Genomic DNA, 115,343 nt, shown 5'->3' with positions numbered 1-115,343 from the left:
GTGTCGGCGCGGCTGCTCATCACCCATCTCTGCGGCGACCGCGCGCCGTTCTGACGCCCTGGGTTACAACGTAGCTCGTTCGGGGCTTTCGCGTTCCGAGAAGGCCCGCTTCTCCGAATGCCGATTCCGCCGGCCGCCCGGCTGGGGCACACTGCGTCGAAACAAGGCGTGTGGCCTGCCGCACCAGCCGCACCGGCCGCGGCGCTTCCCATCGGCACATGCCCGCTGTAACCCACACCGCACGGAGACACCCCCACCATGGCGCGACAGATCCTTGAAGGCATTCGGGTCCTCGAACTCGGGCAACTGATTGCCGGCCCCTTCGCCGCCAAGACCCTCGCCGATTTCGGTGCCCACGTGGTCAAGGTGGAGCCCCCCGGGCAGGGCGATCCGCTGCGCAAATGGCGCATGCTTTACGAGGACACCTCCGTCTGGTGGGAAGCGCAATCGCGCAACAAGCAATCCATCTGCATCGACCTGCGCAATCCGCAGGGGCAGGCGGTGGTGCGCAAGCTGGCCGCCGAGGCCGACGTGCTGATCGAGAACTTCCGCCCGGGCACCATGGAAAAATGGGGCCTGGGCTATGAAGCGCTGCGCGCGGAAAACCCCGGCCTGATCATGGTGCGCGTGTCTGGCTACGGCCAGACCGGCCCGAAGAAGGATGAGCCGGGCTTTGCCGCGGTGGCCGAGGCCATGGGCGGCCTGCGCTACCTCACGGGCGAACCGGGCCGTGCCCCGGTGCGCGCCGGCCTGTCGCTGGGCGACACCATTGCCGGGCTGCATGGCGCGCTCGGCGTGCTGCTGGCGCTGTACGAGCGCGATGCGCGCGGCGGCGAAGGCCAGGTGATCGACGTGGCGCTGTACGAGTCGCTGTTCAACCTGAGCGAAAGCCTGCTGCCGGAGTATTCGGCGTTTGGTGCCGTGCGCCAGCCGGCTGGCGGCGCCTTGCCCGGCATCGCGCCGTCCAACGCCTATCCCTGCGCTAGTGGCGAATACGTGCTGGTGGCCGCCAACGGAGACGCCATTTTCAAGCGCCTGATGCACGCGATCGGCCGCGCCGACCTGGGCGACGACCCGGCGCTCGCACGCAACGATGGCCGCGTGAAACGCGTCGACGAGATCGATGCCGCCATCACCGCGTGGACCCGCACGCAAAGCGTGGAAGACGCACTGGTGGTGCTCAAGCAGGCCGAAGTGCCATCCGGGCGCATCTACACCGTGAAGGACATCTCGGAAGACCCGCACTACCGTGCGCGCGGCGTGATCGAGAGCGTGACCGCGGCCAGCGGCCTGACCGTCGAAGTGCCGGGCATCATGCCCAAGCTTTCGGCCAGCCCAGGCGCCATCCACGATCGTGCGCCGACGCTGGGCGAACACACGGACAGCGTGCTGGAGGCGGCCGGCTTCGACGCTGCCACCATCGCTGACCTGCGCGCACGCGGGGTCGTGGCATGAGTGCGTCATCCATGCTGCGCGGCCCGGCCCGCATCGAGATCAACGAAGTCGCACCGCGTGATGGCTTGCAGATCGAGCCGGCCGTGGTGCCGACTGATGCCAAGGTCGCCTTTCTAGATGCCTTGTCCGCCTGTGGCTTTGCACGCATCGAAGCCACGTCATTCACCTCGGCCAAGGCCATTCCCGCATTGGCCGATGCCGAGGCGGTCATGCACCGTATGCAGCGCGGCGCGGGCGTGCGCTACACCGCGCTGGTGCCGAACCTGCGCGGCCTGGAGCGCGCCTTGTCGTGCCGGCCCGATGAGCTCAACCTGGTGATGTCGGCCAGCGAGACGCATAACCGCGCCAACCTGCGCATGACGCGCGCCCAGTCGCAAGCGCAGTTGCTGGCAATGATCGAGGCGGCTAACGCCGCAGGCGTGCCGGTCAATGTTTCGCTGTCGACCGTGTTCGGCTGCCCCTTCGAGGGCGAGGTCGATGCTGATGGCGTGATGGCGCTGGCCGAGTCCTTCGCCCATGCTGGCGCGGCGGGCATCACGTTGTGTGACACCACCGGCATGGCGTATCCCACGCAGGTGGCCGCGCTGTGCGAGCGTTTCGGGCGAAGCCTGCCGCAGGCGGGCCTCACCATTCACCTGCATAACACCCGCGGCATGGGCCTGGCCAACGCGCTGGCCGCCTGGCAGGCGGGCGTGACCCGCTTCGACGCCGCCGCCGGCGGTCTCGGTGGTTGCCCCTTTGCGCCCGGCGCCAGCGGCAACGTCAGCACCGAAGAGCTGGTGCATATGTTCGATGCCATGGGCGTGGACACCGGCGTGGACCTGGCGCGCCTGCTCGACGTGGTGGCTGGCTTGCCCGCGCTGGTCCAGCGTGACACCGCCAGCCAGTTGCTGCGCGCGGGCACGCGCCTGCGCACGCACCAGCCGCCCGCCTGGCTGGCCGAGCATTTCGCCGGGCAGGGCTGACACCAGGGCTGACAGCGGGGCTGACAGCGGGCCCGCCGCAGGAATCCCGAAGGACGGGTGCGCACCGCACGGCGAGGGCCGGCGGGCGCTGAACAGAAAACCAAGATCAACAAGCACCAAGCAGGAGACACTTCATGCCTCGCAATCCGGCATCTGCCATCGCACGTCCCCAATCTTCCCTGTGCGCGTCCGGTGCGCGCCGCAAGACGCTCGCCGCCGCTGTGGCGCTGGCTGCCGCCGGCCTGGCCAGCTCCGCCGCACAGGCGCAGGACGGCTCCTATCCGACGCGCCCGGTCACGCTGGTGGTGTCCGCTGCTGCCGGCGGCACGACCGACCTGGCCGCGCGCATGATCTCCGAGCCCCTGTCCAAGGCCCTCGGCCAGCCGGTGGTCGTGGACAACCGCCCCGGTGGCTCGGGCGGCATTGCCGCGCAGACGGTGGCGCGCGCCAAGCCGGATGGCTACACCCTGATGGTGCAGTACTCGGGCTACCAGGTCATCTCGCCGCTGCTGATGAAGAACGCGTGGGATCCTGTGAAGGATTTCTCCCCGGTCGCCAACATCCTGTCGGCGCCGCAAGTACTGGTGGTGCGCCCGAGCTTGCCGGTGAAGACGCTCAAGGAACTGGTGGCCTATGCCAAGGCCAACCCCAACAAGCTCAACTACGCCTCGTCGGGCAATGGCTCCCTGCAGCATGTTTCCACCGAGCTGCTGAACCAGATGGCCGGCATCCAGATCACCCATGTCCCATACAAAGGCACCGGCCCGGCCATGACTGACCTGCTGGGCGGTTCGGTGGATCTCACCATCACCACGCCGCCGCCGCTGATGGGGCATATCGCGGGCGGCAAGCTGCGAGCGCTGGTGGTCACAAGCAAGCAGCGCCTGCCCAGCCTGAAGGACGTGCCCTCCGCGCCGGAAGCCGGCTACCCCGATCTCGATGTGTCGTCCTGGTTTGCCATGTACGCGCCGGCCGGCACGCCCAAGCCGGTCATCGACAAGCTCGCCGGCGAGATCGAGCGCATCATGCAGACCGAGACCTTCCGCAAGAAGGCTGAGGAGCTCGGCGCCGAGGCGAAGTTCATGGGCCCGCAGCAACTCGCGACCTATCAGCGCAACGAACTGGTCCGCTGGGCCAAGGTCATCAAGGCGGCCGATATCCACGCGGAATGATGCCGGTGCCCGGGGCCGGCAGTAAGCCGGCCGAAAGGCTCACCCTGTATCTTCGATGCCCACACGCTGGCGCGGATGCCGGCGTGGCATAGGTGTTGATCCCGATGCGGCCCTTTGCGGCATCGGCTAGCATCGCAACTTGCCGCTACGCGGCACTACGCAAGCCGTAGCACATGCGGCATGCATCAGCGCGAGCGCTGCAGTTGACGGGTAATCAGGTAGGAGAGAGAAATGTATAACAAGAAATTCTGGAAGCAGGCGCTGCTCGCGCTGGCGCTGTTCCTTGCGGGCTGGTTCACCTTTGGCGGCTACGCCCAGGCACAAGGCAAGCCCGAGAAGACCAAGGTCACCATCGCCGTGGGCGGCAAGAACCTGTTCTACTACCTGCCGCTGACCATTGCCGAGCGCCTCGGCTACTTCAAGGATGAAGGGCTCGACGTCGAGATCGTCGACTTCGCCGGTGGTGCCAAGGCGCTGCAGGCCGTGGTGGGCGGCAGCGCCGATGTGGTTTCCGGCGCCTACGAGCACACGATCAACCTGCAGGCCAAGGGCCAGCAGTACCAGGAATTCGTGCTGCAGGGCCGCGCCCCGCAGATCGTGCTGGTGGTCTCCAACAAGACCATGCCCAACTTCAAGTCGGTGGCCGATCTCAAGGGCAAGAAGATCGGCGTGACCGCGCCGGGTTCCTCCACCAACATGATGGCCAACTTCGTGCTGGCAAAAGCTGGCCTGAAGGCTTCGGACGTCTCCTTCATCGGTGTCGGCGCCAGCGCTGGCGCGGTGGCGGCCATGCGCTCCGGCCAGATCGACGCGATGGCCAACCTCGATCCGGTGGTGTCGATGCTGACCCAGAAGAACGAAGTGCACATCGCCTCTGACACCCGCACGCTGAAGGACACCCAGGCTGTCTTCGGCGGCAATATGCCGTCGGGTTGCCTGTACGCATCCACCGCCTTTATCCAGCAGAACCCGAACACCACGCAGGCCATGACCAACGCCATGGTGCGCGCGCTCAAGTGGCTGCAGAAGGCTGGCCCGTCGGACATCGTCAAGACCGTGCCGGAAAGCTACCTGCTGGGCGACCGCGCGCTGTACCTGTCCGCCTGGGAAAAGGTCAAGGAAGCCATCTCGCCGGACGGCACCATGCCGGCCGACGGTCCCAAGACCGCGCTCAACACGCTGCAACAGTTCGACCCGGACCTGAAGGGCAAGACCATCAAGCTGGAAAACACCTTCACCAACACCTTCGTGCAGAAGGCGAACGCCAAGTACAAGTAAGGCATCGCCTGCGCCCTGGGTGCTGGCGGCCCGCTGCGTGCAGCGGGCCTTTGCATTGGCGCTTGCCGATGCCATTCATGGCATCGGGTACGCCGTCCTGAACCTGCTTTTCACGTCATTACTATCGCGCGGAGCCGCGGTGCCTGCATCCATCGCACCCGTTGCGTCATTCAGCGCCGTATCCGCCAAGAGCCTGCCATGAGCACTCCCGCACTTTCCCTCGACAACGTCACCTGCACCTTCGTCTCCCGCGACGATCGCAGCCAGCGCTATACCGCCGTCAAGGAGACCACCCTGGACATCCAGCCCGGCGAGTTCGTCTCCGTGGTGGGGCCGACCGGCTGCGGCAAGTCCACCTTGCTGAATGTGGGGGCCGGCTTGCTGCAGCCCTCGATCGGCGAGGTACGGGTGTTCGGCGAGCCGCTGCGCGGCATCAACACCCGCGCCGGCTACATGTTCCAGGCCGAAGCCCTGATGCCGTGGCGCAGCGCGCTCGACAACGTCATTGCCGGGCTTGAATTCCGCGGCATGGCGCGTGCCGAAGCGCAGCAGGAGGGCGAGGCCTGGCTGCGCCGCGTCGGCCTGGGCGGGTTTGGCGACCGCTATCCGCACCAGCTCTCCGGCGGCATGCGCAAGCGCGTGAGCCTGGCCCAGACGCTGATACTGGATCCGGACATCATCCTGATGGACGAGCCATTCTCCGCGCTCGACATCCAGACCCGCCAGCTGATGGAAAACGAGGTGCTGGAATTGTGGGCGGCCAAGCGCAAGGCAGTACTCTTCATCACCCACGATCTGGACGAGGCCATCGCCATGAGCGATCGCGTGGTGGTGCTGTCGGCAGGTCCCGGCACGCACCCGATCGGCGAGTTTGCCATCGACCTGCCGCGTCCGCGCGACGTGGCCGAGATCCGCAACCATCCTCGCTTCATCGAGCTGCACGCGGCCATCTGGGACGTGCTGCGCGAGGAAGTCCTCAAGGGCTACGCGCAGCAGCGCAAGGTGGCCTGAGATGGCCTGGCGCACTTCGTTCCCATTCAATCCGGTCTGATTTCAATTCGAGTTTCGATTCCCATGGCTTTCCGTCCCGACTCCAAGGGCATGCTGCGATTCTGGCAGCTGCTCGTCCTCGTTGTGATCCTCGGTGCCTGGCATGCCGCCACGCGCTCGCAGCAGGTTGCCTTCTTCTTCGGTGAGCCGCTGATGGTGGCCCAGCGCATCTGGAACTGGTTCGTGGTCGAGCGCGACATCTACGTCCACCTCGGCGTGACCCTGATCGAGACGCTGCTGGCCTTTGGCATCGGCACGGCCGCGGGCCTTGGCGTTGGCCTGTGGCTGGCGCTCAGCCCGCTCACTTCGGCCATCCTCGATCCCTATATCAAGGCGATGAACTCGATGCCGCGCGTGATCCTGGCGCCGATCTTCGCCGTCTGGTTTGGCCTGGGCATCTGGTCCAAGGTGGCGCTGGCGGTGACGCTGGTGTTCTTCATCGTGTTTTTCAATGTCTACCAAGGCGTCAAGGAAGTCAGCCCCGTGGTGCTGGCCAATGTGCGCATGCTGGGTGCGAACCGCAAGCAGCTGCTGCGCCATGTCTACCTGCCGAGCGCGACCAGCTGGGTGTTTTCCTCGTTGCATACGTCAGTCGGCCTGGCCTTCGTGGGCGCGGTGGTGGGCGAGTACCTGGGCTCGGCGCGCGGCGTCGGCTACCTGATCCTGCAGGCCGAGGGCACCTTCGACATCAACACCGTGTTTGCGGGCATCGTGGTGCTGACCGCGGCGGCGCTGATGCTGGATACGCTGGTCGGCAGCGTGGAGAAGCGGCTGATGAAGTGGCAGCCCAAGAGCGGGGAGACCGAGCGGTTGTAAGCCCGCCGTGGGGCTGGCGCCCGGGCGATGGCGAGCGTGCGCCGGACGTGGTGAAGTTGGCTGAAATTATTGTTTTGCAATAAAAATTGTTTGTGAAACAATCATTTCCACATAGAATCACGACTTGCTTACCGTCACCGGAGTCGCCATGCATCTCCCTGTTCCCTCGCGCATTGTCCGTGTCAGCCAGCGCCTGGCGACGCTGAGCCTGGTGATGGCGTTGTTCCTGGCTGACTGCATTACCGTGATCGCGCATATCCTGCGCCAAGCCAGCGACCTGGAGCAGGAACACCGCCAGTTCGTCTAAGCCAGCGTGATGCGCAATGCTGACCGCGGCGCGTACGCCACGCGCCGCCGGCAGTGGTCGATCGTGGTGGCGCTGGTGCTGGTGGCGCATGGGCTCGTGCTGGTTCCGGTGCCCTGGCCGGCACGGCAGGCCTCGCTCTTGTTGCCTCGGCCGGGCGAGCGGGACCAGCGGGCCATGCAGTGGGTGGCTGTGCTGCCGCAGGCCAGGTTGCCCACGCCCGCTGCCGCCGCCAAGCCTGCTGCATCCTCCCGCAAGCCGCAGGCCTTGTCTGCGCCTCGGCCTGAGCGCGCGTCCGCCGTTGTGAATCGCGCCGCGCCGGCAGGACAGCCCGGCCGCGAGCCAGTCGCGGCGATGGCTTTGCCGCCCGGGGCGGGCACACCTTTGCGCAGTTCGAGCGCGGTCAGCGTGCCCATGCTGCCGCTGGCACCGACGCGCTCCGCAGATCCGGCATCTGCCACTGGCGTTGCGCGGGACAATATCGCCCGCAGTCGTCAGCGGGGCGAGGCCGTCTTCGAGCGCGCGGCCTCTGACGCGGTGGCCTCGCCTGCGCAGCGGCTTGCCGCGGGCATGGCAGCGGCCGCGCAGGGCGAAGCCCTTGTCGAGTCGCAGGTGGGCACGAATCGCACCGCGCGCGTGCGCGGTGCTGCAGGGACTTACTGCTTGCGCATGAAGGATCCAAGCCTGAAGGTCGATCCGTTTCGGCAGGAGCTGGCGCTGCCGGCCAATTGCCCGCCCTAGAGGCCATTCAAGAGGATTCTGGCGTCGTTGCGCGGCCTTGGCCGATCCACTTCCCGGCCCCGGTGCCTGCCACCGCAGGCACCGCGAAGCGCACGCTGACGGTCAGGCCGCCACCGGGGGTTTCCTCAAGCGCCACCGTGGCGCCATGGGCGCGCGCAATCTGGCGCACGATCGGCAGGCCCAGGCCGCTGCCATCCTGCGCCGGGGGGGATTCGCCGCGATAGAAGCGCTGGAATACCTTGTCGCGTTCGTCGTCGGGAACGCCCGGGCCGCTATCCACCACTTGCAACAACGGCTGGTTCTCCGGACCCGCCACGCGGACCGTCACCTGCGCGCCGGGGCCGGCATAGCGGATCGCGTTATCGACGAGGTTGCCGGCCAATTCCTGCAATAGTTCCGCTTGCCCCAGGACTTGCACCGGCGCATCGGCTTCGAAGCCCAGGTCGACCTGGGCTGCCCGTGCCACCGGTGCCCATTCGAGGGCCAAGTCCCTGGCCAGCGTATCCAGGCGTAAGGGCAGCAATGCCGGCGCGTAGCCACTGTCCGGTTCCAGGCGCGATAGCGAAAGCAGTTGCTGCACGCCCTTGGCGGCGTGGCGCACGGTATCGTGCAGCGGCCGCAAGTGGCGAAGGATGCGGTCGCCGTCGCGCTCGCGCAGCGCCAGTTCCGACTGCGCCTGCATGATGGCCAGCGGGGTCTTCAACTGGTGGGCGGCATCGGCAAAGAAGCGCTTGCGCGCCAGCAACATGCGGTGCAGGCGCGCGACGTACTGGTTGATCGCCTCGACCAGGGGCTTCATTTCGGCGGGCAGGTCTTTTTGCTCCAGCGGCGCCAGGTCGTCGGCGCCACGCTCGGCTACCGTGGCGCTGAGCCGGTGCAGCGGCCGCAGGCCGCGCCGCACGCCGAACCACACGATGCCCAGCGCCAGCGTGACCAGTACCATTTCCTGTTGCAGCGAGCCGGCCAGGATCTCGTGCGCCAGCGACTGGCGCGGCTCGATGGTCTCGCCGACCAGCACCCAGACCAGCCGCGCCTGCCCCGACGGCATGTCGCGCACCGGCAGCGGCTGCGCTGCCATGCGCACCGGCTCGCCGCGGAAAACGGCGTCGTAGAAGACGGTCTTGTAGAGCGGCTGCGTTGGCGTGGCCGGCATCGGCAGGTCGTCGTAGCCGGTCAGCGTGGCGCCGTGCTCGTCGCGAATCACGTAGTAGATCCGGCTGCCGGCCTCGGACTCGAAGATCTCCAGCGCCAGGTTAGGCACGTCGATGGCGAAGCGGCCCTCATGCAGGCGGATGCCTTCGCGCATCGATTTGAGCGAGGCTTCCAGCGTGCGGTCGAACGCCACGTGGGCGGCGTCCATCGCACGGTGATAGGTCATCCATGCGTCCATTGCCAGCAGGGCCAGCAACGGCAGCAGCAGCCAGAGCGACAGCTGCAGGCGCAGGCTCGGGACTTTCATCGGGCCGCCGGCGCGGCCATGTCCGCTTGTGCGCAGGCATCGAGCAGGTAGCCCAGCCCGCGCAGGGTCACGATGGCCACGCCGCTGCCTTCGAGCTTCTTGCGCAGGCGGTGCACGTAGATTTCGATGGCGTCCGGGTTGACCGATTCGTCGATGCCGAAAATCTTCTCCGACATGGCTTCCTTGTTGACAGCGCGCCCGTCGCGCAGCATCAGCACCTCGAGCACGGCGCGTTCTCGCCGGGTCAGCGCCAGGGGCTCGCCGCCAAGCACGAAGGCGCGGCTGATGCCGTCATAGCTCAGCGGGCCGCATTGCAGTTGCGTGCTCTCGTGACCAAAGCTGCGGCGTATCAGCGCGCGCGCGCGGGCCTCCAGCTCAGACAGGTCGAACGGCTTGGACAGGTAGTCGTCCGCACCCAGGTTGAGCCCCTTCACACGGTCCTCGACCGAGCCGTGCGCGGTCAGGATCAGCACGGGCATGGCATTGCGCCGTTGCCGCAGGCGCCGCAGCACCTCCAGGCCATCGAGCTTGGGCAAGCCCAGGTCGAGGATGACCAGCGCGTAGTCCTGGGTCGAGAGCAGGTGATCGGCCGCGCGGCCATCGTGCATGCAGTCCACGGTGAAGCCCGCCTGGCTGAGCGCCTCGGCCAGGGCATTCGCCAGCATCACATTGTCTTCAACGAGCAGGATTCGCATTCTCTTGGCGGGCAGGGCGCCCGGGTGAAATCGGTAAAAGCGGAGGAGGGCCGCGAACGCGGGCCGCGCTGAGAGATACAGGTATCCGGCCCGGCTTTGAAGCTAGGGAAACTCCCAATCCCGAACGCCGGCGCGGCGATGAAATCCGTCGAATTTCGAAAGCGAACTGAAAGTGCGCCTGCCATACCATGCGTGCCATCCCGGGGGCCTGCCCGGACATCACCACAACAATCACAAGTCACAAATCACAATAGGAGACAGCATGAAGCTGAAATCGATCGCGCTGGCAGCAGTCGGCATGAGCCTGGCCGGTGGCGCTGCGGCGCAATCCAGCGTGACCCTGTACGGCATCATGGATGCCGGCATTGAATACGCCAGCCATGCCGGCCCGAATGGTTCGGTGGTCAAGATGACCTCGGGCGGAAAGAACACGTCGCGCTGGGGCATGCGCGGCAGCGAGGACCTTGGCGGTGGGCTCAAGGCATTGTTCCAGCTGGAGAGCGGCATCGCCATCGATACAGGCCGGCTGGATTCCGATGGCACGCTGTTCGATCGGCGCGCCATTGTTGGCTTGTCCAGCAAGTACGGCCAAGTGGTGCTGGGCCGCACCTTCACCACCACCTACGATTTCATGCTGCCGTTCGACCCGATGGGCTACGCGCCGAACTATTCGTGGGCGACCTCGGCGACCGCTACGGGCGACCGCAAGGATGGCTTGTTCTCGCGCGCGTCCAACGCGATCCGCTACGACGGCACGTTTGGTGGCGTGAAGCTGGGCGCCACGGTGGCGCTGGGCGAAGTGGCCGGCAGCTTCAAGAGCTCGTCCAAGTACGATCTCGGCGTGGGCTACAGTGCGGGCGGCTTTGCCGCGGCCGCCACCTGGGACCGCCAGAACGGCGCAGGCACCAGCACCACGCCCGCCGATGTCACGGACTACATTCAGGGCATCCACGCTGGCGCCAGCTATGACTTCGGCGACCTGAAGCTCTACGCGGGCTACCGCAACTACAAGCGGACCTTCACCACGGCAGCCGCGTCTCACCGCAGCGATATGTACTGGGGCGGCGCGTCGTATGACTTCACGCCGGCGTTCACGTTGTATGGCGCGGTCTACAAGCAGAATATCAAGGGCGGCAGCGATGCCGATCCGATCCTGTTCTCGGTGCGCGCCCAGTACGCGCTGTCCAAGCGCACCACGGCTTACCTGTCCGGCGGCTATGCCAAGGCGCGCAACGGGCAGAACGTGAGCTTGTCCCGGGACTTCATCGGTTATGCAAACAACCAGGTGGGGGTGACCGCCGGCTTGCAGCATCGCTTCTGATGCACGCAGTGATGGCTGCGTGAAGCGCCGCAGAGCAAGAAAAAAGCGCCTGGTGCTACGGCACCAGGCGCTTTTTTACTCTTGCACGGCGCCAGAGGCGCGCCAAGTCAGGGCACGATGACGATCTTGCCGGTGACCTTGCGGGCTTCCATGTCTTTCAGGGCTTGCGGCGCCTGCTCCAGCGCATAGCGCGCGGAGATGTGCGGGCGGATCTTGCCTTCCTTCATCCAGCCCAGCATCTGAGCCATGTTGGCTTGATTGGCCTTGGGCTCGCGCCGCGCAAAGTCACCCCAGAACACGCCCACCAGCGAGGCGCCCTTGAGCAGCGCCAGGTTCAGCGGGAGCTTGGGGATTTCGCCATTGGCAAAGCCCACCACCAGGTAGCGGCCGCGCCAGCCGATCGAGCGGAACGCCGGCTCGGCGTAGATGCCGCCCACCGGGTCATAGATGACGTCGGGGCCACGGCCATCGGTCAGCGCCTTCACGCGTTCGCGCAGGTCTTCGGTGCTGTAGTTGATCAGCGCATCGGCGCCATGGTCCTTGCAGACCGCGAGCTTTTCGTCGGTGGAGGCGGCTGCGATCACGCGCGCGCCGATGGCCTTGCCGATTTCGATGGCGGCCAGGCCCACGCCGCCGGCAGCGCCGAGCACCAGCATGGTCTGGCCCGCTTTCAGCTCACCGCGGTCGATTACCGCGTGGTGCGAGGTGCCATAGGTGAGGGTGAATGCCGCGGCGGTCTCGAAGTCGATGCCCGGCGGCATCGGCACCACGGCGGCGGCGGGGGCCTTGGCCTGCGAGGCGAAGGCGCCGTTGCCCAGGTAGGCGATCACGTTGTCGCCGGGTTTGACGTGCGTCACGCCTTCGCCCACCGCGTTGACCACGCCGGCCAGTTCCGAGCCTGGCGAGAAGGGCAGTTGCGGCTTGGCCTGGTATTTGTTCTGGATGATGAGGACGTCGGGGAAATTCACGCCAGCCGCCTTCACATCGATCACGACTTCGCCCGCGCCGGGCACCAGGTCAGGCAGGGTTTCGAGCACCAGCGAATCAGGCGGGCCCCAGGCTTTGCAAAGTACGGCTTTCATCATGTCTCCGGTGATATGTTCGATGCCCGGCAGAAGATGGCGCAAAAGGGTGCATGCGCGGTGCACGCGTGGTCCATGCCAGTTGCGCCAGGCAGGCCCGGGCAAGTGTAGCGCAAAATAGCACGGTCGTTCTGTTACAAGCTGGCGAGCCGCCGCCGGGTACTGGTTTTGCGGCAGGATTTGCGCTGCGGACAGGCCGCTTGCAGCAGCCTTGTCAGGTACAATCCCGGCCATGCATATCCTCCTCGCAAACGATGACGGTTACCTGGCGCCGGGGCTAGCCGCGCTACATGCCGCGCTGGCGCCGCTGGGGCGCATCACGGTGATTGCACCCGAGCAAAACCATAGCGGTGCTTCCAACTCGCTGACCTTGCAGCGGCCACTGTCCATCTATGAAGCCCGGGAGGGCGTGCAGAAAGGGTTCCGCTTCGTCAACGGCACGCCGACCGATTGCGTGCATATCGCGCTCACAGGTCTGCTAGACGAGAAACCCGACCTGGTGGTGTCCGGCATCAACCAGGGCCAGAACATGGGCGAGGACGTACTGTATTCCGGCACCGTCGCCGCCGCCATCGAGGGCTTCCTGCTCGGCATTCCCTCGATCGCCTTTTCGCAGGTGGACAAGGGCTGGACGCATCTTGATGCCGCCGCGCGCGTGGCACGCGACATTGTCGAGCGCTATATCGCCAGGCCCTCGGCCGAGCCGTTCCTGCTCAACGTCAATATCCCCAGCCTGCCGTCTGAACACATCAAAGGCTACCGCGCCACCCGGCTTGGCAAGCGCCATCCGTCCCAGCCGGTGATCACGCAGGTCAACCCGCGCGGCGATACCAACTATTGGATCGGCCCCGCCGGCGATGCGCGCGATGCGAGCGAGGGCACGGATTTCCATGCCACCGGCGAAGGCTTCGTGTCGCTGACACCTTTGCAGCTGGACCTGACTCATCGCGGGCAGCTCGAGCAGATCAACCAGTGGCTGGCATAAGCTCTTGCCCGCGTAGTAGCCGGCCGTCATGAGTTCCGTCCCGCGTCGCCCAAAATTTCCCCTGTCGCTGGACGCGGTGGTCGAGCGCAAGCCCGCGCCGGCGCGTACCGCTGGCATGCCTGCGGTGGGCGGCGCGCGCGGCGCGGCGATGGCAGCCAAATCACGCGCGGCCAAGGCGCCTGCTGCGCCCACCCCGGGAGCGAGCGCCGTGCAGGCGCGTGCCAGTGCCGCCACGGCGGGCGGCGGCGGCATGGCCTCGGAACGCGCGCGTGGCGCGCTGGCGGCGCGGCTGCGCGCGGCCGGCATCCGCGACGACCGCGTGCTCGACGCGATTGCCACTATCCCGCGCCACCTGTTTGTCGAGCCCGGCCTGTCATCGCAGGCGTATGAAGATGCGGCGTTGCCGATCGGCCACCAGCAGACCATCTCCAAGCCGTCGGTGGTGGCTCGCATGATCGAGCTGCTGCGCGATGGCCTCGGCGCGGATGAGCCGCTGGAGCGTGTGCTGGAAATCGGTACCGGCTGCGGCTATCAGGCGGCCGTGCTGAGCCTGGTGGCGCGGGAAGTGTTCTCCATCGAGCGGATTCGTCCGCTGCACGAACAAGCCAAGGCGAACTTGCGGCCGCTGCGGGTGCCAAACCTGCGCCTGCACTATGGCGATGGCATGTTGGGTTTACCCCAGGCGGCGCCGTTTTCGTCGATTATCCTGGCGGCGGCCGGCATGGAGGTGCCTCAGGCGTTGCTGGAGCAGCTTGCCATTGGCGGGCGGCTGATTGCGCCTGTGGCGGTGCCTCCGTCCGCCGGCGGGCCCGGGCAGACCGTCACACAGCAATTATTGTTGATCGAGCGGCGTAACCGGCATCGATTTCACCGGACCGCGCTTGAAGCCGTTTTCTTTGTGCCATTAAAATCGGGCACTATCTGAGTCGAACTATGCACAATATCGTGAATACGGAACGTTTCGCCCGCGCCGGGCAGCTCGCTACCGCCTCCCTGCTGCTGGCCCTGCTGGCCGCCTGCGCCTCCTCGCCCATGCCGGCGCCCGTGGTGGACCGAACCTCCGGAGCCGGCGTCGCCGGTGTCGTCCCGCTGGAACCCGCGCCGCCGGGATACTATCGCGTCAAGCGAGGCGATACGCTTTATCGAATCGCGCTCGAGAACGGTCAGTCCTATCGCGATGTCGCGGCCTGGAATTCGCTGGCCAACGCCAACCAGATCGAAGTGGGTCAATTGTTGCGCGTGGCGCCTCCTGGCGCCGACGTCAACGCGGGCTCCGGCGTAGCCACCATGCCGGTGACGCCGGGCGCCGTGCAGGGCCAGCCGATCGACCAGGCGCGGCCTGTGCCCACGCCGGTTCCGCCGGCAGCCACAGCTGGCGGGGCTTCCACGCCCGTGGCGGCGGCCTCCGCGCCCGCCGCCGATGGCTCGATCAAGCTGGCTTGGCCGGTCACCGGCCAGTTGATCGGTCGTTTCGACGAAAAAGGCAACAAGGGCATCGATATTGCTGGCAAAAAGGGCGATCCGGTGCAGGCAGCCGACGATGGCCGCGTGATTCACGTTGGCCCCTTGCGCGGCTACGGGAATCTTGTCATCATCAAACACAACGATACATATCTCACTGCGTACGGCCACAACGACAAGGTGCTGGTGACGGAGCAGGCAACGGTCCGCAAGGGACAAAAGATTGCAGAGATGGGTAACAGTGACACCGATCGTGTGAAGCTGCATTTCGAGGTACGCAAGAACGGGAAACCAGTCGATCCGATGCGGTATCTGCCGCCACAGTGAGGGTTCATGCCACGCCAGAAAACTGTCTCCACCGGAAGCACCAGCCGCGCTCGGCGTCCCAAGCAGCCGGAGTTGCAGCAGTCCACTGGCGTGGCGCAAGCCGATGCCGATGCAGATTCCGAGGCCTACGGCCAGGACCCGGCCGCCGACCTGGTGCCGCTCACCGATGAGCCCATCACCACGGGTACGGCAGTAGGCCTGCGCGAGGCCGACCTGATGGTCGAGGAAGTCGAGCGCCAGGCCCGCGACGAGGACGAAGAAGAGTCCGAGGACGAAGAAGAGGGCGAGGCCGCAGCCGAGCCGGCCGCGCCCGATCACGACGACTTCCGCACCGTGCTGCACACCGAACTGGCAGCCGACACCGTCCAGCATTACCTGAATCGCATCAGCATCAAGCCGCTGCTGTCCGCGCCGGAGGAACTGCATTTTTCCACCCTGGCCAAGGGCGGCGATTTCTCGGCGCGGCAGGTCATGATCGAGCGCAACCTGCGGCTGGTGGTCAGCATCGCCAAGGGCTACCTCAATCGCGGCGTGCCGCTGCTGGACCTGATCGAGGAAGGCAATCTCGGCCTGATGCATGCCATCGAGAAATTCGACCCTTCCCGCGGATTCCGTTTCTCGACCTACGCCACATGGTGGATCCGCCAGAGCATCGAGCGCGCCATCATGAACCAGGCGCGCACCGTACGCCTGCCGGTGCACGTCATCCGCGAACTCAACCAGGTGTTGCGCGCCAAGCGCCATCTGGAAAAGGGCGGCACCGACGGCCGCGATGCCAGCCTGGAAGACATTGCCCACCTGCTGGGCAAGACCCCTGACGAAATACAAGACGTGCTCGCGCTCAACGAGCACACCACCTCGCTCGACACGCCATTCGATCTCGATCCCGGATCCAGCCTGCTTGATTTCCTATCGGACGAGCACAACGCCGCGCCCGACCAGGAAGTCGCCCACCGCGAGCTGGAAAACCTGATGAAACAATGGTTGGCGCGTTTGTCCGAAAAGCACCGCTATGTTGTCGAGCGCCGCTTCGGGCTTAATCACATCGAGCCGGCCACGCTGGAAGAGCTTGCCGAGGAAATGGGGCTGACGCGCGAGCGTGTGCGCCAGATCCAGCAAGAGGCGCTGGTCAAGCTCAAACGCCATTTTGCTTCGCAAGGCGTGCGCAAGGACGCTGTTCTATGACACCTGTGCTGGTATTCGACATCGAGACGATTCCCGATGTCGATGGTTTGCGTCGTCTGCACGACCATCCCGATTCCATGACCGATGCCGAGGTCGCCGAACATGCTTTCGCGGCCCGCCGCGAGAAAAACGGCACCGATTTCCTGCCACACTACCTGCAGCGCATCGCGGCCATTTCCTGCGTGCTGCGCCGTAACCAGCGCGACGGCACACCGGTTTTCCACGTGGGCTCGCTTGGCACGCTGGAAGACGGCGAGGCGGTGCTGATCCAGAAGTTCTATGACCTGGTGGCGCGCTATTCGCCCCAGATGGTGTCGTGGAACGGCGGCGGCTTCGACCTGCCCGTGCTGCATTACCGCGGGCTGGTGCATGGCATCGTGGCGCCGCGCTACTGGGAAATGGGCGACGGCAGCGAGTCCGACAGCCGCGAATTCAAGTGGAACAACTACATCAGTCGTTACCACATGCGGCACCTGGACCTGATGGACCTGCTGGCGATGTACCAGCCGCGTGCCAGTGCACCGCTGGACGATCTTGCCAAGCTGTGCGGCTTTCCCGGCAAGATGGGCATGGACGGCAGCAAGGTCTGGCAGGCCTACCAGGACGGCCAGTTGCCCGCGATCCGCGATTACTGCGAGACCGACGTCGTCAATACCTACCTGGTGTACTGCCGCTTCCAGTTGATGCGCGGCGGCCTGACGCCGAAGCAGTTCGATACCGAAATCGAGTTCGTGCAGGAGTCGCTCGCCGAGTTGCCGGGCTCCCAGTGGATCCAATACCTCCAGTCCTTCCGCATCAAGCCGGTGTATGCCGGCGGCGATGACGACGAAGAGCCGGAAATCTGAGCGTCTCTCATTGCAGGCCCTTATTCGTCCGCCAGCGACAGGTAGATCGGCTGGTGGTCGGATGCCCGCGTTTCGCCATCCACCTCGCAGCACAGCACGCGCGGCAGCAGGTCCTCCGTCAGGAATGCGAAGTCGCAGGCAAACGGCGCCTGCGGCCATTGCTCCCTGTCATATAAGGCGCAAGTTGGTGCGTGGGGCTTGCCGGGGTGGGTATGCGTCCAGGCGTCGTGCCAGCCGATGATGCCGGTTTCGTGGCAACCGTCGTATGGCGCCAACATGCGCAGGTAAGCAATATCGTCCGGCGCGCCGTTGAAATCGCCGCACAGCACGGCGGAGGCGGGCCGCGCTTCCGGCGTGAATGGGCCGGGGCTGGTCTCGCGCAGGCCGGGTTGGCTGGCGTGCTCGCAGGCCTCGCGGTGCCAGGCACGCAGCGCGTCGGTCTGGGCAGCGCGCTGATGCGTCGAGTAATACTCCAGGTGGGTGCAGATCACGCGCAGGCGACGCTCTCCCGCCATTACCGTCGCTTCCAGCGCCACACGCGGCATTGACGGGACGGTTGGATCGGTCGGCCAGGGCAGGGCGTGGCGAAACACTTCGCGCAAGGGCAGGCGGGTGGCAATGAGATTGCCGAACTGGCGTGGCGCGCCGTCTGTGGTAAAGCGGTCTACCGCTGGCGCGTAGAGGATCCGGTAGCCGGGCAACAGCGCCGCCAGCTCGGCCACCTGGTCGGGCCCAGGCTCGCCTGCGAGGTCGGTGTAGCCGCGCGTCACCTCCTGCAGGCAGAGTACATCGGCGTCGGCGATCGCGTGCAGCGTCCTGACGGTGCGGGCCAGGTCGACGCGCCCGTCGGCGCCACGACCCCACTGGATGTTCCAGGAAATCAGTTCCATGTCGCCCCCTGCTCGGTTGCCGCGGCGCGCGGTGCCGGTGTTCTGTGCCGGAAGTGCCACGCGCGTGCTGCACCCATGTTGCGCCTATCTCGCGCGCTTGTCCCGGTCTTCATGCCGCCGGGCTTGCCGCAGGGCCGCCCGGCCGTGCGTCTGGACTACAATCGCGCTTTCACAAAACAATACGTCAGGTTCCCCAGGTGTCTCAAGCCGTGACTCTTTCGCAAGCCCATTCTGTGCCAGAAGGTGGCGCTTTCGCCTCCCCGGCCGTACCCGTACCGGTCAAGCCTGCGCCCGTGCAGTTGCCCGTCGTGCAGATCCACAGCCTCGACATGGAGGCGCGCGGCGTTGGCCGGCTGGTCAATGAGGACGGCAGCCCGGGCAAGGTGATTTTTGTCGAGGGCGCACTGCCGGGCGAGACCGTCAGCTACAGCAGCTTCAAGCGCAAGGCCAGCTTCGAGCAGGCCAACCTGGGCATGATCAAGAAGGCCTCGCCGATGCGCGTGAAGCCGGGCTGTGAGTATTTTGGCGTTTGCGGTGGTTGTTCGATGCAACACCTGGACGCGCGCGCGCAGGTGGCCATCAAGCAGCGCGTGCTGGAAGACGATCTCTGGCACTTGTCGAAGCTGCACCCGGATGTGGTGTTCCGCCCGATCGCCGGCCCGGACTGGGGCTACCGCTACCGGGCGCGTCTGACGGTGCGTTACGTGGCAAAAAAAGGCGTGGCGCTGGTTGGCTTTCATGAGCGCAAGAGCAGCTATGTGGCCGACATGGCGAGCTGCAAGGTTTTGCCGCCGCACGTATCGGACCTGCTGGTGCCGCTGCGGGAGTTGATCACGGGATTGTCGATCCGCGACCGCCTGCCGCAGGTCGAGCTGGCGGTGGGGCAGGATGTGACGGTGCTGGTGCTGCGCATCCTGATGCCGCTGACCGACGCCGACGAGGCGTTGCTGCGCGCCTTCGCCGACCAGCACGGCGTGCAGTTCTGGCTTCAGCCCAAGGGCCCGGACACCGTGGTGCCGTTCTACCCGCTGGACCGCGAACTGGCCTACACGTTGCCGGAATTCAATATCCGCATGCCGTTCAAGCCGACCGACTTTACCCAGGTCAACCACCAGATCAACCGCGCGCTGATCGGCCGGGCGCTGCGCCTGTTGGACGCCCGCCCGGATGAGCGGCTGCTCGACCTGTTCTGCGGCATTGGCAATTTCACGTTGCCGCTGGCCACGCGCGGCCGCTCGGTGATGGGCATCGAAGGCAGCGAGGCCCTGACTACCCGGGCACTTGCCAATGCGGTCATCAACGGGTTGAACCACAAGACCGAATTCGCCTGCAGGAACCTCTTCGAGGTGGGTGCGGAAGACATCGCCGCGCTGGGCCGTTTCGACCGCTGGCTGATCGACCCGCCGCGCGAAGGTGCGCTGGCGGTCAGCAAGGCGCTTGGTGAACTGGCCCAGGCTGGCAGCGACGTGCTGCCCAAGCGCATCGTCTACGTCTCGTGCAACCCGGCCACGCTGGCGCGCGACGCCGGCTTGCTGGTGCACGAGGCCGGCTACCGGCTTTCCGGTGCTGGCGTGGTCAACATGTTCCCGCATACCTCCCACGTGGAATCGATCGCGGTGTTCGACCGCGGCTGAGGAAGGCAGGCGCGGCGTTGCGGCCACCGCAAAGAAAAAGGCCAGCGCGGATGCGCTGGCCTTTTTTAGTCCGGGGCAGGGCGGCCGGGCCGCCCGCCTTAGTCGCGGTTGCCGCCGAAAATGCCCAGCAGCGCCAGCAGGTTGGCAAAGACGTTGTACACGTCCAGGTAGATCGCCAGCGTTGCCGTGATGTAGTTGGTCTCGCCCCCGTTCAGCACGCGCTGCACGTCAAAGAGGATGTAGGCGGAGAAGATGCCGATGGCGATCACCGAAACCGTGATCATCAGCGACGGCAGTTGCAGCCAGATGTTGGCGACGCTGGCCAGGATTAGCAGGATCACGCCGACGAACAGGAATTTGCTCAGCCCGGAGAAATCGCGCTTGCTGACGGTAGCGATGGTGGCCATGGCGCCAAACACCGCCGCTGTGCCGCCAAAGGCATACATGATCAGCGCGGGGCCGTTGGAGAACTGCAGCACCGACCCGATCAGGCGCGACAGCATCAGCCCCATGAAGAAGGTGAATGCCAGCAGCAGGACCACGCCCATGCTGCTGTTCTTGGTCTTCTCGATGGCATAGAAGAAGCCGAACGCGATGCCCAGGAACAGGATCATCGACAGGCCGGGGCTGCCTTTCATCAGGCTGAAGCCCGTGGTGACGCCGATCCACGCACCGATGACGGTGGGAATCATCGAAATCGCAAGCAACCAGTAGGTGTTGCGCATGACCCGATTGCGCACCACGACGTCGCTGGTCGCGGTGCCACTGCCGAAACTGTATGTGTTCAGCTTGTTATCCATGGTGACTCCTGTCTCAAAACGGTGAGGCGCCGGGGTAACCCAGGCGGGCACAACGCCAATGTGGCATCGCAGTAACGGAATTGCAAGGGCTGGGGAACGTATCAGCCACATTCTTGCGGAATCCGCGCTGCCAGTGATGCTTTGATCGCGACCGGCCTCCTGCGTTCCCTGCATGTGGCGCGATACTTTAAGTGACTTTTAAGTATCTTTTCGATGTGTGCCGTGCTTTGGTTGGCTCACGGGAACCTGCGGCCACGGGCCTTCTCGAAACCATAACCGTCTCGTGCTAGAATTGCACGTTTACTTGAATTGTAACCCCTTCATTTTTTGGAGTTTTTATGGCGATCGAACGCACCCTGTCGATTATCAAGCCGGATGCCGTGGCAAAGAATGTCATCGGCCAGATTTACGCTCGTTTCGAGGCCGCAGGCCTGAAGATCGTGGCTGCCAAGATGGTTCACCTGTCGCGCGGCGAAGCCGAGCAATTCTACGCAGTGCACGCTGCCCGCCCGTTCTTCAAGGACCTGGTGGACTTCATGGTTTCCGGCCCGGTCATCATCCAGGCCCTGGAAGGCGAGAACGCCATCGCCAAGCATCGCGACCTGATGGGCGCAACCGACCCGAAGAAGGCTGAAGCCGGCACGATCCGCGCCGATTTCGCTGACAGCATCGACGCCAACGCCGTTCACGGCTCGGACGCAGCAGAAACCGCTGCCGTCGAAATCGCTTTCTTCTTCCCCGGCATGAACGTTTACAGCCGCTGATTGTCTGGTCTATTCCACAAGACTAGACTGCCATAGAAGTTGATACTGCCGTCATGAACACTCTCGTCAACCTGCTCGATCTGGATGCGGACGCGCTTACCGCCTATTGCGGCGAGCTCGGCGAGAAGCCGTTTCGTGCGCGGCAGTTGCAGCGCTGGATTCACCAGTTTGGCGCCAGCCGTTTCGATGCCATGTCGGATCTCGCCAAGTCGCTGCGCGAAAAGCTCGCCACGCGCGCCGAGATCCGCTCGCCTGCCGTCATCACCGACAACCTGTCGGCCGACGGCACGCGCAAGTGGTTGCTGGACGTTGGCGCCGGCGATGCGGTGGAGACGGTGTACATCCCTGAGGAGACGCGCGGCACGCTGTGCGTGTCTTCGCAGGCGGGGTGCGCCGTCAATTGCCGGTTCTGCTCGACCGGCAAGCAAGGCTTCTCGCGCAACCTGTCCACTGGCGAGATCATCGGCCAGCTGTGGATGGCCGAGTTCGCCATGCGTGCCCAGCTGGGCCGTGCCGCCAAGGACGATCGCGTCATCTCCAACGTGGTGATGATGGGCATGGGCGAGCCGCTGCTCAACTATGGCCAGGTTGTGCCGGCCATGCGCCTGATGCTGGACGACAATGCCTACGGGCTGTCGCGCCGGCGCGTGACGTTGTCGACCTCCGGCGTGGTGCCGATGATGGACCGGCTGGCCAAGGATTTGCCCGTGGCGCTGGCGGTATCGCTGCACGCGTCCAACGATCCGTTGCGCGACATGCTGGTGCCGCTCAACAAGAAGTACCCGCTCGCCGAGCTGATGGCGGCTTGCCGCCGCTACCTGGAATTCGCCCCGCGCGATTTCATCACCTTCGAATACTGCATGCTGGATGGCGTCAATGACGGTGTCGAGCATGCCCGGGAACTGCTGAAGCTTGTGGCCGACGTGCCCTGCAAGTTCAACCTGATCCCGTTCAACCCGTTCCCGGAGTCGGGCCTCAAGCGCTCGAACAACGAGCAGATCCGCCGCTTCGCCCAGGTCCTGATGGACGCCGGCATCGTCACCACCATCCGCAAGACGCGCGGCGACGATATCGATGCCGCCTGCGGCCAGCTCGCGGGCGAGGTCAAGGACCGTACCCGCCTGGCCCAGCGCGGCAAGTTCGGCAAGATCACGCCGATCGTGGCGGCGCCCGCGGCCGGCCAGCCGCAAGAGGCCCGGCCTGCATGACCCGTCTGATAGTTGCGGTCCTGATGGGGCTGGCGCTGCTGTCCGCGTGCCAGTTGCCGCCGCCGGTCAAGCCCGAGTTGCAGACCGCATCCGACCAGACCGAGCTGAGCCGGCGTGCCACCATCCGTCTCCAGCTGGCTACCAGCTACCTTGAAGCCGGACAGTACACCGTCGCGCTGGACGAGGCCAAGCAGGCCATTGCCATCGACCCGACGCTGGTCGATGCGTACCATATCCGCGCGTTGGTCTACATGAACATGAACGAGCGCGTGCTGGCGGAAGAGAGCTTTCGTACCGCGCTGGCCATGCGCGCCGATGACGGCGACGTGCTGAACAACTACGGGTGGTTCCTGTGCGTGAATGGGCGCTATGCCGAGGCCGTGCCTTACCTGGAACGTGCGGTCAACGCGCCCTCGGCAAGCGGGCCCGGCAAGGCACTGACCAGCCTCGGTGCCTGCCAGCTGCGCAATGGCAGCAGCGAGGCAGCCGAGAAGAGCTTGTTTGGCGCCTTGCGCTACGATCGCAACAACCCGGTAGCCAACAACAACCTGGCGCTGCTGTATTACCAGCGAGGGGACTACCAGCGTGCCCAGCAGTATGTCGGCCGCATCAACAGCAGCAATTTCGTCAGCGCGCAATCCCTCTGGCTGGGTGCGCGCATTGCCCGCCGTCAGGGTGATGTAGCGGCGCAGAATGCCCTGGTGGCACAGTTGCGCAGCCGTTTCCCCGATTCGCGTGAGTTGACCGCATACGAACAAGGAGCATGGGATGAGTGAGCACGAGCGCGCCGAAGGCCAGACTGCAGCGACGGGGCACGCGGGGAGTACTCCTGCGGATGCCGGGCGCGAGGTGGTGGCGCGCGAGATTGGCGAGCGGCTGGCGCAAGCGCGCAAGGATCAGCGTTTCTCGCTGGAAGATGTCAGTGCGCGGCTGAAGGTCGCCTCGCACAAACTGGCCGCCATCGAGCAGGGTGACGTCGCGGCGCTGCCCGACGTGACCTTTGCCAAGGGCGTGATGCGCGCTTACGCGCGCATGCTGCAGATCGATATCGACGCCTTGCTGGCGCGTTTCCACGCGCAGGCTGTGCCGGTGGTGGAAATCGGCATGCGCCGCGAAGGTGGCCTGAACGAGAGTTTCGACGACCGTAACCGCTTTAACTCCGGCGGCTCCGGCGGTCGGTGGATCTGGCTGGCCCTGGTGGTCGCCGTGATCGGTGGCGGGGTGCTGTTCGGGCTGGACCACTTCAAGCAATGGATCGAGACGCGCAAGGAAACGCTCACGGCGCCCCCGGCGGAGCAAGCCACGGTGCAAGGCAGCGAGCCCGGTACCGTCACGGCCGCACTGCCGTCGGTGATGGCCGCGTCCGATGCCCCCGCGCCGTCCGAGTCGCTGCCCGCCAGCGGCCCGGTGGCGGTGGCGCCAGCACCTTCGGCAGCACCCGCACCTTCGGCAGCGCCGGCTCCGGCCGCCGTGGCCGTTGTCCCCGCGGCGGTAGCTGCTTCAGCAGCAGTGCCTGCCCCCGCAGCGGCGGATGGCGCGGGCGAGTTGCGCATCCGTTTCGCATCGGATACCTGGTACGAGATCCGCGACCGTAGCGGCAAGATCGTGCTTGGCGGTACTGCGCGCGCGGGCCAGGATCTTAGCGGTGGCGGTACGCCACCGTACAAAATCGTGATCGGCAACGTCAAGGGCGTCGAGTCGCTGACGCGCAACGGCACACCGGTCGACCTGCAGGCGGCAAACCGCAATAACGTGGCGCGCCTGACGCTGCCCTGAACATCGTTTCTCCAGCCATGCGCAACGCCGCATTGCAAGGTGGTAATGCTATGAATCAACAGGCTTGTATGCCGGTGCTGCCCGGCCCGCTGCCCCGCCGCAAAACGCGCCAGGCGCGCGTGGTGTGGGGCGACAACGTGGTCACGATCGGTGGCGACGCTCCCGTGCGCGTGCAGTCGATGACGAACACCGACACGGTGGACGCCATCGGCACCGCGATCCAGGTCAAGGAGCTGGCGCGTGCCGGTTCCGAAATCGTGCGCATCACGGTCAACACGCCGGAAGCCGCGGCAGCGGTTCCCGCGCTGCGTGAGCAACTGGACCGCATGGGCGTGAACGTGCCGCTGGTGGGTGACTTCCACTACAACGGCCACACGCTGCTGCGCGATTATCCCGACTGCGCCCAGGCGTTGTCGAAATACCGCATCAACCCCGGCAACGTGGGGCAGGGCGCCAAGCGCGACACGCAATTCGCGCAGATGATCGAAATGGCCTGCCGCTACGACAAGCCGGTGCGCATCGGCGTGAACTGGGGCAGCCTGGACCAGTCGCTGCTGGCGCGCATCATGGACGAGAACGCCCTGCGCGCCGAGCCGTGGCCGGCGCAGAATGTGATGGTCGAGGCGCTGATCACCTCCGCGATCGAGTCGGCGAAGAAGGCCGAGGAAATCGGGCTTTCGGGTGATCAGATCATCCTGTCGTGCAAGGTCTCGCAGGTCCAGGAACTGATCGCTGTGTATCGCGAGCTGACCAAGCGCTGCGACTACGCATTGCACCTCGGGCTGACCGAGGCAGGCATGGGCAGCAAGGGTATCGTGGCCTCCACCGCCGCGCTGTCGGTGCTGCTGCAGGAAGGCATCGGCGACACCATCCGGATTTCGCTGACACCGGAACCCGGCGCTGCGCGCGAGAAGGAAGTCTACGTGGGGCAGGAGATCCTGCAGACCATGGGCCTGCGCAACTTCACCCCGATGGTGATTGCCTGCCCGGGCTGTGGCCGTACCACCAGCACCACTTTCCAGGAACTGGCGTCCAGCATCCAGAGCTACCTGCGCGAGCAGATGCCGACCTGGAAGACCGCCTACCCTGGCGTAGAAGAAATGGATGTGGCCGTGATGGGCTGCATCGTGAACGGGCCGGGCGAAAGCAAGCATGCCAATATCGGCATCTCGCTGCCGGGTTCGGGCGAATCGCCGGCGGCGCCGGTGTTTGTCGACGGCGTGAAGGTCAAGACGCTGCGCGGCGATCGCATCGCCGAGGAATTCCAGGCGATCGTGGACGATTATGTGCGCACCCACTACGGCAAGAAGGCCGGGAGCGCCGGCAATGAGGTGGCAGCCTGAGCCGTTGCGGCCAGGCGCTACAGGGAAAGACAAGACACAATGAACCAACCCGTGAATCCGGTGGCCGCCAGCGATGGCACCAAGGCTGCCGACAGCAAGGCAGAGAGCAAGAGCAAGGCAGTGAAAGCACTGCAGGGCGTCAAGGGCATGAACGATATGCTGCCCGCCGACGCGCCGTTGTGGGAGCATTTCGAGAACGCCTCGCGCGCGATGCTGCGTGCCTATGGCTACCAGCAGGTCCGCACGCCCATCGTTGAGCACACGCAGCTGTTCGTGCGCGGCATCGGCGAGGTGACCGACATCGTCGAGAAGGAGATGTATTCCTTCACCGATGCGCTCAACGGCGAGCAACTGACGCTGCGCCCCGAAGGCACGGCGGCCGCGGTGCGGGCCACCATCGAGCACAACCTGCTGTACGACGGTCCAAAGCGCCTGTGGTACACCGGCCCGATGTTCCGCCACGAGCGTCCCCAGCGCGGGCGCTATCGCCAGTTCCACCAGCTTGGCGCCGAGGCACTCGGCTTTGCCGGCCCGGACGTGGACGCCGAGATCATCATGATGTGCCAGCGCCTGTGGGATGACCTGGGCCTGGTCGGCGTGCGCCTCGAGCTCAACTCGCTGGGCCAGGCCGAAGAGCGCGCCGCGCACCGCGAAGAACTGATCAAATACCTGGAAGGTTTCCAGGACATTCTTGACGAAGACAGCAAGCGCCGCCTGTACACCAACCCGCTGCGCGTGCTGGATACCAAGAATCCCGCGCTGCAGGAAATGGCGAGCAACGCGCCCAAGCTGATCGATTTCCTGGGCGCGGAGTCGCTTGCCCACTTCGACGGCGTGCAGCGCCTGCTCAAGGCCAACAACATCCCGTTCAAGATCAATCCGCGCCTGGTGCGCGGGCTGGACTACTACAACCTGACGGTGTTCGAGTGGATCACCGACAAGCTCGGCGCGCAGGGTACCATCGCCGGCGGCGGGCGCTACGATCCGCTGATCGCGCAGATGGGCGGCAAGGCGGCACCGGCTTGTGGCTGGGCGATGGGCATCGAGCGCATCATCGAACTGCTGCGCGAGGAAAAGCTCGTGCCGCAGGCGGAAGGCGCCGATGTGTACCTCGTCCACCAGGGCGAAGCGGCTGGCGAGCAGGCCATGATCATCGCCGAGCGCTTGCGCGATGCCGGCCTTGACGTGCTGCTGCATGCCACGCCCGACGGCAAGAGCGGCAGCTTCAAGTCGCAGATGAAGCGTGCCGACGGCAGCGGTGCGGCCTATGCCGTTATCATTGGCGAGGATGAAGTGGTGGCGGGCACGGCACAGGTCAAGGACCTGCGCCAGGGCGCGCAGGCCGAAGGCGGCGGCGCGCAGGTGACGGTGGAGGCTGGAAAGCTGGTCGACCACATCATCGACGCCATGGTTGGCGCCAGCGACTAAGCCTGCAGGTCAGCAGGCAGCATCGGAACCAGGGACCGCACGAGCGCGGTCCTTCATACAAACAAACGCGGGTGGATCCCTCGACATGGCTTACGATCTAGAAGAACAGGAACAGCTTGAGAGCCTCAAGGCCTGGTGGCGCCAGTACGGCAATACCGTGACCTGGGCCTTGATCGCCGGCTTGCTGGCCTTCGCTGCGTGGAGTGGCTGGAACTACTGGCAACGCAAGCAGGCCGGAGAAGCGGCGCTGCTGTACGAGCAGGTGGTCAAGGCTGCCGAGAGCCGCGATGTCGAGCGGATCAAGCGCGCCGCCGGCGATCTCGAGGAAAAATTCGGCAAGACAGCCTATGGCCCCATGACCGCGCTGGTATCGGCCAAGGTGCTGTACGATGCAGGCGACCTGGCTGGCACGAAGGCCCAGTTGCAATGGGCGATCGACCATGGCGATGGCGAGTATGCTCACCTGGCGCGCGTGCGCCTGGCTGGCGTGCTGCTTGACGAGAAGGCCTACGACCAGGGCCTGGCACTGCTCAAGGACGAGCCGCCGGCACCGTTCGTGGCGCTATATGCGGACCGTCGGGGCGATCTGCTGGCGGCCCAGGACAAGCGCCCGGAAGCCCGCTTGGCCTACCAGAAGGCGCTCGACAAGCTGAGCGCCAATGACGCAGCCATGCGCCAGATCATTCAGTTCAAGCTTGACGCGCTGGGCACCGCCTGAAGGCGGTTGGCCCGGCTCGCCGACAGGCCCGCGGAATTTGCATGCCACGTATGCCCCGCTTGCCTGCACCCTTGCGCCTCAACTTAAATCAGGATCGGAACCTCATGAAGTCATTGTTTTCCGGCACGGCCCAGAACCAGCAACACGGCAAATTTGTCCGCGGCCTGGTGGTGGCCGCCGCTTGTGCGGCCAGCGTCGCCAGCCTGGGCGGCTGCTCGTTGTTCAGCAAGGCTGACAAGCGCACGCCGGTCGAACTCAAGCCGATCACCCAGACGTTGTCGGTGCGCCAGGCCTGGAAGGCCAGCGTCGGCAAGAGCGGCCCGTACTCGCTGCAACCTTCTGTCTCCGGCAGCACCGTCTATGCATCTTCCAATGGCGGCAAGGTGCTGGCGCTCGATGGCGCCACGGGGCGCACCTTGTGGGAGGCCAAGACCGACATCGACCTGACCACCGGCCCCGGCAGCGACGGCACAGTGACGGCGGTGGCGGGCGAGAAGGGCGCGGTCTTTGCCTTTGACGCCAGCGGCAAGCAGATCTGGAAGAAGCAGGTCAATGGGGAGGTTCTCTCCGCGCCGCTGGTTGGCAACGGCCTGGTGGTCGTGCGCACGACCGATACCCGCGTGCTTGGTCTGGATGCGCAGACCGGCGAGCGCCGCTGGATCTACCAGCGTTCGCAGACCCCGCTCAACCTGCGCGCCTCGATGGGCATGGCGTTTGCCGGCGACGGCATCGTGATGGGTTTCCCCGGCGGCAAGCTGGGTGTGCTGGCTCCGGGCAACGGCGTGCTGCGCTGGGAGAGTACGGTTTCCTATCCGAAGGGCGTGTCCGAGATTGAACGGCTCAATGATGTGACGGGCCAGCCCATGGTCAATGGCCGCCAGGTCTGCGCGACCACGTTCCAGGGCCGGATCGCCTGTCTTGAGCTGGCCAATGGCCAGCCGCAGTGGGGCAAGGATTTCTCTTCGCCGACCGGCCCCGCGCAGGATGACACTTCGCTGTACGCCGGGGACGAGCGCTCCGTGGTCCATGCGTTTGACCGCCAGAACGGCACGGAACGCTGGAAGAACGATCAACTGCTGTACCGCCGTCTCGGCACGCCGCTGGCGGTGGGGCGTTCGGTGGTGGCGGGCGATTACGAAGGCTATGTACACTTCTTGTCGCGCGAGGACGGTCAGTTCGTGGCACGCCTGAAGACCGATGGCAGCGAGATTACCGCTGCGCCGGTGGTGGCGGGCCCGTCGCTGGTGGTACAGACACGCGACGGCAACCTCTACGGCTTCGTGCCGGACTGAGGCGGTCGACATTCATGGCGACTGTCCGTGCACCTGTCGGCACGGGCGGCGCCAATCCGGTAGCGCGGCCCTTCTGGCCGTGCAGGTGAACGAGGTCGGGTTGCGATGCAAACCTGACCACCCGACAGGAAAAGTGGCCAGGCGCGCGACGCCTGGCCGTCGGACCCATATCACTCCGGAGTTCCTGGGGGGCGGCATCTGCCGGCCCCCATTTCCGTTTATTGCATGAAACCAGTTATCGCTCTGGTCGGCCGTCCCAATGTGGGCAAGTCGACGCTATTCAACCGCATGACCCGTTCGCGCGACGCGCTTGTCGCCGATTTGCCTGGGCTCACGCGTGATCGCCACTATGGCGAGGGCCGTATCGGTGAACGTCCGTTCATCGCCATCGACACCGGCGGTTTCGAGCCGGTGGCCAAGGAAGGCATCGTTGCCGAAATGGCCAAGCAGACCCGTCAGGCGGTGGTCGAGGCCGACGTGGTGATCTTCCTCGTCGACGGCCGCCTCGGGCTGGCGCCGCAGGACCGCGTGATCGCTGATTACCTGCGCAAGACCGGGCGCCGCGTCATGCTGGCCGTGAACAAGGCCGAGGGCATGAAGTACACGACCGTGGTGTCGGAGTTCTACGAGCTTGGCATGGGCGACCCCTATGCCATTTCGTCGACCCACGGCGACGGCGTGCGCGAGCTGGTCGACGAGGCACTGGAACTGGCGGTGAAAGAACGCCCGGAACTTGCCGAGGAAGACGAGGGCGCCCAGCGCGGCGTCAAGATCGCTATCGTGGGCCGGCCGAATGTGGGCAAGTCCACGCTGGTCAACACCCTGATCGGCGAAGAACGCGTGATCGCGTTCGACATGCCTGGCACCACCCGGGATGCCATCTATGTGGAGTTCGAGCGCGGCGGCAAGCCCTATACGCTGATCGACACAGCCGGCCTGCGCAAGCGCGGCAAGGTGTTCGAGGCCATCGAGAAGTTCTCCGTGGTCAAGACGCTGCAATCGATCGCTGATGCGAACGTCGTGGTGCTGCTGCTCGACGCGCAGCAGGACGTGTCGGAGCAGGATGCGCACATCGCCGGCTTCATCGTGGAATCCGGGCGGGCGCTGGTGGTTGGCGTCAACAAGTGGGACGGCCTTGACGGCCACAGCCGCGACCGTATCAAGCACGATCTGGAGCGCAAGCTGCAGTTCCTGGACTTCGCCAACTTCCACTTTGTGTCCGCGCAGCAGCGCACGGGCATCAGCGCGCTGCTGCGCTCGGTGGATGAGGCGTATGCCGCGGCGATGGTCAAGCTGCCCACGCCGCAGCTCACGCGGATCCTGCAGGAAGCGGTCGAGTTCCAGCAGCCGCGGCGTGTCGGCGCGACCCGGCCCAAGCTGCGCTACGCGCACCAGGGCGGGTCCAATCCGCCCATCATCATCGTGCACGGCAATTCGCTTTCCGGTATCGCCGACACCTATCGGCGCTATCTCGAAAACCGTTTCCGCTCGGCTTTCAAACTGAAGGGCACACCGCTTCGCATCGAATTTAGAACGAACAAAAACCCATATGCCGACTCGAAGGATTGAGTCAGTCGACGGGAGCCCGGGCGGGTAAGTTTCGTTTGCGTTCGTTTGGAACTGAGGCTAAATTCACGGTAGCAGGGGGTTCCCTGCGAGGCGATGCTAGCTTGGTACCGTTTTGATCTTTTTTTGGCGCGGTTTGCGCCGTTTGACTTGAATCGGGGATTACCGTCCCCATCATCTATCACTAAATCTATAAATTTGGAGTGTGCCATGAGCAACAAAGGGCAATTGCTACAAGACCCGTTCCTGAACGCGCTGCGCAAAGAGCACGTACCGGTTTCCATCTACCTCGTGAATGGCATCAAGCTGCAAGGCAATATCGAGTCGTTCGACCAGTACGTCGTCCTGTTGCGCAACACCGTGACGCAGATGGTCTACAAGCATGCGATTTCCACCGTCGTACCCGCCCGCGCCGTGAATTTCCGCGTGGACGAAACGGCTGAAGGCTGATCATCCGCGGATAGCACCGCAGTTTTCCGGCGGGCCAGTCGCACCACGACACGGCCGCCAGTGCCGGTGTCGCGCAGGGGCCAGATGCTCCGGTGCGACACCAAAAGACGCCAGCCCATCCTGGCTGCAAAGTAGCCACGGGCACGGACATGCTTCACCCTGGTGCATTCCGCCACGGACAGCGCCCCCGCTTCAAGCGTCTTCCCAGGCCGGGGCTCCTGCCTAACGGCGCCAGCCGCTGCCTCCCAGTAGCTTCCAACCCGTTTTCCTTTCTCGCGTTTCGCGATCCTCCCGTTTGCAATCTAGAGCCACTTCCAATTCCGAGTCCTCCCGCGCCATCCTCGTTGGTGTCGATTTCGGCAAGCATGATTTCCAGGAAAGCCTGAGCGAGCTGGCGTTGCTGACGTCGACCGCGGGTTCCACGCCGGTGCACACGCTGACCGGACGCAGGTCCCGTCCCGACCCGGCGCTGTTCATCGGTTCCGGCAAGGCGGAGGAACTGAAGGAGGCCGCCGATGCACTCGATGCCGACGTGGTGGTGTTCAACCACTCGCTCAGCCCTGCCCAGCAACGCAACCTCGAGCGCTTCCTGCAGCGCCATGTCATCGACCGTACCGGACTGATCCTGGACATCTTCGGCCAGCGGGCGCAGAGCCACGTCGGCAAGGTGCAGGTCGAGCTCGCCCAGGTCCAGTACCAGGCCTCGCGGCTGGTCCGCGCCTGGAGCCACCTGGAGCGGCAGAAGGGGGGCATTGGCATGCGTGGCGGCCCGGGCGAGCGCCAGCTCGAGCTCGACCGCCGCCTGCTGGACGAGCGCGCCAAGCGGCTGAAAGCTGACCTGACGCGGCTGCAGCGTCAGCACAGCACCCAGCGGCGCGCGCGGGCGCGCAACGACACCTTGAGCATCTCGCTGGTCGGCTATACCAACGCTGGCAAGTCGACGCTGTTCAACGCCCTCACCAAGGCTCGGGCCTACGCTGCCGACCAGCTGTTTGCCACGCTGGATACCACTTCGCGCCGGCTGTACCTGGAAGGCGTGGGCAACGTGGTGCTGTCGGATACCGTGGGCTTCATCCGCGATCTGCCGACCCAGCTGGTGGCCGCGTTCCGCGCCACGTTGGAGGAGACCGTGCATGCGGACCTGCTGCTGCATGTGGTCGATGCCTCCAGCCCGGTGCGCCATGAGCAGGTCGAGCAGGTCAACCGTGTGCTGGCCGAAATCAATGCCGACGACATCCCGCAGATCGTGGTGATGAACAAGATCGACGCGTCGCCCGAACTGCTCGAGCAGGGCCCCCGCGTGGAGCGCAACGAGGAGGGTGTGCCGACCCGCGTGTTCGTCAGCGCGCGCGATGGTATTGGTCTGGATACCTTGCGCGAAGCGCTGGTGGAAGTGGCGCGCTGGCTGGCCGAGCGCCCGCCGGAGCGTCCCCCGCTGGATCCGCGCCTCGCGGTTGCGCAGCCCTACCCGGACGACGATCTCGACAGCGATTTTGACGGCGATGACACCCGGGTGGATCCGGAAGAACCCGACACGCAGTGAGCCGGTTCGACGGAAATCGGAGCCAGATTGCCCCAAATGGGTAAAAGTGGCGTCGATGACTGTTAGAATCCCCTTGTTCCAACTATCCCGGACCCGTGCACTTCATGCCCCTGTTTCCCCGGAATTCTGAATCGAGCCATGCCTTTGGCAGCCGCGCAGGTGGCCGCAACGGCGGCCATGCACCGTCGCGAACGGCCTGGCAGCGTTTGCGCGCGATCCTGTCTTTGAACGATCCCCGTTGGGGTAGGGGCGGCCCGGATGACGAGGACAAAGACAAGGACAAGGATAGCCGCGACAACAATCGCCAGCAAAACCAGCGTCCGCCCCAGGATGGTCCGCCCGACCTCGACGAACTCTGGCGCGATTTCAACCGTCGCCTTAACGGCCTGCTTGGCCGTAAGGACAATGGCGGCGGCAACCAGGGCTTTGGCGGCGGTGCGCGCACGCCGGGCAAAGGCTCGGGGATCGGCGCGGGCGTGGTGGTGATCGCAGCGGTCGGCATCTGGCTGGCCAGCGGTTTCTTCATGGTGCAGGAAGGCCAGACCGCCGTCATCCTCCAGTTTGGCAAGTTCAAGTACACGACGGGCCCGGGTATCAACTGGCGCCTGCCGTACCCGATCCAGTCCGCCGAGATCGTCAACCTGTCGGGCGTGCGCTCGGTTGAAGTGGGCCGTTCCACCTCGATCAAGGACAGCAACCTGAAGGACGCGTCGATGCTGACGCAGGACGAGAACATCATCGACGTCCGCTTCACGGTGCAGTACGACATCCAGGATGCGAGCGAATTCCTGTTCTACAACAAGACCGACCGTGGTGGCGACGAAGAACTGGTGACCCAGGCAGCCGAGACCTCGGTGCGCGAGATCGTCGGGCGCAACAAGATGGACGCGGTGCTCTACGAGAACCGTGAACAGATTGCCCAGAACCTGGCCAAGTCGATCCAGTCGATCCTGACCGCGTACAAGACCGGCATCCGCGTGATCTCCGTCAACGTGCAGAGCGTGCAGCCGCCCGAGCAGGTCCAGGCGGCCTTTGACGACGTCAACAAGGCCAGCCAGGACCGCGAACGCGCCATCAGCGAAGGCCAGGCCTACGCCAATGACGTGATTCCGCGCGCCAAGGGTACCGCCGCGCGTCTGAATGAAGAAGCCGAAGCCTACAAGGCGCGAGTGACCGCCCAGGCCGAAGGCGATGCCTCGCGTTTCCGCCAGGTCCAGGCCGAGTATGCCAAGGCCCCGCAGGTGACGCGTGATCGCATCTATATCGAGACCATGCAGCAGATCTATACCAATTCGACCAAGGTGCTGGTGGATTCACGCCAGGGTAACAATCTCCTCTACCTGCCGCTGGACAAGCTGATGTCGCAATCGGCGGTGGATGCGCGCGCGCCGGCTTCCGGCACCGCGCAGGCCCCTGCCGCGGGCAGCGGCACGTCTCCCGCGCCCGATGCCAGTGGCGATAACCGGTCGCGCGAGCTGTTGCGCAACCGTGACCGCGATTCGCGCTGAGGAGACCCGACATGAACCGACTGATTTCCGTAGTAATCGGCCTCTTCATCGCGCTGGCGATCGGCTCCTCGATGGTGTTCGTGGTGGACCAGCGTCAGTACGCCGTGGTGTTCGCCTTCGGCCAAATCAAGCAGGTGGTGAACGAGCCGGGCCTGCACTTCAAGTTGCCGCCGCCGCTGCAGAACGTGATTTTCATGGATCGCCGCCTGCTGACGATCGATGTGGCCGCTTCGGAGCGCTTTCTCACGGCCGAGAAGAAGAGCATGGTGGTGGACTGGTTCGTCAAATGGCGCATCACCGATCCGCGCAAGTTCTACGTGGCCTTCAATGGCAACATCCGCGGCGCGCAGGACCGCATGACCCAGCGTATCGACTCCGTTGCACGCGAGGAATTCGGCAAGCGCACGGTGGCGGAGCTGGTGGCCGGCGAGCGCGAGAAGGTGATGCAGAATATCCGCTCCGCGATGGCTGACTACGCGCAGTCCGTTGGCGTCGAGATCATCGACGTGCGCCTCAAGCGTGTCGACCTGCTGCCCGCAATCAGCGAATCGGTGTATCGCCGCATGGAAGCCGAGCGCAAGCGCGTGGCCAACGAGCTGCGCTCCACCGGCGCGGCCGAGGGCGAGAAGATCCGCGCCGATGCCGATCGTCAGCGTGAAGTCGTGCTGGCGGAAGCCTACCGCGATGCGCAGAAGATCAAGGGCGAGGGCGATGCCCGCGCGTCGCAGATCTACGCCGAATCGTTTGGCCGGGATCCCCAGTTCGCGCAGTTCTGGCGCAGCATGGAGGCTTACCGCAATACGTTCCGCGACAAGCGCGACGTGCTGGTGCTGGAGCCCAATTCCGACTTCTTCCGCTATATGCGGTCGTCGGGCGGCGCAGCGGCGCCGGCGGCAGCGCCTCCGGCGAGCCGTCGCTAAGCTAGGCGGTTCCATCCGCCAGGCGCTTCGACAAAACCCCGGCTTGCCGGGGTTTTGTCCGGCTGGAGGGGCGGCAAGAGAGGCTCGCGAGGGGCGTCGCTGCCGTCTCATCCGCCACGCCAGGTGACTGGCTCCCCGCTTGCGGCTGGCGCTCCCGGCGCAGCGCGCGGCGGGATCGAATTTCAACGGGTGGCTCAAGGCCTCCCGGCAACTGTGTGAAGTGAAGAGATTTACCATGTCCAATCACTGGCTCCTGCCTGAAAACATCGCCGACGTGCTGCCGTCGGAGGCCCGCAAGATCGAAGAACTGCGCCGCCGCATGCTGGACTTGTTCCGCACCTACGGCTACGAGCTGGTCATGCCGCCGATGCTGGAATACCTGGAATCGCTGCTCACCGGGACCGGGCACGACCTCGACCTGCGCACGCTCAAACTGGTCGACCAGCTCTCCGGCCGCACCATGGGCCTGCGCGCCGACATTACCCCGCAGGTCGCCCGCATCGATGCCCACTTGCTGAACCGCTCCGGCGTGACCCGGCTGTGCTACGCGGGCAATGTGCTGCACGCTCGCCCGGCCGGCTTTCGCGCAACCCGCGAGCCGATCCAGGTCGGCGCGGAGATCTACGGCCATGCCGGCCTGGAAGCGGATGTGGAAATCCAGGCCCTGATGCTGGCCGCGCTGCAGGTTGCCGGCCTGACCGAGATCCGCCTCGACCTTTGCCACGCGGGCATCCTGGAGGCCTTGCTGGACGGCTTGCCGTCCAGCCGCAAGATCGAGGATGTGCTGTTTGCGGCCCTGGAAACCAAGGATGTGTCGGCGCTGCGCGAACTGACCGAAGGCATGCCGCAGGCCGAGCGCGATGCGCTGCTGGCGCTGCCGACGCTGTACGGCGGCGTGGAGGTGATCGAGCGCGCCCGCGCGACGCTGCCGGCGAGCCCGGCGATTGGCCGTGCGCTGGACGAACTGGCGGCACTGGCCGCGGAAGTGAGCGGGGCGAGCGTCAATATCGACCTGTCCGACCTGCGCGGTTACCACTATCACAGTGGCGTGATGTTCACTGCCTATGTGGCTGGCTTGCCCAACTACGTGGCGCGCGGTGGCCGCTATGACAAGGTCGGCGAGGCCTTTGGTCGCGCGCGGCCTGCAACCGGCTTTTCATTGGACTTGCGCGAAGTTGCCTCGCTTTCTCCGCTGGAAGTGCGTGCTTTTGCCATCTTCGCGCCGTGGGATGCGGATCCTGCCTTGCGTGCCGCGATTGCCGCGCTGCGCGCCGCCGGCGAGATCGTCATCCAGTCGCTGCCGGGGCACACGCACCAGCTCGACGAGTTCAACTGCGACCGGCAACTGGTCCGCCAGGATGGCGGCTGGACGGTGATTCCGCGCAGCGCCGGGGCCTGAGCGCAAGCGCCAGGCCGCGGAATTCCCCCGCGTTGCAGGCCGATCTCCCCAAAATCGGGGAGTTGACCTGCAACGAGAGTAAAATACGTTTTTAACCCACTGACCAAAATCAACATGTCCGCTTCTGCAGTAAGCCAGGGACGCAATGTCGTCGTGATCGGCACCCAATGGGGTGACGAAGGCAAGGGAAAAATCGTCGATTGGCTTACCGATCATGCAAAGGGCGTGGTGCGGTTCCAGGGCGGCCACAATGCCGGCCATACGCTCATCATCGGCGGCAAGAAGACCATCCTGCGCCTGATCCCCTCGGGCATCATGCGAGAAGGCACGATCTGCTACATCGGCAACGGCGTCGTGCTGTCGCCGGAGGCGCTGTTCCGTGAGATCGAGGAACTGGAAACCGCTGGCCTGCAGGTGCAGAACCGCCTGCGCATTTCCGAAGCGACCACGCTGATCCTGCCGTACCACGTGGCCATCGACAAGGCCCGTGAGGTGCGCCGTGGCGCCGACAAGATCGGCACCACCGGCCGCGGCATCGGCCCGGCCTACGAAGACAAGGTGGCCCGCCGCGCGCTGCGCGTGCAGGACCTGTTCGATCCCAAGTGCTTCGCCGAGAAGCTGCGCGAGAACCTCGACCTGCATAACTTCATGCTGACCCAGTACCTGGGCGCGGAAGCGGTCGACTTCCAGCAGACTCTGGACGAAATGCTGGCCTACGCGCCGCGCCTGGCCCCGATGGTGGCCGATGTGTCGGCCGAGCTTTACGCGGTCAACGCTGCCGGCGGGAACCTGATGTTCGAAGGCGCGCAAGGCACGCTGCTCGACGTCGACCACGGCACCTATCCGTTCGTTACCTCCAGCAACTGCGTGGCCGGTGCGGCCGCCGCCGGTGCCGGTGTCGGCCCGGGCCGCCTGAACTACATCCTGGGCATCACCAAGGCTTACTGCACCCGCGTGGGCGCAGGCCCGTTCCCCAGCGAGCTGTACGACAACGACAACCCCAAGCGCCAGGACCCGGTGGGTGTGCGCCTGGCCAACGTCGGCAAGGAATTCGGTTCGGTGACCGGACGACCGCGCCGTACCGGCTGGCTCGATGCCGCCGCGCTCAAGCGTTCGGTGCAGATCAACGGTGTGTCGGGTCTTTGCATGACCAAGCTCGACGTGCTGGATGGCCTGGAAACCCTCAAGCTGTGTGTGGGCTACGAACTGGACGGCAAGACCGTCGACATCCTGCCGCGCGGCTCGGATGCCGTGGCGCGCTGCGTGCCGGTGTACGAGGAATTCCCGGGCTGGAATGAATCCACCTTCGGCGTGAAGGCCTGGGACGCGCTGCCGGAACAGGCTCGCATCTACCTGAAGCGCGTCGAGGAAGTGGTCGGCATCCCGATCGACATGATCTCGACCGGCCCGGACCGCGACGAAACCATCCTGCTGCGTCACCCGTACGTAGCCTGATGCAGTCTTGCCCGTCAGGGCGCCCGCGCGGCTGAACGAAGTCGCGCCCGCTAAAAGACGGCAGTTGCACAAGAGCAAATCGGCCCGCGCAAGCGGGCCGAAACTTTATCGGTCGACAGACCTCAAGCCTAAAGCCGAAGAGCTAAAACAATCATGACCCTGCCATCGAACGACGAAGAGAACCTGTGGATCTCGTGGGACGACTACCACAGCCTGATCGCGCGCCTGGCGCTGAACGTCCACGAGTCGGGCTGGAAGTTCGACAAGATCCTGTGCCTGGCACGCGGTGGCCTGCGCGTCGGCGACCAGATGTCCCGTATCTTCGACGTGCCTCTGGCCATCCTGGCCACCAGCAGTTACCGCGAGGCAGCGGGCACACAGCAGGGCGACCTCGATATCGCGCAGTACATCACCATGACCAAGGGCGACCTCTCCGGCAAGATCCTGCTGGTCGATGACCTGGTGGATTCCGGCGTCACGCTGGAGCGCGTGGGCCGCCATCTGCAGGAGCGCTATCCGGCCGTGACGGAAGTGCGCTCGTCCGTGCTGTGGTACAAGGCCTGCTCCAAGGTCAAGCCGGACTACCACGTGACCTTCCTGCCGACGAATCCCTGGATTCACCAGCCGTTCGAAGAGTACGACACGCTGCGTCCGCACAACCTGGCGGCCTGGCTCAAGCGCGGCAAGCACGCCGCCGGCAGCTCGCAGGCCTGATCCCGGGCGGCTCGGGCAAATGAGCGAGCAAACGAGCGCGCAGGGTGCTGCCGCGCGAGCATCGCGTTCGCAGGCGGCCTATCACAGCCTGCGCGACGATATCTTTGCCTTTCGCCTGCTGCCCGGCGACCGATTCACCGAGAACGACGTTGCCGAGCGGCTCGGCATTTCGCGCACGCCGGTGCGCGAGGCCCTGCAGCGCCTGCAGGGCGACGGCCTGGTGCGCGGCTACTTCCGCAATGGCTGGGAAGTCGTGCCGCTCGACCTGGGCCGCTTCGAGGCGCTCTACGAACTGCGCACCGTGCTGGAGACCCACGCGGTGACGCGGCTGTGCCAGCAACCCGCCGCGCGGCAAGTCGACCTTGCTGGCCTGGCCAAGCTGGATGCGATCTGGCGCGTGCCGCGCGCCGAGCGTCTCACCGATGGCAACACGGTGGCCGCACTGGATGAAGCCTTCCACATGGCGCTCATGCATGCCGCTGGCAACCCCGAGGCTGCCGCGGTTCACCAGCAGGTCACCGACCGTATCCGCATCATCCGCCGGATGGATTTCGCCTACGGCGATCGTGTCGCGCTCACCTATGACGAACACGCCGCCATCCTGGATGCCCTGGCCGCGCACGATGCGCCGCGGGCGGTTTCCTTGCTGGCCGCGCATATCGAGGATGGCCGTGCCGAGGTGAGCCGGCTCACCACCGAGCGGCTCGAGCAAGCCCGCACCAGCCTTGTGCCGTCTACCGAGCAGGCGGTGCGCAACGCACCGCAGCGGCGCAGGCGCTTCGGCTGACCCAGGCTTGCATGACCTGCCGCTAATGGCCGCCCGTAGGGCGGCCATTGTTCTTTGTGCCTTTCTTTGCGCATTCCGTGGTGGCTATGCGCCGTGGCACGCATGTTGCAATGACTCCTGTGAGCAAGATTATGTATACATAAATCACAGGGCGTCCCGTGAGTCATTACCTGAATCCCATCCGCGGCAGCCGAGGCATGGCCGTGGCGCCTCATGCGCTGGCATCGCAGAGCGCGCTGGCCGTGTTGCGCGAGGGCGGCAATGCCGTCGAGGCAATGATCGCCGCGGCAGCCACCATCGCGGTGGCTTATCCCCATATGAACAGCATCGGCGGCGACAGCTTCTGGCTGATCGCCCGGCCGGGCGAGGCGCCGCGCGGGCTGGAAGCCTGCGGCGCCGCCGCGGGCGCGGCCAGCATTGCGCGCTATCGTGATGCCGGCCTGAGCACGATTCCTTTCCGTGGCGGCATGGCGGCCAACACCGTGGCCGGCACGATCTCCGGATGGAGAGCGGCGCTGGCATGGTCGCACGAGGCGCTCGGCGGGCGCCTGCCGCTGTCGCGGCTGCTGGCCGATGCCATCGCCTACGCGCGCGACGGCGTGCCCGTCACGCACAGCCAGTCCGCATGCATCGCCGCCAAAAGGGGCGAACTTGCCGATATCACTGGCTTTGCCGAAACCTTCCTCGCCAACGGCGTGCCGGCGCCCGGCAGCCGGTTCCGGCAACCCCGCCTGGCGGCCACGCTGGAGCAACTGGCGAGGACTGGGCTGGATGATTTCTACCAGGGCGAACTCGCGCAAAGCATGGCGCGCGATCTTGCGGACGTGGGCAGCCCGCTGACGCTCGATGACCTGCGCGCGCACCGTGCGGTGTGGAAGACGCCGCTGTCGCTGGCGCATTCGTTCGGCACGATCTACAACATGCCGCCGCCTACCCAGGGCCTGGTTTCGCTGCTGATCCTTGGCCAGCTGGACCGCTTGCTGGATAGCGGCATGGACCCCTGCGGCGCGCCCTTCGTGCACGCCTGCGTGGAGGCCACCAAGCAGGCATTCGGCGTGCGCGACCGCCATATCACCGATCCGGCCTACATGGAAATCGAGCCGCAAGACCTGCTGGCGCCGCCCTGGCTCGACGGCGCCGCTTCCCGGATCCGCCCGGACGCCGTGCTGCCGTGGGGCAACGGCCTTGGGCCGGCCGATACCGTGTGGATGGGCGTGGTCGATGGCGATGGCGTGGCGGTCAGTTTTATACAGAGCATCTATCACGAGTTCGGCAGCGGCATCGTGCTGCCGGCTTCGGGCGTGAACTGGCAGAACCGTGGCTGCAGTTTCTCGCTGGATCCGGCCGCACGCAATCCGTTGATGCCGGGGCGCAAGCCGTTCCATACGCTCAACCCGGCACTGGCGCGCCTGGCCGATGGACGCACGCTGGTCTACGGGAATATGGGCGGCGACGGCCAGCCGCAATCGCAGAGCGCCGTGTTCTCGCGCATCGTGCATTTCGGCATGAACCCGCAGGCCGCCATTGACGCGCCGCGCTGGCTGCTGGGGCGGACCTGGGGCCAGACCAGCGACACCCTCAAGCTCGAAGCGCGCTTTCCCGCAGCCACGTGCGACGCGCTGCGCGCGCTTGGCCACGAGGTGGAAATGCTCAGGCCCTACGACGAGACCATGGGGCATGCCGGCGCCATCGTGCTGCATGCGGACGGGCTCTATGAAGGCGGGTTCGATCTGCGCAGCGACGGCGCGGTGGCCAGCTGGTAGGCACCCGCTGTGCGCGTGCCGGCGCGGCGACGCTTGGCTTTCTCCAGGTCTGGGCTGGCCGTCCCCGGTTTGCCGCCGCTCGCCGCCGGGCCTGGTTCCCCGAGGCTTCACCAAAGAGCCTGCGGTTTCCTCGAAGTCCCTTCCAAGGAGTGGTTCGATGCGTTCTGTTGCAGATAACCCGGCACTCGGCATGTCGCCTGCCTTGCCGTTGGCGCGTACGCGCTGGATCCAGCTGGCGCTGGGTGTCGCGTGCATGATGGCGATCTCCAGCCCGCAGTATGTGTGGACCTTGTTTACCAAGCCGCTCGCGGCCAAGCTCGGCGTGCCGCTCTCAGAGCTACAGGTCACCTTCTCCCTGCTGATCGTGCTGCAGACGTTCTTCTCACCGTTCCAGGGCGCGCTGATCGAGCGCTTCGGCCCGCGCCGGCTGATTGCGCTCGGCACGGTCCTGTCCGGCCTGAGCTGGGTGCTGGCGGCCCAGGTGCATAGCCTGGGCATGCTGTATCTCAGCTACGGCGTGGTGGGTGGCCTGGGCACGGGCATTGTCTATGTGGGGGTAGTGGGCCAGATGGTGCGCTGGTTCCCGGACCGGCGCGGCTTTGCGGTGGGCCTGGTGGCTGCCGGCTATGGCATGGGCGCGATCCTCACCACATTCCCGATCGCGTCGGCCCTGGCAGGCAAGGGGCTGGAAACCACGCTGTGGCAGTTCGGCCTGCTGTTCGCGGTGATCGGCTTCATCGCCTCGCAGGGGCTGCGCGCGCCGGCTGCCGGCGCGCAGCTCGCGCCCACGCACCCGCGTGCGGTGGCGGCGTCTGGTGTGGTTGATGTGCCGACGCGCCAGATGCTGCGCACACCGCTGTTCTGGCTGCTCTTTGCGATGATGACGATGATGTCCACCTCTGGGCTGATGGTTACCTCGCAGATGGCCTCGTTCGCCAAGGACTTCGGTGTGTCCGGCGCCGTGGTGTTTGGTATGGCCGCGTTGCCGCTGGCGCTGACCATCGACCGCTTTACCAACGGCCTCACGCGGCCGTTGTTCGGCTGGGTGTCGGACCACTGGGGGCGCGAGAACACGATGTGCTTCGCCTTCGCGCTGGAGGCCGTGGCCATGGCGCTGTGGCTGCTCACCCGGGAGAACGCGGTGCTGTTCGTGTTGCTGTCGGGCGTGGTGTTCCTGGGATGGGGCGAAATCTTCTCGCTATTTCCTTCCACGTTGACCGATACCTTCGGCACGCGCTACGCCACCACCAACTACGGCTGGCTGTATATCTCGCAGGGCATCGGCTCGATCTTCGGCGGCCCGCTGGCGGCGCTGATGCACGAGAAGCTGGGCAGCTGGATGCCGGTGTTCGGCGTGGCAATCACGCTGGATATCGTGACCGCGCTGCTTGCCATCGCGGTGCTCAAGCCCTGGCGTCGCGGCTATCTGGCGCGGCCCGGGCGCTGAACCGGGCCTGCAGAAGACGGAGAGGGCGGCATGCCGCGGCCCCCGCCGTTGCTGCCCGTTTCCTGCTTAGTAAGCGACCGTGTAGCGCTGGCGCGAGTGCGCCGGTTTTTCCACTTCGTCGATCATGGCGATGGCATAGTCTTCCATCGAGATCCAGCTCTTGCCGCTGGCGTCGGAGAGCAGCGTCTCCTCGCCCACGCGGAACTTGCCCGTGCGTGAGCCCGGCTCGAACAGGGCTGCGGGGGACAGGAAGGTCCAGTCGATCGCCGTCTCATTGCGCAGGGCGTTGAGGAAGTCCCGTCCGGCCAGGGCCTCTGCCTTATAGGCTTGCGGGAACTGCGCCGTGTCCACCAGTTGCGCGCCCGGTGCTACGAAGAGGCTGCCCGCGCCGCCCACCACCAGCAGGCGGGGCACGCCGGCGGCCTTGACCGCGGAGGTGATCTGTTGCGCCGTGGTCTGCAGGAAACGTACTGTGCTGATTGCCACGTCCTGGCCGGCGAGGGCGGCCGCCAGGGCCTTGGTGTCCGCGACATCCGCATTGATCGTGGCGAGGCCCGGCCGCGCGGCCAGCTTGTCGGCCTGGCGTGCGATGGCGGTGACCGTGTGGCCGCGGCTCAGGGCTTCGTCGATGAGGCGGGTGCCGACACGGCCGGTGGCGCCGATGATTGCGATCTTCATGTTGACTCCTTTGTTGCACTGTTGAATATCGATATGAAACTATTTCAGTTACATATCAGGACAAAAATTTTTACGGCTTGCGTTGCCGGGCTGCGCGCTCCACGTCGGCGAGCATGCCGGCAATCGTGATCTCGGCCAGCGCACCATCCATCGCTGCCTGGGCGCGGTCGGCGGCGTGCTTCAGCGCGCCGGTAATTTCCCGTCCCACCATGCACGCCGGATTGGGCACGCTGTGGTGCGGCGCGATCAGCGTGGCCGACTCCACCGCACGGAACACATCGAGCAACGTGATGGATGCCGCCGCACGCGCCAGCGAGGCGCCGCCGTTGCTCCCCATCACCGTGCTCACCAGCCCCGCCTCGGCCAACTGGCTGACCAGGCGGCGGATCAGGACCGGGTTCGTGCCCACGCTGCCCGCGATCAGCGACGACGGCAAGGGCCCCGCGGCGCTGGCCAGCAAGGTGAGGATATGGACGGCAACGGCGAATCGGCTGCTGGTGGTCATGATGGGTAAGGCAATATGAAACTATCTTAGTTACAGATGAGTGTCGCTGTCAAGCGACTGGCGGGCCACGCAGGCATGCCGGTGTGGCATGCGCGTGCAGCAATCGGGTGGTTTGCGCCTGAAAACGTCGGAAAACGCGACATTCCGGCGTGAGAATGGTGGAAGAATGCCGGGAGCGCCACTGAAACTGATACACTCACCCGCAGCGCAGCAGTCGGCTGCTGCTCCGGCCGCGCCCTGGCAGTTCGTGTGAGCGCCAGGCCGTGTGGATGCCTCGGCCTCTACAGGCAAGAGCGGATTCCACGCCCCGGAGCGGTCGTTGCTGCGACTGGTATTTAGTCAATTGTTAAGTGTTAAGTGTTAAGTCGCGCAGTCGCGCCAATATCGAATCGGGAGTGCCAAGTTGCAAGATCAGACGCCGGAAAACAAAAAACCCGCAGGGCTCGAAAGCGCTGCGGGTTTTCCGTTTGATCTGGTGCCCAGGAGAGGACTCGAACCTCCACAGTGTTGCCACCGCTAGGACCTGAACCTAGTGCGTCTACCAATTTCGCCACCTGGGCGGGCGTCGAAACAACCGAAGCGCTCATTATAGCGACCGCAAGTCGTTTGTCAAATAATTCTAGAAAAAATTGAATCAGAATAACTATCCGATCCCTAGTCGGGAAGAAATCCTTGGCGTCCTGCGGACGTCGGGGTCGCCCTTGTCGGGCGGCGATATCGCCAAGGCGCTCGCTGTCACGCGCAAAGAACACGACGGCTTCCAGAAACGCCTCGCCGCCATGGAGCGCGACGGCCAGATCGAACTCAACCGCAAGGGCCGCTACGAACTGGCCAACCAGCCTAACTTTGTGGTCGGCCGTGTGCAGGGCCACCGCGATGGCTTCGGCTTCCTGATCCGCGACGATGGCGATGACGACATCTTCCTGCCGGAGCGCGAGCTGCAAAAGGCCATGCACAACGACCGCGCCCAGGTGCGCGTGATCGGCTACGACCGGCGCGGCCGGCCCGAAGGCCAGATCGTCGAGATCCTCGAGCGCGCCAACCGCTACGTGATCGGCCGCCTGCTGAGCGAAGGCGGCGTGCTGGTGGTGGCGCCCGAAGACAAGCGCATCAGCCAGGACATCCTGATCCCGCCGAAATCGCAAGGCAAGGCGCAAGTCGGCCAGGTGGTCAGCGTCGAGATCATCGACTACCCCGATCGCTACGTGCAGCCCGTGGGCCGTGTGGTGGAAGTGCTGGGCGACTTCGACGACCCCGGCATGGAAATCGAAATCGCCGTGCGCAAGTACGGCGTGCCGCATGAATTCTCGGATGCCTGCGCCAAAGAAGCCGCCGGCCTGCCCGACGAGGTGCGCGAGTCCGACCTGGAGCACCGCATCGACCTGCGCGACGTGCCCCTGGTGACGATCGACGGCGAGGACGCGCGCGACTTCGACGACGCTGTCTACTGCGAACCCGTCAAGATCGGCCGCTCGAAGGGCTGGCGCCTGGTGGTGGCGATTGCCGATGTGTCGCACTATGTGCGCCCTGGCACGGCGCTCGACGCCGATGCGCTGGATCGCGCCACCTCGGTGTACTTCCCGCGCCGCGTCATCCCGATGCTGCCGGAAAAGCTCTCCAACGGCCTGTGCTCGCTGAACCCGCAAGTTGACCGCCTGTGCATGGTGTGCGATGCGGTGATCACCGCCAAGGGCGAGCTCAAGGGCTATCAGTTCTATCCCGCCGTGATGCATTCGGCGGCGCGCCTGACCTATAACGAGGTCTGGTCGGTGTTGTCCAACACCAAGGGCCCGGAGGCGCACAAGCGTGCCGACCTGGTGCCGCACCTGCAGAACCTCTACGAGTTGTTCCAGGTCCTGCTCAAGGCGCGGCGCGAGCGTGGCGCAATCGACTTCGATACCACCGAGACCTATATCGTCTGCAATGCGCAGGGCAAGATCGAGCAGATCCTGCCGCGTACCCGCAACGACGCCCACCGCCTGATCGAGGAATGCATGCTGGCCGCCAACGTGTGCGCCGCGGACTTCCTCGAACGCTTCAAGCATCCCACGCTGTACCGGATCCACGCCGGCCCGAGCGAGGAAAAGCTGAAGAACCTGCGAGAGTTCCTGCGTACCGTCGGGCTCTCGCTGGCCGGTGGCGACAAGCCGCAGGCGGGCGACTACGCCGACGTGATGGACAAGATCAAGAGCCGTCCCGACGCGCCGATGTTGCAGACCATGCTGCTGCGCTCGATGCAGCAGGCGGTCTACAGCCCGGACAACATCGGCCACTTCGGCTTGTCGTACGAGGCTTACGCCCACTTCACCAGCCCGATCCGCCGTTACCCGGACTTGCTCACGCACCGTGCCATCAAGGCCGTGCTGGCCCATACCAAGTACCGGCCGGCATTTGCGCCGGGCACCGCGCTGAACACCGCGATTGCGCCCAAGGCACGCCGCATGCAGGCCAAGGACGCTGCCGAGAAGGCAGAGCGCAGCGCCGCGCGCGCCCAGCGCAACGAAGCCATCTGGGACGAGCTCGGCCTGCACTGCTCGGCCAACGAGCGCCGCGCCGATGAAGCCTCGCGTGATGTGGAAGCCTGGCTCAAGTGCTACTTCATGCGCGACAAGCTTGGCAGCGAGTATTCGGGCACCATCAGCTCGGTCACCTCGTTTGGCATCTTCGTGCAGCTCGACGAGCTCTATGTCGAAGGCCTGGTCCATGTCACCGAGCTGGGCAGCGATTACTTCCAGTACGACGAAGCGCGCAATGAGCTGCGCGGCGAGCGTACCGGCATCCGCTACCGCCTCACCGACCGCGTTCGCGTGCAGGTTTCGCGCGTGGACCTCGATGCGCGCAAGATCGACTTCCGCCTGGTGCAGGAGCCTTCAGCCAAGAACCTGCGTGGCCGCGCCCCGATCGTCGATGCCGCACCGCGCGTGCCCGCCGCGCACGCCGTGCCCGCGCGCAAGAAGGGCCGTCAGCTGGCCGCGCTGCTGGGTGGCAGCTCCAAGCCGGAAGAGTCGTTCGACGAAACGCTGGACCGCGTGATCGAAGAGCAGCCGGTGTTCGAGGCTGTCATGACGCCGGTCAAGCCGCACGTGGGGCAGGGCGCCAAGGCCGGCGGCAAGCCGGCCAAGCGCGCCGCCAAGCCCAAGCCGCAGCATCTGGGCTCGACGCACAAGGGCGGCGCCAAGCCGGCCGGCAAGAGCAGCCGCGCTTCGCGCAAGCGCACCTGACGGCCATGGCGCCGGCGCCGGCTTGCCCGGTTCCGGCGCCATGGCTGCCGACGCAGGGCAAGCCCCGGCGGGAATGTACAATCTCGCCATGGCTAAACAAAAACTCCTGATCGGCTTTCACGCCGTCACCGCGCGCCTGCGCCAGGACGCCGCTGGCGTCACCGATGTCTACGTAGAATCCGCGCGGCGTGACCGCCGCATGCAGGACTTCATCCGCCTTGCCGAAAGCCTCAAAGTCCGCCTGCACCCGGTGGATGCCGAGCGCCTGCGCGGCATGGCCGGCACCGACCGCCACCAGGGCGTGGTCGCCCGCGCCGAAGATGTGGCGCTGGCCCTCAATCTTGACGAACTGCTCGACGGCATCGAAGGCACGCCCTTGCTGCTGGTGCTCGATGGCGTCACCGATCCGCACAACCTGGGCGCTTGCCTGCGCGTGGCCGATGGCGCCGGCGCGCACGCCGTGATCGCTCCGAAGGACCGCAGCGTGGGTTTGAACACCACGGTGGCCAAGGTGGCCAGCGGCGCGGCGGAAACCGTCCCCTACATCACTGTCACCAACCTGGCGCGCACGCTGCGCGAGTTGCAGGAACGCGGCATCTGGGTGATCGGCACGGACGACGGCACGGAAAAGACGCTCTATGACGTCGATTTCAAGGGGCCGGTTGCCCTGGTGATGGGCGCCGAAGGCGAGGGCATGCGCCGCCTCACCCGCGAAACCTGTGACGAACTGGTCAGCATCCCGATGGCCGGCGGCGTGGAAAGCCTGAACGTTTCCGTGGCCAGCGGCGTGTGCCTGTATGAGGCGGTGCGCCAGCGCCGCCTGAAGCGCTGAGCGCTGGGGCAGCAGCCATGCCGGCGAATATCGACGCACAGGCGCTAGCCGCATCGCGCCGCCTGATCGGCGAAGCCACCAATATCATGGTGCTCACCGGCGCGGGCGTATCGGCCGAGTCCGGCGTGCCCACGTTCCGCGACGCCATGACCGGCCTGTGGTCGCGCTTCAATCCCGAGGAGCTGGCCCAGGAAGACGCTTACCGGCGCCAGCCCGCGCTGGTCTGGGAGTGGTACCTGCACCGGCGCGAGCTGGTGGCGGCCACCGATCCCAATCCGGCGCATATCTCCCTGGTGGCGCTCGCCTCGCAGAAGGCCGTCACCCTGGTCACGCAAAACGTGGATGGCTTGCACCAGCGCGCCGGCAGCCGCGATGTGATCGAGCTGCACGGCAACCTGTTCGCCAACAAGTGGCTTGACGGCTGCGGCCGTTGCGACCCGGCGACCGCCGTGCCGGGCGTGCCGCCGCGCTGCTCCCTTTGCAATGCCATGATGCGCCCCGGCGTGGTGTGGTTCGGCGAGGAACTGCCGCGCGTGGCCCGCTATCGCGCCGAGCACGCAGCCGAGCAGTGCGATCTGTGCATCGTGGTGGGCACCTCCGGGCTGGTCTATCCGGCAGCCGGCTTGCCCGGCGCCGCCAAGGACCATGGCGCGCATGTCATCGTGGTCAATCCCGAGCCTTCGGCGCTGGATCAGACCGCCGACATCGTGCTGCGTGGCCCGGCCGGCGTGGTCTTGCCCTTGCTGTGGGACGACGTGAGCGCGACACCAGCTTGAATCGCTGCCCGCCGCCTGGATTCCCGGGCGGCGTCTGTTTTCTCCCGCTCAATTCCCCGTCTCAAGCCGTAATCAACGCCTCCAGCTTGACCGCATCCGCTGCAAATGCGCGGATCCCCTCGGCCAGCTTTTCCGTCGCCATCGCGTCTTCATTCATCTGCCAGCGGAAAGCCGCCTCGCCGCACTCGATGCGGGCGATATTGCCGGCCTGCGCCTGGTCGACCGACAGCTTGCGCTCCACGGTGCTTTCGCTGGCGGCCAGCTGCTCCAGCAGGTCCGGGCTGATGGTGAGCAGATCGCAGCCGGCCAGAGCCAGGATCTGCTCGGTGCTGCGGAAGCTGGCTCCCATCACTTCGGTCGGGTGGCCGAACTTCTTGTAGTAGTCGTAGATCTGGCGCACGGAACGCACGCCGGGATCGTTGTCGCCCGCGTTGGCGGCGGCGTCCCATTTGTCGCCGGCTTGCTTCTTGTGCCAGTCCAGGATGCGGCCAACGAAGGGTGAGATCAGTTGCGCGCCGGCCTCGGCGCAGGCAACGGCCTGGGCCAGCGAGAACAGCAGCGTCATATTGCAGTTGATGCCTTCTCGCTGCAGCACTTCGGCGGCGCGGATGCCTTCCCAGGTGGAGGCGATCTTGATCAGGACGCGCTCGCGGGCCACGCCGCGCTGCTCATACAGCGAGATCAGGTGGCGGGCCTTGGCCAGCGTGGCTTCGGTGTTGAAGGACAGGCGGGCATCGACCTCGGTCGAAACGCGGCCCGGCACGATGGCCAGGATCTCGCAGCCAAAGGCGATCAGCAGGGCGTCCATCACGGCATCGGTGCCTTCATTGCCGCGCACCGCCTTTTCCAGCAGGGGACGGTACTCGGCCTTCTGGACGGCCTTGAGAATCAAGGAAGGATTGGTGGTGGCGTCCTGCGGCGTGTACTGCTTCATCACCTGGAAATCGCCGGTGTCCGCCACCACGGTGGTGAACTGCTTGAGCTGATCGAGCTGGTTCATGGTCAGTGAGTTGCTTTTAAGGGTTGGTGATGGCGCAGGACCAAAACGGCAGGCCCCGGGCGCCGCGCTGATGCATGCCTCGGGGCATTGTACCGTCGGCTCGCGCCCTCGCCGGGGATGCCACGGCATTCCGGTACACTATGCGGTTTCCCCCAAAGCAGATGGGCGTTGTCATGACACAGGATGAACTCAAGGCGCTGGTGGCGCAAGCCGCGGCCGACTATGTCAAAGAGGTGGTGCCGGCGGGTGCGGTGCTGGGCGTGGGCACGGGCTCCACGGCCAACCTCTTTATCGATGCGGTGGCGGCGTTCAAGGAACGCTTTTCCGGCGCGGTCTCCAGCTCGGAGGCGTCCACGCGCCGCCTGCAGCAGCACGGCTTCCAAGTCTTGGACCTGAATGAGGTCGACGAGATCCCGGTCTACGTCGACGGCGCGGACGAGATCGATGCCAGCGGCGCCATGATCAAGGGCGGTGGCGGCGCGCTGACGCGCGAGAAGATCGTGGCCTCGGTGGCCAAGCGCTTTGTCTGCATCGCCGACGGCAGCAAGCTGGTGGATGTGATGGGGGCGTTTCCCCTGCCGGTGGAAGTGATTCCGATGGCACGCGCCGCGGTCGCCCGCCAACTGGCTGCATTTGGCGGCCAGCCGCGCCTGCGCATGACCAAGGAAGGCGGTATCTTCAAGACCGACAACGGCAATGTGATCCTGGATGTGGCAGGCCTGAAGATCAGCAATCCGAAGTCGATGGAAGAAGCCATCAATCACATGCCGGGCGTGGTCACGGTGGGGCTGTTTGCCCTGCGCGGCGCCGACGTACTGTTGCTGGGCACGCCGGAGGGCGTGAAGCGCAGCGATTATTGAATCTGCCGGTCCCGTTGGCGGATCGCATGAAAAAAGGGTGCCGTAACAGGCACCCTTTTTGTCTTCCACCGCGCGGCGCCAAGCCGCGCGCAGCCAGATCAGGCAGCCGGCGGCGGCACGTAGCCCTGTGCCTGGTCCGCGCCTTCGCCGAAGAAGTACTTCTCGGTCTGCTTGAGCAGGTACTGGCGAGCGCGGGCGTCGGCCATGTTCAGGCGGTTTTCGTTGATCAGCATGGTCTGGTGCTTGAGCCAGCCAGCCCAGGCTTCCTTCGACACGGTTTGCCAGATCTTCTTGCCGAGTTCGCCTGGCAGCGGCGGCAGGTCGAGTCCTTCGGCTTCTTTGTTGAGCTTGACGCATTGAACCATGCGGGCCATGGGGAACTCCTTGTTGTCGTGTGATGTGGCCGGCGCAGCGAGTGGCCGGCCGTTGCGGTGCCGCTATTGTAACGAAGCGGGGGCCGGCCTTCAGGCTACCCCCACCGCCGTCACAGCTTCTTCATCAGCACCATCGACTTGCGCTGCCAGTTGTAGAGCTTGCGCTTGTCTTCCGGCAGGTCGTCCACGGTGGCGTGCACAAAGCCGCGCTTGAGGAACCAGTGCTCCGTGCGGGTGGTGAGCACGAACAGGCGGTCAAGGCCGAGGCTGCGGGCGCGGCGCTCGATGCGCTTGAGCAGGCGCTCGCCGTCGCCGGTGCCCTGGGCTTCGGACGACACAGTCAGGCAGGCCATCTCGGCCATGCCTTCGCGCGGGTAGGGATAGAGCGCGGCGCAGCCAAACAGCACGCCATCGTGCTCGATCACCGAGAAGTTGGCGATGTCGCGCTCGATCAGGTGGCGCCCGCGTGGCACCAGTGTGCCGTCCTGCTCCAGCGGGGCGATCAGTTGCAGGATGCCGCCGACGTCGTCCAGCGTGGCTTCGCGCAGGCTTTCCAGGTCGGTGTCGGAGATCATGGTGCCGACGCCGTCGTGCAGGAACAGCTCCAGCAGCACCGAGCCGTCCAGCTGGAAGGGGATCAGGTGGGCGCGCGGCACACCGCCCTTGAGCGCCTTGACCAGGTGTTCCAGGTAATAGGAGACATCGGGCGGCAGGTGGTTGTTCTGCAGCCGCTCGATGGCGGTGCGCAGCGACATTTCCGGCATCAGCTTGCCGACCGGGTCCTGCACGCCGGGGACTTCGGTGATGAATACCAGCTTGTCGGCCTTCAGGGCGATGGCTGTGGCGCTGGCCACGTCTTCCATCGACAGGTTGAAGGCCTGGCCGGTGGGCGAAAAGCCAAGCGGCGAGAGCAGCACGATCTTGCCGTGCGACAGCGACATGCGAACCGACTCGCCGTCGATCTTGCGCACCAGCCCGGTGTGCTGGTAATCCACGCCGTCGACGATGCCGAGCGGGCGGGCGGTGACAAAGTTGCCGGAGATCACCGACAACTGGGCGCCAGCCATGGGCGTGTTAGGCAAGCCTTGGCTGAAGGCGGCCTCGATATCCAGGCGCAGTTCGCCGGCGGCTTCCTTGGCGCACTCCAGCGCCGCGTTGTCGGTCACGCGCACGCCGTCGGCGAATTGCGACTCGACGTGGCGCAGTGCCAGTTGCTCTTCCACCTGCGGGCGCGAGCCGTGCACCAGCACGATCTGCATGCCCATGGCGTGCAGCAGGGCCACGTCATTGACCAGGGCGTTGAGGATGTTGGCCTTGACCAGCTCACCGCCGAAGGCGATTACGAAAGTCTTGCCGCGGAAGGCGTGGATATAAGGCGCAACCGCTCGCAGCCAGTCGACGAACTGCTGGTGGTCGGGGGCGCCACGCTCGACGGGGTCGGCGCCGGCGGCGGGCGCGGGCAGCGTGGAAGGGTCGGTGACGGGCAGGGGCTCGTCCATTTCGGACGGCGCGGGCGCGTCGGCTGGCGTGTCGGTTCTTGCATTCATGCCGCGGATTATAATCCCGGCCAATGTCAGCACAACGCCCAGCCAAACCTTTGTCGCCGGATCGGAAAACCGATGCCGGCCGCCCCGCGCCCAAGGCCGCCCCGTCGCCAGCCCAGCCCGCTGTCCAGCCTGTCGCCAGGCCGGCGCGAGCGCCGGCCGTGGCCGCCACGCCAGCCGCCGGTCCGCCGGCAGAACGCCCGCCCCGGCAGCCGGGCCAGGCCCGGCAAGCCAGGACGCAGCCGGCAAACGGCACGCCCCGGCCGCCGCGCCCGGAGCGCACCGAGCGCACCGAGCGAGCGCCCCGCGAGGCACGCCGCCCGGTGCGCCAGGCCAATCCGCTCCCGCCCATCACCTTCCCCGAGGCGCTGCCGGTATCCGGCCGCCGCGAGGAGATCGCAAAGGCGCTGCTGGCCAATCAGGTGGTGATCGTCTCCGGCGAGACCGGCTCCGGCAAAACCACCCAGTTGCCCAAGATCTGCCTGTCGATCGGGCGCGGTCCGGGCGCTGACGGCAGCGGCGGCCTGATCGGCCATACGCAGCCACGCCGGATTGCCGCCACCTCCACGGCCAAGCGCATCGCGCAAGAGATTGGCACACCGCTGGGCGAGCACGTGGGCTACCAGGTGCGTTTCAACGACACCATGTCGGCGGGCGCGTCGGTCAAGCTGATGACCGACGGCATCTTGCTGGCCGAGACGCAGAACGATCCGTTGCTGCGCGCTTACGACACCATCATCATCGACGAGGCGCACGAACGCAGCCTCAATATCGATTTCCTGATCGGCTACCTGAAGGAGATCCTGCCGAAGCGGCCCGACCTCAAGCTGGTCATCACCTCGGCCACCATCGACGCCAACCGCTTTGCCGAGCACTTCGCGCAGGGCGGCAAGCCTGCGCCCGTAATCGAGGTCAGCGGGCGTCTGTATCCCGTGGAGATCCGTTACCGGCCAATCGAGAAGGACAAGGCGGCGGGCGAGGGCGCGCCCAAGTCCGCGCAATCGAAAGATCGCGACCTGTTCGACGGCATCGTCGAGGCGGTGGACGAGCTGTGCCGGCTTGGCCCGGGCGATGTGCTGGTGTTCCTGCCCGGCGAGCGCGAAATTCGCGAGGCTGCCGAGGCGCTGCGCAAGCACCATCCACCGCATACCGAGATCCTGCCCCTGTTCGCGCGCTTGTCGGTGCAGGAACAGGAACGGGTGTTCCGGCCTTCCAACGCGCGGCGCATCGTGCTGGCCACCAACGTGGCAGAAACCTCGCTGACCGTGCCGGGCATCCGCTACGTGGTGGATACCGGGATGGCGCGGGTCAAGCGCTATTCCTACCGCAACAAGGTCGAGCAGCTGCAGATCGAGGCGATCTCGCAGGCCGCCGCCAACCAGCGCGCCGGGCGTTGCGGCCGGGTGGCCGACGGTGTGTGCATCCGCTTGTACGAGGAGGCCGATTTCGTCAGCCGGGCGCGCTTTACCGATCCGGAAATCCTGCGCTCGTCGCTGGCCGCGGTGATCTTGCGCATGAAGGCGCTGAAGCTGACGGCGATCGAGGAATTCCCCTTTATCGAGCCGCCGCTGGGCCGCGCTATCGCTGACGGCTACCAGCTGCTGCAGGAGCTGGGCGCGGTGGAAAGCGTGGGCGACGACGCCAACGCGCTGACCCAGGTCGGCCGCCAGCTGGCCCGCCTGCCGCTGGACCCCCGCGTGGCCCGCATGACGCTGGCCGCGCGCGAGCACCATTGCCTGCGTGAGGTGCTGATCATCGCCAGCGCGCTGTCGGTGCAGGATCCGCGCGACCGTCCGCAGGAGGCGCAGGAAGCCGCCGACCAGGCCCACCGCAAGTTCATGGACGAGCGCTCCGAGTTCCTGGGCTGGGTCAAGATGTGGAAGTGGTTCGAGGAGGCGGTGGCGCACAAGAAGACCAACCGCCAGCTGCAGGACCAGTGCCGCGCCAGTTTCCTGTCGCATGTGCGCCTGCGCGAATGGCGCGACGTGCATTCGCAGCTGCTGACTACCGTCACCGAGCAGGGCTGGAAGCTCAATGAGAGCGAGCCCACCTATGAGCAGGTGCACAAGGCGCTGCTCACGGGGTTGCTCGGCAACGTAGGTTGCAAGATTGAAGACGCCGACGGGCGCGGGCGCGAGTACCTGGGTGCGCGCGGCATCAAGTTCCACCTGTGGCCCGGCTCGCTGATCGCGCGCAAGGTCGGCCGCTGGATCATCGGCGCCGAACTGATCGAAACCAGCCGGCTGTTCGCGCGCACGCTGGCCAAGATCGAGCCGGAATGGCTGGAGCAGGTCGGACGTCATCTGCTCCGCGTCAGTTGGAGCGATCCGCACTGGGAGAAGAAATCCGGCCAGGTGATGGCGATGGAGCGCGCCACGCTGTACGGGCTGGTGGTCTACCAGCACCGGCGCGTGCACTACGGACCGATGAACCCGGCCGAGGCGCGCGAGCTGTTTATCCGCCGCGGGCTGGTGGAAGGCGAGTTCGATACCAAGCTGCCGTTCTTCGCCCATAACCAGCGCCTGACGCGCGAGATCGAAAACCTGGAGCACAAGGCGCGCCGCCAGGATGTTCTGGTCGACGACGAGCTGATCTTCGCGTTCTACGATCGCCTGATCCCCGCCGAGATTCACCAGCAGGCCACCTTCGAGCAGTGGTACCAGGCCGAGAGCGCGCGCGAGCGCAAGCTGCTTTACCTGAACCGCGAGGAGCTGATGCGGCACGAGGCGGCTGGCATCACCACCGACCTTTTCCCCAAGCTGATGCCGGTGGCGGGCGTGGATATGTCGCTGACATACCACTTCGAGCCCGGCAGCCATCGCGATGGCGTGACGCTGACGGTGCCGCTGTACGCGCTTAACCAGGTGCGCCAGGAGCGCGCGGACTGGCTGGTGCCGGGCATGGTCAAGGAGAAGGTGCACCTGCTGCTCAAGTCGCTGCCGCAGAAGCTGCGCCGCCATTGCGTGCCGCTGCCGGATTACGCGGCGGGCTTCGTCGATCGCAATGCCTTTGGCGAGGGCGAGTTGCTGGATGTGCTGATTGCCGACATCCGCGAGCAGACCGGCACCATGGTCAAGCGTGCCGACTTCAAGCTGGAAACCTTGCCCGCCCACCACGCCATGAACTTCAAGGTGGTGGACGAGCACGGCCGGCAACTGGACATGGGCCGCAACCTGGCTCAGTTGCGCGCCGAGTTTGGCGGGCAGGCGCAGCAGTCGTTCCAGAACATCGCCGCACGCGACGTGCCGGCGGCCGAGGCGGGGCAATACGAGAACCTGACCAGCTGGTCCTTTGGCGAACTGCCCGAGCTGCTGGAGGTCCGCAAGGGCAACCAGACGCTGTACGGCTATCCTGCGCTGGTCGACCACGCCACGCATTGCGACGTGGAGGTGTTCGACGATCCGCAGGAAGCCGCGCGCATCCATCAAGCCGGGCTACGCCGCCTGTTTGCGTTGCAGTTGCGCGAGCAGGTGAAGTTCCTGGAGAAGAATATCCCCGGCATGCAGCAGATGGCGATGCAGTACATGACGCTGGGCACGCAGGAAATGCTGCGCGACCAGATCGTGATGCTGGCGCTGGAGCGGGCCTGCCTGCAGGCGCCGCTGCCGCGCAACGAGGCCGAGTTCGCCGCTCGCAAGGAAGAAGGGCGCTCGCGCCTGAGCCTGCTGGCGCAGGAGATTGCCCGGCTGGTAGGGGCAGTGCTGGCCGAGTACGCGACGCTGCCGCGCAAGCTGATCCAGGCCAAGCCGTTCGCCGCGGCACACGCCGACATGCAGGCGCAACTGACGCGGCTGATGGGCAAGCACTTTGTGGCCGATACGCCTTACCTGCAGCTGGTGCATTTCCCGCGCTACCTGAAGGGCATCGCCATGCGCATCGACAAGATCAAGGGCGATCCGGCGCGCGACACCCAGCGGCTGCAGGAAATCACGCCGCTGCTGCAGCAATGGCAGCGGGCCGAGACGCAGTTGCGGCAGCAGGGGCGGGGCGTGGAAGACGCGCGCCTGGACGAGTTCCGCTGGATGCTGGAAGAACTCCGTGTGGCCCTGTTCGCGCAGGAGTTGCGCACGCCCGTGCCGATGTCGGTCAAGCGTTTGCAAAAGGTGTGGGAAGCGATGCAGCGCTGAAGTCAGGCTTGCCTGTCTTTCGCGCGAACGCTACCCCGCGCGGAGATTGTGACCAAATGTTAGTTTGTTGCGCTAGGTCATCGGATCGCAGTCTGAAAACGTTAGAATGATCGATTAAGTCATTGTCCAACAGTCTTATGCTCGCATTGCGTCGTGTAGTTTCCGGGTTTGCCGCCATCGGCGCCCTGGCCCTGGGGATGGTAGCGGCGCCGGCGTGGGCGGAAGTGGTGGTGGTGCTCAATTCTGGTGATGCTACCGTCACCTTGATCGACAAGGACACCCAGAAGGTGCTGGAGACGTTCCCGATCGGGAAGGAGCCGCACCACCTGATCGCCACGCCCGACGACAAATCGCTGATCGTTGCCAATGCGGTCGGCAACGACCTCGTGTTCCTCGACCCGGTCACCGGCAAGGTCCAGCAGCGTGTGGCCAATATCGACGACCCCTACCAGATCGGCTTCTCGCCCGACCAGAAGTGGTTCCTGACCACGGGCAACCGCCTCGATCGCGTCGACGTGTATCGCTGGGACGGCAAGGCGCTCAAGATCGCCAAGCAACTGCCGCTGGCCAAGACGCCTAGCCATATTGCCTTTACCGCCGACAGCCGTGTTGCCTTTGTCACGCTGCAGGACTCCAACGAAGTGGTCGCCATCGACCTGCCCACACAGACCGTGATGTGGCGCATGAATGCCGGTTCGGCGCCGGCGGGCGTGTGGGTTACGCCAGACCAGAAATACCTGCTGGTGGGCATGACCGGTGCCGATTATGTCGCCGTGATCGACTGGCATACCCGCACCGTGGTCAAGCAGATCCAGACCGGCAAGGGCGCGCACAATTTCCGCGCGGTGGGCGACAAGCGCCATCTGTTCTTGTCCAACCGGGTTTCCGGCACCATCAGCATCATCGACCAGCAGACCCTCACCAAGGTTGGCGACATCACCGGCCTGCCGGCTGGCCCCGATGACATGGAACTGACCGCCGACGGCAAGACCTTGTGGGTGAGCTTCCGCTGGGCGCGTTCGGTGGGCCTGGTCGATGTGGCCAGCCGCAAGCTGGTCAAGACCATCCGCGTGGGCCGCTCGCCGCACGGCATTTATTTCCGTACCCGCGCACCGCTTTATTGAGAGAGGGCGCTCGTCCGGGAACGCCATGGCGGGCACGGCATCGAACTAGTATGGCCGCTGCCACTCCAATGCAGTCACAGGAAATCAGGACAGGCATCATGAGCAAGCATTCGCAGCCCCGGTTGCCCCGCGCTTTGGTCCGCGCGGTGGCTGCCGGGCTTGCAGCCACCGGACTGGCGCTGGCCGCCGGGCCGGCCAGTCCGGCGGGCCCGGTGCCTGCCGCCGCGCCCCAGGCCTGCCGCGCCGGCACGCTCTACCTGACCTTCGATACCGGCAGCATGAGCCAGGCGGCGCTGATCGCCGATACGCTGCGCCAGCACCATATCAAGGCCACGTTCTTCCTCGCCAACGAACCCACCATCAACAAGGACAGCTCGCTCGACCCGGGCTGGGCCGCGTACTGGAAGACGCTGGCCGCCGATGGCCATGTTTTTGGCAGCCACACGTTCGATCACGTCTACCTGCGCGGCGTACGCGACGGCAAGGTCACCATGCGGCCGCAGTTCGGCGCGCATGCGGGGCAGGACGTGGTGATGGACCAGCAAAGCTTCTGCAGCGAGCTGAACCGCAGCGCGCAGGCGCTGAAGCACCTCAGCGGCGCGACCATGTCGCCGCTGTGGCGGGCACCGGGTGGCCATACCGCGCCGCAGACGCTGCAATGGGCCGAGCAGTGTGGGTTCAAGCACGTGGCCTGGGCGCCGGCCGGCTTCCTGGGTGACGAGCTTTCGTCCGAGCGTTTCCCGAACAAGGTGCTGCTGGAGCGCGCATTGCGCGGCCTGCGCGATGGCGACATCGCCATGGCACACCTCGGGATCTGGTCGCGCAAGGACCCCTGGGCGCCCGGCGTGCTCGAGCCGCTGATCAGCGGCCTGGAGCGCAAGGGTTTCTGCTTTGCCACGCTGCGCGAGCATCCCGCCTATCGTGACTGGCTGCGCGGGCAGTCCGCCACGGTGGCCGGGCAACCAGCCGGGAGCCGCTGATGCTCGACCTGCTCAACGGCTGGATTGGCCAGATTGAAGCCACGCTGTTCCAGGGCGTGATCCTGCCGGTGGTCTACCAGCTTGGGCTGGGCGGCTATGCCGAGGACGCCTTCACCGGCACCGAATGGCTGCTGGTCGGGCTGGTGCAGATCGTGGTGATGGTGCTGATCCTCGGGCCGCTGGAAAAGCTGCGCCCGGTCGAAGCGGTGACCGACCGCGCCGCCATTCGCACCGACATCCTCTACACCGTGGTGCATCGCCTCGGCCTGTTCCGGCTGGCCATGTTCTTCCTGCTTGATCCGCTGATGGATGGGCTGGAAGGGCATATGCGCCTGCTCGGCTGGCAGCGGGTCAATGTGGAAGACTGGTGGCCGGCGGTGACGTCGATCCCGCTGGTCAGCTTCCTTATCTACCTGCTGCTGTTCGACCTGCTTGACTACTGGTACCACCGCCTCTCGCATACCTACCGCTGGTGGTGGAGCCTGCATTCGCTGCATCACAGCCAGCGCCAGATGACGCTATGGAGCGATAACCGCAACCACCTGCTCGACGACATGCTGCGCGACGTGGTGTTTGCGGTGGCGGCGCTGGCGGTGGGCGTGGAGCCTTCCCAGTACGTGCTGCTGGTGGCGCTGTCGCAACTGCTGCAGAGTTTGCAGCATGCCAACCTGCGCCTGCACTTTGGCTCGTGGGGCGAGCGGCTGCTGGTCTCGCCGCGCTTTCACCGCACCCACCATGCGGTTGGCGTCGGCCATGAAGCCATCGGCCGGCCCACCAAGCTGGGCGGATGCAACTACGGCGTGATCTTTCCCTGGTGGGACATGTTGTTCCGCACCGCCGTGTTCTCCGACGCCTACTACCCCACCGGGGTGCGCGACCAGATGCCGCCACCGGCAGGCAAGGGGCGCGACTACGGCGCTGGCTTCCTGTCCCAGCAGTGGTACGGGATCAAGCGCCTGTTGCGGCTGGGCTGAAGCGGCGGGGCGCCTGCCGCGGCAGCTCCGGGAGCGTGCATGCGCGCTCCCTCCCGCGCCCTGCCGTCTTGCGCTAGCGGCGCACGCGTCCCCCGCAGCACTTATGACGTGTGCTAGTCTAGTTAATCCCGCCTTTGTGGAACCCCAATTTACTGCATGAACGATATTTTTCGCGCGCTAGGCCGTGCCCTGATCAGCCAGCTGCATCCGCGCATGCTGATGCTTACCGTCATTCCTTTCCTGCTCGCCACCGGGCTGTGGGGTGGCCTGCTGCTGTGGGGGTGGGAGCCGATCATGACGGCCGCGCGCAGCGTGCTCGAGACGTCGGTGCTGACCAGCTGGATCTACGGCGCGCTGGACTGGTTCGGCTTGCAGTCCTTGCGCACGGTGGTGGCGCCGCTGTTTGTGATCGCGCTGATGATCCCGCTGGTGATCGCTTCCATGCTGGTGTTTATCAGCTTGTTCTCGGTGCCAGCCGCGGTGCGGCACCTGGAGCGCAGCTATCCGGACCTGGTCAAGGCCAAGGGTGGCAGCATGGTGGGCAGCGTGTTCCAGGCGCTGGGCAGCACCATGGTGTTCCTGCTGCTGGCGCTGGTGACGCTGCCACTGTGGCTGATCCCGCCTTTCTTTGCCTTGATCCCGCCCTTGCTATGGGGCTGGCTGACCTATCGTGTGATGACCTACGACGCGCTCGCGCAGCATGCCACGCCAGAGGAGCGCAAGACGCTGATGAAGCGCCATCGCATGGCGTTGCTCTCCATCGGCGTGGCGGTGGGCCTGCTGGGCTCGGCGCCGACGCTGATCTGGGTGGCCTCGGCGGCGCTGATTTTCCTGTTCCCGTTCGTGCTCGCGGGCACGCTGTGGCTGTATGTGCTGATCTTTATTTTCTCGGCACTGTGGTTTGGGCATTTCTGCCTGCGCGCGCTGGAGCAGTTGCGCGCCGAGCGCGCTGCTGCGGCAGCCGCGGCGGCGCCGGTGGTGGACGTTATCGACCTGGCGCCGTCCGATGTGCGGCGCATTGAACAATCCTGAAGCGAGGGCATCATGGGTTTCGGCCTGATCGTCATTGGTGACGAGATTCTGTCGGGGCGGCGCGAAGACAAGCATATGCGCCGTGCCATCGAACTGCTGGCGGCGCGCGGGCTGGCGCTGGACTGGGCGGAGTACGTGGGCGACGAGCGCGCGCGCATCACCGCCACACTGCGCCGCACGTTCGCTGGCAACGATGTGGTGTTCTGCACCGGCGGCATTGGCGCCACACCCGATGACCACACCCGGCAGTGCGCCGCGGCCGCGCTTGGCGTGCCGCTGGAACTGCATCCGGATGCCCGCGAGCAGATCGCCTTGCGGATCGCGGAGACCGCGGCGGGCGATCCCGCCAAGGCCGACCTGAACCTGCCGGAGAACCAGCATCGCTTCAAGATGGGCGAATTCCCCGCCGGGGCGCGCATCATCCCGAACAGCTACAACCGCATCCCCGGCTTTTCCGTGGCCGACCATCATTTCATGCCTGGCTTCCCGGTCATGGCGTGGCCGATGATGGAATGGGTGCTGGATAACTACTATTCCCACCTGTTCCATCAGGCGGTGCAAGTGGAGCGGTCGTTCCTGGTGTTCGAGGCGCCGGAATCCACGCTGACGCCGCTGATGGAGCGGGTCGAGGCCGCCTTCGAAGGCATCCGCGTATTCAGCCTGCCGTCGGTGGGCGACGCCAAGCGCGGCGAGCTCTATGCGCGCCGCCACATCGACCTGGGTGTGAAGGGGCTGGCCGACCAGGTCGAGCCTGCCTATGCCATGCTGCGCGAAGGCGTGCAGGCAATGGGCTTCGAGCTGGTGGAGGTTGCGGCGCGGCGTCCGGGAGATCCGGCAGGGGACTGAGCCGTGACGGCGCCGACGTGGCAGATGCAATGAAAAAACGGGACAGCCACGCTGTCCCGTCTTGCTTTTTTTGCGCGATGTACGCGTTCCCGAGCTTCAGGCGCCGTGCCAGGGCAGGCCGCGGAAGCACCAGCCTTCCACCGTCTTGCGATGGTGCTGCTCGTCGCGAGCGCCTTCGAAGCCTTCCAGCACGTCCATGGCGAACTGATAGCCGGCTTCCGTGGCGACGCGGGCAGCGTGCTTGGAGCGTGCCGCACTGCGGCACAGGAACAGCACGGGCACATCGGCGGGCACGCGGGCCCTGAGCTGCGCGATAAAGGCGGCGTTCTGCGTGCCGCCCGGATAACTGCTCCATTCCACATGCGCCAATTGGGCTTCCGGCAGGTCCGGCCCGCCGATCCAGTCGAGCTCAGCCTGCGTGCGCACGTCTACCATCACGGCGGTCGGGTCGCCCTGCAGTAGTGCAAAGGCCTCCTGGGGCGAGAGGGCGCCGAAGTATGGCAGTTGGTTTTGCTGCTGGCGCTCGCGCGCAGCTTGGAGTAGATCGTCTCGGGTGGTCATCTGGGTGACAAAATCGGTGGGTGAAATGGCATCTGGCAGAGGCTGCCGGATATTCTAGCGCGCCGGGCGTGCTCGCCGGCGGCCTTTGGATGTGAACGGCAGCAAGCGGCATCGGTTGTGCCGAAGTTGCGCCCGGCTTGGTTGCGCGCTGCGAGTCCCTTGGTAGCCAGGATCTTGCACCGCAAGTAGGCAACGGCACTCGGTTTGCACCACAATGTTCTAATCTGGTGCGTTGGCACCAAAAAAGGGCAATAAGGCGCCAGTATGCACACTTTTGGTGATTTCCGCGGGGGCCGGGGAGACTCGCTGGCGTCCCCGGAATGAGGCGGAAGCCGAACGGATTTATGCGTATGCCATATGCGGCACCCGAAACGCGCCTGCCCCCCCGTATCGCGCCGTCTGGCTGCACTTTTTTCGGGAACGCAGGGGTAACTAGGGGGTTGCCTTGGCATGCTTTCTGCTAACATTCCTCGTCCCTTTCGTGGCCGATCTTTGTGTTGATGCAAACGTCTTTGATGCGTTGCACAGCGGAGATCGACGCAAGAATGGCTTTTCTAGATTCAGCCGAATTTCCAGGAGATAGGCATGGCCCACAGCGTTGCAGATGTGATGAAGCTTGTGAAGGAAAACGACGTCAAGTTCGTCGACTTCCGTTTCACCGATACCAAAGGCAAAGAGCAGCACGTGTCGGTACCCGTGTCGCACTTCGATGAAGACAAGTTTGAAAGCGGCCACGCTTTCGACGGCTCGTCGATCGCCGGCTGGAAGGGTATCGAGGCTTCGGACATGCTGCTGATGCCGGATCCGAATACCGCTAACGTCGATCCGTTTTACGAAGAACCGACCCTGATCCTGACCTGCGACGTGGTTGAGCCGTCGGATGGCAAGGGCTACGACCGCGACCCGCGTTCCATCGCCAAGCGCGCCGAGGCTTACCTGAAGAGCACCGGCCTGGGCGACACCGCCTTCTTCGGCCCGGAACCCGAGTTCTTCATTTTCGACGGCGTGACCTGGAACATTGACATGCAGGGTTGCTCCGTCAAGATCCACTCGGAAGAAGCACCGTGGTCGTCGGGCAAGGAGTTCGAACACGGCAACAGCGGCCACCGTCCGGGCAAGAAGGGCGGCTACTTCCCGGTTGCCCCGATCGACACCTTCCAGGACATCCGTTCGGAAATGTGCCTGATCCTGGAATCGCTGGGCATCCCCGTGGAAGTCCACCACCACGAAGTGGCTGGCCAGGGCCAGAACGAAATCGGCACCAAGTTCAGCACGCTGGTGCAGCGCGCTGACTGGACGCAGCTGCAAAAGTACGTGATCCAGAACGTTGCCCACACCTACGGCAAGACGGCTACGTTCATGCCGAAGCCGGTCGTTGGCGACAACGGTTCGGGCATGCACGTGCACCAGTCCGTATGGAAGGACGGCCAGAACCTGTTCGCAGGCAACGGCTACGCTGGCCTGTCGGAATTCGCGCTGTACTACATCGGCGGCATCATCAAGCACGCGCGCGCGCTGAACGCCCTGACCAACCCGGGCACGAACTCGTACAAGCGTCTGGTGCCGGGCTTCGAAGCACCGGTCAAGCTGGCTTACTCGGCTCGCAACCGTTCGGCATCGATCCGTATTCCGTACGTTGCCAACCCGAAGGGCCGTCGTATCGAGACGCGCTTCCCGGATCCGCTGATGAACCCGTACCTGGGCTTCTCGGCGCTGCTGATGGCAGGCCTGGACGGCGTGCAGAACAAGATCCACCCGGGCGAAGCTGCCGACAAGAACCTGTACGACCTGCCGCCGGAAGAGGATGCAAAGATCCCGACCGTGTGCTCCAGCCTCGACCAAGCCCTGGAATACCTCGACAACGACCGCGAGTTCCTGACGCGCGGCGGCGTGTTCTCCAACTCCATGATCGATGCCTACATCGAGCTGAAGATGGAAGAAGTGACCCGCTTCCGCATGACCACGCACCCGATCGAGTTCGATATGTACTACTCGCTGTAAGGCGAGGCGTTGCCAGGTTGTGACCGGGCAACAGTTGCACCAGGAAGGGGCGGCCTCGGCTGTCCCTTTTTGTTTTGCTCGCCGGTTTGATCGCTAGAATGGGGCTCCTTTCCCACCATCCCATGCTGATGTCAATGGACGCGCTCGAATTCCCGCTTTCCTCGCTTCGACCCATGCACCGGTTCAGTGCCTCCATGCACGTATCGGCGGCTGCCTGCGCCATGCTGGCGCTTGTGCTGTTGTGCTGGAGCCGGCCGGCCCCGGCGCAGTCGGATATTTATGTCTGCGCTGGCCCCAACGGCGTGCCTGAGTACCGCAACGGCAACGGCGGCAAGGGCTGCAAGCGGCTCAGCCTGCCGGAAGTCACGACGGTGCCGGGCGGGCGCGTGAGCGCCCCTTCGGCAGGCAAGGGCGTCGGGCCCACGATGGCGCCCACCGCGTTTCCGCGCGTGGACAGTGCTACCCAGAAAAGCCGCGATAGCGAGCGCCGCGCGGTGCTTGAGCAGGAGCTGCAAAGCGAGGAGGCCAAACTGGCCGCGTTGCGCGCCGAGTTCAACAACGGCCAGCCCGAGCGCCAGGGCAATGAACGTAACTACCAGAAGTACCTCGACCGTACCGCCACGCTGCGCGACGACATCGCGCGTGGCGAGGCCAATGCCGCTTCGCTGCGGCGCGAACTCTCCAATTTGAAGGACTAGCACTATGCGTCGCCTGATTCGCAGCGTCTCGCGCAAGGTGGCTTTGGCCGGGGCTGGCACGCCGGCCGAGGGTGGAGCCGTGGTGCTGCCACTAGGCGATGTGTCCTACCACCAGGGGCTGGACGTGGTCGCCAACCCCGTGTTGCTGGTACGCCAGCCCGGCCTGCGCATCGTCTACGCCAATCCCGCCGCCGAGGCCAGCTTTGCGGTGTCGCGCAAAGCCATGGTGGAGCTGTCGCTGGCAGACCTGTTCGGCGCTTCGGAAGAGCTCGGCAGCATGATCGAGACCGTGATTTCACGGCAGTTCGACGCGCGCCGGCAGGATGTGGTTCTGCATCCGCCCCTGCAGGAGCCGATGCACGCGCACGTGGTGATCGGCGCGCTGGATGCCACGGCCGACACGGTACTGGTGGAAGTGCTTCCCAACGAGCAAAAGGTCCGCAGCGACCGCGAGGAGCGCATCCTCGACCTGACCTCGGCCAACAAGGAGCTCATCCGCAATCTGGCGCATGAGATCAAGAACCCGCTGGGCGGCATCCGAGGCGCGGCGCAATTGCTAGAGTTCGAGTTGCCTGACCGTTCGCTGCGGGAGTACACCCAGGTCATCATCAAGGAGTCGGACCGCCTGCAGACGCTGGTGGACCGCCTGCTGGAGCCGCACCGCCATCCGCACATCGTGTCCGACCTCAACATCCATGAGGTGCTGGAGCGCGTGCGCTCGGTGGTGCTGGCCGAATTCCCCTCAGGGCTGGATATCGTGCGCGACTACGACGCGAGCCTGCCCGACCTGCGCGGCGACATGGAGCAGTTGATCCAGGCCGTGCTCAACATCGTCCACAACGCTGCCCAGGCACTCGCGGAGCGCGTGGCGCGGGGCGATGCGCAGATCATCCTGCGGACCCGGGTGGCCCGCCAGGTCACCATTGCGAAGCGACTATTCAAGCTGGCATTGGACTTGCATGTCATTGATAACGGTCCGGGCATCCCCGAGGATATCCGCGAACGCATCTTCTACCCGCTGGTGTCGGGCAGGGATGGCGGTAGCGGCCTCGGTCTCACACTCGCTCAAACCTTCGTGCAGCAGCACGAGGGCTTGATCGAATGCGAGAGCCGGCCGGGCTGTACCGACTTCCGTATCCTGCTGCCCCTGCATTGATCGCATCGGCGACAGCAATTGGAACTGCCCCAATGATTGCTGCCGACCGGCTTGCCGGCGGTGTGCGGCCAGGTTCACGGAAGACCAAATGACACCGAGCAGACAAGCGACGCACATGAAGCCGATCTGGATAGTCGACGACGATCAATCAATCCGCTGGGTTCTTGAGAAGGCCCTCGCCCGCGAAAGCCTGCTCTCACGCAGCTTCACCAACGTGCGCGACGTACTGGCCGCACTGGAAGACGACGAACCACAGGTCCTGATCTCCGATATCCGCATGCCGGGTGGCTCGGGCCTGGACCTGCTGCAAGCGCTCAAGGCGCGGCATCCTGGGTTGCCGGTCATCGTGATGACGGCGTACTCCGACCTGGATAGCGCGGTAGCGGCCTTCCAGGGTGGCGCCTTCGAGTACCTGGCCAAGCCCTTCGATGTGGATAAGGCGGTCGAGTTGATTCGCCGCGCGCTGCAGGAAAGCCTGCGCGAGGAGGAGCTCGAAGACCGACTGGTCGACGCGCCGGAAATCCTCGGCCAGGCGCCGGCCATGCAGGACGTGTTCCGCGCCATCGGCCGCCTGTCGCAATCGAACGTGACGGTGCTGATCACCGGCGAGTCCGGTACCGGCAAGGAACTGGTGGCGCAGGCGCTGCACAAGCACAGCCCGCGGGCCAACGGGCCCTTTATCGCCCTCAATACCGCAGCCATTCCGAAGGACCTGCTGGAGTCGGAGCTGTTCGGCCATGAGCGCGGCGCCTTTACCGGCGCGCAGACCATGCGCCGCGGCCGCTTCGAGCAGGCCGAGGGCGGCACGCTGTTCCTCGACGAAATCGGCGACATGCCCTTCGACCTGCAAACGCGCCTGCTGCGTGTGCTGTCGGATGGCAACTTCTACCGCGTGGGGGGCCACAATCCGCTGCGCGCCAACGTGCGTGTGATTGCCGCCACCCACCAGAACCTGGAAACGCGCGTCAAGGAAGGCCTGTTCCGCGAGGACTTGTTCCACCGCCTCAACGTGATCCGCCTGCGCTTGCCGCCGCTGCGCGAACGGCCGGAAGACATCACCCTGCTGGCGCGTCATTTCCTGCAGAAGAGTGCCAAGGAACTGGGCGTGGAGCCCAAGCGCATGTCGGACGAGGCACTGGCCTATGTCAGCACACTGCCGTTCCCTGGCAACGTGCGTCAGCTGGAGAACCTGTGCAACTGGCTGACCGTGATGGCGCCCGCACAGACCATCGAGGTCAAGGACATGCCGGCCGAGATGATCGGCACTGGCACGGCGCCGGGCGGCGGTGCCGGCGCCGTGCGCCAGGCGGAGTTCCGGGCAGAGGGCAGGGCGGACGATGCCGATGGCCATGACGCCGTCGACTACGGCGCCGCGCCTTCCACCTTGGGCGGGGAGCCAGATACCGCGCTGGCTTACGCTGGCCGCTCGGCTGCGGCCAGCGCGCTGGCCGGCTGGGAGCACCTGCTGGCGGGGGAAGCCCGCGCCATGCTGGAGTCCGGCCAGCCGGAAGTCATGGACGTACTGACGCGGCGTTTCGAGAAGGCGGTGCTGGAGGCTGCGCTGGGCGTTACCCGCGGGCGCCGCGTCGAGGCGGCCACGCGCTTGGGCATTGGCCGCAATACCATCACGCGCAAGCTGCAGGAGCTGGGCTTCGATTGAATCGGGTCATGCCCGTCGTTGCAGCACATAAAAAAACAGCCGGGCTTGCCTGGCTGTTTTTTTATTGGGTGCTCGCCTTTGGCAGGTCAGCTGCGCGCGGCCAGCAGAAGTTCAGCCATTTCCGCGAAGCCCTCGCCGCAGGCCGCCTCGGTGATATAGGCCGGCTTGGCTGGCAGCTGAGGCAGGATGTCGCGGATATTAGCCACCCCGACCGACAGCGGGAAATGAGCAAACATGCTGGCGTCGTTCGCGGAGTCGCCGATAAACAGCCATTCCTCCCGCTCGGCATCCAGGTCCGCGCCCAGTAACTCCGCCACGCACAAACGGCTCATGCTGAGCTTGTCGTGATCCCCGAACCAGCCGTTGACGTGAATGGACGAGACCGTGGCGGTCATGCCGGCTTCCCGCATCAGCCCGGCAATGCGCTCGACCGCGGCGGGCGGCAGGGGGGCGACGTCCTCGGCGTGGTCGACAGCCAGGTCGGCGGCGTGCCAGGCCTGGTCCGAGGCCAGCGCGCAGCCTGGCACCTCTTGCACGATGCGTTTGCCAAGCGCGTGGATGCGCGACAGGTTATCGGCTCGCGTGGCGGCGTCGTCCAGGTAACGGGTCACCAGCTTGCCCGCGCGCAGGTGGGAGTAGAAGGCGCCGTTTTCACCGATGATGGCGTCCACCGGCCACAACCGCGTCAGGATCTCGGCCCAGGCGATGCAGCGTCCCGTGACCGGGATCACGTGCAGCCCGGCTGCCTTGAGGCGGTCGAGCGCCATGTAGGTGGCAGCAGGCAGCCTGCCGTCAGTGGTGATGGTGCCGTCGATATCGGTCAGTACGCCGCGAATCCGGCGCAGCGCCGGGGCGGGAAGGCTTTGTATGGCTTGCATAGCGCGAGATTCTACCCTGTCAAGCTGCCGATAAATCGTTGTCATATTATTGTAATTTAGTAGAAATGCCCGGTTTTCCAATCCAACAAGGCGGGGTAACATCCGCCTGTCACAAAAACTGCATACAGTCGGGCGATTTTTGTCCAATGCCACAAGATAGAACAGGAGAGATTTCCATGACCGTAAAACGTACCGCGTTGACCCTGGCGGCTTTTGCCATGCTGGCCGGCGCAGGATCGGCCAATGCCGCCGTCGAGATCCAGTGGTGGCATTCGATGGAAGGTGCGCTCAATGAGAAGGTGAACGCGATCGCCACGCAGTTCAATGCCAGCCAGTCCGATTACAAGATCGTACCGATCTACAAGGGCCAGTACGACGAGTCGCTGGCGGCGGGCATCGCCGCCTTCCGCTCGGGCAACGCGCCGGCGATCCTGCAGGTATTCGAGGTGGGCACGGCCACCATGATGAGCGCCAAGGGTGCAATCAAGCCGGTGGCGACGGTCATGAAGGACGCTGGCGAAAAGTTCGACGCGAAGATGTACATCCCGGCGGTGGCTGGCTACTACACCTCGAGCAAGGGTGAGATGCTGTCGTTCCCGTTCAATAGCTCCACCACGGTGATGTACTACAACAAGGACGCCTTCAAGAAGGCCGGGCTGGATCCGAACAAGCCGCCCGTGACCTGGCAAGAGGTGGCCACGGATTCCGCCAAGCTCAAGGCTGCCGGCATCTCTTGCGGTTACACCACTGACTGGCAGTCGTGGGTGCATCTGGAAAGCTTCTCGGCCTGGCACAACGTCTTGTTCGCCACCGAGAACAATGGCTTCGGTGGCACGGGCGCGCGCCTGGTGTTCAATTCGCCGCTGCACGTCAAGCATATTGCCAACCTGCTCGACATGCAGCAGAAGGGCTACTTTGTCTACGGCGGCCGCAAGGACGAGCCGAAGGCGAAGTTTATTGCCGGCCAGTGCGCGATGCTGACCGGTTCCTCTGCGGCGCTGGCGAATATCCGCAAGAACGCCAAGTTCGATTTCACCGTGGCGCAACTGCCGTACGAGCAAGGCGTGCCGGGCGCCCCGCAAAACACCATCATCGGCGGTGCTTCGTTGTGGGTGATGGGCGGCAAGAAGGCCGAGGAATACAAGGGCGTAGCCAAGTTCTTCACCTATCTGTCGCGCCCCGAGGTGCAGGCCGACTGGCACCAGTCGACCGGCTACCTGCCGGTAACGATGGCAGCCTACGAACTCACCAAGAAATCGGGCTTCTATGAGAAGAACCCCGGCGCGGACGTGGCGGTCAAGCAGATGATCGTCAAGACCACGGACAAGTCGCGAGGCATCCGCCTGGGGAACTTCCCGCAGATCCGTACGGTGATCGACGAAGAGCTCGAGGCAGTGTGGACCGGCAAGAAGCAGCCTAAGGAGGCTCTGGATTCTGCGGTTGCGCGCGGCAATGAACTGCTGGAGCGCTTCCAGAAGACGGTCCGCGAATAGGCGCTGCGGCTTCTTGAGTGTTTAGTAGGCGGAGGCTGTGCCTCCGTCTTTGGTTTGTGCGGCAGCCTCGCCGCACTGGCTATGACTGATGACGCGCCGCGCACAGCGGTGGCTTGGATGCGTGATGGAAAAACGGGTCGTATTCCGATCTTCATGGTTGCCTTATCTGCTGGTGCTGCCGCAGATGGCGGTGACGCTGATCTTCTTTTTTTGGCCGGCCGGACAGGCGCTGTATCAGTCTGTGCTGCGGCAGGATGCCTTCGGTATTGATCTCCAGTTCGTCGGCCTGGAGAACTTCCGCGATCTGTTCAGCGATGCGCAGTACCTGAACGCGTTTCGCGTCACGGGCGTGTTCGCCGTCGGGGTGACGCTGGTCGGGCTGACGGTCTCGCTGATGCTTGCCTACTTCGCCGATCGCGTGGTGCGGGGCGCCAGTGGCTACAAGATGCTGCTGATCTGGCCGTATGCCGTGGCGCCGGCGGTGGCGGGCGTGCTGTGGATGTTCATGTTCAACCCGACGCTGGGCGTGGTGTCCTACGCGCTGCATCGGTTCGGCGTAGACTGGAACTTCTTGCTCAATAGCAACCAGGCCATGCTGCTCGTGGTGCTGATCGCAGCGTGGAAGCAGATCAGCTACAACTTCCTGTTCTTCCTGGCCGGCTTGCAGAGCATCCCTAAATCGCTGATCGAGGCAGCCGCCATCGATGGTGCAGGGCCTTGGCGCCGGTTCTGGTCGATCATATTCCCGTTACTGTCGCCGACCACGTTCTTCCTGATGGTGATCAATGTGGTGTACGCCTTCTTCGACACCTTTGCCATTATCGACGCGGTGACCCATGGCGGCCCCGTCAACGCTACCAATACGCTGGTCTACAAGGTCTACCAGGATGGCTTCCGCGGACTCGATATCGGCGGCTCGGCCGCGCAGTCGGTTGTGCTGATGGGGATCGTGATTGTTCTCACGGTGGTGCAGTTCCGCTACGTGGAACGCAAGGTGCAGTACTGAAGGATTGGCAAAATGGTAGAACGACGACCCTTTCTAGATTTTCTCTCGCACCTGATGCTGGTGCTGGGCGTAGTGGTAGTGGCTTTCCCCGTCTATGTCACGTTTGTTGCCTCGACGCTGACCGCCGACGAGGTGCTGCAGGCACCGATGACGCTGCTGCCGGGCAGCCATTTCCTGGAGAACTATCGCACCGTGCTGGTGGCCGGCGTGGGCAATGCCGCCTCGCCTGTCTCCACCATGATGTTGAACAGCTTGATCATGGCGCTGGGCATCGCGCTGGGCAAGATCACGATCTCGATCATCTCGGCCTTCGCGGTGGTGTACTTCAAGTTCCCGCTGCGCAAGACCTTCTTCTGGATGATCTTCATCACGCTGATGCTGCCGGTGGAAGTGCGGATCCTGCCGACCTACAAGGTGGTGTCCGATCTCGGCATGCTGGACAGCTACTTCGGCCTGACCATCCCGATCATCGCCTCGGCGACCGCGACCTTCCTGTTCCGCCAGTTCTTCCTGACCATTCCGGATGAGCTGGCCGAGGCCGCGCGCATCGACGGCGCCGGGCCGCTGCGCTTCTTCAAGGACGTGGTGCTGCCGCTGTCCAAGACCAGCATCGCGGCGCTCTTTGTGATCCAGTTCATCTACGGCTGGAACCAGTACCTGTGGCCACTCCTGATCACCACGCAGAAGTCGATGACGCCGGTGGTGGTGGGGGTCACGCAGATGATCTCCCGCTCCGGGGATGCCGCGACCGACTGGAACCTGGTGATGGCCACGGTGATGCTGGCCATGGTGCCGCCCGCGATCGTGGTGGTGCTGATGCAGAAGTGGTTCGTCAAGGGCCTGGTCGAAACCGAAAAATAAGCGGGCGGGGCGGGGCGTGCCCATGTGATGGCGCGCCCGCCACGCTTGCCAGCGAGAAAGAATAGCAATGGCAAAACTGTCGCTTCGCAACGTACAGAAGACTTACGCCGGCAACGTCAAGGTTGTCCACGGCATCGATATGGAAATCAACGATGGCGAGTTCATCGTCATCGTCGGCCCCTCGGGCTGCGGCAAATCCACGCTGCTGCGCATGGTAGCCGGGCTGGAAGCCATCAGCGGCGGCGAGGTGCATATTGGCGACAAGATCGTCAATCACCTCGAGCCCGCCGAGCGGGACATCGCCATGGTGTTCCAGAACTACGCGCTCTACCCGCATATGAGCGTGTACGACAACATGGCTTACGGGCTGAAGATCCGTGGCATGGACAAGAGCGAGATCGAGCAGCGCGTCAAGCACGCCGCCGGCATCCTGGAGCTGGCGCCGCTGCTTGAGCGCAAGCCGCGCGCGCTGTCGGGCGGCCAGCGTCAGCGCGTGGCCATGGGCCGGGCGATCGTGCGTGAGCCTGCCGTGTTCCTGTTCGACGAGCCGCTGTCCAACCTCGACGCCAAGCTGCGCGTGCAGATGCGCCTGGAGTTGAAGGAATTGCACCGCCGCCTGCGCACCACCAGCATGTATGTGACTCACGACCAAGTCGAAGCCATGACGCTGGCGGATCGCATGATGGTGCTCAACGGCGGGCGCGTGGAGCAGATCGGCACGCCGCTGGAAGTCTATGCACGCCCGGCCAGCACCTTCGTGGCCAGCTTTATTGGCTCGCCGCCGATGAATCTGGTGCCGGTGGCGCGGACCAACGGCGGGCAGGGCGAAGCGCAGATGCGCGTGGAGCAGAAGCCGGGTGCGCAAGGCGTGCCTGCCACGCTCGGCCACTTGCCGATGGGCCTGCACCTGCCCGAGCGCGCGCTGCTTGGCCTGCGTCCGGAGCATATCGAGCCGTGCGCGGCGCATGAGGCGATCGCCGAGATCGAGGTCCGCCTGGTCGAGGCGCTCGGCGCCGACTCCTATGCGTATGGCACGCTGGGCGGCCAGCCGGTGGTGGTGCGGCTGGACAGCAGTATGCCTGTGCGCAGCGGTGATCGCCTGCCGATCACGGCCACGGCCGAGCACCTGCATTTCTTCGACGCCGATTCCGGCAAGCGCATCGAGGCCTGACATGACCCTAGCCGCCTGGCCCTATCCGCGCCATGTTGCCCATCGGGGCGCGGGCAAGCTCGCGCCTGAGAACACCCTGGCGGCATTCCGCCACGGGGCATCGTTTGGCTACCGCATGTTCGAGTTCGACGTGAAGCTGTCGGGCGACGGACGCCCGGTGCTGCTGCACGACGCCACGCTGGACCGCACCACCAACGGCCAGGGGCGGGCCGATGCGCTGACGTTGGGCGAGATCGCCATGCTGGACGCGGGCAGCTGGCACAGCCCTGCCTACGCCGGCGAACCAGTGCCCACGCTGGCGGCGATTGCTCGCTATACCCGTGCCAACGGCTTCTTCGTCAATATCGAGATCAAGCCCGTGCCCGGCGCGGAATGGCGCACCGGCGCGGCGGTAGCCCTCGACGCCCAGGCACTGTGGGCCGGCAGCGATGTGCTGCCGCTGCTGTCGTCATTCTCGGAAGAGTCGCTGGAAGCGGCCCGCAAGGCCGCGCCCGGCTTGCCGCGCGCGCTACTGCTGGACAAGCTGCCGCCCGACTGGCTGGAGCGGCTGCGCCGGCTGGACTGCGTGGCGCTCGATGCCAACCATCGCGAGCTTACCGCCGAGGTCATCCAGGCGGCCCATGCGGCCGGCTTCCGGGTGGCCTGCTATACCGTCAATGACCCGGCGCGCGCGACGGAACTGCTGAGCTGGGGGCTGGACACACTGATTACCGACGCGGTCAACCTGATCGCGCCGCGTCAGGCCTAGTCCACTAGTCCTCCCGGCGGTGCTGGCGCGGCCTGTTCAGGCAGGCTGCGCCAACGCGTCGCGCACCGCATCGTCCACGCTCCAGCCGCGCCATATTTCCTCGGGCAGGGCGGGGTTGCTTGCATGCGCCAGCAGGTCGCGCACCTCGTCCTTGACCCGCGCGAGCCGCAGCGGCATGCCGTGGGCCTTCGCGAACACTGCCAGTTCGCCCAAGGCTTCAAGGGCAGTGCCGTCGAGGTCCGACGATTCTTCCAGGCTGAGTATCAGGCCGTACTGGGGATGCTCGCGCGCCAGTGCCTGGCGCACGGTGCCCAGCACGCTATCGACGTTGCCGAAGAAAAGCGGCACTTCCGGGCGCGCGATCAGCAGTCCCTTGGGCGCAGTGGCCTCGGGGTGGCGCGCCGTGTCGACGAAGTCGTGGCTATCGGCCCAACGCCCCAGCCAGCTCACCTGCGGGCGCGACAAGCGTTGCAGCAGCATCGCCAGGCTGACCCCGATTGCCAGCAGCAGCCCATGCAGCACGCCCAGCAACAGCACGCCGGCAAAGGCGGTCACCGCGACCAGGCGGTCGCGCCGCCAGTCGAAATAAGGCCTGAGGCTGCCGGGGTTGAGGCTGTGCCCGACCGCGCGGATCACGATGGCCGCGAGTACCGGTTCTGGTGTGTGCGAGATCCAGGGAAGCAGGGTGCATACCGCGGTAAAGACCACGGCACCCGCAATCAAGCCGGCACGGCGGCTTTGCGCGCCGGCTGCTTCGTTAGCCGAGGTGCCGGAAAAACCCGCGCCCACCGGCATGCCCTGGAACAACCCCGAAGCGAGGTTGGCTAGCCCCAGCGCCGCCAGGTCGCGGTTGGGCGAGACGATGTCGCCGTGGCGCATGGCAAAGGTGCGGATCGAGCCGTAGCTCTCGGCATACAGGATCAGGGCCAGCGCGGCGGCCAGTTCGCCCACCCGCATCCAGTCGGCCATGCTCAGGTCCGGCACCCGGGGCGCGGAGAACTGCAGGGCGATGTTGCCGACGGCTGCCACGCCATGTGCCTGGGTCCAGCCGCTGAGGTCGAGCATGATGCCGGCGGCGATGACCAGCAGCGCGCCCGGCATGGCGCGCCAGCGCGCGAACACGTGCAGCAGCGCCAGCGCAACCAGTGCCACCGCAGCGCCAGCCAGGTTCCAGTGGCGCCAGCTGGCGAGCAGCTCCCAAGCCAGGCGCAGGAAGTCGCCGTGCGCCGGATGCACGTCCAGGACCTTCGGGCATTGCTTAAGCACGATGGTCAGCGCGAGTCCCAGCGCGAAGCCACGCAGCACCGGCTTGGCGATCAGGTTGGAGATCGCCCCCAGGCGCGCCAGCGACGCCAGCAGGAACAGCACCCCCGCCAGCAGGATCACGCCTGCGCCGAGGGCCATGCGCAGTCCGGCGTCGCCCTCGGCCGCAGCCGTGGTGGCTGCCAGCAGCACCGCGGCAGACGACGAGGTGGCTGAAACGATGGCAAAGCGGCTGCTGCCAAGCAGGCCGTAGACCAGGAGGCCCGCGAACAGCGCGATCACGCCGGCTTGCGGCGGCAGCCCGGCAATGCCGGAGTAGGCCACGGCCTCGGGCAGCAGCAGTCCGGCGATGGCCAGGCCGGCCACCAGGTCTGCGCGCCATGTGATGGAAGAAGCGCCCGGCGCAGAGGCGTCGGCGGTGGGGGAGGGCATCATTGGCGGGGCCGGGCGCTGGCCCGCGGCAGGTGTGGCAAGAGATGCATGGATCGCTCCTTTGGTTTACGGCTCCATGCTATCGAACGCATGGGTTTCGTCATCTCCTACGGGAGGCGGTCTTGGCCGCTTCGCAACACTGCGAAGCGGCCCGCGCGCGTTACGGCAAATTTCCCTCGGCTCACGCGGCAAACGTGCTATTCTTATGCGAGTGAAGACTTAGGTCCTTCCACGCACAACTGACCCTTTCAGGGCGACTGAACAGATCGGCACCCGCTGCGGTGCCGTTTGCATAATGATGCATTTGATGTGTTTCAGTTGCTGCCCGGAAAGAGTTGTTTGCAATCCGCTAACCGGTCAAGCCGTGTCGCGGAAGGTTGATGAACCCGCTTTATTCCGGCATTCCCGGATAATAGTGAGCGCCCCATGATGCAGCAGTATCAGAGCAATTCGTACCTCTTCGGCGGCAATGCCCCCTATGTAGAAGAGCTATACGAGGCCTACCTCGAAAATCCCTCCTCGGTTCCCGATAACTGGCGCGCGTACTTCGACGCGATGCAGAACGTGCCGGCTGTCGATGGCTCCAACGCCCGCGATATCCCCCACGCTCCCATCGTCGCCTCGTTCGCCGAGCGTGCCAAGGCGGGCCCGATCAAGACTATTGTTGCCTCGGCCGACTCCGATATGGGGCGCAAGCGCGTCGCTGCCACGCAGCTGATCGCCGCTTACCGCAACATCGGTTCGCACTGGGCAGACCTGGATCCGCTCAAGCGCCAGGAGCGTCCGCCCCTGCCGGACCTCGACCCCGCGTTCTACGGCTTCTCCGAAAGCGATCTCGACATCGTCTTCAACGCCAGCAATACGTATTTCGGCAAGGAATCGATGAGCCTGCGCGAGCTGCTCAACAACCTGCGTGAAACGTACTGCAGCAGCATCGGCGCCGAGTTCATGTACATCAGCGACCAGGCGCAAAAGCGCTGGTGGCAAGAGCGCCTGGAAACCACGCGTTCCAAGCCGGTGTTCACCCTCGAGAAGAAGAAGCACGTGCTCGAGCGCCTGACCGCGGCTGAAGGCCTGGAGCGCTTCCTCCACACCAAGTACGTTGGCCAGAAGCGCTTCTCGCTGGAAGGCGGCGAAAGCTTCATCGCTGCCATGGACGAACTGATTCAGCACAGCGGCAGCAAGGGCGTGCAGGAAATCGTGATCGGCATGGCCCACCGCGGCCGCCTGAACGTGCTGGTCAATACGCTGGGCAAGATGCCGGCTGACCTGTTCGCCGAGTTCGAAGGCAAGCACGTCGATGACCTGCCGGCCGGCGACGTGAAGTACCACAAGGGCTTCTCCAGCGACGTCTCCACCGAAGGCGGCCCGGTCCACCTGTCGCTCGCCTTCAACCCGTCCCACCTGGAAATCGTCAACCCGGTCGTCGAAGGCTCGGTCAAGGCCCGCCAGGAACGCCGCGGCGAGCCCGCGGGCCATGCGGAAGTGCTGCCGGTGCAAGTGCACGGCGACGCGGCATTCGCAGGCCAGGGCGTGGTGATGGAAACGCTGAACCTGGCGCAGACCCGCGGCTACGGCACGGGCGGCACGATGCACATCGTGATCAACAACCAGATCGGCTTCACCACCTCGGATCCGCGCGACTCGCGTTCCACGCTGTATTGCACCGACGTCGTCAAGATGATCGAGGCACCGGTGCTGCACGTCAACGGCGACGATCCCGAAGCCGTGGTGTTCGCCATGCAGCTGGCCGTGGACTTCCGCATGGAGTTCAAGAAGGATGTCGTGGTCGACATCATCTGCTTCCGCAAGCTGGGCCACAACGAGCAGGACACCCCGGCCGTTACCCAGCCGCTGATGTACAAGAAGATCGCCCAACACCCGGGCACGCGCAAGCTGTACGCTGACAAGCTGATCGCGCAGAACCTGGTGCCTGCCGACTTCGGCGACCAGCTGGTCAAGGAATACCGTGCCGCGATGGACGCGGGCAAGCACACGGTCGACCCCGTCCTGTCGAACTTCAAGAACAAGTTCGCTGTGGACTGGATGCCGTTCCTGAACCGCAAGTGGACCGACGCCGCAGACACCGCCGTGCCGGTGACCGAGCTCAAGCGCCTGGCCGAACGCATCACCACCATCCCCGAGCACCTCAAGCTGCATCCGCTGGTCGAGAAGGTGGTGAAGGATCGCGCCAACATGGGCCGCGGCGACCAGCCGCTGGACTGGGGCATGGGCGAGCATCTGGCCTTCGCCTCGCTGGTGGCTTCGGGCTACCCGGTGCGCATCACCGGCCAGGACGCCGGCCGTGGCACCTTTACCCACCGCCACTCGGTGCTGCACGACCAGAACCGCGAGCGCTGGGATGCAGGCAGCTACGTGCCCCTGCAGAACGTGTCGGAAAATCAGGCACCGTTCACGGTGATCGACTCGGTGCTGTCGGAAGAGGCTGTGCTCGGCTTTGAATACGGCTTCTCCACCGCTGAGCCGAACGCACTCGTGATCTGGGAAGCCCAGTTCGGCGACTTCGTCAACGGCGCCCAGGTGGTGATCGACCAGTTCATCTCCTCCGGCGAAGTGAAGTGGGGCCGCGCCTCGGGCCTGACCCTGATGCTGCCGCACGGCTACGAAGGCCAGGGCCCGGAACACAGCTCGGCGCGCATCGAGCGCTTCCTGCAGCTGTGCGCGGACCACAACATGCAAGTCTGCCAGCCGACCACCCCGGCCCAGATCTTCCACCTGCTGCGCCGCCAGATGATCCGTCTGTTCCGCAAGCCGCTGGTGATCATGACGCCGAAGTCGCTGCTGCGTAACAAGGATGCGGTCTCGCCGCTGTCCGACCTGGCCAAGGGTCACTTCGAGACGGTCATCCCCGATCACGAGGAACTGAACGCAAGCAAGGTCAAGCGCGTGATCATGTGCTCGGGCAAGGTCTACTACGACCTGGTCAACACCCGCAAGGAACGTGGCGCAACCGACACGGCCGTCATCCGCATGGAACAGCTGTATCCGTTCCCGCACAAGGCAGTGGCAGCCGAGCTGAAGAAGTACCCGAACGCCAACGAAATCGTGTGGTGCCAGGACGAGCCGCAGAACCAGGGTGCCTGGTTCTTCGTCCAGCACTTCATCATGGAAAACATGGCGGAAGGCCAGAAGCTCGGTTACGCGGGTCGTCCCGCCTCGGCATCGCCGGCGGTGGGCTACTACGCCAAGCACAACGAGCAACAAAAGGCGCTGCTGGATGCGGCGTTCTCCAAGCTCAAGGGCTTTGTCCTGACCAAATGATCGTGGCCAGCATGGCGGCGCGCGCGAAGAGCGCGCACCGCCATGCTTTTTGCCACCTGCCTTAAGCAAAAACGAATACATCAAGGAAATTCCAACCATGGCTATTGTTGACGTCAAGGTTCCGCAACTCTCTGAATCGGTTGCAGAAGCAACCATGCTGAACTGGAAGAAGAAGCCGGGCGAAGCTGTTGCCCAAGACGAAATCCTGATCGAAATCGAAACCGACAAAGTCGTGCTCGAAGTGCCGGCTCCGTCGGCTGGCGTGCTGTCGCAGATCATCCGCAACGACGGCGACACCGTGGTTGCCGACGAAGTGATCGCCAAGATCGATACCGAAGCCACCGCTGGTGCCGTCGCTCCGGCCGCTGCTGCACCGGCCCCCGCAGCCGCCGCCCCGGCCCCCGCAGCCGCTCCGGCAGCAGCCGGCGCCGTGGCCATGCCTTCGGCAGCCAAGCTGATGGCCGAAGGCGGCCTGTCCGCCGGCCAGGTTGCAGGCACGGGCAAGGATGGCCGCATCACCAAGGGTGACGTGCTGGCCGCGACCGCCGCGCCCGCTCCCGCACCGGCCGCCAAGGCAGCACCGGCTCCGGCCGCCGCCAAGCCGGCGCTGCAGCAGGTTTCCGCCCCGGTGGACTTCGCCGCCCTGGGCGACCGCCCGGAAGAGCGCGTGCCGATGAGCCGCCTGCGCGCCCGTATCGCCGAGCGCCTGCTGCAATCGCAAAGCACCAACGCCATCCTTACCACCTTCAATGAAGTGAACATGAAGCCGGTGATGGACCTGCGCAACAAGTACAAGGACCGCTTCGAGAAGGAACACGGCGTGAAGCTGGGCTTCATGTCCTTCTTCGTCAAGGCCGCGGTCCACGCGCTGAAGAAGTTCCCGCTGATCAACGCATCGATCGACGGCAACGACATCGTCTATCACGGCTACTTCGACATCGGTATCGCGGTGGGCTCGCCGCGTGGCCTGGTGGTGCCTATCCTGCGCAACGCCGACCAGATGAGCCTGGCCGACATCGAAAAGAAGATTGCTGAATTCGGTGCCAAGGCCCGCGACGGCAAGCTGTCGCTGGAAGAGCTGACCGGTGGTACGTTCTCGATCTCCAACGGCGGTACCTTCGGCTCGATGCTGTCGACGCCGATCATCAACCCGCCGCAATCCGCGATCCTGGGCGTGCACGCCACCAAGGACCGCCCCGTGGTGGAAGACGGCCAGATCGTGATCCGTCCGATGAACTACCTCGCCATGTCCTACGACCACCGCATCATCGACGGCCGCGAAGCCGTCCTGGGCCTGGTCGCCATGAAGGACGCGCTGGAAGATCCGGCGCGCCTGCTGCTGGACCTGTAATCATCTGCAAAGCCTGAGGTCTTGCCCGCATTGATCCCGCCGCGCCTGTCATCGGGCGCGGCACTGGCGGGCATGACGGACCGAAGAGTTGAAAGCGGCCTGGCGGGCGACGTTGCCCCGCCGTGGTTGCAAAAGGAATCTCCATGAGCAAACAATTCGACGTGCTGGTCATCGGTGCCGGCCCCGGCGGCTACATCGCCGCCATTCGTGCCGGCCAGCTGGGCCTGAATGTGGCCTGCTGCGAAGGCAATGCCTACGACGATCCCAAGGACGAACCGCGCCTGGGCGGCACCTGCCTGAACGTGGGTTGCATCCCCTCCAAGGCACTGCTGGCATCCTCGGAAGAATTCGAGAACGTACAGCATCACCTGGGCGACCACGGCATCACGGTTGGCGATGTCAAGGTCGACGTGGCCAAGATGCTCAAGCGCAAGGACGATATCGTCGGCAAGATGACCAAGGGCATCGAGTTCCTGTTCCGCAAGAACAAGGTCACGCTGCTCAAGGGCTACGGCAAGTTCGTCGGCAAGACCGCCGAGGGCTTCCAGGTCGAGGTCGCCGGCAAGGCAGGAACCGAAGTCGTGACGGCCAAGCAGGTCATTGTCGCCACGGGTTCCAAGGCGCGTCACCTGCCGGGCATCGCGGTGGACAACGTGCTGGTCAGCGATAACGAAGGCGCGCTCAAGTTCGCTGGCGTGCCGAAGAAGCTGGGCGTGATCGGCGCTGGCGTGATCGGCCTCGAGCTGGGTTCCGTGTGGCGCCGCCTGGGCGCCGAAGTGACCGTGCTGGAAGCGCTGCCGTCGTTCCTGGGCGCCGCCGACGAAGGCGTGGCCAAGGAAGCGCAGAAGCTGCTGACCAAGCAAGGCCTGAAGTTCAGCCTGGGCGTGAAGGTCAATGAAGTCAAGACCGGCAAGGACAACGTCACCGTCAGCTACACCGACAAGGACGGCGCTGCCCAGACCCTGGAAGTCGATCGCCTGATCGTGTCGGTTGGCCGCGTGCCCAACACCGACAACCTCGGCCTCGACGCCATCGGCCTGGCGGCTGACCAGCGTGGCTTCATCGAGGTGGATGACCACTGCGCGACCAAGGTGCCGGGCCTGTGGGCCATCGGCGACGTGGTGCGTGGCCCGATGCTGGCCCACAAGGCAGAGGACGAAGGCGTGGCGGTTGCCGAGCGCATCGCCGGCCAGAAGCCGCACATCGACTACAACTGCATTCCGTGGGTGATCTACACCTTCCCGGAAATCGCATGGGTGGGCAAGACCGAGCAGCAACTCAAGGCCGAAGGCCGCGAGTACAAGTCCGGCCAGTTCCCGTTCATGGCCAACGGCCGTGCACTGGGCATGGGTCACTCGGAAGGCTTCGTCAAGATGCTGGCCGATGCCAAGACCGATGAGATCCTGGGCGTGCACGTGGTTGCCGCGAATGCGTCGGACCTGATCGCCGAAGCCGTGGTGGCGATGGAGTTCAAGGCTGCCAGCGAAGACATCGGCCGCACCTGCCATCCGCATCCGTCGATGTCGGAAGTCATGCGCGAAGCCGCGCTCGCTGTCGACAAGCGCCAGCTCAATATGTAAGGCATCGGCCTTCGTATTGTTGAGTACCGGCGCGCCGCTCCAGCGGCGCGCCGTTTTCGCTTTCGGGGCGGCAGGGGCGGATTGCCCTGTCACGCGCCCCGATCCTCATTCAAGCCGGCGCCTCCCGGCATCCAGCGCAAGCAGTCAGCATGAACGTCCGTGAGTACTACGAGCAGGAACTGAAGCAACGCGGCTACACCACCGACCCCGCGCAGTTGCGCGCCGTCGAGCGCCTGCAGCAATGCTATGACGAGTGGGTGGCCTACAAGAGCCGGCGCAACAGCACGCTGAAAAAGCTGCTGGTGCACCCGGACGTGCCCAAGGGCGTGTACCTGTGGGGCGGGGTAGGGCGCGGCAAGTCCTTCCTGATGGACAGCTTCTATACCTGCGTGCCGGTGGTGCGCAAGACTCGGCTGCATTTCCACGAATTCATGCGCGAGGTGCATCGCCAGCTCGAAGAGCTGCGCGGGCGCCCGGATCCGCTGGACGAACTGGCCAAGCGCATCGCGCGGCGGTTCCGCCTGATCTGCTTTGATGAGTTCCATGTCAGCGACGTGGCCGATGCGATGATCCTGCACCGCCTGCTGCAGCAGATGTTCGAGAATGGCGTGCAGTTCGTGATGACGTCGAACTACCGGCCAGACCTGCTGTACCCCGACGGCTTGCACCGGGATCGCGTGCTGCCGGCCATCGCGCTGCTGCAGGACAAGCTCGACGTGCTCAATGTCGATGCCGGCATCGACTACCGCAAGCGCGCGCTGGAGCAGGTGCAGGCGTATCACACGCCGCTGGGACCCGAGGCCAGCTCGGCCCTGCGCCATGCTTTCACCGGCATTGCCGGCGTGGCCGACGAATCTCCCATCCTGCATATCGAGCACCGCGAACTGCGCGCGCTGCGCAAGGCGGGCGGGGTGGTCTGGTTCGATTTCAATACACTGTGCGGCGGCCCGCGCTCGCAGAACGACTACCTGGAGCTCGCCACCGAGTTCCACACGGTGATCCTCTCCGACGTGCCCAGGATGACGCCGCGCATGTCGTCGGAGGCACGCCGTTTCACCTGGCTGATCGACGTGTTCTATGACCACAAGGTCAAGCTGCTGATCTCGGCGGAAGTGCCGGCGGATGAACTCTACACCGAAGGCCAGATGGCCAACGAGTTCAGCCGCACGGTGTCGCGCATCATCGAGATGCAGTCGCGCGAGTACCTGGAAGCGCCGCGCCGCACGGTCGATACCTCGCTGACCTGACACCCAGCGCAAGCGGCGCGCCTTGCGCCGCCTGGCCACCCGCTTGATCTGTATCAAGGCGGCTTGCCGCCGGGGCTCTTACCATGCAGTTGGTAAAAAAGAGCCCCGATGCCGACTTCCTCAGCCTATCCCGCCCGGTCCCTGCCCAATCCGCCGCTCGCACGCGCAAGCGGCGTGCAAGCGGCCGCCGGGCATGCGGGCTGCTTCCACTGCGGACAGCCGCTCGTGGCCGGCGAGCCGCCCTTGCATGCCAGCATCAACGGCGAAGAACAGGCATTTTGCTGCGGTGGCTGCCAGGCACTGGCTCAGACACTGCACGCAGCCGGCTTCGGCCATCTCTATGGCGATCAGGCCCGCTTTGCCCGGCCGATCGACGACGCGGCGCGGCGCGAGGCCGAGCCCGTCTGGGCCGCCTACGACACCGAGGAGCTACGGGCCCAGTTCGTGCGCCCGTTGGACGAACACCGGGCCGAGATTACGCTGGCGCCGGAGAATATCCGCTGCGCCGCCTGCGCCTGGCTCATCGAGCAGCACCTGGGCAGCCTGCCCGGCGTGGAATCGGTGATCGCCAACGTGGCCACGCGCCGCGTAGTGGTGCGCTGGCGCGCGGCCGAGCAGCCGGTCTCTGCCTTGCTTGCCGCGCTGGCGGGGATCGGCTACCTGGCGTGGCCGTTCGAGGTTTCGCGCTCGGACCGGCAGGACCGCCACGCGCGCCGTGGCCTGCTGATGCGCATGGCGGTGGCCATGCTCGGCATGATGCAGGTGATGATGTACGCGTGGCCCATCTATACCCATGAAGCCACCATCGATCCCGGCCAGCTGCAGCTGATGCGCTGGGCCAGCCTGGTGCTGACCTTGCCCGTGGTGCTGTACTCGGCCTCGCCGATCTTCGCCGGGGCGTGGCGCGGGCTGCGGCAGCGCCACCTGGGCATGGATGTGCCGGTGGCGCTGGGCGTGGGCGCGGGCTTTATCGCAAGCACCGTGGCGACGCTGCGCGGCACCGGCGAGGTGTACTTCGATTCCGTCACCATGTTTGTCGCGTTCTTGCTGCTGGCGCGCTACCTGGAGCTGCGCGTGCGCCAGGCATCGCGCAGTGGTGCCGAGATGCTGGCGCGGCAACTGCCCGCCACCTGCGAGCGCCTGCGTGCCGAGGGCGGCGCGGGCGAGCGGGTGCCGGTGGCGCGCCTGCGCGCAGGCGACCTGATCCGCGTCAAGGCAGGCGAGGTGGTACCCGCCGATGGCACGGTGATCGCTGGTGCGAGCGAGCTCGATGAATCCATGCTGACCGGCGAGAGCCGGCCGGTGCCCCGCGGAATCGGGGATCCCGTGCTGGCAGGTTGCTTCAACACCGCGAGTCCGCTTGAGTTGTGCGTGGCCAAGGTAGGGGCGGGCACCCGGCTGGCGGAGATCGTCGCCGTGCTGGACCGCGCGCTGGCCGAGAAGCCGCGCCTGGCCACCGTGGCCGACCGCGTGGCGGGCTGGTTCGTCGCCATCCTGCTGGTGCTGGCGGCCGTCACCGGCGCCGTCTGGTGGGCCTGGATCGATCCCGCGCGCGCGTTGCTTGTGACGGTATCGGTGCTGGTGGTGAGTTGCCCGTGCGCGCTCTCGCTGGCCACGCCGGCGGCGCTGGCCGCGGCCGGGGCCGCATTGTCGCGCCGTGGCTTGCTGCTCACGCGGGGGCACGCGCTGGAGACCCTGGCCAGCGTCACGGACGTGATGCTCGACAAGACCGGCACGCTCACGCAGGGGCGTTTCGCGCTGGTGCGCACGCAGTCCAGCAGCGATGCCGACGCCGCCACCTGCCTGCGCCTGGCAGCGGCCATGGAACGCTCCGGCGAGCACCCCATCGCGCGCGGCATCGTCGAAGCCGCGCAGGCGCAAGGCCTTGCGCACGAGACGCTCGCCATCGACGCCATGCGCAATGTGCCGGGGCAGGGCCTTGAAGCCGATCTGGATGGGCGGCGTTACCGTCTTGGCCGGCGCGAGTTCGTGGAGGCGCTGTGCGAGCACGGCAGCGCTGCCAACTGGCATGCCGAACTCGGCGGCAGCGAGCGCCGGGGCGCCACGCTGGTGTGGCTGGGCAGCGCCGCCGGTGTGCTGGCGGTGTTCGAACTGGCCGATGTGGCGCGCGAGCAATCCGCGCGCTTGCTCAACGAATTGCGCGCGCTCGGCGTGACCTGCCATCTCGTCTCGGGCGATACGCCGGCCACTGTCGGCTGGTGGGCCGATCATTTCCAGATCCCGCGCCGCGAGGGCGGCGTCACGCCCGAAGGCAAGCGCGAGTACGTGGCACGCCTGCAGCGCGGCGGCGCCGTGGTGCTGGCGGTGGGTGACGGCATCAATGACGCGCCGGTGCTGGCGCAGGCGCAAGTCTCGATCGCCATCGGCAGCGGCGCGCCGCTTGCGCAGGCCGGCGCTGACGCGGTGCTGACCCATGGCCGCGTCGCGGAGATCGCGAACGCGCTCAAGATGGCCCGCCGTGCACGCAGTGTGGTGCGCCAGAACCTCGCCTGGGCTTTTGCCTATAACGTGATCGCCATTCCGCTGGCGGCAACCGGCTATGTCACCGCCTGGATGGCGGGCATCGGCATGTCGGTGTCGTCGCTGCTGGTGGTGGCCAATGCCTGGCGCCTGTTGCGCGCCGGCAAGCCCGGAGACTGATGCCATGGACATGCTCTACCTGCTGGTGCCGATGAGCTTGGTGCTGGTCGCGGTGATCGCCGGCGCGCTCTGGTGGGCGCTGCACGCCGGGCAATACGACGACCTCGACCGTCCCGGCGAAGCCATTCTGCTCGACAACGACAAGCCCTGAGTGATCGCCAATGCGGCCGTGCCCGCGCGCGGCTGCGTTGCCGTGTGTGCGGATGCGAGACGCCGTTGCACCTGAGTTCCCATGCTTTCCGGTGCGCTTGATACAGATCAAGACAGCTTGCGCGCGCTTTTCCTACAGTCACAACATCAATTCATGTTTATCCAATCTGGGGGTCTGAATGGCTGTCACCGCCGCGTATTCTCGCGCCGACACCTTCAATTACGGCGTTGTGCGGCAGTTTGCCGTCATGACGGTAGTCTGGGGGATTGTCGGTATGGCCGTAGGCGTTCTGCTCGCGGCACAGTTGATCTGGCCGGAGCTTAATTTCAACACGCCATGGCTGTCGTTCGGCCGCTTGCGCCCGCTGCACACCAATGCGGTCATCTTCGCCTTCGGTGGCAGCGCGCTGTTTGCTACTTCGTACTACATCGTGCAGCGCACCTGCCAGGCGCGCCTGTTCTGCGGACCGCTGGCGGCCTTCACGTTCTGGGGCTGGCAACTGGTGATCGTGGCCGCGGTCATCACGCTGCCGCTGGGCATCACCAGCTCGAAGGAATACGCCGAGCTCGAATGGCCGATCGACATCCTGATCACGCTGGTCTGGGTGGCTTATGCCATCGTGTTCTTCGGCACCATCATGAAGCGCAAGACCCGCCATATCTACGTGGCCAACTGGTTCTTCGGCGCCTATATCCTGACCATCGCCATCCTGCATATCGTCAACAACGCCGAGATGCCGGTGGGCATGTGGAAGTCCTACTCGGCGTATGCCGGCGTGCAGGACGCCATGGTGCAGTGGTGGTACGGCCATAACGCGGTGGGCTTCTTCCTGACCACCAGCTTCCTGGGCATGATGTATTACTTCATCCCCAAGCAGGCCGGCCGCCCGATCTATTCCTACCGCCTGTCGATCGTTCACTTCTGGGCGCTCAACTTCACTTATATGTGGGCTGGTCCCCACCACCTGCAGTTCACCTCGCTGCCGGACTGGGCGCAATCGCTCGGCATGGTGTTCTCGCTGATCCTGCTGGCACCTTCGTGGGGCGGCATGATCAACGGCATCATGACCTTGTCAGGTGCCTGGCACAAGCTGCGCACCGATCCCATCCTCAAGTTCCTGGTGGTGGCGCTGTCGTTCTACGGCATGGCGACCTTCGAGGGCTCGATGATGTCGATCAAGACCGTCAACGCGCTGTCGCACTACACGGACTGGACCATTGGCCACGTGCACTCCGGCGCGCTGGGCTGGGTCGCGATGATCTCGATCGGTTCGCTCTACTACCTGATCCCGCGGCTCTTTGGCGAGAAAGAGATGTACAGCGTGCGCCTGATCGAGCTGCATTTCTGGATCGCCACCATCGGCGTGGTGCTGTACATCGCCTCGATGTGGATCGCCGGTGTGATGGAGGGCCTGATGTGGCGCGCCACCCAGCCCGACGGCACGCTGACCTACGCCTTCGTGGAAGCGGTCAAGGCCAAGTACCCGTTCTACCTGATCCGCTTGCTGGGTGGCTTGTGCTTCCTCTCCGGCATGCTGCTGATGGCATACAACGTGGCCAGGACCATCATCGGCAAGCCTGCCGTGGATGCACTGATCCCGACCAGCGTTTCCGCCTCCGCCCATTGATCATTCCAGGATAGAAACGATGTCCGAAAAACGAAGCTTCTTTACGCACGAGACCCTGGAGAAGAATATCGGGTGGCTGATCATCTGCACCATCCTGGTGGTCAGCATCGCCGGGCTCGTCCAGATCGTGCCGCTGTTCTTCCAGCACTCCACCACCGAGCCCGACGCGGGTATCAAGCCGTACTCCGCGCTGCGCCTGATGGGCCGCGATATCTATATCCGCGAGGGCTGCGTGGGCTGCCATTCGCAGCAGGTGCGCACCTTGCAGGGCGATGTCGAGCGCTATGGTCATTACTCCACGGCGGGCGAGTCGGTCTACGACCATCCCTTCCTGTGGGGCTCCAAGCGTACCGGTCCCGACCTGGCGCGCGTGGGCGGACGCTACTCCGATGACTGGCAGCGCATCCACTTGCGCAATCCGCGCGACGTGGTGCCCGAATCGGTGATGCCGTCCTACCCGTGGCTGGAGAAAACGCCGCTGCAGACCAACGATGTCCGCGACCGCATGCGTGCGCTGCGCCGTCTCGGCGTGCCGTACACCGACGCCGAGATCGAGCAGGCGCCTGCCACGCTGGCCGGCAAGACCGAGGAAGACGCGATGGTCGCCTACCTGCAGGAGCTTGGCATCGCCAAGCGCAATGTGCGGGTCGATACCGCGGCCGCTGCGCAGCCCGCGGCCACGCCGGCCAAGGAGTAAGCCATGGCAATGATCACCGCGTTTTCCACCGTGATCTCGATGGCTGCCTTCATCGCCATCTGCTGGTGGGCCTGGTCGTCCGGGCGCAAGGCCGCCAACCAGGAGTCGGCCATGCTGCCGTTCGCCTTGCCCGACGAGCCGCTGGCCGCACGCCAGGAAGACAGGCCCGACGCCGGCCACCGCGTCGCGCGTCATGCCGGCGGCGCAAACAACACCACGCAGGAACACTGAGTCATGAGCGACTTCTTCACGGATTTCTGGAGCTACTACATTGCCGCCATCGCGCTGGTCGGCATCGTCTGGTGCGTGTGGCTGCTGTTCTCCCAGCGCAAGGTCACCAAGGTTGTGGGCGCGCCTGAGGACACCGGCCACGTGTGGGATGGCGACCTGCGCGAGCTGAACAACCCGCTGCCACGCTGGTGGATGTGGATGTTCCTGCTGGCATGCATCTTTGGCCTGGGTTACCTGGTGCTGTACCCCGGCCTGGGTTCGTACGCCGGCGTGCTCAAGACCTCCAGCCGGGTTGAGCTGGAGGCGCACCGCCAGGCAGCCGAACAACTGCAACGCGAGGTCTATGGCAAGTACATGCAGATGGACGTCAAGCAGGTGGCGGCCGACCCGGCGGCGCGCGAAATCGGGCAACGCCTGTTTCTCAACTACTGCGCGCAATGCCACGGCTCCGATGCGCGCGGCAGCCGCGGCTTTCCCAACCTGACCGATAACGACTGGCTGTACGGCGGAGATCCCGAGACCATCACGCAGACCATTACCAAGGGCCGCAACGGCGTGATGCCGTCGTTCGCCTCGACCATCGACGGCAAGCTCGCTGGCGACGTGGCGCAATACGTGCGCTCGCTGTCCGGCCTGTCTTCCGACCCGATTCGCGCCTCGCGCGGCGAGAGCACGTTCAAGTCCACCTGCGCGGCCTGCCATGGCTCCACCGGCAAGGGCAACCAGGCGCTTGGCGCGCCTAACCTGTCGGACCGCGTGTGGCTGTACGGCAGCTCGGAGGCGAACATCGTCGATGCCATCCTGAAGGGCCACAACAACCATATGCCGGCGCACGAGGAAATCCTCACGCCGGAGCGTATCCGCATGTTGACGGCCTATGTCTGGGGCCTGTCCAACACCGGCGGCGCAGGCGAGGGGGCAAAGCAATGAGCCACTGCGCTTATGCTTGTCAGGCGGACCCGCGCGGCGGCGGGGGCGTTCGCACATGAACGCCCCCGGACCGGAGCCGCTTGAAAGGAACGGGGCCGCGTGGGCGCCGCTGCGAGCGCCCACGCCTGATTCGGCTGACGCGGAAACGTCGGACGAGACCCTGTATGAAGTCCGCCGCAAGATCTATCCGCGCTCGGTGTCGGGTGCGTTCTCGAGCTGGCGGGTCTGGATGGTGGTCCTGACCCAGCTGTTCTTCTATGGCATGCCCTGGCTGCAGTGGAACGGCCGCCAGGCCATGTTGTTCGATCTCGGCGCGCGCAAGTTTTATATCTTCGGCCTGGTGCTGTGGCCGCAGGACGTGATCTACCTTGCCGTGCTGCTGGTGATCTCCGCGGTGTCGCTGTTTCTCTTCACGGCGATTGCGGGGCGGCTGTTCTGCGGCTACGCGTGTCCGCAAACGGTGTACACCGAGATCTTCATGTGGATCGAGCGGCATGTGGAAGGCGACCGCTTTGCCCGCATCCGCCTGGACGGCGACCCCTGGAGCGTGCGCAAGCTGCGCCTGAAGGCCACCAAGCACACGCTCTGGATCGTGATCGCGCTATGGACGGGCTTTACCTTCGTCGGCTACTTCTCGCCCATTCGCACGCTCGGCGCGCAGGTGCTGAGCCTCTCGCTGGGTCCGTGGCAGACGTTCTGGATGCTGTTTTACTCGTTTGCCACCTGGGGCAACGCCGGCTTCATGCGCGAGCAGGTCTGCAAGTACATGTGCCCGTATGCGCGTTTCCAGAGCGTGATGGTGGATCGCGACACCTATGTGGTCACCTATGACGTAGGCCGCGGCGAGCCGCGCGGCAGCCGCTCGCGCAAGGCGGACCACAAGGCTGCCGGGCTGGGCTCGTGCGTGAATTGCAGCATCTGCGTGCAGGTCTGTCCTACCGGCATCGATATCCGAGATGGCCTGCAGTACGACTGCATTGGCTGCGGCGCCTGTATCGACGCCTGCAACCAGGTCATGGACAAGATGGCTTACCCGCGCGGGCTGATCGGCTATACGTCTGAGAACGCCATGCGCAGCGCGCTCTCGGAGACCGTGGCACGCAAGCGCCTGGTGCGGCCGCGCACGGTGATCTACTCGGTGATCTGGCTGGCGCTGGTCGCCGGCTTCATGGCCTCGCTGGCCATGCGCACGCCGCTCAAGGTCGATATCATCCGCGACCGCGGCGCGCTGGGGCGGGAAGTGGAAGGGCGCTGGATCGAGAACGTGTACCGGCTGCAGCTGATCAACACGACCGAGGCGCCGACGCGCGTCGCCGTCAGCGCGGGCAGCGATGAGCTCAAGGGCTTGGCCGTGGAATATGATCACGCTGCCGGCAACCTGGAGCCCACGTCCAATCGCCTGATTCCCATCCGGGTGCGCGTGCCGATCGAGTCCGCGGCGCAGGGCACGCACAAGATCGAGGTCACGGTGACCGCGGTGCCCGACAAGGGCGCGGGGGGGCATGGCGCGGAGATTCGACAGAGCACCAGCTTTATCGTGCCGCGCAATCTATGAGGCGACGGGGGACGCTGGATGCACCAATCCGTACGCTACAGACGCGATCTAGAACTAGAGGAGGCCAGATGACGCAGCAAAGCAATCCCTGGTGGAAGGAGCCATGGCCGTGGCTGCTGATGAGTGGGCCGTTCGTGGCCATGGTGGCCTGCGGGGTCACGATCTGGCTGGCCATGACCCACCCGGATCCGCCCATTGAGGAAGGGGTCGCTCGCCACGGCCTGGTGGTCGAGAAGGCGGGCAGCGCGGCACGCCAGGCAGCGCCGGTCGCGGCGCAAGCGAGGTGATCATGAGGCTACGCTGGCTGATGTGGGTGTTGTGGCCCGCTTTCCTGGTCGCCGGGCTGACGACCGCGCTGGTATTCTCCATGGTCGATCCCGGTGACCTGCGCTTCTTCGGCCAGCCGGTCGAGGCATCGCGGGAGGCGGTCTACACCGTGGGCTTCCTGATCGCGTGGGTGCTGTGCTCGCTGTCGAGCGGCTTGACGTTGTACACCATGCCCACGCGGCTGGCGGACACGGACGAGCTGGAGTGACTGTGATGCGCGCCTTGCCGGTTCAGGCCAGCAGGCGCGGCATCGCGGCGAGCCGCCGCGGGCGAGGGCGGCCCGCGACGTGCACGTCAGCAGGACTTGTTGACGATCTGCTTGATCCCCACCATGTCGACCAGCTTGACGTGGCGCTGGCGAATCTGGATCAGGCCGGCTTCCGCAAAGCGCGAGAACAGGCGGCTGACGGTTTCGAGCTTGAGCCCCAGGTAGCTGCCGATTTCCTCGCGGCTCATGCGCAGCACAAATTCGGAGGCCGAATAGCCGCGCGCGGACAAGCGCTCGGACAGGTTGATCAGGAAAGCGGCAAGCCGCTCCTCGGCGCGCATCGATCCGAGCGTGATCAACATGACCTGGTCCTGCGAGATCTCCTTGCTCATCAGGCGCATGAACTGATGCTGCAGGGAAGGCAGGACGTTGGACAGCGTCTGGAGATCGCCAAAGCGCACCACGCAGACTTCGGTATCTTCCAGTGCGGTGGCGTCCGACGCGTGTTGCATCTCGCCAAGGCCGTCGAGGCCGACGACTTCGCCGGGAAGGTGGAAGCCCGTGATCTGCGAGCGGCCGTCTTCCATTGTCAGGTGGGTCTTGAGCGTGCCGAAGCGAATCGCGTAGACGGCGGTGAGAGGATCGCCGAGGCGGTACAGGGTTTCGCCCTTGCGTACGCGCACCCGGTCCTGGACCAGCGTATCCATCTTTTCGAGGTCCTGCTGCGACATGCCGACGGGCAGGCAGAGCTGGCCGAGCGAGCAAGTGGAGCAGCGGGGCGACATCTCGGTAATGGGAATGGTGGTGAGCAATTGGGGCCTGTCGGTTTAGCGCAGTCAATCAAGCGCGATGTGGCAGGCGCATTGAGTTGAGAGCTTGACGTTGAGAGTCGTCGGTTGGAAGCGCTATCCACATCGGCCTGGCGCGCGGGTCTTGCGGCAGTGCGCTATCTGTGCAGCGCGGCTTGCCGTGCCCGTCGTCATGTTGTGCGAGCGCGCTGATGTACGCGGGCGCCAAGCTTCATGTTGATAGCGCCTCTTGGAGCTGCGGGGGCGCGTTCGCCGCATTTTACCGCGCCGGACGTTGCGATTGTGTGATTGGGAGGAGAAGTTGACCATAGGCGTGCTTATCAGCGTATTTACCCTGGCTTTGCTGGGCGGCGTGCACTGCGCCGCCATGTGCGGCGGGATCGCGCTGGCGGCGGAGCAGGGCGGCGTTGCGCGCGTGCCTGCCACGGTGCTCCGGCGTCCCGGCCATTGGTTGCTGGAACTGCTTGTCATGCATGCCGGGCGGCTGAGCATGTATGCGGTGCTGGGAGGCTTGCTGGGTGCCCTTGGTGCCGGTGTCTGGAAGGCACAGTACCTGCCGCTGCAGCGTTGGCTGTTCGGGATCGGCAGCGTGATGCTGGTGCTGTCGGGCTTGTGGATGTTGTGCGGGCGCACCATGGGTACGGGTGGGCTTGAGCGGCTCGCCGCCCGGGGCGCGGGTGGCTTGCTGCGCGGCCTTGGCGCTGTCGGGGCGCGCTTGCCAGCTGTGGCCCGGGCGCATGGGCAGGGCCGCTTGCTGCGCCGCTACGGCATGGGGCTAGCCTGGGGGCTGGTCCCGTGCGGCATGGTGTACGGTGCTCTTGCCATGGCGTTGCTGGCCGGCAATGCTCTGTCGGGCGCGCTGGTGATGGCCGTGTTTGGCCTGGGCACCCTGCCGAACCTGCTGGTGATCTCGGGCCTGTCCGGCTATCTCAGGCAGCTTTCGCGGCGCCCGGCGTTGCGCGCTGGCGCTGGCCTTGCGGTGGTGGCTTTTGGCTTGGCCGGGGTGGCGCGCGCGCTGCTTTTACCTGAGACGCTTGCCGCGCATGGATTCTGCCTGGTCTTCTGAAGCGCCGTTTCGTGGTGTATCTGTCACTTCCTCGCTGAGGTAGCTGTGCGAATCGGTTGCAGGTTTGCCAGGGAATGCCATACAATCGCAAGAACAGCGATATCGCGCAGCGTATTTCATCGTGGCATCGTCAGGTAGCATCCGCTGCTCAGGGATGCATGCCAGGAACACCCAGGCAGGCATCAGCGCCAGGGACCGTTCCCCATCCGCCGTCCGGTTCAAAAGATTCGGTTCAAAAGACCAGCCACGGCAGGGCGGGGTGAAATAGGCCAGCAGGCCCGATATCCGTATTTTCTTGCACCCGGCGCGTTCGATGATAAACGCCGCGCCGGACAGGTCCGCCACATCAGGGGGAAGGCGCGACGCAAGGGCTCCGTCGACTGGCAGATAAAGCCGGTGGCCGGGCGATCTCCTGCCGGTCAGGTCCGGCACCCGATGCAATAAAAGAAGGCGCACGGCTGGCATGCATCAAGCATGCGGTTGGCTGCGCGGCCAGATGGCGGTGGCAATCCCTACCGCTGAACCCGCAATCTCCAGTGCGCCCGGGATCAACCGGGGCGCAGGTGCAAAGACAGGCTGCACGCAATCAACATGAATACCCAAGAGGCGAAGATCGTCCTCGAGACCGCGCTGATCTGCGCGCAGGAACCGTTGCGCGTCAATGACTTGCGCCGGCTGTTTGCCGACGAAGTCGGTGCCGACACCATTCGCGTGCTGCTGGAAGAGTTGCGCCGCGACTGGGAGCAACGCGGCGTGGAACTCGTGGCACTGGCCAGTGGCTGGCGTTTCCAGAGCCGCCCTGTCATGCGCGAGTACCTGGATCGGCTGAATCCGGAAAAGCCGCCCAAGTACTCCCGCGCCGTGATGGAGACGCTGGCGATCATCGCCTACCGGCAACCGGTCACGCGGGGCGATATCGAGGAAATCCGCGGTGTCGCGGTCAGCACCGAAGTCGTGAAGAAGCTCGAGGACCGCAGCTGGATCGAGGTGATCGGCCACCGTGACGTGCCCGGACGGCCTGCGCTTTATGCCACCACCAAGAACTTCCTTGATGACCTCGGCCTGCGCACGCTCGATGAATTGCCGCCGCTGGAAGACATCCAGGCCCAGGCGCAGGTCGCAATGCTGAATCAGGAGCCGATCGACTTCGAGGCGCTGGGCACGGTGCCGGCCGATAGCGACGAAGAGGCATTCGCGGAACCTGGCGATGATCAGGCCGGCGCTGCCGAGCTGGTTGTGGCGGATCCCGGAGAGGGTGAATCGACCCCTTCGGGCGTGGCTGCCCCCGACGGTCTAGCGGCCGGCGCCACGGACGGCATTGCCGGTTTGGTGGATGCGTTTGAAAGAAAGGAGGCCGTGGCGCAAGCGGAAGCTGGGTTCACACCCACGCCCGAGGCCGAGGCGGAAGTGCCGGCGACGCCTGAGCCGGACGGTAAGCCAGGGAGCGAGCCGGTGGCCGCCGAGCCCGCCGGCGCGCGGTCCGGCGACGCAGCCGAGGAGCAAGCCGTCGAAGACGGTGAAACAAATGAGCAAACGGACACGCCCGCCAACGGTTACCACGTACAAGTGGCCTCCGGCGAGCAGGCGTCCGAAGTCCCGGGGGCGTCCACGACGAATCCGGCGCACCCCAGCGAGCACGACGAGCACGACCAGCGCGTGTCCAACTGAACACCATGCAACATCCGAATGTGAATACCTTGTCCGATTCTGATCAAGACGTCCGCCAGGCGGATACGCCGGCCGGCGATGCCGGTAATGGCGCCGAAGGCGGCGCCGGCACCGATGGCGCGCCGCGCCGCAAGGGCCTGCGCCGTGGCTTGCGCAATCTGGTGGCCACGCGCCGCCAGGCCGCGCAGGACCGCGATGGCGACCGTGCCGCGGACGGCGGGACGCTAAACCCTGCGGGCAGCCCCGATGCCGGCACCGCGCAGGACGCGCGTGGCGACGGCGCAAGGAAGGGGCGTACGCGTGGCAAGCGCAAGCCTGCGGAAGGCGAGGCTGTGCAGGCAGGCGAAGCGCAGGGCGAGCGCCCGGCGCCGCGAGGCCGCCGCAACTTCACCGGTGACACCGCCGAAGGTGTAAGCGAGGTCGCGGGCGAGCGCCAGCGCGATGGCGCTCGCCCCAACCCGAATGGGAGTGGCGCCCGCAAGCGCAAGCCGCAGCAAGGCCAGCAGCCGCAAGGCGCGGCCCGCCGCGGCGGCGGCGAAGGGCAGCAAGGCGGCCCGCGCCAGCAAGGCAAGGGCGGCAAGGGTAAGGGCGGGGCGCAGCGCCCGGCCGCGGGTGTGCCCGAGAAGGCGCCCGCCGCCGCCGCTAGCGGTGAGGACCTGTTCCGCTTTGTCATTTCCGGTCAGTATGACCAGGAAGAGTCGAGTGGTCCGCAGGCCCGGGTCAAGCCGGTGCGCGAGCTGTCTGCAGACGACGATGCGCCAAAGCTGCACAAGGTGCTCGCCGAAGGCGGGCTGGGCTCGCGCAGGGAAATGGAAGAGCTGATTCTGCAGGGCCGGGTTTCGGTCAATGGCCTGCCTGCCCACATTGGCCAGCGCATCCTGCCGGCCGACCAGGTCCGGGTCAACGGCAAGCTGATCCACCGCCGTGTGTCGTCCAAGCCGCCGCGCGTGTTGCTGTATCACAAGCCGTCCGGCGAGATCGTCAGTCAGTCGGATCCGGAAGGCCGTCCGACCGTGTTCGACAGCCTGCCGCGCATCAAGGCAGGGAAGTGGGTGGCCGTGGGCCGCCTCGACTTCAATACCGAGGGCTTGCTGATCTTTACCTCCTCCGGCGATATCGCCAACAAGTTCATGCATCCGCGCTACGGCGTGGAGCGCGAATATGCGGTGCGCACACTGGGCGAGCTGGCCGAGGCCGATCGCCAGCGCCTGCTGCATGGCATCAAGCTCGACGATGGCGAGGCTAATTTTCTGCGCATCGCGGACGGTGGTGGCGAAGGCATCAACCACTGGTACCACGTGGCGCTGACCGAAGGCCGCAACCGCGAAGTGCGCCGCATGTTCGAGGCAGTCGGCCTGACCGTGTCGCGCCTGATTCGTACCCGTTACGGCCAGTTCCTGCTGCCGCGCGGCCTGAAGCGTGGCCGCTGGCAAGAACTTGCGGCGGACGACGTGCGCGCGCTGATGGCATCCATCGGCCTGAAGGCGCCGTCCAAGGGCGATAGCGGTCCCCGCGGCGGCAGTAAGGTGGGTGGGCGCCAGCAGCGCACCGAGGCGGCCATTGCCGGCATGCCGATGCCGACCGGCATGGACGGCCTGCCGCGCGTCAATCGCGGCAACGGCCCGCGCGGCAGCGGCGCTGGCCGCGGGCAGCCGGATCCGATGCAAACGTCGATGGGCTACATCGGTGGCCCGACCCTGCTGACGTCCCATACGACCAAGCTGGGCGGCGGTGCGGCGGGTTCCCCGCGCGGCCCGGGCCGTCCGGGCCGCAGTGGTGGCCGTGGCGCTGGCATGGGCGGCATGGGAGGTATGGGAGGTATGGGCGGCATGGGTGGCATGGGTGGCATGGGTGGCGGTCAGAATCGTTCCCAGCGCCGCGGTGGTGGCGAAGCCAATGGGAATGTGATGCCGCAGGCCGGCAAGCCCAACGGCAACCGCCGTCCTCGTGGCGGTGGCCGCGACGGCAATCGTTGAGTGATGCGAGGCAAGGCGCCTTGGGCGGGCCTGGCAGGGAAAAGAGCGGCACGGGCCGCATCCCTGTCTTGCCAAAGTCGGGTGCCTTTGCCTTTTGCACCGCGACAGCGTATAATCAAAGTCTATTCAAAAGTCATCCTGCAAAAGGGTGGGCGAATGATGGGCATTGCGCCCATTTTTTTTTGCTTCGCCCGTTTCGTGTGCTTGCCGTGTTTCGCGGCGCGCCGGTCGGGATGACTGGCAGGCAAGCTGGCTGAAGCCGTCATCCAAGACGGCCGTGCCGATGGGCTGGGTCTGCCACGGTATTGATGGCCATTATTCGGGAATACAGTGCATCTGGCAGATTTGATCGAAACCACCCTGAACGGCATGGGGTACGAGCTGGTTGAGCTCGAGCGCGCTCCAGGCGGACTCATGCGCGTCTATATCGATCAGCCTGAAACCGGCATCGTCATTGAGGATTGCGAGAAGGTAAGCCGTCAGCTTACCCACGTGCTCACCGTCGAGAATATCGACTACGAGCGCCTCGAAGTGTCCTCGCCGGGGCTGGACCGGCCGCTCAAGAAACTGGCTGACTTCGTCCGCTTCGCGGGCCAGGAAGCCAGGGTTACCTTGCGCCTTCCGGTCAACGGGCAGAAGAACTTCGTCGGCATCCTGCAGACGCCTACCGGTGAGCCGGGGGCAGAGCAGATTGGCCTCGAGTTCGAAGGCCAGAACGGCACGGCGCTGCTGGAATTCACCATATCCGATGTTGATCGCGCACGCCTGGTGCCGGTGATCGACTTCAAAGGAAATCAGAAAAAAGGGAACAAGCAATGAGCCGCGAAGTTCTGTTGCTCGTCGATGCGCTTGCGCGTGAGAAGAACGTCGACAAGGATGTGGTATTCGGTGCGCTGGAAGCGGCACTCGCTTCGGCAACCAAGAAGCGTTTCGAGGAAGACGTGGATATTCGCGTCGCCATCGATCGTGAGTCCGGTGAGCACGAGACGTTCCGCCGCTGGCTTGTAGTCCCCGATGAACAGGGTCTGCAGGAGCCGGACAAGCAAATCCTCATGTTCGAGGCCCGTGAGCAGGATCCGGACATCCAGCTGGATGAGTTTGTCGAAGAGCAGATCGAGTCGGTCGAGTTCGGCCGCATCGGTGCGCAAGCCGCCAAGCAGGTGATCCTGCAGAAGATCCGTGACGCCGAGCGCGAGCAGATCCTCAACGATTACCTCGATCGTGGCGAGAAGGTCATGACCGGCACGGTCAAGCGTGCCGACAAGAAGGGCTTGATCGTCGAGTCCGGCCGCGTGGAAGCGCTGCTGGCCCGCGACCAGATCATCCCCAAGGAAAACCTGCGCACCGGCGACCGTGTCCGCGCCTATATCCTGAATGTGGATCGCACCGCACGCGGCCCGCAGATCGAGCTCTCGCGCACCGCGCCCGAGTTCCTGATCAAGCTGTTCGAGAACGAAGTGCCGGAGATGGAGCAGGGCCTGCTGGAAATCAAGGCAGCTGCCCGCGACCCCGGCGTGCGCGCCAAGATCGCCGTGGTGGCGCATGACAAGCGTATCGATCCGATCGGTACCTGCGTCGGCGTGCGCGGCACGCGGGTGACCGCGGTCCGTAACGAGATTGGCGGCGAAGCGGTCGACATCGTGCTGTGGTCGGAAGACCCGGCGCAGTTCGTGATTGGCGCCCTGGCGCCGGCACAAGTACAGTCGATTGTGGTAGACGAGGAAAAGCACAGCATGGACGTGGTGGTCGACGAGGAAAACCTCGCCGTCGCCATCGGCCGCAGTGGTCAGAACGTACGCCTGGCGTCCGAGCTGACCGGCTGGCAGATCAACATCATGACGCAGGAAGAATCGGCACAGAAGCAAGCCGAGGAAAGCGACGTGGTGCGCAAGTTGTTCATGGCCAAGCTGGACGTGGACGAAGAAGTGGCTGACATCTTGATCGACGAAGGTTTCTCCACGCTGGAAGAAGTGGCCTATGTGCCCATCAGCGAGATGTTGGAAATCGACGCCTTCGATGAAGATACCGTCAACGAGCTGCGCAACCGCGCCCGCGATGCGCTCTTGACGATGGAACTGGCCCGGGAAGAAAAGGTGGAAGAGGTGTCGCAGGATCTGCGCTCGCTCGACGGCCTGACCCCGGAACTGATCGGCAAGCTGGCCGAAGGCAATATCCACACGCGTGACGAACTGGCCGAATTGGCCGTCGACGAACTCGTCGACATGGTTGGTCTTGGCGAGGATGATGCACGCGCGCTGATCATGAAAGCACGGGAACATTGGTTTAACTGAGGGACACGCTCACGTAGTGCTTTTCCAGGCTGCTTGAGCGCGCATTCCACACACAATTGTCCCGACGTATAACCAAGCATTGAAAGGGTTTGAATGGCAAGCACAACAGTTGCCCAACTGGCCGCAGAACTGAGCCGCAGCGCAGCTGCCCTGCTGGAACAATTGCAGGCAGCTGGGGTGGGCAAGGTGACGCCTGACGACATCATCACCGAATCCGACAAGACCAAGTTGCTGGATTACCTCAAGCGTTCCCACGGGGCGGCCGATGACAGCGCGCGCAAGAAAATCACGTTGACCAAGCGTGAGACCTCCGAGATCCGCCAGGCTGATTCCACCGGCAAGACTCGCACGGTGCAGGTCGAGGTGCGCAAGAAGCGCGTCCTGATCAAGCGCGACGAGGCTTCCACCGATGGCGCCGATGGCCACGAAGTGGTCGAGCTGCCGGTCGATGCGGCCGAACAGGCTCGCCAGGACGAGGAAGATCGTCAGCAGGCCGAGTTGCTGGCACGCCAGGAAGCCGAGTCGAAGGCACGCCAGGAGGCGGCCGAACGCGAGGAGGCCGAGCGTCGCGCCAAGCAGGAAGCGCTGGAGGCTGAAGAACGTCGCCAGGCTGAACTCGCCGCCCGCAAGGCGGAAGAGGAAGCTGCCGCCCTGCGCGCCGCCGCTACGGCCAAGGCGCCGGAAGACGACGATTCGCGCAAGAAGGCCGAAGACGAAAAGGCTCGCCTGGCCGCCGAACGCGCAGCCGCGCAGAAGGCCGCCGACGACGCCAAGCAGGCCGCCGACAAGGCGCGTGCCGAGCAGGACGCAGCGCGCAAGCGCCGCGAGGCCGCCGAAGCCGAAGCCCGTGCCATTCAGCAGATGCTGAATGCGCCGGCGCGCGTGCTCAAGGCACCGTCGGAACGCAAGGCTGAAGAAAAGAAGGCCGAGCAGACCGGCACGCTGCACAAGCCGGTCAAGCCGCCTGGCACCGAAGTCAAGAAGGACGAGAAGAAGCCCGTAACGACCACGGCCACCGCTACCACCACCGTCGATAAGAAGACCGGCAAGGTAGTGAAGGCAGGGACTTCCTCGACCTGGCAGGACGAAGGCTCGAAGAAGAAGGGCAGCGGCCTGAAGACCCGCGGCGATTCGTCCGGTGGCGTTGGCGGCTGGCGCGGCGGTCCGCGCGGCCGTGGCAACCGTCACCAGCAAGACGATCGCGGCACGAATTTCCAGGCGCCGACGGAGCCGGTGGTGCGCGAAGTGCACATCCCCGAGACCATTTCGGTGGCCGACCTGGCGCACAAGATGGCCGTCAAGGCTTCCGAGGTCATCAAGCAGATGATGAAGCTCGGCCAGATGGTGACCATCAACCAGGTGCTGGACCAGGAAACCGCCATGATCGTGGTGGAAGAAATGGGCCACAAGGCGTTTGCCGCCAAGCTGGACGATCCGGAAGCGCTGCTGGTCGTGGGTGGTGAAGACCACACTGACGCCGAGCAGTTGCCGCGTCCGCCGGTGGTGACCGTGATGGGTCACGTCGACCACGGCAAGACCTCGCTGCTGGACTACATCCGTCGTGCCAAGGTTGCGGCGGGCGAAGCCGGCGGGATTACGCAGCACATCGGTGCCTACCATGTGGAAACCGAGCGCGGCGTGATCACCTTCCTGGACACCCCGGGTCACGAGGCCTTCACGGCCATGCGTGCTCGTGGTGCCAAGGCAACCGACATCGTGATCCTGGTGGTCGCGGCCGACGACGGCGTGATGCCGCAGACGAAGGAAGCCATTGCCCACGCCAAGGCGGCGGGCGTGCCCATCGTGGTCGCGATCAACAAGATCGACAAGCCCGAAGCCAACCCGGACCGCGTCAAGCAGGAACTGGTGGCCGAGCAGGTGCTGCCGGAAGAGTATGGCGGTGATTCGCCGTTCGTCCCGGTGTCCGCCAAGACCGGCGCCGGCATCGACGACCTGCTGGAGCAAGTATTGCTGCAGGCCGAAGTGCTGGAGTTGAAGGCGCCGGTGGACGCCCCGGCCAAGGGCCTGGTGGTGGAGGCTCAGCTGGACAAGGGCAAGGGCCCGATCGCGACCATCCTGGTCACCAGCGGCACGCTCAAGCGTGGCGATGTGGTGCTGGCTGGCAGCGCTTATGGCCGCGTTCGCGCCATGCTGGACGAAACCGGCAAGCCGACCAAGGAAGCCGGTCCCTCGATTCCGGTCGAGATCCAGGGCCTGTCCGAAGTGCCGGCGGCTGGTGAAGAAGTGCTGGTGCTGCCGGACGAGCGCAAGGCGCGCGAAATTGCGCTGTTCCGTCAAGGCAAGTACCGCGACGTCAAGCTGGCCAAGCAGCAGGCGGCCAAGCTGGAAACGATGCTGGAGCAGATGAGCGAAGGCGAAGTGCAGACGCTGCCGTTGATCGTCAAGGCCGACGTTCAGGGGTCGCAGGAAGCACTGGTGCAATCGCTGCAGAAGCTCTCCACCGAAGAAGTGCGCGTACAGATCGTGCACGGCGGCGTGGGTGGCATCTCGGAGTCGGACGTCAACCTGGCTACGGCCTCGAAGGCGGTCATCATCGGCTTCAACGTACGTGCCGATGCTGGCGCGCGCAAGCTGGCCGAGAACAACGGCATCGATATTCGCTACTACAACATCATTTACGATGCGGTAGACGAGATCAAGGCGGCAATGTCGGGCATGCTGGCACCGGAAAAGCGGGAAGTCACGCTGGGTACGGTGGAAGTGCGCCAGGTCTTCCGCGTGCCGAAGATTGGCGCGGTGGCTGGTTGTATGGTCACCGACGGGCTGGTCAAGCGTACCGCCCTGGTACGGGTGCTGCGCAACAACGTGGTCATCCATACCGGCGAGCTTGATTCGCTCAAGCGCTTCAAGGATGACGTCAAGGAAGTCAAGCAAGGCTTCGAGTGCGGTTTGTCGATCAAGAACTTCAACGACGTTCAGGAAGGCGACCAGCTCGAAGTGTATGAAATCACCGAGGTGGCGCGCACGCTGTAAGGCGTGTTGCGGGCGGCGGGCCAACTGGCCCGCCGCTGCCCTTCTCGACAGCAAGCGTATTGAATGGCCAAGAAAGGCAATATCTCCTCTCGTAATCTCCGGATTTCCGACCAGATCCAGCGCGACCTGGCCGAGATGATCCAGCGTGAGCTGCGCGATCCCCGCCTGGGGCTCGTCACACTGCAGTCGGTCACGCTGACCCCCGACTACGCGCACGCCAAGGTGTACTTCACCGTCCTGGCGGCTGATGCCGCGGAAGTGGAGGGCATTCTCAACGAAAAGTCCGGTTACCTGCATTCGCTGCTTTACAAGCGGTTGCATATCCATACCGTGCCGACGCTGCGTTTCTTCCACGATACCTCGGTGGAACAAGCGATCGAGATGTCCAAGCTGATCAAAGAAGCCAACTCCACGCGCGCAAAAGAAGACTGAAAGACGGCCCGTAACCACGGGCCGTTTTCTTGTTGGTGCTGGTTGCTTCGCGTCTCCTTTGTCCCTGTCTGTCGCGCCCGGCCCCGAGGCTTTGCCGGCGTCACATAGCTCCCCGTCATGACCCATCCCAACACCAATCGCCCGCCCCGGCAACCGCGCCGCGAGGTGCATGGCGTGCTGCTGCTCGACAAGCCGCTCGGCCTTTCGTCCAACGATGCGCTGGTGCGTGCCAAGCGCATGCTGCGCGCGCTGAAGGCCGGACACACCGGCACGCTCGACCCGCTGGCTACCGGCTTGCTGCCGCTGTGCTTTGGCGAGGCGACCAAGTTCTCGCAGGACCTGCTCGAGGCCGACAAGACGTACGAAGCCACCGTGCGGCTGGGCCTCAAGACCGCGACCGGCGACGCCGAGGGCGAGGTGATCGCCGAGCGTGCGGTAACCTGCGATATCGCGGCGCTGCGCGCCGCAATGCAGCGCTTCGCGGGCGAAATCGAGCAGGTGCCGCCGATGCATTCCGCACTGAAGAAGGACGGACGTCCGCTGTACGAATACGCACGAGCCGGCCAGACCGTGGAGCGCGCCGCGCGCCGCGTCACCATCCACGAAATCACGCTGCTCGATTGCGGGCTGCCGCAGGTGCCCGCCTTCAGCATGCGCGTGACCTGCAGCAAGGGCACTTACATCCGCACCCTGGCCGAGGACATCGGCGAGGCGCTCGGCTGCGGCGCGCACCTGACCGGCCTGCGCCGTACGGCGGTGGGCGACCTGAGCCTGGAAGGCGCGGTCACGCTGGAGCAGATCGAGCAGCGCTCCGACGAAGAGCGCCCCGCAATGCTTGCGCCGGTCGATGCGCTGCTGCAGCGTTGCGTAGCGGTGACGCTCGACGAGGCCGCGATGGCGCGCTTCCTGCAGGGCCAGCGCATCGCGCAGCGCGACCTGCCGGCGGGCGTGGCGCTGGCGGAAGACGAACTCGCCAGTGTCTATGGCGGCGAGCCGCGCCGCTTGCTTGGCGTGGCGCGCATGCGTGAAGGCGCCTTGCGGCCCGAGCGGCTGGTCAAGCTCTAACGTGCTCAATGCGGCCAACGCGCAATGCGGCTGCATCGGGCGGGAGATCCTGACGGCTTGAGCCCGGGGCCAGGGGGCAGGGCCAGAAAGCACGAGGCCGATGCCTGTGACGGCATCGGCCTCGCTGTGCAGCGCGTGTACCGAGTGCAACCAAACCAGCTAGTGCGCCCCGGCCGCGGAGGCGTCCAGATCGCCTCCCTTCTTAGGCTTGGTCAGCCAGACAAAGACAATCAGCACGAAGAACAGCACGCCCGAGATCCAGAAGATATCGTTGGCGCCCAGCATGGCCGCCTGCTGCGAAATGCTGCGCTCGATCTGGCCGTTGGCCTGGGCCTGGCTCATGCCCATCTGCATCAGGTGGTTGAGCTGGTCGATATAGGTCGGGTTATACGGGTTGACCTGTTCAACCAGTTGCGCGTGATGCAGCGCCGTGCGGTTTTCCCAGATGGTGGTCGAGATCGACGCACCGATCGCACCGAACGTGATCCGCACGAAGTTGGACACCCCGGAGGCCGACGGGATTTTCTCCGGTGGCTGGCCCGACAGGATGACTGAGGTCAGCGGGATGAAGAACATCGCCATCGCCGCACCCTGGATCAGCGTCGGGATCATCAACGTGCGGGTATCGACCTGCAAGGTGAATCCTGAGCGCATCAGGCTGACCACGCCAAAGGTGACGAAGGCCAGGGTCGCGACCCAGCGCGCATCCATCTTGGGCAGGTTCTTGCCGATCAGCGGCGACAGCAGGATGGCGAAGATCCCGACCGGCGCCATCACGATGCCGGCGTCTGTTGCGGTATAGCCGACAATGGTTTGCAGCCACAGCGGCAGGATCACCAGGTTGCCGAAGAACAGGCCGTAGGCCACCGAGATGGCCACCACGCCGGCGCTGAAGTTACGTCCCTTGAACAGGGTGATATCGACGATCGGATGCTTCTCGTAGCTCTCCCAGATCAGGAAGAACAGGAAACCCACAATGGCCACTACCGTCAGCACGACGATCGAGGTCGAGTGGAACCAGTCGAGCTCCTTGCCCTTGTCGAGCATGAGCTGCATCGAGCCTACCCAGATCACCAGCAGCGCCAGCCCGATCCGGTCGATCGGCAGGATCTTGATCGGCGTCTCGCGGTCGCGGTAGATCGTCCAGGTCGCATAGGCGGCGCCCAGACCCACCGGGATGTTGATATAGAAGATCCACGGCCAGGTCATGTTGTCCGAGATCCAGCCGCCCAGCAGCGGCCCCATGATTGGCGCCACCAGCGTGGTCATGCCCCATAGGGCGAGCGCCATGGTGCTTTTCTGCGGCGGATAGCTCGACAGCAGCAGCGATTGCGACAGCGGAATCATCGGCCCCGCCACGGCACCTTGCAGCACGCGCGCGGCCAGCAGCACTTCGAGGTTGGGCGCGACGCCGCACAGCCACGACGAGATCACAAACAGCAGGATCGACGTGATGAACAGCCGCACCGCCCCGAAGCGTGTGGTCATCCATCCGGTCAGCGGCACCGAGATGGCGTTCGCCACCGCGAACGAGGTGATGACCCAGGTGCCCTGATTGGGCGCCACGCCAAGGTCGCCCGAGATGGCCGGGATCGATACGTTGGCGATCGAGGAGTCGAGCACGTTCATGAACGTGGCCAGCGACAGCGCGATCGTGCCGACGATCAGCTTTGCGCCCGACAACGGCACTGGCGCGGCGGGGCGCGCCGCTGGCGCCGCCGGGCCGGGCGAGGCGCCGTCGCGCGCGGGGAGGGAGGTAGCCATGTTCAGGTGTTGGCGGGCTTGGCGGCGGCCGGCGCCGACGATACCGGCGCTGCCATGGGCTCGGCCGCCTGGCGGCCGCCGTTGTTCAGCGAGATGATGCGGGCGATCAGCGCGTCGGCGTCCTGCGCGACCTTCTCATAGACGTCGGTCTGCATCGGGCGCGCAACCGTAGCGTTGGTCATGGCCGCGCCTTCTTCCTTGCGCACATCCACAGTCACGTTCATCGACAAGCCAACCCGCAGCGGGTGGTCCTTGAGCTGCTGCGGGTCCAGCGCGATGCGCACCGGCAGGCGTTGCACCACCTTGATCCAGTTGCCGGTGGCGTTCTGCGCCGGCAGCAGCGAGAAGGCTGAGCCGGTGCCGGCCGAAAAGCCTTCCACCTTGCCGTTGTAGGTCACCTTGGAGCCGTACAGGTCGGCCTCCAGCGTGACCGGCTGGCCCACGCGCATATGCGTGATCTGCACTTCCTTGAAGTTGGCGTCGACCCACACCTGGTCCAGCGGCACCACGGCCATCAGTGGTGCGCCCGGGGCTACGCGCTGGCCGACCTGCACCGAGCGCTTGGCCACATAGCCGGTCACCGGCGCGGGCAGCGTCGAGCGTGCGAACGCGAGATAGGCGGCACGCAGGTTCGCGGCGGCGCGCTGCACGTTGGGGTGCTTCTCCACCGTGGTCTGGTCGGTCAGCACCTTGTTGGATGCCAGTTGCTCGCGCGTGGCCAGCAGTGCCGATTGCGCGGCCGCGAGGGCGGTCTGCGCGTGGGAGATTTCTTCGCCCGAAACCGCGCCGGAGCCGGCGATGGCCTCTCGGCGCTTCAGATCTTCACGCGCCTTGGCCACATCGGCTTCGCGCATGGTCACGTTCGCCGCCAGCGAGCCGTTGTTGACGTAGAGCGTGCGCACTTCACGCACGGCTTGCGCCAGCTGCGCTTCGGCCTGCTCCAAGGCGACCTGCGAGTCGGCGCGGTCGAGCTGGATCAGGGGCTGGCCCGCGGTGACCAGCTGTGTGTCGTCGGCCGCGATCGAAATCACGGTGCCGCCTACCAGTGGCGTGACCTGCACCACGTTGCCCGCGACATACGCGTCGTCGGTGCTCTCGAAGTGGCGCGCGTACATGCCCCAGTAGATGCCGTAGGCCACGCCGGCCACCACTACCGCGGCCGTCAGCGAGAGCAGCAGGCGCTTGCGCTTGCCGTTGTTGTTGACGGGAGCCGCCGGGGAGGCGGGAGTCTGGGCCGCTTGCTTGTTATCGCTCATGATCGTCTTTTAAGAATGCTGTCAGTACTGCTCGTTGTTCTTCCGGCTGCCTGGCTGTAGCCACCTAGCCGTTTAGCCGCGTGCCTCGGCCGGCTTCTGCACATCCGTCCCGGCGCCTTCGGCTTGCTCCTGGTAACCTCCGCCGAGCGCTTTCATCAGGCCCATCTGCAGGTCCAGGCGGCGCGCCTGCAGGTCGGTGGCAAGGCGGCGTTGCTGCAGCACGTTGCTTTCGGCATTGAGCACCGTGAGCTGGGTGCCCAGCCCGGCCTTGTAGCGGATGGTGGACAGTGAGTAGGCGCGCTCGGCGAGAGCCAGCGCCTCGCGCTGGGCCGTAATCTGCGTGTCCACGCTGCGGATGCTGGCCACCGTGTCGGCGGTTTCGCGCAGCGCATCGACCAGCGCCTGGTTGTAGTTGGCCACGGCGAGGTCGTATTGCGCGTACTTGCCCTTCAGGTTGGCGCGCAGCTTGCCGCCCTCGAAGATCGGCAGGCGTATCGCCGGACCGATGCCAAAGGTCCGGCTGATGCCCATCAGCAGGTTGGATGGGTCCAGCGACGCGACGCCGGCAAAAGCGGACAAGGTGACGGCCGGCAGGAATTCCGTGCGCGCCACCTCGATATCCTTGCTGGTGGCCTCCACGCGCCAGCGTGCGGCAACCAGGTCCGGGCGGCGGCCCAGCAGGTCGATGGTGAGGTTGTCCGGCAGCAGCGGCGTGCCTTGTGCCAGGATGGTCGGGCGCTGGATCGCCAGGCCGCGGTCCGGGCCCTTGCCCAGCAGCGCGGCGAGCTGGTTGCGCGCCAGCAGGATGTCTTCATCCACGCGCAGCAGGTCGGTCTGTGCCGATGCCACCGTGCCGCGCGCCTGCGTGGTTTCGACCTGCGTGTCCAGGCCGGCGTTGAGCCGGTCGCGTGACAGGTCGCTCAGGCCGCGGCGCTGGGCAATGGCGCGCTCGGCCACGTCGCGTTGCGCGTACAAGGCGGCCAGGCGAGCATAGGCGCGCGCGACCGACGTGGTCAGGATCAGGCGCGAAGCCTGGCTTTCGGCCTCGGCGGCGCGGTCGTCGGACAGCGCGGCTTCGAGCGCCTTGCGGTTCTTGCCCCAGAAGTCGAAATCATAGGAAAGCCCGGCTTGCAGGCGTGACTGGTTCTGCCACGAGCCGGCCAGCGGCGTGCCTTCGAACAGGTCCGTTTGCGAGAAACGCTGGCGTACCAGGCTGCCGTCGAAGTCGACGTGCGGGTACAGCGCGCTGCGCGTGGCGTCCGCCATCGCGCGGGAGGCTTCCACACGCGCGAAAGCGGCTTGCAGGTTGGGGCTGTCCTTTACCGCCTCGTCGACCAGGGTGCGCAGTTGCGGATCCTTGAACTGGTCGACCCAGTCAAGCGAAGGCCACTGGCCATGCTGCGAGGGCAGGGCCTGGGCGCTGGCGAGCGAGGCCGGCGCGGTAACGGTCTGCGTGCTGTGCGAGTTGCCGAACGCGGCGCAGCCCGCCAGCACAGTGGCTGCCAGCGCGGTCAGCACCAGCGTGCCTGTGCGGCGGCCTGCCGCGCGCCCGCGCGGCGACAAAGCGGAAAGAGAAGAGAGAGCTTGGTTCATCAGGGTGCCCTGCGATAGAGCGTTAGTGTTTGTTCTTGTATTTGAGAGATCGCGGCGCCGCTAGCGTCACTGGCCGCCAAGCCTGGCCGCTACCCGCTGTTGTTGCCGATGATCCGGTGCAGCATCGAGCGGAAGGTCTGTAATTCGGCTTCGGAGAAGCCGCGGAAATGCCGGTTCAGCACGCGGCAATAGATCTGGGGTAACTGGTTCACGAGGATCTGGCCGGCGGGCGTGATCGACAGATCGACCACGCGCCGGTCGGCATCGCTGCGCTGGCGCTCGATCAGGCCGCGCTTTTCCAGGCGGCTGAGCAGGCGCGTGACCGAACCCATATCGCAGTTGAGCTCCCGGCCAAGGTCAGTCACCGTGCTGCCGCGGCCGGCGGCCAGCATCATCAGGCAGGTGGCCTGGGCATGTGTGATGTCCAGGCCATCGACCTCCTGCTCCACGCCGTGCGACAGCACGTTCTTGGCGCGTGCCATCAGATAGCCGATGCTCTCGCCCATGCGGTACTCGGCCGGGTCGAACGGGTAGGCTTCGTCGGAAATGGGCTGGCTCTGCTCGGACATCTCGGTTCGGTGCTTGTCGGTGCAATGTTTGCCGTGGCAACTATATGTTCACGTTCGCCGATTCGCAAGGACGTCAATTTGCTATTGCGGATATCGCAATAATTGGGTTTGTGGCGGGGTGGCGGCTTGGGAAGCTTCCCAACGTCGTCCTCGGTTTTTGCGCCGCAGCATGCTATAATTTCGGGTTATCTTTTGATGCTCAGCCCCAAAGCGAGACGCTGCAATGACCCGCGCCATCCGCAATATCGCCATCATCGCTCACGTCGATCATGGCAAGACCACTCTGGTCGACCAACTCCTGCGCCAGGCAGGCACCTTCCGCGACAACCAGCAAATGGTCGAGCGCGTGATGGACTCGAACGACATTGAAAAGGAACGCGGGATCACCATCCTCGCGAAGAACTGTGCTGTCGAATACAACGGCACGCACATCAATATCGTCGATACCCCTGGCCACGCCGACTTCGGCGGTGAAGTGGAGCGCGTGCTGTCGATGGTTGACGGTGTGCTGCTGCTGGTTGACGCTGTCGAAGGCCCGATGCCGCAGACCCGTTTCGTCACGCGCAAGGCGCTGGCGCTGGGCTTGAAGCCGATCGTGGTGATCAACAAGGTCGACCGTCCGGGCGCGCGTCCGGAATGGGTGATCAACCAGACGTTCGACCTGTTCGACAAGCTGGGCGCCACCGATGAGCAGCTCGATTTCCCGGTGATCTACGCATCCGGCCTGAACGGCTATGCTGGCCTGACCGACGACGTGCGCGAAGGCGACATGAAGCCGCTGTTCGAGACCGTGCTGGCCAAGGTGCCGGTCCGTGACGACAACCCGGACGGTCCGCTGCAGCTGCAGATCATCTCGCTCGATTACAACAGCTATGTCGGCAAGATCGGCGTAGGCCGCATTTCGCGTGGTCGCGCCCGTTCGCTGCAAGACGTGGTGGTCAAGTTCGGCCCGGAAGGCAACCCCATCAAGGGTCGTATCAACCAGGTGCTGAAGTTCCAGGGCCTGGAGCGCGAAATCGTGGCGGAAGCCGAAGCCGGCGACATCGTGCTGATCAACGGCATCGAAGAACTGGGCATTGGTTGCACCGTGTGTGCACCGGACGCGCAAGACGCGCTGCCGATGCTGAAGGTCGACGAGCCCACGCTGACCATGAACTTCTGCGTCAACACGTCGCCGCTGGCCGGCCGTGAAGGCAAGTTCGTGACCAGCCGCCAGCTGCGCGAACGCCTGGACCGCGAACTGAAGTCGAACGTGGCGCTGCGCGTGGCCGAGACCGGCGACGACACCATCTTCGAAGTGTCGGGCCGCGGCGAGCTGCACCTGACCATCCTGCTGGAAAACATGCGCCGCGAAGGCTACGAGCTGGCCGTGTCGCGCCCGCGCGTGGTGTTCAAGGAAATCGACGGCGTCAAGCACGAGCCGTACGAACTGCTGACCGTGGACGTCGAAGACGGCCACCAGGGCAGCGTGATGGAAGAGCTGGGCCGCCGCAAGGGCGAACTGCTCGACATGGCGTCCGACGGCAAGGGCCGCACCCGCCTCGAGTACCGCGTTCCGGCCCGTGGCCTGATCGGCTTCCAGGGCGAGTTCCTGACGCTGACCCGCGGCACCGGCCTGATCAGCCACATCTTCGACGACTACGCGCCCCTGCGCGAAGGCGGCCTGGGTGAGCGCCACAACGGCGTGCTGATCTCGCAGGACGACGGCGATGCCGTGGCCTACGCGCTGTGGAAGCTGCAGGATCGCGGCCGCATGTTCGTCAAGCCGGGCGATGCGCTGTACGAAGGCATGATCATCGGCATCCACAGCCGCGACAACGACCTGGTTGTGAACCCGATCAAGGGCAAGCAGCTGACCAACGTGCGCGCCTCGGGTACCGACGAAGCCGTGCGCCTGGTCACGCCGATCCAGATGTCGCTGGAATACGCCGTGGAGTTCATCGCCGACGACGAGCTGGTGGAAATCACGCCGAAGAGCATCCGTCTGCGCAAGCGTCACCTGAAGGAGCACGAGCGTAAGCGTGCTTCGCGCGAATCCGCGTAAGCGTTTTCGTCCCAGGCTACTTTGCCAACAAAAAACCGCGCCTTGTGCGCGGTTTTTTGTTGCCCGTCTTTCTTGGCGTCTTTGGCTATCCAGCCTGTCCGGCCATCATGCGTCCTGGCTGCGATCGGTCCCAAATGCGGTGCCGGTCAGCGGCGCGTCCCCGGCCGCCAGGTCGCGCGGATGACGCCACTCGGGCGGTTTCCAGAGGTGCCGCAGGTCGCGATGACGCCACGCGTCGGCGAACATGTCGCGCCACTCATGGAAGGTGAGAGTGATCGGGTTATGGCTGTCGATGCGACGCGCAATGCCGTATTCGGGCTGCGCCTCTTCAGGCACGAAGGAGCCGAACATGCGGTCCCACACGGTCAGCACGCCCGCATAGTTGCGGTCGATGTACTGCGGGTTGCGTGCATGGTGTACCCGGTGTACCGATGGCGTATTGAACAGCCATTCAAGCCGATGCCAGCGGTCGCCCAGCCGGGTGTGCACGAAAAACTGGAAGGCCAGGTTCAACCCCACGGCCAGAATCACCCAGTCGGGCGTGAAGCCGATCAGCGCCAGCGGAATCCAGAACAACCACATGCCCGAAAGCGGATACGTCAGGCTCTGGCGGAACGCCGTTGAGAAATTCATGCCCTCCGAGGAGTGATGGGTGACGTGCGAAGCCCACATCCAGCGCACCCGATGGCTGGCGCGATGAAACCAGTAGTAAAGAAAATCCTGCAGCAGCAGCAAGAGCAGGAACGACCAGGCCGTCTGCGGCATCGCCTTCAGACCATGCTGGTAGCTCCACGTGTAGACCGTGCGCACCATCAGCCACAGGAAGAACGCGTCCGACGCCTGGTGCATCAACGCCAGCGCGGCGTTGGACGCGGTATCGCGCAGGCTGTAGATGGCGGGGTCGCGGCGTGCCCAGTACCAGGCCTCCGCGCCGATGGTCAGCAGGAAAACCGGCGCGAAGGCCAGCAGGATCAGGCCGGGATCGATTGTTGACGGTGTCATGCGCAAAGTGTTGCCCGATTTTGTCCGTTTTGCCTGGAGGCGATCCTCTATACGGTCGTGCGGTGTTGCCAAATGCGTACGCTAGCGCACCCAAAAATGCTTCCTGCGCACATTCGTATTCCTGACCATTTTGCACGACTGAATATCCACATGCTCGGGGTCAAGGAGAGGTGAGGGGCGCCGTTATAGCGGGGCGGCCAAAAACGCAGCCGCATCAGTGCTAAAACCAACGGGGAGCCCTCATGTTTCGCAACACGACTATCGGTACAAGATTGTGGATTCTGACTATCGTCACCAACGCATTGTTGCTGATTGTCGGTGCTGTAGGCTGGCTTGGCATGTCGCGCAGCAATGACGCGACGCGGCAGATCTACCAGCATCAGCTCTCCGCCGCGGTCAACCTGGCCGAGGCGCGTTCCAACCAGTTGCTCGTGCGGGTCTTGCTCGACCAGGCCACCTTTGCCACCGATCCCGCCGACGCCCGCGCGCGCGCCGATACCGCCGAGGGCTTTGCGCGCCAGTCCGATGCGGCCTGGAAGGCCTATCTGGCGCTGCCGCGTTCGGCGCAAGAAGCCCGCGCGGCCGAGGATGTCGCCGCCAAGCGCGAGGCGCTGTTCACGCAAGGCGTGTCGCCGATGATCGCCGCGCTCAAGCAAGGCGACCGCGAGGCGGTGATGCGCGCCGTGCTGGAAACCATTCCCAAGCTCGACATTGCTTTCACGGCCGTCAATACCGAGTTGGGCAAGCTGCAGCTCGCCGGCGCGCTGGAGGTCTATCACGGGTCGCAGGAGCGCTACACGACGCTGCGCTCGCTGTCGATCGGCGTGCTGGGGTTTGGCTTGTGCTTCAGCACGGTGGTGGCCTGGCGCCTGCGCCGCTCCATCGTTGGGCCGCTCGATACGGCCATCGCCCGCTTCGAACGCATCGCCGCCGGCGATCTTGGCGCGAAGGCGGATGGCGCCGGCTCGGGCGCCGAGGCAGAGCGCAGCGAGACCGGCCGCATGCTCGCCATGCTCGGGCGCATGCAAGAGAGCCTGGCCGCGATGGTGAGCGACGTGCGCGGCGGGGCCGATTCCATTGCCGCCGCCAGCAAGCAGATTGCCAGCGGCAACAGCGACTTGTCGCAACGCACGGAGCAGCAGGCTGCGTCGCTCGAGGAGACGGCGTCCAGCATGGAGGAGCTCACAGGCACGGTGCGCCAGAACGCGGATAGCGCGCGTGAGGCCAATGACCTGGCCAGCAGCGCCACCGGCCTGGCGGAACGTGGCAGCGACGCGGTGGCGCGCGTAGCCAGCACCATGCAGGCGATCGACGCCAGCGCCAACAAGATCGTCGACATCATCGACGTGATCGAGAAGATCGCATTCCAGACCAATATCCTCGCCCTCAACGCGGCGGTGGAAGCTGCGCGGGCCGGCGAGCACGGACGAGGCTTCGCGGTGGTCGCGGGCGATGTGCGCGATCTCTCGCAGCGTTGCGCGGGCGCGTCCAAGGAGATCCGCACGCTGATCGGCGACTCCGTATCGCGCGTGCGCGCCGGCGGCGAGATGGTCGAGCAAGCGGGGCAGGTGATGCAGGAGATGGTGGGTGCGGTGCGCCGCGTGAGCGGCATCATGGGCGGCATCAGTTCGGCATCCGATGAGCAATCGCGCGGCATCGAGCAGGTCAACCAGGCGGTGACGCAGATGGACGGCATGACCCAGCAGAACGCCGCGCTGGTGGAGCAGGCCGCTGCGGCAGCGGCTTCGCTGGAGGACCAGGCGCAGCGGCTCACCGGGCTGATGTCGGCATTCCGGGTGGCCTGAACGCAGTGTCTCGGACGCCGCTCAGGGGGGGGCGGCGCGCAGCTTGGCTGGTGTAAAGTTGCGGGTTGCATTCGCGGAGAAAAGAGACATGACTGACTTGGTCACAAGCGAGATCCGGGGTGGCATCGGCTACCTGACGCTGAACCGGCCCCAGGCGCTCAACGCACTATCGCTCGAGATGATTCGCGCCATCACCCAGGCGCTCAACGCGTGGGCGGTGGCGCCCGAAGTGGCGGCTGTCATCATCGCCGGTGCGGGCGGCAAGGCTTTTTGCGCCGGAGGCGACATCCGCTTCTTCCACAAGGCCGCGCTCGCCGGCGATCCGGCGCTCGATCAGTTCTTCGTCGAGGAATACGCGCTCAATCACTTGATCCATACCTACGCCAAGCCTTACATCGCGCTGATGGACGGCGTGGTGATGGGCGGCGGCATGGGCATCTCGCAAGGCGCACGCCGCCGTCTGGTGACCGAGCGGACCAAGATGGCAATGCCGGAGACCAATATCGGCTTGTTCCCGGACGTGGGCGGCGGCTGGTTCCTGTCGCGCACGCCCGGCCGCCTGGGTGAATACCTGGGCCTGACCGGCACCATGATTCATGCTGCCGACGCGCTGTACGCAGGCCTGGCGGATGGCTACCTGCCGGGCAATGCCATGGCGGAACTGGTGGAGGCGCTGCGCGCGCGTGAGTTTGCCGACGGCGACGCTGTGCTCGCTTGCATCGACGAGGCCACCGCGGCGCACCGCGCCGCCTGCCCGCCGGGCGAAAGCCAGCTGGCCAAGCTGCAGGACGAGATCGACGGCCTGTTTGCCGGCGTCTCGGTGAGTGCGATCGTGGCGGCGGTGAGCGATGCCGGCTCCGACTGGGCCGCGCAGACAGCCGCCATGCTGCGCGCGCGCTCGCCGCTGATGCTCAACGTCACGCTGGAGCAGATCCGCCGCGCTCGCACCATGGCGCTGAACGACGAGCTGCGCATGGAGCTGGACATGATGTACTACGTGTTCCGCCAGGGCGACGGCGTCGAAGGCATTCGCGCGCTGGCGGTCGACAAGGACCATGCGCCGAAGTGGCAGCCAGCGCGGCTCGATGAAGTCACCCGCGAGCGCGTGCACGCGTTTTTCGACAGCCCCTGGGCGCACGGTGAGCATCCGCTGGCGGCGCTGTAGGTTGGCGACAGGCGGTTCCCCTCACGTAAATGGATTAGAGTGACGCTTGGACCGGCCGGCGCGGCGCAGCAATGCGGCGCGCGAGCGCCGGCTCCGCCCACCCATAGTGCCGTGAACGAGAAAGGAATCGCGATGAGTACTCCACGTGATGTAGCCGTATTGGTAGGCAGCCTGCGCAAGGACTCCTTCAACCGCAAGCTGGCGCTCGCGCTCGCCGCGATGGCGCCGGCCGCGCTTAAGCTCGACATCGTCGAAATCGGGCAGTTGCCGCTGTACAACCAGGACGAAGATGCCAGCCCGCCCGCGCCATGGGTCGCCTTTCGCGACCGGATCCGGCGCGCCGACGCCGTGCTCTTCGTGACACCCGAGTACAACCGCTCGGTGCCTGCCGCGCTCAAGAACGCCATCGACGTCGGCTCGCGCCCCTATGGCCAGAGCGCCTGGGACGGCAAGCCTGGCGGCGTCATCAGCGCCTCGCCCGGCGCCGTCGGCGGCTTTGGCGCCAACCACCACCTGCGCCAGTCGCTAGTGTTCCTCAATATCCCGGTCCTCCAGCAGCCGGAAGCCTACATCAGCGGCGTCGACAAGCTCTTCGACGAGCAGGGCGGCATCGCCAACGAGTCCACCCGCGGATTCCTGGGCAAATACCT

Annotated in this window: 97 protein-coding genes, 1 tRNA gene and 4 pseudogenes (2 of these 102 cut by a window edge); 81 read left to right on the top strand and 21 right to left on the bottom strand. The window is 65.3% G+C overall.

The annotated features are described in order from the left end of the window. From F7R26_RS12055 to F7R26_RS12015, 9 genes and pseudogenes are all read left to right on the top strand, one after another. Positions 1–54, top strand: the 3' end of a protein-coding gene (locus F7R26_RS12055; protein ID WP_043347514.1) for a LysR family transcriptional regulator. It extends 852 nt beyond the left edge of the window; the window shows 54 of its 906 coding nt (coding positions 853–906); the start codon falls outside the window, past its left edge; it ends in the stop codon at positions 52–54. A 204-nt stretch (positions 55–258) separates the two neighbouring features. Continuing rightward, complete coding sequence (locus tag F7R26_RS12050; RefSeq protein WP_150993107.1) at positions 259–1,455, top strand: CaiB/BaiF CoA transferase family protein; 1,197 nt, start codon at positions 259–261, stop codon at positions 1,453–1,455. Then, positions 1,452–2,420 carry a hydroxymethylglutaryl-CoA lyase gene (locus F7R26_RS12045; RefSeq protein WP_150993109.1) on the top strand — a complete coding sequence of 323 codons (969 nt, stop codon included), beginning with the start codon at positions 1,452–1,454 and terminating at the stop codon, positions 2,418–2,420. The genes F7R26_RS12050 and F7R26_RS12045 overlap by 4 nt, the downstream gene beginning before the upstream one ends. 134 nt (positions 2,421–2,554) lie before the next feature. Next, the gene (locus F7R26_RS12040; protein WP_193692068.1) at positions 2,555–3,592 is read left to right on the top strand and encodes a Bug family tripartite tricarboxylate transporter substrate binding protein; all 1,038 of its coding nucleotides are present in this window, start codon (positions 2,555–2,557) and stop codon (positions 3,590–3,592) included. A gap of 231 nt (positions 3,593–3,823) precedes the next feature. Then, a complete protein-coding gene (locus tag F7R26_RS12035; RefSeq protein WP_150993111.1) occupies positions 3,824–4,870 on the top strand; it encodes an ABC transporter substrate-binding protein in 1,047 nt (348 codons plus the stop codon). Positions 4,871–5,068: 198 nt separating this feature from the next. Next, positions 5,069–5,881, top strand: a complete 813-nt coding sequence (locus F7R26_RS12030; protein WP_150993113.1) for an ABC transporter ATP-binding protein — start codon at positions 5,069–5,071, stop codon at positions 5,879–5,881. A gap of 63 nt (positions 5,882–5,944) precedes the next feature. Then, positions 5,945–6,736 carry an ABC transporter permease gene (locus F7R26_RS12025; RefSeq protein ID WP_043347500.1) on the top strand — a complete coding sequence of 264 codons (792 nt, stop codon included), beginning with the start codon at positions 5,945–5,947 and terminating at the stop codon, positions 6,734–6,736. Positions 6,737–6,884: 148 nt separating this feature from the next. Then, positions 6,885–7,043: pseudogene (locus tag F7R26_RS41730) on the top strand (DUF2975 domain-containing protein); the annotation flags it as partial. 9 nt (positions 7,044–7,052) lie between these two features. Next, positions 7,053–7,781: a hypothetical protein gene (locus tag F7R26_RS12015; protein WP_150993115.1), complete on the top strand. Its 729-nt coding sequence runs from the start codon at positions 7,053–7,055 to the stop codon at positions 7,779–7,781. A gap of 7 nt (positions 7,782–7,788) precedes the next feature. Here F7R26_RS12015 and F7R26_RS12010 read toward each other — a convergent pair whose 3' ends face one another. Then, positions 7,789–9,240 (bottom strand): sensor histidine kinase, encoded by a 1,452-nt coding sequence (locus tag F7R26_RS12010; protein WP_241754307.1) that lies wholly within the window; start codon positions 9,238–9,240, stop codon positions 7,789–7,791. Beyond that, on the bottom strand, positions 9,237–9,935 hold the full coding sequence (locus F7R26_RS12005) for a response regulator (RefSeq protein WP_150993117.1): 699 nt from the start codon (positions 9,933–9,935) through the stop codon (positions 9,237–9,239). Before F7R26_RS12005 ends, F7R26_RS12010 begins: the two co-directional genes overlap by 4 nt. A 262-nt stretch (positions 9,936–10,197) precedes the next feature. On the opposite strand from F7R26_RS12005, the gene F7R26_RS12000 reads away from it, so the two are divergent. Further along, positions 10,198–11,256, top strand: a complete 1,059-nt coding sequence (locus F7R26_RS12000) for a porin (RefSeq protein ID WP_150993119.1) — start codon at positions 10,198–10,200, stop codon at positions 11,254–11,256. A gap of 107 nt (positions 11,257–11,363) precedes the next feature. Here F7R26_RS12000 and F7R26_RS11995 read toward each other — a convergent pair whose 3' ends face one another. Then, positions 11,364–12,338 carry an NADPH:quinone oxidoreductase family protein gene (locus F7R26_RS11995; protein ID WP_150993125.1) on the bottom strand — a complete coding sequence of 325 codons (975 nt, stop codon included), beginning with the start codon at positions 12,336–12,338 and terminating at the stop codon, positions 11,364–11,366. Between the two features lie 232 nt (positions 12,339–12,570). Between F7R26_RS11995 and surE the strand changes: the two genes are divergently transcribed. The 5 genes from surE to F7R26_RS11970 are packed head-to-tail and all read left to right on the top strand — an operon-like array spanning position 12,571 to position 17,141. Continuing rightward, positions 12,571–13,323, top strand: coding sequence for a 5'/3'-nucleotidase SurE (gene surE, locus F7R26_RS11990; RefSeq protein WP_150993121.1), 753 nt, complete (start codon positions 12,571–12,573; stop codon positions 13,321–13,323). 28 nt (positions 13,324–13,351) lie between these two features. After that, entirely contained in the window at positions 13,352–14,248 is an 897-nt protein-coding gene (locus F7R26_RS11985; RefSeq protein ID WP_183035013.1) for a protein-L-isoaspartate(D-aspartate) O-methyltransferase, read from the top strand. 8 nt (positions 14,249–14,256) lie between these two features. Then, the gene (locus tag F7R26_RS11980; RefSeq protein ID WP_150992415.1) at positions 14,257–15,111 is read left to right on the top strand and encodes a peptidoglycan DD-metalloendopeptidase family protein; all 855 of its coding nucleotides are present in this window, start codon (positions 14,257–14,259) and stop codon (positions 15,109–15,111) included. 6 nt (positions 15,112–15,117) lie between these two features. After that, on the top strand, positions 15,118–16,296 hold the full coding sequence (rpoS, locus tag F7R26_RS11975; protein WP_150992413.1) for an RNA polymerase sigma factor RpoS: 1,179 nt from the start codon (positions 15,118–15,120) through the stop codon (positions 16,294–16,296). Beyond that, on the top strand, positions 16,293–17,141 hold the full coding sequence (locus F7R26_RS11970; protein ID WP_150992411.1) for a 3'-5' exonuclease: 849 nt from the start codon (positions 16,293–16,295) through the stop codon (positions 17,139–17,141). The genes rpoS and F7R26_RS11970 overlap by 4 nt, the downstream gene beginning before the upstream one ends. A 20-nt stretch (positions 17,142–17,161) precedes the next feature. Here F7R26_RS11970 and F7R26_RS11965 read toward each other — a convergent pair whose 3' ends face one another. Continuing rightward, positions 17,162–18,031, bottom strand: coding sequence for an endonuclease/exonuclease/phosphatase family protein (locus F7R26_RS11965; RefSeq protein WP_150992409.1), 870 nt, complete (start codon positions 18,029–18,031; stop codon positions 17,162–17,164). Between the two features lie 329 nt (positions 18,032–18,360). Between F7R26_RS11965 and rlmD the strand changes: the two genes are divergently transcribed. Continuing rightward, the gene (gene rlmD / locus F7R26_RS11960) at positions 18,361–19,665 is read left to right on the top strand and encodes a 23S rRNA (uracil(1939)-C(5))-methyltransferase RlmD (RefSeq protein WP_241754532.1); all 1,305 of its coding nucleotides are present in this window, start codon (positions 18,361–18,363) and stop codon (positions 19,663–19,665) included. 98 nt (positions 19,666–19,763) lie between these two features. Here the strand turns inward: rlmD and F7R26_RS11955 are convergent, their stop codons facing one another. Further along, entirely contained in the window at positions 19,764–20,465 is a 702-nt protein-coding gene (locus tag F7R26_RS11955; RefSeq protein ID WP_006157746.1) for a Bax inhibitor-1/YccA family protein, read from the bottom strand. Positions 20,466–20,803: 338 nt separating this feature from the next. On the opposite strand from F7R26_RS11955, the gene ndk reads away from it, so the two are divergent. The 19 genes from ndk to oxlT all read left to right on the top strand — a co-directional run bounded on the left by ndk (position 20,804) and on the right by oxlT (position 42,546). Beyond that, positions 20,804–21,229: a nucleoside-diphosphate kinase gene (ndk, locus tag F7R26_RS11950; RefSeq protein ID WP_006157747.1), complete on the top strand. Its 426-nt coding sequence runs from the start codon at positions 20,804–20,806 to the stop codon at positions 21,227–21,229. Between the two features lie 53 nt (positions 21,230–21,282). After that, positions 21,283–22,437: a dual-specificity RNA methyltransferase RlmN gene (gene rlmN, locus F7R26_RS11945; protein WP_150992407.1), complete on the top strand. Its 1,155-nt coding sequence runs from the start codon at positions 21,283–21,285 to the stop codon at positions 22,435–22,437. Continuing rightward, complete coding sequence (gene pilW, locus F7R26_RS11940) at positions 22,434–23,213, top strand: type IV pilus biogenesis/stability protein PilW (RefSeq protein ID WP_150992405.1); 780 nt, start codon at positions 22,434–22,436, stop codon at positions 23,211–23,213. The genes rlmN and pilW overlap by 4 nt, the downstream gene beginning before the upstream one ends. Then, complete coding sequence (locus F7R26_RS11935; RefSeq protein ID WP_150992403.1) at positions 23,206–24,213, top strand: helix-turn-helix domain-containing protein; 1,008 nt, start codon at positions 23,206–23,208, stop codon at positions 24,211–24,213. Before pilW ends, F7R26_RS11935 begins: the two co-directional genes overlap by 8 nt. Before the next feature lie 50 nt (positions 24,214–24,263). Next, entirely contained in the window at positions 24,264–25,556 is a 1,293-nt protein-coding gene (gene ispG / locus F7R26_RS11930) for a flavodoxin-dependent (E)-4-hydroxy-3-methylbut-2-enyl-diphosphate synthase (protein ID WP_150992401.1), read from the top strand. Between the two features lie 147 nt (positions 25,557–25,703). Further along, positions 25,704–26,984: a histidine--tRNA ligase gene (hisS, locus tag F7R26_RS11925; protein WP_241754531.1), complete on the top strand. Its 1,281-nt coding sequence runs from the start codon at positions 25,704–25,706 to the stop codon at positions 26,982–26,984. A gap of 85 nt (positions 26,985–27,069) precedes the next feature. Further along, complete coding sequence (locus F7R26_RS11920; protein ID WP_150992397.1) at positions 27,070–27,702, top strand: YfgM family protein; 633 nt, start codon at positions 27,070–27,072, stop codon at positions 27,700–27,702. Between the two features lie 104 nt (positions 27,703–27,806). After that, complete coding sequence (gene bamB / locus F7R26_RS11915) at positions 27,807–28,994, top strand: outer membrane protein assembly factor BamB (protein ID WP_150992394.1); 1,188 nt, start codon at positions 27,807–27,809, stop codon at positions 28,992–28,994. A 225-nt stretch (positions 28,995–29,219) separates the two neighbouring features. Next, positions 29,220–30,563, top strand: a complete 1,344-nt coding sequence (gene der, locus F7R26_RS11910; protein WP_150992392.1) for a ribosome biogenesis GTPase Der — start codon at positions 29,220–29,222, stop codon at positions 30,561–30,563. A 207-nt stretch (positions 30,564–30,770) separates the two neighbouring features. Then, positions 30,771–31,010 carry an RNA chaperone Hfq gene (gene hfq / locus F7R26_RS11905; protein WP_006157757.1) on the top strand — a complete coding sequence of 80 codons (240 nt, stop codon included), beginning with the start codon at positions 30,771–30,773 and terminating at the stop codon, positions 31,008–31,010. A gap of 295 nt (positions 31,011–31,305) precedes the next feature. Further along, on the top strand, positions 31,306–32,553 hold the full coding sequence (gene hflX, locus F7R26_RS11900; RefSeq protein ID WP_150992390.1) for a GTPase HflX: 1,248 nt from the start codon (positions 31,306–31,308) through the stop codon (positions 32,551–32,553). Between the two features lie 104 nt (positions 32,554–32,657). Further along, positions 32,658–34,061 (top strand): FtsH protease activity modulator HflK, encoded by a 1,404-nt coding sequence (hflK, locus tag F7R26_RS11895; RefSeq protein ID WP_150992388.1) that lies wholly within the window; start codon positions 32,658–32,660, stop codon positions 34,059–34,061. An 11-nt stretch (positions 34,062–34,072) separates the two neighbouring features. Continuing rightward, positions 34,073–34,981, top strand: a complete 909-nt coding sequence (gene hflC / locus F7R26_RS11890) for a protease modulator HflC (protein WP_150992386.1) — start codon at positions 34,073–34,075, stop codon at positions 34,979–34,981. A gap of 235 nt (positions 34,982–35,216) precedes the next feature. Further along, on the top strand, positions 35,217–36,380 hold the full coding sequence (locus F7R26_RS11885) for an ATP phosphoribosyltransferase regulatory subunit (RefSeq protein ID WP_150992384.1): 1,164 nt from the start codon (positions 35,217–35,219) through the stop codon (positions 36,378–36,380). A 114-nt stretch (positions 36,381–36,494) separates the two neighbouring features. Further along, positions 36,495–37,835 (top strand): adenylosuccinate synthase, encoded by a 1,341-nt coding sequence (locus F7R26_RS11880; RefSeq protein ID WP_150992382.1) that lies wholly within the window; start codon positions 36,495–36,497, stop codon positions 37,833–37,835. A gap of 153 nt (positions 37,836–37,988) precedes the next feature. Next, positions 37,989–38,549, top strand: a complete 561-nt coding sequence (locus tag F7R26_RS11875; protein WP_043347431.1) for a phosphoribosyltransferase — start codon at positions 37,989–37,991, stop codon at positions 38,547–38,549. A 19-nt stretch (positions 38,550–38,568) separates the two neighbouring features. Further along, positions 38,569–39,336 (top strand): GntR family transcriptional regulator, encoded by a 768-nt coding sequence (locus F7R26_RS11870; protein WP_150992380.1) that lies wholly within the window; start codon positions 38,569–38,571, stop codon positions 39,334–39,336. Between the two features lie 197 nt (positions 39,337–39,533). Beyond that, on the top strand, positions 39,534–41,099 hold the full coding sequence (locus F7R26_RS11865; RefSeq protein ID WP_150992378.1) for a gamma-glutamyltransferase family protein: 1,566 nt from the start codon (positions 39,534–39,536) through the stop codon (positions 41,097–41,099). A gap of 157 nt (positions 41,100–41,256) precedes the next feature. After that, a complete protein-coding gene (gene oxlT, locus F7R26_RS11860; protein ID WP_416351284.1) occupies positions 41,257–42,546 on the top strand; it encodes an oxalate/formate MFS antiporter in 1,290 nt (429 codons plus the stop codon). A 66-nt stretch (positions 42,547–42,612) separates the two neighbouring features. On the opposite strand, the gene F7R26_RS11855 is transcribed toward oxlT, so the two are convergent. The 3 genes from F7R26_RS11855 to F7R26_RS11845 all read right to left on the bottom strand — a co-directional run bounded on the left by F7R26_RS11855 (position 42,613) and on the right by F7R26_RS11845 (position 44,289). Further along, on the bottom strand, positions 42,613–43,224 hold the full coding sequence (locus tag F7R26_RS11855) for an NAD(P)-dependent oxidoreductase (RefSeq protein ID WP_150992376.1): 612 nt from the start codon (positions 43,222–43,224) through the stop codon (positions 42,613–42,615). Positions 43,225–43,294: 70 nt separating this feature from the next. Then, positions 43,295–43,729, bottom strand: coding sequence for an Rrf2 family transcriptional regulator (locus F7R26_RS11850; RefSeq protein ID WP_150992374.1), 435 nt, complete (start codon positions 43,727–43,729; stop codon positions 43,295–43,297). 473 nt (positions 43,730–44,202) lie between these two features. Further along, positions 44,203–44,289 (bottom strand) — tRNA-Leu (locus F7R26_RS11845). Between the two features lie 69 nt (positions 44,290–44,358). Here F7R26_RS11845 and rnr point away from each other — a divergent pair. From rnr to F7R26_RS11830, 3 genes are all read left to right on the top strand, one after another. Continuing rightward, the gene (gene rnr / locus F7R26_RS11840) at positions 44,359–46,950 is read left to right on the top strand and encodes a ribonuclease R (RefSeq protein ID WP_150992372.1); all 2,592 of its coding nucleotides are present in this window, start codon (positions 44,359–44,361) and stop codon (positions 46,948–46,950) included. An 88-nt stretch (positions 46,951–47,038) separates the two neighbouring features. Further along, a complete protein-coding gene (gene rlmB / locus F7R26_RS11835) occupies positions 47,039–47,782 on the top strand; it encodes a 23S rRNA (guanosine(2251)-2'-O)-methyltransferase RlmB (RefSeq protein ID WP_043352050.1) in 744 nt (247 codons plus the stop codon). Between the two features lie 17 nt (positions 47,783–47,799). Further along, on the top strand, positions 47,800–48,558 hold the full coding sequence (locus tag F7R26_RS11830; protein ID WP_150992370.1) for an SIR2 family NAD-dependent protein deacylase: 759 nt from the start codon (positions 47,800–47,802) through the stop codon (positions 48,556–48,558). Positions 48,559–48,619: 61 nt separating this feature from the next. On the opposite strand, the gene tal is transcribed toward F7R26_RS11830, so the two are convergent. Then, positions 48,620–49,558 (bottom strand): transaldolase, encoded by a 939-nt coding sequence (tal, locus tag F7R26_RS11825; protein ID WP_150992368.1) that lies wholly within the window; start codon positions 49,556–49,558, stop codon positions 48,620–48,622. Between the two features lie 173 nt (positions 49,559–49,731). Between tal and rpiA the strand changes: the two genes are divergently transcribed. Beyond that, positions 49,732–50,418, top strand: a complete 687-nt coding sequence (gene rpiA, locus F7R26_RS11820; protein WP_043347413.1) for a ribose-5-phosphate isomerase RpiA — start codon at positions 49,732–49,734, stop codon at positions 50,416–50,418. 98 nt (positions 50,419–50,516) lie between these two features. On the opposite strand, the gene F7R26_RS11815 is transcribed toward rpiA, so the two are convergent. Beyond that, the gene (locus F7R26_RS11815; RefSeq protein ID WP_043347409.1) at positions 50,517–50,792 is read right to left on the bottom strand and encodes an oxidative damage protection protein; all 276 of its coding nucleotides are present in this window, start codon (positions 50,790–50,792) and stop codon (positions 50,517–50,519) included. A 110-nt stretch (positions 50,793–50,902) separates the two neighbouring features. Further along, entirely contained in the window at positions 50,903–52,339 is a 1,437-nt protein-coding gene (argA, locus tag F7R26_RS11810) for an amino-acid N-acetyltransferase (protein ID WP_150992366.1), read from the bottom strand. Between the two features lie 23 nt (positions 52,340–52,362). On the opposite strand from argA, the gene hrpA reads away from it, so the two are divergent. From hrpA to F7R26_RS11780, 6 genes are all read left to right on the top strand, one after another. Next, the gene (hrpA, locus tag F7R26_RS11805; protein ID WP_193692067.1) at positions 52,363–56,463 is read left to right on the top strand and encodes an ATP-dependent RNA helicase HrpA; all 4,101 of its coding nucleotides are present in this window, start codon (positions 52,363–52,365) and stop codon (positions 56,461–56,463) included. A 137-nt stretch (positions 56,464–56,600) separates the two neighbouring features. Then, on the top strand, positions 56,601–57,587 hold the full coding sequence (locus tag F7R26_RS11800; RefSeq protein WP_150990957.1) for a YVTN family beta-propeller repeat protein: 987 nt from the start codon (positions 56,601–56,603) through the stop codon (positions 57,585–57,587). Positions 57,588–57,685: 98 nt separating this feature from the next. Beyond that, complete coding sequence (locus F7R26_RS11795) at positions 57,686–58,567, top strand: polysaccharide deacetylase family protein (protein WP_150990960.1); 882 nt, start codon at positions 57,686–57,688, stop codon at positions 58,565–58,567. Further along, on the top strand, positions 58,567–59,541 hold the full coding sequence (locus F7R26_RS11790; protein WP_150990962.1) for a sterol desaturase family protein: 975 nt from the start codon (positions 58,567–58,569) through the stop codon (positions 59,539–59,541). The genes F7R26_RS11795 and F7R26_RS11790 overlap by 1 nt, the downstream gene beginning before the upstream one ends. 156 nt (positions 59,542–59,697) lie before the next feature. Continuing rightward, on the top strand, positions 59,698–60,573 hold the full coding sequence (locus tag F7R26_RS11785) for an EI24 domain-containing protein (RefSeq protein ID WP_150990964.1): 876 nt from the start codon (positions 59,698–59,700) through the stop codon (positions 60,571–60,573). A gap of 12 nt (positions 60,574–60,585) precedes the next feature. Beyond that, positions 60,586–61,419 carry a competence/damage-inducible protein A gene (locus F7R26_RS11780; protein ID WP_150990966.1) on the top strand — a complete coding sequence of 278 codons (834 nt, stop codon included), beginning with the start codon at positions 60,586–60,588 and terminating at the stop codon, positions 61,417–61,419. 96 nt (positions 61,420–61,515) lie between these two features. Here F7R26_RS11780 and F7R26_RS11775 read toward each other — a convergent pair whose 3' ends face one another. Next, the gene (locus F7R26_RS11775) at positions 61,516–61,980 is read right to left on the bottom strand and encodes a rhodanese-like domain-containing protein (RefSeq protein WP_150990968.1); all 465 of its coding nucleotides are present in this window, start codon (positions 61,978–61,980) and stop codon (positions 61,516–61,518) included. A gap of 585 nt (positions 61,981–62,565) precedes the next feature. On the opposite strand from F7R26_RS11775, the gene F7R26_RS11770 reads away from it, so the two are divergent. From F7R26_RS11770 to F7R26_RS41940, 5 genes and pseudogenes are all read left to right on the top strand, one after another. Continuing rightward, positions 62,566–63,981 carry a 3-hydroxylaminophenol mutase gene (locus F7R26_RS11770; RefSeq protein ID WP_043347388.1) on the top strand — a complete coding sequence of 472 codons (1,416 nt, stop codon included), beginning with the start codon at positions 62,566–62,568 and terminating at the stop codon, positions 63,979–63,981. Positions 63,982–64,115: 134 nt separating this feature from the next. Beyond that, positions 64,116–64,679: a DUF4124 domain-containing protein gene (locus F7R26_RS11765; protein ID WP_416351283.1), complete on the top strand. Its 564-nt coding sequence runs from the start codon at positions 64,116–64,118 to the stop codon at positions 64,677–64,679. Between the two features lie 4 nt (positions 64,680–64,683). After that, positions 64,684–65,835: a nitrogen regulation protein NR(II) gene (glnL, locus tag F7R26_RS11760; RefSeq protein ID WP_150990970.1), complete on the top strand. Its 1,152-nt coding sequence runs from the start codon at positions 64,684–64,686 to the stop codon at positions 65,833–65,835. A gap of 115 nt (positions 65,836–65,950) precedes the next feature. Beyond that, positions 65,951–67,085: pseudogene (gene ntrC / locus F7R26_RS11755) on the top strand (nitrogen regulation protein NR(I)); the annotation flags it as partial. A 167-nt stretch (positions 67,086–67,252) separates the two neighbouring features. After that, positions 67,253–67,495: pseudogene (locus F7R26_RS41940) on the top strand (helix-turn-helix domain-containing protein); the annotation flags it as partial. A gap of 86 nt (positions 67,496–67,581) precedes the next feature. On the opposite strand, the gene F7R26_RS11750 reads toward F7R26_RS41940, so the two are convergent. After that, the gene (locus F7R26_RS11750) at positions 67,582–68,373 is read right to left on the bottom strand and encodes an HAD-IIB family hydrolase (RefSeq protein WP_150990974.1); all 792 of its coding nucleotides are present in this window, start codon (positions 68,371–68,373) and stop codon (positions 67,582–67,584) included. 176 nt (positions 68,374–68,549) lie between these two features. Here F7R26_RS11750 and ugpB point away from each other — a divergent pair, with 176 nt between their 5' ends. The 5 genes from ugpB to ugpQ all read left to right on the top strand — a co-directional run bounded on the left by ugpB (position 68,550) and on the right by ugpQ (position 73,652). Next, positions 68,550–69,866 carry a sn-glycerol-3-phosphate ABC transporter substrate-binding protein UgpB gene (gene ugpB / locus F7R26_RS11745; protein ID WP_150990976.1) on the top strand — a complete coding sequence of 439 codons (1,317 nt, stop codon included), beginning with the start codon at positions 68,550–68,552 and terminating at the stop codon, positions 69,864–69,866. A 124-nt stretch (positions 69,867–69,990) separates the two neighbouring features. Continuing rightward, the gene (ugpA, locus tag F7R26_RS11740) at positions 69,991–70,872 is read left to right on the top strand and encodes a sn-glycerol-3-phosphate ABC transporter permease UgpA (RefSeq protein WP_043347372.1); all 882 of its coding nucleotides are present in this window, start codon (positions 69,991–69,993) and stop codon (positions 70,870–70,872) included. A 12-nt stretch (positions 70,873–70,884) separates the two neighbouring features. Continuing rightward, positions 70,885–71,733 carry a sn-glycerol-3-phosphate ABC transporter permease UgpE gene (gene ugpE, locus F7R26_RS11735; protein WP_006157799.1) on the top strand — a complete coding sequence of 283 codons (849 nt, stop codon included), beginning with the start codon at positions 70,885–70,887 and terminating at the stop codon, positions 71,731–71,733. A 67-nt stretch (positions 71,734–71,800) separates the two neighbouring features. Next, on the top strand, positions 71,801–72,904 hold the full coding sequence (locus F7R26_RS11730) for a sn-glycerol-3-phosphate import ATP-binding protein UgpC (RefSeq protein WP_150990978.1): 1,104 nt from the start codon (positions 71,801–71,803) through the stop codon (positions 72,902–72,904). 1 nt (position 72,905) lies between these two features. Beyond that, positions 72,906–73,652, top strand: coding sequence for a glycerophosphodiester phosphodiesterase (gene ugpQ, locus F7R26_RS11725; RefSeq protein WP_150990980.1), 747 nt, complete (start codon positions 72,906–72,908; stop codon positions 73,650–73,652). Between the two features lie 36 nt (positions 73,653–73,688). On the opposite strand, the gene F7R26_RS11720 is transcribed toward ugpQ, so the two are convergent. After that, a complete protein-coding gene (locus F7R26_RS11720) occupies positions 73,689–75,350 on the bottom strand; it encodes a SulP family inorganic anion transporter (protein ID WP_193692066.1) in 1,662 nt (553 codons plus the stop codon). 423 nt (positions 75,351–75,773) lie between these two features. Between F7R26_RS11720 and F7R26_RS11715 the strand changes: the two genes are divergently transcribed. The 13 genes and pseudogenes from F7R26_RS11715 to F7R26_RS11655 all read left to right on the top strand — a co-directional run bounded on the left by F7R26_RS11715 (position 75,774) and on the right by F7R26_RS11655 (position 91,194). Beyond that, positions 75,774–78,629, top strand: coding sequence for a 2-oxoglutarate dehydrogenase E1 component (locus F7R26_RS11715; RefSeq protein WP_150990982.1), 2,856 nt, complete (start codon positions 75,774–75,776; stop codon positions 78,627–78,629). A 97-nt stretch (positions 78,630–78,726) separates the two neighbouring features. Continuing rightward, complete coding sequence (gene odhB, locus F7R26_RS11710) at positions 78,727–79,980, top strand: 2-oxoglutarate dehydrogenase complex dihydrolipoyllysine-residue succinyltransferase (RefSeq protein WP_150990984.1); 1,254 nt, start codon at positions 78,727–78,729, stop codon at positions 79,978–79,980. A 143-nt stretch (positions 79,981–80,123) separates the two neighbouring features. Next, positions 80,124–81,560, top strand: coding sequence for a dihydrolipoyl dehydrogenase (gene lpdA / locus F7R26_RS11705; RefSeq protein ID WP_150990985.1), 1,437 nt, complete (start codon positions 80,124–80,126; stop codon positions 81,558–81,560). A gap of 149 nt (positions 81,561–81,709) precedes the next feature. After that, on the top strand, positions 81,710–82,807 hold the full coding sequence (zapE, locus tag F7R26_RS11700; RefSeq protein WP_150990987.1) for a cell division protein ZapE: 1,098 nt from the start codon (positions 81,710–81,712) through the stop codon (positions 82,805–82,807). 108 nt (positions 82,808–82,915) lie between these two features. Beyond that, the gene (locus F7R26_RS11695) at positions 82,916–85,468 is read left to right on the top strand and encodes a heavy metal translocating P-type ATPase (protein ID WP_150990989.1); all 2,553 of its coding nucleotides are present in this window, start codon (positions 82,916–82,918) and stop codon (positions 85,466–85,468) included. Between the two features lie 4 nt (positions 85,469–85,472). Beyond that, entirely contained in the window at positions 85,473–85,619 is a 147-nt protein-coding gene (gene ccoS / locus F7R26_RS11690) for a cbb3-type cytochrome oxidase assembly protein CcoS (RefSeq protein WP_006162067.1), read from the top strand. Positions 85,620–85,797: 178 nt separating this feature from the next. After that, positions 85,798–87,246: a cytochrome-c oxidase, cbb3-type subunit I gene (ccoN, locus tag F7R26_RS11685; protein ID WP_006162068.1), complete on the top strand. Its 1,449-nt coding sequence runs from the start codon at positions 85,798–85,800 to the stop codon at positions 87,244–87,246. Positions 87,247–87,265: 19 nt separating this feature from the next. Then, positions 87,266–87,943, top strand: coding sequence for a cytochrome-c oxidase, cbb3-type subunit II (gene ccoO / locus F7R26_RS11680; RefSeq protein ID WP_150990991.1), 678 nt, complete (start codon positions 87,266–87,268; stop codon positions 87,941–87,943). A gap of 3 nt (positions 87,944–87,946) precedes the next feature. Next, positions 87,947–88,081: pseudogene (locus F7R26_RS41725) on the top strand (cbb3-type cytochrome oxidase subunit 3); the annotation flags it as partial. Positions 88,082–88,177: 96 nt separating this feature from the next. After that, a complete protein-coding gene (ccoP, locus tag F7R26_RS11670) occupies positions 88,178–89,104 on the top strand; it encodes a cytochrome-c oxidase, cbb3-type subunit III (protein ID WP_150990995.1) in 927 nt (308 codons plus the stop codon). Positions 89,105–89,159: 55 nt separating this feature from the next. Beyond that, positions 89,160–90,659 carry a cytochrome c oxidase accessory protein CcoG gene (gene ccoG, locus F7R26_RS11665; RefSeq protein ID WP_150990997.1) on the top strand — a complete coding sequence of 500 codons (1,500 nt, stop codon included), beginning with the start codon at positions 89,160–89,162 and terminating at the stop codon, positions 90,657–90,659. Between the two features lie 68 nt (positions 90,660–90,727). Then, positions 90,728–90,946, top strand: a complete 219-nt coding sequence (locus F7R26_RS11660) for a membrane protein (protein WP_043347331.1) — start codon at positions 90,728–90,730, stop codon at positions 90,944–90,946. Between the two features lie 2 nt (positions 90,947–90,948). Then, entirely contained in the window at positions 90,949–91,194 is a 246-nt protein-coding gene (locus tag F7R26_RS11655) for a hypothetical protein (RefSeq protein ID WP_043421572.1), read from the top strand. 86 nt (positions 91,195–91,280) lie between these two features. On the opposite strand, the gene fnr is transcribed toward F7R26_RS11655, so the two are convergent. After that, positions 91,281–92,006, bottom strand: coding sequence for a fumarate/nitrate reduction transcriptional regulator Fnr (gene fnr / locus F7R26_RS11650; RefSeq protein WP_150990999.1), 726 nt, complete (start codon positions 92,004–92,006; stop codon positions 91,281–91,283). A gap of 298 nt (positions 92,007–92,304) precedes the next feature. Between fnr and F7R26_RS11645 the strand changes: the two genes are divergently transcribed. Beyond that, complete coding sequence (locus tag F7R26_RS11645; protein ID WP_150991002.1) at positions 92,305–93,069, top strand: sulfite exporter TauE/SafE family protein; 765 nt, start codon at positions 92,305–92,307, stop codon at positions 93,067–93,069. Here F7R26_RS11645 and F7R26_RS11640 read toward each other — a convergent pair. Beyond that, positions 93,025–93,534 (bottom strand): hypothetical protein, encoded by a 510-nt coding sequence (locus F7R26_RS11640; protein ID WP_150991004.1) that lies wholly within the window; start codon positions 93,532–93,534, stop codon positions 93,025–93,027. The two genes, F7R26_RS11645 and F7R26_RS11640, sit on opposite strands and share 45 nt — an antisense overlap. A gap of 126 nt (positions 93,535–93,660) precedes the next feature. Here F7R26_RS11640 and scpB point away from each other — a divergent pair, with 126 nt between their 5' ends. The 7 genes from scpB to truB all read left to right on the top strand — a co-directional run bounded on the left by scpB (position 93,661) and on the right by truB (position 103,495). Beyond that, entirely contained in the window at positions 93,661–94,737 is a 1,077-nt protein-coding gene (gene scpB / locus F7R26_RS11635) for an SMC-Scp complex subunit ScpB (protein ID WP_150991006.1), read from the top strand. Positions 94,738–94,742: 5 nt separating this feature from the next. Continuing rightward, positions 94,743–96,713, top strand: coding sequence for a 23S rRNA pseudouridine(2605) synthase RluB (rluB, locus tag F7R26_RS11630; RefSeq protein ID WP_150991008.1), 1,971 nt, complete (start codon positions 94,743–94,745; stop codon positions 96,711–96,713). A 330-nt stretch (positions 96,714–97,043) separates the two neighbouring features. Beyond that, positions 97,044–97,532, top strand: coding sequence for a ribosome maturation factor RimP (gene rimP / locus F7R26_RS11625; protein ID WP_043347318.1), 489 nt, complete (start codon positions 97,044–97,046; stop codon positions 97,530–97,532). Further along, on the top strand, positions 97,529–99,004 hold the full coding sequence (nusA, locus tag F7R26_RS11620; protein WP_043347317.1) for a transcription termination factor NusA: 1,476 nt from the start codon (positions 97,529–97,531) through the stop codon (positions 99,002–99,004). The genes rimP and nusA overlap by 4 nt, the downstream gene beginning before the upstream one ends. A gap of 93 nt (positions 99,005–99,097) precedes the next feature. Continuing rightward, complete coding sequence (infB, locus tag F7R26_RS11615; RefSeq protein ID WP_150991010.1) at positions 99,098–101,998, top strand: translation initiation factor IF-2; 2,901 nt, start codon at positions 99,098–99,100, stop codon at positions 101,996–101,998. A 63-nt stretch (positions 101,999–102,061) separates the two neighbouring features. Further along, positions 102,062–102,430, top strand: a complete 369-nt coding sequence (gene rbfA / locus F7R26_RS11610; RefSeq protein WP_006162086.1) for a 30S ribosome-binding factor RbfA — start codon at positions 102,062–102,064, stop codon at positions 102,428–102,430. A 117-nt stretch (positions 102,431–102,547) separates the two neighbouring features. Beyond that, positions 102,548–103,495, top strand: coding sequence for a tRNA pseudouridine(55) synthase TruB (gene truB / locus F7R26_RS11605; RefSeq protein WP_150991012.1), 948 nt, complete (start codon positions 102,548–102,550; stop codon positions 103,493–103,495). 159 nt (positions 103,496–103,654) lie between these two features. On the opposite strand, the gene F7R26_RS11600 is transcribed toward truB, so the two are convergent. From F7R26_RS11600 to F7R26_RS11585, 4 genes are all read right to left on the bottom strand, one after another. Next, positions 103,655–105,259, bottom strand: coding sequence for a DHA2 family efflux MFS transporter permease subunit (locus F7R26_RS11600; RefSeq protein WP_150991014.1), 1,605 nt, complete (start codon positions 105,257–105,259; stop codon positions 103,655–103,657). Between the two features lie 2 nt (positions 105,260–105,261). Next, on the bottom strand, positions 105,262–106,515 hold the full coding sequence (locus F7R26_RS11595; RefSeq protein WP_150991016.1) for an HlyD family secretion protein: 1,254 nt from the start codon (positions 106,513–106,515) through the stop codon (positions 105,262–105,264). A gap of 72 nt (positions 106,516–106,587) precedes the next feature. Then, the gene (locus F7R26_RS11590; protein WP_150991018.1) at positions 106,588–108,108 is read right to left on the bottom strand and encodes an efflux transporter outer membrane subunit; all 1,521 of its coding nucleotides are present in this window, start codon (positions 108,106–108,108) and stop codon (positions 106,588–106,590) included. Positions 108,109–108,197: 89 nt separating this feature from the next. Continuing rightward, entirely contained in the window at positions 108,198–108,677 is a 480-nt protein-coding gene (locus tag F7R26_RS11585; RefSeq protein WP_150991020.1) for a MarR family winged helix-turn-helix transcriptional regulator, read from the bottom strand. A 44-nt stretch (positions 108,678–108,721) separates the two neighbouring features. On the opposite strand from F7R26_RS11585, the gene F7R26_RS11580 reads away from it, so the two are divergent. Continuing rightward, positions 108,722–108,904, top strand: a complete 183-nt coding sequence (locus tag F7R26_RS11580; RefSeq protein ID WP_150991022.1) for a hypothetical protein — start codon at positions 108,722–108,724, stop codon at positions 108,902–108,904. Further along, the gene (gene typA / locus F7R26_RS11575; protein WP_150991024.1) at positions 108,901–110,721 is read left to right on the top strand and encodes a translational GTPase TypA; all 1,821 of its coding nucleotides are present in this window, start codon (positions 108,901–108,903) and stop codon (positions 110,719–110,721) included. The genes F7R26_RS11580 and typA overlap by 4 nt, the downstream gene beginning before the upstream one ends. A 105-nt stretch (positions 110,722–110,826) precedes the next feature. Here the strand turns inward: typA and F7R26_RS11570 are convergent, their stop codons facing one another. Continuing rightward, the gene (locus F7R26_RS11570; protein ID WP_150991026.1) at positions 110,827–111,723 is read right to left on the bottom strand and encodes a sterol desaturase family protein; all 897 of its coding nucleotides are present in this window, start codon (positions 111,721–111,723) and stop codon (positions 110,827–110,829) included. A 242-nt stretch (positions 111,724–111,965) separates the two neighbouring features. Between F7R26_RS11570 and F7R26_RS11565 the strand changes: the two genes are divergently transcribed. The 3 genes from F7R26_RS11565 to F7R26_RS11555 all read left to right on the top strand — a co-directional run. Beyond that, on the top strand, positions 111,966–113,528 hold the full coding sequence (locus tag F7R26_RS11565) for a methyl-accepting chemotaxis protein (RefSeq protein ID WP_150991028.1): 1,563 nt from the start codon (positions 111,966–111,968) through the stop codon (positions 113,526–113,528). An 88-nt stretch (positions 113,529–113,616) separates the two neighbouring features. Continuing rightward, positions 113,617–114,693, top strand: a complete 1,077-nt coding sequence (locus F7R26_RS11560) for an enoyl-CoA hydratase/isomerase family protein (RefSeq protein ID WP_150991030.1) — start codon at positions 113,617–113,619, stop codon at positions 114,691–114,693. A 132-nt stretch (positions 114,694–114,825) separates the two neighbouring features. Further along, positions 114,826–115,343, top strand: the 5' portion of a protein-coding gene (locus F7R26_RS11555) for an NADPH-dependent FMN reductase (protein ID WP_150991032.1). Its footprint extends 43 nt past the window's final position; only the first 518 of its 561 coding nucleotides appear in the window; its start codon is at positions 114,826–114,828; its stop codon lies off the right edge, out of view.

It is taken from the genome of Cupriavidus basilensis, assembly GCF_008801925.2.
Taxonomy (GTDB): Bacteria; Pseudomonadota; Gammaproteobacteria; order Burkholderiales; family Burkholderiaceae; genus Cupriavidus; species Cupriavidus basilensis.
Note: the sequence above shows the minus strand (reverse complement) of the source record. Positions and strands in the feature narration are given on the sequence as shown.

Bases quoted from the DNA above. Each gene is read 5' to 3' on its own strand.
- F7R26_RS12025 (WP_043347500.1), top strand. From the start codon at position 5,945: ATGGCTTTCCGTCCCGACTCCAAGGGCATGCTGCGATTCTGGCAGCTG.
- F7R26_RS12010 (WP_241754307.1), bottom strand. From the start codon at position 9,240: ATGAAAGTCCCGAGCCTGCGCCTGCAGCTGTCGCTCTGGCTGCTGCTG.
- rpoS (WP_150992413.1), top strand. From the start codon at position 15,118: ATGCCACGCCAGAAAACTGTCTCCACCGGAAGCACCAGCCGCGCTCGG.
- odhB (WP_150990984.1), top strand. From the start codon at position 78,727: ATGGCTATTGTTGACGTCAAGGTTCCGCAACTCTCTGAATCGGTTGCA.
- F7R26_RS11995 (WP_150993125.1), bottom strand. From the start codon at position 12,338: ATGAAAGCCGTACTTTGCAAAGCCTGGGGCCCGCCTGATTCGCTGGTG.
- F7R26_RS11850 (WP_150992374.1), bottom strand. From the start codon at position 43,729: ATGACCACCAGCAGCCGATTCGCCGTTGCCGTCCATATCCTCACCTTG.
- F7R26_RS11565 (WP_150991028.1), top strand. From the start codon at position 111,966: ATGTTTCGCAACACGACTATCGGTACAAGATTGTGGATTCTGACTATC.
- tal (WP_150992368.1), bottom strand. From the start codon at position 49,558: ATGAACCAGCTCGATCAGCTCAAGCAGTTCACCACCGTGGTGGCGGAC.
- ugpQ (WP_150990980.1), top strand. From the start codon at position 72,906: ATGACCCTAGCCGCCTGGCCCTATCCGCGCCATGTTGCCCATCGGGGC.
- F7R26_RS11790 (WP_150990962.1), top strand. From the start codon at position 58,567: ATGCTCGACCTGCTCAACGGCTGGATTGGCCAGATTGAAGCCACGCTG.
- hflC (WP_150992386.1), top strand. From the start codon at position 34,073: ATGAACCGACTGATTTCCGTAGTAATCGGCCTCTTCATCGCGCTGGCG.
- scpB (WP_150991006.1), top strand. From the start codon at position 93,661: ATGAATACCCAAGAGGCGAAGATCGTCCTCGAGACCGCGCTGATCTGC.
- ispG (WP_150992401.1), top strand. From the start codon at position 24,264: ATGAATCAACAGGCTTGTATGCCGGTGCTGCCCGGCCCGCTGCCCCGC.
- F7R26_RS11965 (WP_150992409.1), bottom strand. From the start codon at position 18,031: ATGGAACTGATTTCCTGGAACATCCAGTGGGGTCGTGGCGCCGACGGG.
- F7R26_RS11655 (WP_043421572.1), top strand. From the start codon at position 90,949: ATGAGGCTACGCTGGCTGATGTGGGTGTTGTGGCCCGCTTTCCTGGTC.
- F7R26_RS12040 (WP_193692068.1), top strand. From the start codon at position 2,555: ATGCCTCGCAATCCGGCATCTGCCATCGCACGTCCCCAATCTTCCCTG.
- F7R26_RS11920 (WP_150992397.1), top strand. From the start codon at position 27,070: ATGGCTTACGATCTAGAAGAACAGGAACAGCTTGAGAGCCTCAAGGCC.
- argA (WP_150992366.1), bottom strand. From the start codon at position 52,339: ATGAATGCAAGAACCGACACGCCAGCCGACGCGCCCGCGCCGTCCGAA.
- hisS (WP_241754531.1), top strand. From the start codon at position 25,704: ATGAACGATATGCTGCCCGCCGACGCGCCGTTGTGGGAGCATTTCGAG.
- infB (WP_150991010.1), top strand. From the start codon at position 99,098: ATGGCAAGCACAACAGTTGCCCAACTGGCCGCAGAACTGAGCCGCAGC.
- F7R26_RS11585 (WP_150991020.1), bottom strand. From the start codon at position 108,677: ATGTCCGAGCAGAGCCAGCCCATTTCCGACGAAGCCTACCCGTTCGAC.
- truB (WP_150991012.1), top strand. From the start codon at position 102,548: ATGACCCATCCCAACACCAATCGCCCGCCCCGGCAACCGCGCCGCGAG.
- F7R26_RS11720 (WP_193692066.1), bottom strand. From the start codon at position 75,350: ATGATGCCCTCCCCCACCGCCGACGCCTCTGCGCCGGGCGCTTCTTCC.
- F7R26_RS11855 (WP_150992376.1), bottom strand. From the start codon at position 43,224: ATGAAGATCGCAATCATCGGCGCCACCGGCCGTGTCGGCACCCGCCTC.
- surE (WP_150993121.1), top strand. From the start codon at position 12,571: ATGCATATCCTCCTCGCAAACGATGACGGTTACCTGGCGCCGGGGCTA.
- F7R26_RS12035 (WP_150993111.1), top strand. From the start codon at position 3,824: ATGTATAACAAGAAATTCTGGAAGCAGGCGCTGCTCGCGCTGGCGCTG.
- F7R26_RS11935 (WP_150992403.1), top strand. From the start codon at position 23,206: ATGAGTGAGCACGAGCGCGCCGAAGGCCAGACTGCAGCGACGGGGCAC.
- F7R26_RS11775 (WP_150990968.1), bottom strand. From the start codon at position 61,980: ATGACCACCCGAGACGATCTACTCCAAGCTGCGCGCGAGCGCCAGCAG.
- F7R26_RS11830 (WP_150992370.1), top strand. From the start codon at position 47,800: ATGCCGGCGAATATCGACGCACAGGCGCTAGCCGCATCGCGCCGCCTG.
- F7R26_RS11815 (WP_043347409.1), bottom strand. From the start codon at position 50,792: ATGGCCCGCATGGTTCAATGCGTCAAGCTCAACAAAGAAGCCGAAGGA.
- rluB (WP_150991008.1), top strand. From the start codon at position 94,743: ATGCAACATCCGAATGTGAATACCTTGTCCGATTCTGATCAAGACGTC.
- rlmD (WP_241754532.1), top strand. From the start codon at position 18,361: ATGGAGGCGCGCGGCGTTGGCCGGCTGGTCAATGAGGACGGCAGCCCG.
- der (WP_150992392.1), top strand. From the start codon at position 29,220: ATGAAACCAGTTATCGCTCTGGTCGGCCGTCCCAATGTGGGCAAGTCG.
- F7R26_RS11885 (WP_150992384.1), top strand. From the start codon at position 35,217: ATGTCCAATCACTGGCTCCTGCCTGAAAACATCGCCGACGTGCTGCCG.
- F7R26_RS12045 (WP_150993109.1), top strand. From the start codon at position 1,452: ATGAGTGCGTCATCCATGCTGCGCGGCCCGGCCCGCATCGAGATCAAC.
- hrpA (WP_193692067.1), top strand. From the start codon at position 52,363: ATGTCAGCACAACGCCCAGCCAAACCTTTGTCGCCGGATCGGAAAACC.
- F7R26_RS11570 (WP_150991026.1), bottom strand. From the start codon at position 111,723: ATGACACCGTCAACAATCGATCCCGGCCTGATCCTGCTGGCCTTCGCG.
- F7R26_RS11600 (WP_150991014.1), bottom strand. From the start codon at position 105,259: ATGGCTACCTCCCTCCCCGCGCGCGACGGCGCCTCGCCCGGCCCGGCG.
- F7R26_RS11880 (WP_150992382.1), top strand. From the start codon at position 36,495: ATGTCCGCTTCTGCAGTAAGCCAGGGACGCAATGTCGTCGTGATCGGC.
- F7R26_RS11590 (WP_150991018.1), bottom strand. From the start codon at position 108,108: ATGAACCAAGCTCTCTCTTCTCTTTCCGCTTTGTCGCCGCGCGGGCGC.
- F7R26_RS11780 (WP_150990966.1), top strand. From the start codon at position 60,586: ATGGGTTTCGGCCTGATCGTCATTGGTGACGAGATTCTGTCGGGGCGG.
- F7R26_RS11770 (WP_043347388.1), top strand. From the start codon at position 62,566: ATGGCCCACAGCGTTGCAGATGTGATGAAGCTTGTGAAGGAAAACGAC.
- F7R26_RS11750 (WP_150990974.1), bottom strand. From the start codon at position 68,373: ATGCAAGCCATACAAAGCCTTCCCGCCCCGGCGCTGCGCCGGATTCGC.
- hfq (WP_006157757.1), top strand. From the start codon at position 30,771: ATGAGCAACAAAGGGCAATTGCTACAAGACCCGTTCCTGAACGCGCTG.
- F7R26_RS11980 (WP_150992415.1), top strand. From the start codon at position 14,257: ATGCACAATATCGTGAATACGGAACGTTTCGCCCGCGCCGGGCAGCTC.
- pilW (WP_150992405.1), top strand. From the start codon at position 22,434: ATGACCCGTCTGATAGTTGCGGTCCTGATGGGGCTGGCGCTGCTGTCC.
- F7R26_RS12030 (WP_150993113.1), top strand. From the start codon at position 5,069: ATGAGCACTCCCGCACTTTCCCTCGACAACGTCACCTGCACCTTCGTC.
- F7R26_RS11970 (WP_150992411.1), top strand. From the start codon at position 16,293: ATGACACCTGTGCTGGTATTCGACATCGAGACGATTCCCGATGTCGAT.
- F7R26_RS11580 (WP_150991022.1), top strand. From the start codon at position 108,722: ATGTTCACGTTCGCCGATTCGCAAGGACGTCAATTTGCTATTGCGGAT.
- lpdA (WP_150990985.1), top strand. From the start codon at position 80,124: ATGAGCAAACAATTCGACGTGCTGGTCATCGGTGCCGGCCCCGGCGGC.
- ndk (WP_006157747.1), top strand. From the start codon at position 20,804: ATGGCGATCGAACGCACCCTGTCGATTATCAAGCCGGATGCCGTGGCA.
- F7R26_RS11795 (WP_150990960.1), top strand. From the start codon at position 57,686: ATGAGCAAGCATTCGCAGCCCCGGTTGCCCCGCGCTTTGGTCCGCGCG.
- nusA (WP_043347317.1), top strand. From the start codon at position 97,529: ATGAGCCGCGAAGTTCTGTTGCTCGTCGATGCGCTTGCGCGTGAGAAG.
- oxlT (WP_416351284.1), top strand. From the start codon at position 41,257: ATGCGTTCTGTTGCAGATAACCCGGCACTCGGCATGTCGCCTGCCTTG.
- ugpA (WP_043347372.1), top strand. From the start codon at position 69,991: ATGGAAAAACGGGTCGTATTCCGATCTTCATGGTTGCCTTATCTGCTG.
- F7R26_RS11640 (WP_150991004.1), bottom strand. From the start codon at position 93,534: ATGCCAGCCGTGCGCCTTCTTTTATTGCATCGGGTGCCGGACCTGACC.
- F7R26_RS11870 (WP_150992380.1), top strand. From the start codon at position 38,569: ATGAGCGAGCAAACGAGCGCGCAGGGTGCTGCCGCGCGAGCATCGCGT.
- ccoP (WP_150990995.1), top strand. From the start codon at position 88,178: ATGAGCGACTTCTTCACGGATTTCTGGAGCTACTACATTGCCGCCATC.
- F7R26_RS12000 (WP_150993119.1), top strand. From the start codon at position 10,198: ATGAAGCTGAAATCGATCGCGCTGGCAGCAGTCGGCATGAGCCTGGCC.
- F7R26_RS11730 (WP_150990978.1), top strand. From the start codon at position 71,801: ATGGCAAAACTGTCGCTTCGCAACGTACAGAAGACTTACGCCGGCAAC.
- F7R26_RS12005 (WP_150993117.1), bottom strand. From the start codon at position 9,935: ATGCGAATCCTGCTCGTTGAAGACAATGTGATGCTGGCGAATGCCCTG.
- ccoG (WP_150990997.1), top strand. From the start codon at position 89,160: ATGAACGCCCCCGGACCGGAGCCGCTTGAAAGGAACGGGGCCGCGTGG.
- ccoO (WP_150990991.1), top strand. From the start codon at position 87,266: ATGTCCGAAAAACGAAGCTTCTTTACGCACGAGACCCTGGAGAAGAAT.
- F7R26_RS11800 (WP_150990957.1), top strand. From the start codon at position 56,601: ATGCTCGCATTGCGTCGTGTAGTTTCCGGGTTTGCCGCCATCGGCGCC.
- typA (WP_150991024.1), top strand. From the start codon at position 108,901: ATGACCCGCGCCATCCGCAATATCGCCATCATCGCTCACGTCGATCAT.
- glnL (WP_150990970.1), top strand. From the start codon at position 64,684: ATGCGTCGCCTGATTCGCAGCGTCTCGCGCAAGGTGGCTTTGGCCGGG.
- F7R26_RS11660 (WP_043347331.1), top strand. From the start codon at position 90,728: ATGACGCAGCAAAGCAATCCCTGGTGGAAGGAGCCATGGCCGTGGCTG.
- rbfA (WP_006162086.1), top strand. From the start codon at position 102,062: ATGGCCAAGAAAGGCAATATCTCCTCTCGTAATCTCCGGATTTCCGAC.
- F7R26_RS11695 (WP_150990989.1), top strand. From the start codon at position 82,916: ATGCCGACTTCCTCAGCCTATCCCGCCCGGTCCCTGCCCAATCCGCCG.
- ccoN (WP_006162068.1), top strand. From the start codon at position 85,798: ATGGCTGTCACCGCCGCGTATTCTCGCGCCGACACCTTCAATTACGGC.
- rpiA (WP_043347413.1), top strand. From the start codon at position 49,732: ATGACACAGGATGAACTCAAGGCGCTGGTGGCGCAAGCCGCGGCCGAC.
- F7R26_RS11765 (WP_416351283.1), top strand. From the start codon at position 64,116: ATGGACGCGCTCGAATTCCCGCTTTCCTCGCTTCGACCCATGCACCGG.
- ugpB (WP_150990976.1), top strand. From the start codon at position 68,550: ATGACCGTAAAACGTACCGCGTTGACCCTGGCGGCTTTTGCCATGCTG.
- rlmB (WP_043352050.1), top strand. From the start codon at position 47,039: ATGGCTAAACAAAAACTCCTGATCGGCTTTCACGCCGTCACCGCGCGC.
- F7R26_RS12015 (WP_150993115.1), top strand. From the start codon at position 7,053: ATGCGCAATGCTGACCGCGGCGCGTACGCCACGCGCCGCCGGCAGTGG.
- F7R26_RS11985 (WP_183035013.1), top strand. From the start codon at position 13,352: ATGAGTTCCGTCCCGCGTCGCCCAAAATTTCCCCTGTCGCTGGACGCG.
- F7R26_RS11865 (WP_150992378.1), top strand. From the start codon at position 39,534: ATGGCCGTGGCGCCTCATGCGCTGGCATCGCAGAGCGCGCTGGCCGTG.
- F7R26_RS11875 (WP_043347431.1), top strand. From the start codon at position 37,989: ATGACCCTGCCATCGAACGACGAAGAGAACCTGTGGATCTCGTGGGAC.
- zapE (WP_150990987.1), top strand. From the start codon at position 81,710: ATGAACGTCCGTGAGTACTACGAGCAGGAACTGAAGCAACGCGGCTAC.
- F7R26_RS11560 (WP_150991030.1), top strand. From the start codon at position 113,617: ATGACTGACTTGGTCACAAGCGAGATCCGGGGTGGCATCGGCTACCTG.
- F7R26_RS11785 (WP_150990964.1), top strand. From the start codon at position 59,698: ATGAACGATATTTTTCGCGCGCTAGGCCGTGCCCTGATCAGCCAGCTG.
- hflK (WP_150992388.1), top strand. From the start codon at position 32,658: ATGCCCCTGTTTCCCCGGAATTCTGAATCGAGCCATGCCTTTGGCAGC.
- ccoS (WP_006162067.1), top strand. From the start codon at position 85,473: ATGGACATGCTCTACCTGCTGGTGCCGATGAGCTTGGTGCTGGTCGCG.
- F7R26_RS11715 (WP_150990982.1), top strand. From the start codon at position 75,774: ATGATGCAGCAGTATCAGAGCAATTCGTACCTCTTCGGCGGCAATGCC.
- F7R26_RS11595 (WP_150991016.1), bottom strand. From the start codon at position 106,515: ATGAGCGATAACAAGCAAGCGGCCCAGACTCCCGCCTCCCCGGCGGCT.
- bamB (WP_150992394.1), top strand. From the start codon at position 27,807: ATGAAGTCATTGTTTTCCGGCACGGCCCAGAACCAGCAACACGGCAAA.
- ugpE (WP_006157799.1), top strand. From the start codon at position 70,885: ATGGTAGAACGACGACCCTTTCTAGATTTTCTCTCGCACCTGATGCTG.
- F7R26_RS12050 (WP_150993107.1), top strand. From the start codon at position 259: ATGGCGCGACAGATCCTTGAAGGCATTCGGGTCCTCGAACTCGGGCAA.
- F7R26_RS11955 (WP_006157746.1), bottom strand. From the start codon at position 20,465: ATGGATAACAAGCTGAACACATACAGTTTCGGCAGTGGCACCGCGACC.
- rlmN (WP_150992407.1), top strand. From the start codon at position 21,283: ATGAACACTCTCGTCAACCTGCTCGATCTGGATGCGGACGCGCTTACC.